101 protein-coding genes, 2 tRNA genes, 5 pseudogenes and 2 riboswitches (2 of these 110 only partly in view) are annotated in these 112,963 nt (G+C 66.6%); of the genes and pseudogenes, 69 read left to right on the top strand and 39 right to left on the bottom strand.

The window, feature by feature from the left end:
- The 3 genes from F1640_RS18815 to istB all read left to right on the top strand — a co-directional run.
- Window positions 1-1,800 carry the 3' portion of a DUF499 domain-containing protein gene (locus F1640_RS18815; protein WP_194920702.1) on the top strand. The gene continues 1,326 nt to the left of window position 1, outside the view, so only the last 1,800 of its 3,126 coding nucleotides appear in the window; its start codon lies off the left edge, out of view; its stop codon occupies window positions 1,798-1,800.
- A gap of 305 nt (window positions 1,801-2,105) precedes the next feature.
- Window positions 2,106-3,632 (top strand): IS21 family transposase, encoded by a 1,527-nt coding sequence (gene istA, locus F1640_RS18820; protein WP_194917528.1) that lies wholly within the window; start codon window positions 2,106-2,108, stop codon window positions 3,630-3,632.
- Window positions 3,633-3,643: 11 nt separating this feature from the next.
- The gene (gene istB / locus F1640_RS18825) at window positions 3,644-4,384 is read left to right on the top strand and encodes an IS21-like element helper ATPase IstB (protein WP_194921074.1); all 741 of its coding nucleotides are present in this window, start codon (window positions 3,644-3,646) and stop codon (window positions 4,382-4,384) included.
- Window positions 4,385-4,441: 57 nt separating this feature from the next.
- Here the strand turns inward: istB and F1640_RS18830 are convergent, their stop codons facing one another.
- The 3 genes from F1640_RS18830 to F1640_RS18840 form a co-directional block, all read right to left on the bottom strand.
- On the bottom strand, window positions 4,442-4,672 hold the full coding sequence (locus tag F1640_RS18830) for an AlpA family transcriptional regulator (protein ID WP_194920703.1): 231 nt from the start codon (window positions 4,670-4,672) through the stop codon (window positions 4,442-4,444).
- Window positions 4,673-4,744: 72 nt separating this feature from the next.
- Window positions 4,745-5,650, bottom strand: a complete 906-nt coding sequence (locus F1640_RS18835) for a hypothetical protein (RefSeq protein ID WP_194920705.1) — start codon at window positions 5,648-5,650, stop codon at window positions 4,745-4,747.
- A gap of 190 nt (window positions 5,651-5,840) precedes the next feature.
- Window positions 5,841-5,917, bottom strand: a tRNA-Pro gene (locus tag F1640_RS18840).
- A gap of 236 nt (window positions 5,918-6,153) precedes the next feature.
- Between F1640_RS18840 and yajC the strand changes: the two genes are divergently transcribed.
- Genes yajC through secF form a run of 3 tightly spaced genes read left to right on the top strand, consistent with a single transcriptional unit; the run spans window position 6,154 to window position 9,101 of the window.
- Complete coding sequence (gene yajC, locus F1640_RS18845; RefSeq protein WP_190287084.1) at window positions 6,154-6,483, top strand: preprotein translocase subunit YajC; 330 nt, start codon at window positions 6,154-6,156, stop codon at window positions 6,481-6,483.
- Between the two features lie 32 nt (window positions 6,484-6,515).
- On the top strand, window positions 6,516-8,108 hold the full coding sequence (secD, locus tag F1640_RS18850; protein ID WP_194920707.1) for a protein translocase subunit SecD: 1,593 nt from the start codon (window positions 6,516-6,518) through the stop codon (window positions 8,106-8,108).
- Between the two features lie 15 nt (window positions 8,109-8,123).
- The gene (gene secF, locus F1640_RS18855) at window positions 8,124-9,101 is read left to right on the top strand and encodes a protein translocase subunit SecF (RefSeq protein ID WP_194920709.1); all 978 of its coding nucleotides are present in this window, start codon (window positions 8,124-8,126) and stop codon (window positions 9,099-9,101) included.
- A gap of 127 nt (window positions 9,102-9,228) precedes the next feature.
- Here the strand turns inward: secF and F1640_RS18860 are convergent, their stop codons facing one another.
- Together F1640_RS18860 and F1640_RS18865 are read right to left on the bottom strand one after the other, a co-directional pair.
- Window positions 9,229-10,440: a glycosyltransferase gene (locus tag F1640_RS18860; RefSeq protein ID WP_309229301.1), complete on the bottom strand. Its 1,212-nt coding sequence runs from the start codon at window positions 10,438-10,440 to the stop codon at window positions 9,229-9,231.
- Entirely contained in the window at window positions 10,437-11,009 is a 573-nt protein-coding gene (locus F1640_RS18865) for a helix-turn-helix domain-containing protein (RefSeq protein ID WP_125955386.1), read from the bottom strand. Before F1640_RS18865 ends, F1640_RS18860 begins: the two co-directional genes overlap by 4 nt.
- A 108-nt stretch (window positions 11,010-11,117) precedes the next feature.
- Here F1640_RS18865 and F1640_RS18870 point away from each other — a divergent pair, with 108 nt between their 5' ends.
- Window positions 11,118-11,594 (top strand): DUF6456 domain-containing protein, encoded by a 477-nt coding sequence (locus F1640_RS18870; protein ID WP_194920711.1) that lies wholly within the window; start codon window positions 11,118-11,120, stop codon window positions 11,592-11,594.
- A 93-nt stretch (window positions 11,595-11,687) separates the two neighbouring features.
- A complete protein-coding gene (locus F1640_RS18875; RefSeq protein WP_194920712.1) occupies window positions 11,688-13,496 on the top strand; it encodes a DUF885 family protein in 1,809 nt (602 codons plus the stop codon).
- A 43-nt stretch (window positions 13,497-13,539) separates the two neighbouring features.
- Here F1640_RS18875 and F1640_RS18880 read toward each other — a convergent pair whose 3' ends face one another.
- Entirely contained in the window at window positions 13,540-15,339 is a 1,800-nt protein-coding gene (locus F1640_RS18880) for an ABC-F family ATP-binding cassette domain-containing protein (RefSeq protein WP_194920715.1), read from the bottom strand.
- Window positions 15,340-15,470: 131 nt separating this feature from the next.
- Between F1640_RS18880 and F1640_RS18885 the strand changes: the two genes are divergently transcribed.
- The 3 genes from F1640_RS18885 (at window position 15,471) to F1640_RS18895 (ending at window position 18,012) form a co-directional block, all read left to right on the top strand.
- Window positions 15,471-15,770 (top strand): PepSY domain-containing protein, encoded by a 300-nt coding sequence (locus tag F1640_RS18885; protein WP_124807509.1) that lies wholly within the window; start codon window positions 15,471-15,473, stop codon window positions 15,768-15,770.
- Between the two features lie 109 nt (window positions 15,771-15,879).
- The gene (locus F1640_RS18890; RefSeq protein ID WP_124807508.1) at window positions 15,880-16,557 is read left to right on the top strand and encodes a response regulator transcription factor; all 678 of its coding nucleotides are present in this window, start codon (window positions 15,880-15,882) and stop codon (window positions 16,555-16,557) included.
- Between the two features lie 132 nt (window positions 16,558-16,689).
- The gene (locus tag F1640_RS18895; RefSeq protein ID WP_136957243.1) at window positions 16,690-18,012 is read left to right on the top strand and encodes a sensor histidine kinase KdpD; all 1,323 of its coding nucleotides are present in this window, start codon (window positions 16,690-16,692) and stop codon (window positions 18,010-18,012) included.
- 6 nt (window positions 18,013-18,018) lie between these two features.
- Here F1640_RS18895 and F1640_RS18900 read toward each other — a convergent pair whose 3' ends face one another.
- Genes F1640_RS18900 through rph form a run of 4 tightly spaced genes read right to left on the bottom strand, consistent with a single transcriptional unit; the run spans window position 18,019 to window position 21,419 of the window.
- Window positions 18,019-18,915 carry a tyrosine recombinase XerC gene (locus tag F1640_RS18900; RefSeq protein ID WP_194920716.1) on the bottom strand — a complete coding sequence of 299 codons (897 nt, stop codon included), beginning with the start codon at window positions 18,913-18,915 and terminating at the stop codon, window positions 18,019-18,021.
- On the bottom strand, window positions 18,912-20,066 hold the full coding sequence (gene hemW, locus F1640_RS18905; protein ID WP_194920718.1) for a radical SAM family heme chaperone HemW: 1,155 nt from the start codon (window positions 20,064-20,066) through the stop codon (window positions 18,912-18,914). The genes F1640_RS18900 and hemW overlap by 4 nt, the downstream gene beginning before the upstream one ends.
- Before the next feature lie 10 nt (window positions 20,067-20,076).
- Window positions 20,077-20,706 (bottom strand): RdgB/HAM1 family non-canonical purine NTP pyrophosphatase, encoded by a 630-nt coding sequence (gene rdgB / locus F1640_RS18910; protein ID WP_194920727.1) that lies wholly within the window; start codon window positions 20,704-20,706, stop codon window positions 20,077-20,079.
- A complete protein-coding gene (gene rph, locus F1640_RS18915) occupies window positions 20,703-21,419 on the bottom strand; it encodes a ribonuclease PH (RefSeq protein WP_194920729.1) in 717 nt (238 codons plus the stop codon). The genes rdgB and rph overlap by 4 nt, the downstream gene beginning before the upstream one ends.
- A gap of 111 nt (window positions 21,420-21,530) precedes the next feature.
- On the opposite strand from rph, the gene hrcA reads away from it, so the two are divergent.
- Together hrcA and grpE are read left to right on the top strand one after the other, a co-directional pair.
- The gene (gene hrcA / locus F1640_RS18920) at window positions 21,531-22,595 is read left to right on the top strand and encodes a heat-inducible transcriptional repressor HrcA (protein ID WP_124807502.1); all 1,065 of its coding nucleotides are present in this window, start codon (window positions 21,531-21,533) and stop codon (window positions 22,593-22,595) included.
- Window positions 22,592-23,152, top strand: a complete 561-nt coding sequence (gene grpE, locus F1640_RS18925; RefSeq protein ID WP_194920731.1) for a nucleotide exchange factor GrpE — start codon at window positions 22,592-22,594, stop codon at window positions 23,150-23,152. The genes hrcA and grpE overlap by 4 nt, the downstream gene beginning before the upstream one ends.
- Before the next feature lie 29 nt (window positions 23,153-23,181).
- On the opposite strand, the gene F1640_RS18930 is transcribed toward grpE, so the two are convergent.
- On the bottom strand, window positions 23,182-23,886 hold the full coding sequence (locus tag F1640_RS18930) for an isochorismatase family cysteine hydrolase (RefSeq protein WP_309229302.1): 705 nt from the start codon (window positions 23,884-23,886) through the stop codon (window positions 23,182-23,184).
- A 145-nt stretch (window positions 23,887-24,031) separates the two neighbouring features.
- On the opposite strand from F1640_RS18930, the gene F1640_RS18935 reads away from it, so the two are divergent.
- The gene (locus F1640_RS18935) at window positions 24,032-24,292 is read left to right on the top strand and encodes a glycine zipper domain-containing protein (protein WP_124807500.1); all 261 of its coding nucleotides are present in this window, start codon (window positions 24,032-24,034) and stop codon (window positions 24,290-24,292) included.
- Here the strand turns inward: F1640_RS18935 and F1640_RS18940 are convergent.
- The gene (locus tag F1640_RS18940; RefSeq protein ID WP_309229303.1) at window positions 24,268-24,783 is read right to left on the bottom strand and encodes a vgr related protein; all 516 of its coding nucleotides are present in this window, start codon (window positions 24,781-24,783) and stop codon (window positions 24,268-24,270) included. The two genes, F1640_RS18935 and F1640_RS18940, sit on opposite strands and share 25 nt — an antisense overlap.
- On the bottom strand, window positions 24,780-25,334 hold the full coding sequence (locus tag F1640_RS18945; protein ID WP_194920732.1) for a copper chaperone PCu(A)C: 555 nt from the start codon (window positions 25,332-25,334) through the stop codon (window positions 24,780-24,782). Before F1640_RS18945 ends, F1640_RS18940 begins: the two co-directional genes overlap by 4 nt.
- Window positions 25,335-25,500: 166 nt before the next feature.
- Between F1640_RS18945 and dnaK the strand changes: the two genes are divergently transcribed.
- Window positions 25,501-27,411, top strand: coding sequence for a molecular chaperone DnaK (gene dnaK / locus F1640_RS18950; RefSeq protein WP_124807498.1), 1,911 nt, complete (start codon window positions 25,501-25,503; stop codon window positions 27,409-27,411).
- A 67-nt stretch (window positions 27,412-27,478) separates the two neighbouring features.
- A complete protein-coding gene (gene dnaJ / locus F1640_RS18955) occupies window positions 27,479-28,609 on the top strand; it encodes a molecular chaperone DnaJ (protein WP_194920733.1) in 1,131 nt (376 codons plus the stop codon).
- Between the two features lie 30 nt (window positions 28,610-28,639).
- Here dnaJ and F1640_RS18960 read toward each other — a convergent pair whose 3' ends face one another.
- On the bottom strand, window positions 28,640-30,997 hold the full coding sequence (locus F1640_RS18960; RefSeq protein WP_194921547.1) for a patatin-like protein: 2,358 nt from the start codon (window positions 30,995-30,997) through the stop codon (window positions 28,640-28,642).
- A 265-nt stretch (window positions 30,998-31,262) separates the two neighbouring features.
- Here F1640_RS18960 and F1640_RS18965 point away from each other — a divergent pair, with 265 nt between their 5' ends.
- From F1640_RS18965 to F1640_RS18985, 5 genes are all read left to right on the top strand, one after another.
- On the top strand, window positions 31,263-32,648 hold the full coding sequence (locus tag F1640_RS18965) for a TIGR03013 family XrtA/PEP-CTERM system glycosyltransferase (RefSeq protein ID WP_124807496.1): 1,386 nt from the start codon (window positions 31,263-31,265) through the stop codon (window positions 32,646-32,648).
- Complete coding sequence (gene prsK, locus F1640_RS18970) at window positions 32,645-34,792, top strand: XrtA/PEP-CTERM system histidine kinase PrsK (protein WP_206694719.1); 2,148 nt, start codon at window positions 32,645-32,647, stop codon at window positions 34,790-34,792. Before F1640_RS18965 ends, prsK begins: the two co-directional genes overlap by 4 nt.
- Window positions 34,792-36,156 carry a PEP-CTERM-box response regulator transcription factor gene (prsR, locus tag F1640_RS18975; RefSeq protein WP_124807666.1) on the top strand — a complete coding sequence of 455 codons (1,365 nt, stop codon included), beginning with the start codon at window positions 34,792-34,794 and terminating at the stop codon, window positions 36,154-36,156. Before prsK ends, prsR begins: the two co-directional genes overlap by 1 nt.
- A gap of 13 nt (window positions 36,157-36,169) precedes the next feature.
- Window positions 36,170-37,732 (top strand): tetratricopeptide repeat protein, encoded by a 1,563-nt coding sequence (locus F1640_RS18980; RefSeq protein WP_309229304.1) that lies wholly within the window; start codon window positions 36,170-36,172, stop codon window positions 37,730-37,732.
- A gap of 100 nt (window positions 37,733-37,832) precedes the next feature.
- Window positions 37,833-38,900 carry a CaiB/BaiF CoA-transferase family protein gene (locus F1640_RS18985; protein WP_194920735.1) on the top strand — a complete coding sequence of 356 codons (1,068 nt, stop codon included), beginning with the start codon at window positions 37,833-37,835 and terminating at the stop codon, window positions 38,898-38,900.
- A 19-nt stretch (window positions 38,901-38,919) separates the two neighbouring features.
- Here F1640_RS18985 and F1640_RS18990 read toward each other — a convergent pair whose 3' ends face one another.
- Together F1640_RS18990 and panB are read right to left on the bottom strand one after the other, a co-directional pair.
- A complete protein-coding gene (locus F1640_RS18990) occupies window positions 38,920-39,969 on the bottom strand; it encodes a DUF475 domain-containing protein (protein WP_194920736.1) in 1,050 nt (349 codons plus the stop codon).
- A gap of 127 nt (window positions 39,970-40,096) precedes the next feature.
- On the bottom strand, window positions 40,097-40,966 hold the full coding sequence (panB, locus tag F1640_RS18995; RefSeq protein ID WP_194920737.1) for a 3-methyl-2-oxobutanoate hydroxymethyltransferase: 870 nt from the start codon (window positions 40,964-40,966) through the stop codon (window positions 40,097-40,099).
- A gap of 204 nt (window positions 40,967-41,170) precedes the next feature.
- Between panB and F1640_RS19000 the strand changes: the two genes are divergently transcribed.
- Window positions 41,171-42,691 carry an amino acid permease gene (locus F1640_RS19000; protein ID WP_194920738.1) on the top strand — a complete coding sequence of 507 codons (1,521 nt, stop codon included), beginning with the start codon at window positions 41,171-41,173 and terminating at the stop codon, window positions 42,689-42,691.
- An 81-nt stretch (window positions 42,692-42,772) separates the two neighbouring features.
- Here F1640_RS19000 and F1640_RS19005 read toward each other — a convergent pair whose 3' ends face one another.
- Together F1640_RS19005 and F1640_RS19010 are read right to left on the bottom strand one after the other, a co-directional pair.
- Window positions 42,773-43,711, bottom strand: a complete 939-nt coding sequence (locus F1640_RS19005) for a hypothetical protein (protein ID WP_194920740.1) — start codon at window positions 43,709-43,711, stop codon at window positions 42,773-42,775.
- A 164-nt stretch (window positions 43,712-43,875) separates the two neighbouring features.
- A complete protein-coding gene (locus tag F1640_RS19010) occupies window positions 43,876-46,086 on the bottom strand; it encodes a hypothetical protein (RefSeq protein WP_194920742.1) in 2,211 nt (736 codons plus the stop codon).
- A 71-nt stretch (window positions 46,087-46,157) separates the two neighbouring features.
- On the opposite strand from F1640_RS19010, the gene F1640_RS19015 reads away from it, so the two are divergent.
- The 5 genes from F1640_RS19015 (at window position 46,158) to F1640_RS19035 (ending at window position 50,655) form a co-directional block, all read left to right on the top strand.
- Complete coding sequence (locus F1640_RS19015) at window positions 46,158-46,532, top strand: hypothetical protein (protein WP_194920744.1); 375 nt, start codon at window positions 46,158-46,160, stop codon at window positions 46,530-46,532.
- Between the two features lie 145 nt (window positions 46,533-46,677).
- A complete protein-coding gene (locus F1640_RS19020; RefSeq protein WP_124807665.1) occupies window positions 46,678-46,983 on the top strand; it encodes an Hpt domain-containing protein in 306 nt (101 codons plus the stop codon).
- A 102-nt stretch (window positions 46,984-47,085) separates the two neighbouring features.
- On the top strand, window positions 47,086-48,327 hold the full coding sequence (locus F1640_RS19025; protein ID WP_194920746.1) for a hypothetical protein: 1,242 nt from the start codon (window positions 47,086-47,088) through the stop codon (window positions 48,325-48,327).
- 10 nt (window positions 48,328-48,337) lie between these two features.
- Window positions 48,338-49,279, top strand: coding sequence for a hypothetical protein (locus tag F1640_RS19030; protein WP_194920748.1), 942 nt, complete (start codon window positions 48,338-48,340; stop codon window positions 49,277-49,279).
- Window positions 49,276-50,655: a HAMP domain-containing sensor histidine kinase gene (locus F1640_RS19035; protein WP_194920750.1), complete on the top strand. Its 1,380-nt coding sequence runs from the start codon at window positions 49,276-49,278 to the stop codon at window positions 50,653-50,655. The genes F1640_RS19030 and F1640_RS19035 overlap by 4 nt, the downstream gene beginning before the upstream one ends.
- Before the next feature lie 224 nt (window positions 50,656-50,879).
- On the opposite strand, the gene F1640_RS19040 is transcribed toward F1640_RS19035, so the two are convergent.
- Both F1640_RS19040 and gltX read right to left on the bottom strand, forming a co-directional pair.
- A complete protein-coding gene (locus F1640_RS19040) occupies window positions 50,880-52,166 on the bottom strand; it encodes a citrate synthase (RefSeq protein WP_124807484.1) in 1,287 nt (428 codons plus the stop codon).
- Between the two features lie 66 nt (window positions 52,167-52,232).
- Window positions 52,233-53,711, bottom strand: a complete 1,479-nt coding sequence (gltX, locus tag F1640_RS19045) for a glutamate--tRNA ligase (RefSeq protein ID WP_194920752.1) — start codon at window positions 53,709-53,711, stop codon at window positions 52,233-52,235.
- A 38-nt stretch (window positions 53,712-53,749) separates the two neighbouring features.
- Between gltX and F1640_RS19050 the strand changes: the two genes are divergently transcribed.
- Window positions 53,750-55,957: a ComEC/Rec2 family competence protein gene (locus tag F1640_RS19050; protein ID WP_194920754.1), complete on the top strand. Its 2,208-nt coding sequence runs from the start codon at window positions 53,750-53,752 to the stop codon at window positions 55,955-55,957.
- Here F1640_RS19050 and lexA read toward each other — a convergent pair.
- The 9 genes and pseudogenes from lexA to F1640_RS19095 form a co-directional block, all read right to left on the bottom strand.
- Window positions 55,951-56,643, bottom strand: coding sequence for a transcriptional repressor LexA (lexA, locus tag F1640_RS19055; protein ID WP_124807481.1), 693 nt, complete (start codon window positions 56,641-56,643; stop codon window positions 55,951-55,953). The genes F1640_RS19050 and lexA overlap by 7 nt on opposite strands.
- Before the next feature lie 57 nt (window positions 56,644-56,700).
- On the bottom strand, window positions 56,701-57,906 hold the full coding sequence (locus F1640_RS19060; protein ID WP_125955409.1) for a molybdopterin molybdotransferase MoeA: 1,206 nt from the start codon (window positions 57,904-57,906) through the stop codon (window positions 56,701-56,703).
- Window positions 57,903-58,394, bottom strand: a complete 492-nt coding sequence (gene moaC / locus F1640_RS19065; protein WP_194920756.1) for a cyclic pyranopterin monophosphate synthase MoaC — start codon at window positions 58,392-58,394, stop codon at window positions 57,903-57,905. The genes F1640_RS19060 and moaC overlap by 4 nt, the downstream gene beginning before the upstream one ends.
- A gap of 394 nt (window positions 58,395-58,788) precedes the next feature.
- Window positions 58,789-59,481: a hypothetical protein gene (locus F1640_RS19070; protein WP_194920757.1), complete on the bottom strand. Its 693-nt coding sequence runs from the start codon at window positions 59,479-59,481 to the stop codon at window positions 58,789-58,791.
- A gap of 102 nt (window positions 59,482-59,583) precedes the next feature.
- Window positions 59,584-60,372, bottom strand: coding sequence for an indole-3-glycerol phosphate synthase TrpC (gene trpC / locus F1640_RS19075; protein ID WP_194920759.1), 789 nt, complete (start codon window positions 60,370-60,372; stop codon window positions 59,584-59,586).
- Between the two features lie 149 nt (window positions 60,373-60,521).
- Window positions 60,522-61,515: pseudogene (trpD, locus tag F1640_RS19080) on the bottom strand (anthranilate phosphoribosyltransferase).
- Window positions 61,512-62,096, bottom strand: a complete 585-nt coding sequence (locus F1640_RS19085; RefSeq protein WP_194920761.1) for an aminodeoxychorismate/anthranilate synthase component II — start codon at window positions 62,094-62,096, stop codon at window positions 61,512-61,514. Before F1640_RS19085 ends, trpD begins: the two are co-directional and overlap by 4 nt.
- A gap of 9 nt (window positions 62,097-62,105) precedes the next feature.
- Window positions 62,106-63,656 (bottom strand): anthranilate synthase component I, encoded by a 1,551-nt coding sequence (gene trpE / locus F1640_RS19090; RefSeq protein WP_194920763.1) that lies wholly within the window; start codon window positions 63,654-63,656, stop codon window positions 62,106-62,108.
- A 4-nt stretch (window positions 63,657-63,660) separates the two neighbouring features.
- Window positions 63,661-65,595 carry a peptidylprolyl isomerase gene (locus F1640_RS19095; RefSeq protein ID WP_194920765.1) on the bottom strand — a complete coding sequence of 645 codons (1,935 nt, stop codon included), beginning with the start codon at window positions 65,593-65,595 and terminating at the stop codon, window positions 63,661-63,663.
- Window positions 65,596-65,953: 358 nt separating this feature from the next.
- Here F1640_RS19095 and tpiA point away from each other — a divergent pair, with 358 nt between their 5' ends.
- The 4 genes from tpiA to F1640_RS19115 all read left to right on the top strand — a co-directional run bounded on the left by tpiA (window position 65,954) and on the right by F1640_RS19115 (window position 69,894).
- Window positions 65,954-66,724 carry a triose-phosphate isomerase gene (gene tpiA / locus F1640_RS19100; RefSeq protein WP_124807472.1) on the top strand — a complete coding sequence of 257 codons (771 nt, stop codon included), beginning with the start codon at window positions 65,954-65,956 and terminating at the stop codon, window positions 66,722-66,724.
- An 82-nt stretch (window positions 66,725-66,806) separates the two neighbouring features.
- On the top strand, window positions 66,807-67,214 hold the full coding sequence (secG, locus tag F1640_RS19105) for a preprotein translocase subunit SecG (RefSeq protein ID WP_124807471.1): 408 nt from the start codon (window positions 66,807-66,809) through the stop codon (window positions 67,212-67,214).
- Window positions 67,215-67,409: 195 nt separating this feature from the next.
- On the top strand, window positions 67,410-69,041 hold the full coding sequence (locus F1640_RS19110; RefSeq protein ID WP_194920766.1) for a CTP synthase: 1,632 nt from the start codon (window positions 67,410-67,412) through the stop codon (window positions 69,039-69,041).
- A gap of 148 nt (window positions 69,042-69,189) precedes the next feature.
- Entirely contained in the window at window positions 69,190-69,894 is a 705-nt protein-coding gene (locus F1640_RS19115; RefSeq protein ID WP_124807469.1) for a Crp/Fnr family transcriptional regulator, read from the top strand.
- Window positions 69,895-69,965: 71 nt separating this feature from the next.
- Here F1640_RS19115 and F1640_RS19120 read toward each other — a convergent pair whose 3' ends face one another.
- A complete protein-coding gene (locus tag F1640_RS19120; RefSeq protein WP_124807468.1) occupies window positions 69,966-70,427 on the bottom strand; it encodes an Hsp20 family protein in 462 nt (153 codons plus the stop codon).
- 211 nt (window positions 70,428-70,638) lie between these two features.
- Between F1640_RS19120 and grxC the strand changes: the two genes are divergently transcribed.
- The 12 genes and pseudogenes from grxC to F1640_RS19180 all read left to right on the top strand — a co-directional run bounded on the left by grxC (window position 70,639) and on the right by F1640_RS19180 (window position 76,354).
- A complete protein-coding gene (gene grxC, locus F1640_RS19125) occupies window positions 70,639-70,905 on the top strand; it encodes a glutaredoxin 3 (RefSeq protein ID WP_194920768.1) in 267 nt (88 codons plus the stop codon).
- A 3-nt stretch (window positions 70,906-70,908) separates the two neighbouring features.
- On the top strand, window positions 70,909-71,775 hold the full coding sequence (locus tag F1640_RS19130; protein ID WP_125955418.1) for a carbon-nitrogen hydrolase family protein: 867 nt from the start codon (window positions 70,909-70,911) through the stop codon (window positions 71,773-71,775).
- A 49-nt stretch (window positions 71,776-71,824) separates the two neighbouring features.
- Window positions 71,825-72,346, top strand: a complete 522-nt coding sequence (locus F1640_RS19135; RefSeq protein ID WP_125955419.1) for a DUF1178 family protein — start codon at window positions 71,825-71,827, stop codon at window positions 72,344-72,346.
- An 82-nt stretch (window positions 72,347-72,428) separates the two neighbouring features.
- Window positions 72,429-72,505 (top strand) — tRNA-Arg (locus tag F1640_RS19140).
- Window positions 72,506-72,675: 170 nt separating this feature from the next.
- A complete protein-coding gene (locus F1640_RS19145) occupies window positions 72,676-72,882 on the top strand; it encodes a cold-shock protein (protein ID WP_124807464.1) in 207 nt (68 codons plus the stop codon).
- Window positions 72,883-72,886: 4 nt separating this feature from the next.
- Window positions 72,887-73,138 (top strand): translation initiation factor IF-1, encoded by a 252-nt coding sequence (infA, locus tag F1640_RS19150; RefSeq protein WP_124807463.1) that lies wholly within the window; start codon window positions 72,887-72,889, stop codon window positions 73,136-73,138.
- Between the two features lie 61 nt (window positions 73,139-73,199).
- Complete coding sequence (locus F1640_RS19155; protein WP_194920769.1) at window positions 73,200-73,352, top strand: hypothetical protein; 153 nt, start codon at window positions 73,200-73,202, stop codon at window positions 73,350-73,352.
- Between the two features lie 102 nt (window positions 73,353-73,454).
- Complete coding sequence (locus F1640_RS19160; RefSeq protein WP_124807462.1) at window positions 73,455-73,766, top strand: septum formation initiator family protein; 312 nt, start codon at window positions 73,455-73,457, stop codon at window positions 73,764-73,766.
- Between the two features lie 215 nt (window positions 73,767-73,981).
- Window positions 73,982-74,592, top strand: a pseudogene (folE, locus tag F1640_RS19165) (GTP cyclohydrolase I FolE).
- Between the two features lie 33 nt (window positions 74,593-74,625).
- Window positions 74,626-75,054 (top strand): PaaI family thioesterase, encoded by a 429-nt coding sequence (locus tag F1640_RS19170; RefSeq protein WP_194920771.1) that lies wholly within the window; start codon window positions 74,626-74,628, stop codon window positions 75,052-75,054.
- 116 nt (window positions 75,055-75,170) lie between these two features.
- Window positions 75,171-75,635, top strand: a complete 465-nt coding sequence (locus F1640_RS19175) for a hypothetical protein (RefSeq protein ID WP_125955421.1) — start codon at window positions 75,171-75,173, stop codon at window positions 75,633-75,635.
- Window positions 75,635-76,354, top strand: coding sequence for a TorF family putative porin (locus F1640_RS19180; RefSeq protein WP_194920775.1), 720 nt, complete (start codon window positions 75,635-75,637; stop codon window positions 76,352-76,354). The genes F1640_RS19175 and F1640_RS19180 overlap by 1 nt, the downstream gene beginning before the upstream one ends.
- Window positions 76,355-76,422: 68 nt before the next feature.
- On the opposite strand, the gene F1640_RS19185 is transcribed toward F1640_RS19180, so the two are convergent.
- Window positions 76,423-76,902 (bottom strand): peroxiredoxin, encoded by a 480-nt coding sequence (locus F1640_RS19185; protein WP_124807457.1) that lies wholly within the window; start codon window positions 76,900-76,902, stop codon window positions 76,423-76,425.
- 323 nt (window positions 76,903-77,225) lie between these two features.
- Here F1640_RS19185 and ahcY point away from each other — a divergent pair.
- The 8 genes and pseudogenes from ahcY (at window position 77,226) to trxA (ending at window position 90,220) form a co-directional block, all read left to right on the top strand.
- Window positions 77,226-78,636 (top strand): annotated as a pseudogene (ahcY, locus tag F1640_RS19190) (adenosylhomocysteinase).
- Between the two features lie 188 nt (window positions 78,637-78,824).
- Window positions 78,825-81,176: pseudogene (locus F1640_RS19195) on the top strand (PAS-domain containing protein).
- Complete coding sequence (gene tsaE / locus F1640_RS19200; RefSeq protein WP_194920785.1) at window positions 81,173-81,628, top strand: tRNA (adenosine(37)-N6)-threonylcarbamoyltransferase complex ATPase subunit type 1 TsaE; 456 nt, start codon at window positions 81,173-81,175, stop codon at window positions 81,626-81,628. The pseudogene F1640_RS19195 and the gene tsaE overlap by 4 nt, the downstream one beginning before the upstream one ends.
- Window positions 81,619-82,614 (top strand): aminoglycoside phosphotransferase family protein, encoded by a 996-nt coding sequence (locus tag F1640_RS19205; RefSeq protein WP_194920791.1) that lies wholly within the window; start codon window positions 81,619-81,621, stop codon window positions 82,612-82,614. Before tsaE ends, F1640_RS19205 begins: the two co-directional genes overlap by 10 nt.
- The gene (locus F1640_RS19210; RefSeq protein WP_194920792.1) at window positions 82,611-83,333 is read left to right on the top strand and encodes a nucleotidyltransferase family protein; all 723 of its coding nucleotides are present in this window, start codon (window positions 82,611-82,613) and stop codon (window positions 83,331-83,333) included. The genes F1640_RS19205 and F1640_RS19210 overlap by 4 nt, the downstream gene beginning before the upstream one ends.
- 21 nt (window positions 83,334-83,354) lie before the next feature.
- Window positions 83,355-86,349 (top strand): annotated as a pseudogene (locus F1640_RS19215) (PD-(D/E)XK nuclease family protein).
- Window positions 86,346-89,840 carry a double-strand break repair helicase AddA gene (addA, locus tag F1640_RS19220; RefSeq protein WP_194920793.1) on the top strand — a complete coding sequence of 1,165 codons (3,495 nt, stop codon included), beginning with the start codon at window positions 86,346-86,348 and terminating at the stop codon, window positions 89,838-89,840. The pseudogene F1640_RS19215 and the gene addA overlap by 4 nt, the downstream one beginning before the upstream one ends.
- Before the next feature lie 59 nt (window positions 89,841-89,899).
- Complete coding sequence (gene trxA / locus F1640_RS19225) at window positions 89,900-90,220, top strand: thioredoxin (protein WP_194920794.1); 321 nt, start codon at window positions 89,900-89,902, stop codon at window positions 90,218-90,220.
- Window positions 90,221-90,344: 124 nt separating this feature from the next.
- Here trxA and F1640_RS19230 read toward each other — a convergent pair whose 3' ends face one another.
- The 4 genes from F1640_RS19230 to argJ are packed head-to-tail and all read right to left on the bottom strand — an operon-like array spanning window position 90,345 to window position 93,423.
- Window positions 90,345-91,160, bottom strand: coding sequence for an inositol monophosphatase family protein (locus tag F1640_RS19230; protein WP_194920795.1), 816 nt, complete (start codon window positions 91,158-91,160; stop codon window positions 90,345-90,347).
- Entirely contained in the window at window positions 91,157-91,588 is a 432-nt protein-coding gene (locus F1640_RS19235) for a GFA family protein (protein WP_194920796.1), read from the bottom strand. Before F1640_RS19235 ends, F1640_RS19230 begins: the two co-directional genes overlap by 4 nt.
- Window positions 91,585-92,190 carry a glutathione S-transferase family protein gene (locus tag F1640_RS19240; RefSeq protein WP_194920797.1) on the bottom strand — a complete coding sequence of 202 codons (606 nt, stop codon included), beginning with the start codon at window positions 92,188-92,190 and terminating at the stop codon, window positions 91,585-91,587. The genes F1640_RS19235 and F1640_RS19240 overlap by 4 nt, the downstream gene beginning before the upstream one ends.
- Before the next feature lie 6 nt (window positions 92,191-92,196).
- The gene (gene argJ, locus F1640_RS19245) at window positions 92,197-93,423 is read right to left on the bottom strand and encodes a bifunctional glutamate N-acetyltransferase/amino-acid acetyltransferase ArgJ (RefSeq protein ID WP_194920798.1); all 1,227 of its coding nucleotides are present in this window, start codon (window positions 93,421-93,423) and stop codon (window positions 92,197-92,199) included.
- A 122-nt stretch (window positions 93,424-93,545) separates the two neighbouring features.
- Between argJ and F1640_RS19250 the strand changes: the two genes are divergently transcribed.
- From F1640_RS19250 to F1640_RS19265, 4 genes are all read left to right on the top strand, one after another.
- Window positions 93,546-94,049 carry an energy transducer TonB gene (locus tag F1640_RS19250; RefSeq protein ID WP_194920800.1) on the top strand — a complete coding sequence of 168 codons (504 nt, stop codon included), beginning with the start codon at window positions 93,546-93,548 and terminating at the stop codon, window positions 94,047-94,049.
- A 34-nt stretch (window positions 94,050-94,083) separates the two neighbouring features.
- Window positions 94,084-94,389 carry a hypothetical protein gene (locus F1640_RS19255; protein WP_194920801.1) on the top strand — a complete coding sequence of 102 codons (306 nt, stop codon included), beginning with the start codon at window positions 94,084-94,086 and terminating at the stop codon, window positions 94,387-94,389.
- Between the two features lie 100 nt (window positions 94,390-94,489).
- Window positions 94,490-97,228, top strand: a complete 2,739-nt coding sequence (gene secA / locus F1640_RS19260; RefSeq protein ID WP_125955435.1) for a preprotein translocase subunit SecA — start codon at window positions 94,490-94,492, stop codon at window positions 97,226-97,228.
- Between the two features lie 115 nt (window positions 97,229-97,343).
- Entirely contained in the window at window positions 97,344-98,189 is an 846-nt protein-coding gene (locus F1640_RS19265; protein WP_206694720.1) for a TauD/TfdA family dioxygenase, read from the top strand.
- Window positions 98,190-98,890: 701 nt separating this feature from the next.
- Here F1640_RS19265 and F1640_RS19270 read toward each other — a convergent pair.
- On the bottom strand, window positions 98,891-100,309 hold the full coding sequence (locus F1640_RS19270) for a sigma-54 dependent transcriptional regulator (RefSeq protein ID WP_124807440.1): 1,419 nt from the start codon (window positions 100,307-100,309) through the stop codon (window positions 98,891-98,893).
- Between the two features lie 183 nt (window positions 100,310-100,492).
- Here F1640_RS19270 and F1640_RS19275 point away from each other — a divergent pair, with 183 nt between their 5' ends.
- The 12 genes from F1640_RS19275 (at window position 100,493) to gcvPB (ending at window position 111,410) form a co-directional block, all read left to right on the top strand.
- A complete protein-coding gene (locus F1640_RS19275; RefSeq protein WP_124807439.1) occupies window positions 100,493-100,615 on the top strand; it encodes an aa3-type cytochrome c oxidase subunit IV in 123 nt (40 codons plus the stop codon).
- A gap of 19 nt (window positions 100,616-100,634) precedes the next feature.
- Complete coding sequence (locus F1640_RS19280) at window positions 100,635-101,753, top strand: NAD(P) transhydrogenase subunit alpha (RefSeq protein ID WP_194921560.1); 1,119 nt, start codon at window positions 100,635-100,637, stop codon at window positions 101,751-101,753.
- Window positions 101,754-101,767: 14 nt separating this feature from the next.
- A complete protein-coding gene (locus tag F1640_RS19285) occupies window positions 101,768-102,052 on the top strand; it encodes an NAD(P) transhydrogenase subunit alpha (RefSeq protein WP_124807438.1) in 285 nt (94 codons plus the stop codon).
- Entirely contained in the window at window positions 102,052-103,602 is a 1,551-nt protein-coding gene (locus tag F1640_RS19290) for an NAD(P)(+) transhydrogenase (Re/Si-specific) subunit beta (RefSeq protein ID WP_194920802.1), read from the top strand. Before F1640_RS19285 ends, F1640_RS19290 begins: the two co-directional genes overlap by 1 nt.
- Before the next feature lie 13 nt (window positions 103,603-103,615).
- Window positions 103,616-103,942: a hypothetical protein gene (locus F1640_RS19295; protein WP_124807436.1), complete on the top strand. Its 327-nt coding sequence runs from the start codon at window positions 103,616-103,618 to the stop codon at window positions 103,940-103,942.
- Window positions 103,943-104,071: 129 nt separating this feature from the next.
- Entirely contained in the window at window positions 104,072-104,764 is a 693-nt protein-coding gene (locus F1640_RS19300) for an aspartate/glutamate racemase family protein (RefSeq protein WP_124807435.1), read from the top strand.
- A 9-nt stretch (window positions 104,765-104,773) separates the two neighbouring features.
- Entirely contained in the window at window positions 104,774-105,946 is a 1,173-nt protein-coding gene (locus F1640_RS19305) for a deoxyguanosinetriphosphate triphosphohydrolase (RefSeq protein WP_194920804.1), read from the top strand.
- Window positions 105,939-106,613: an NAD(P)H-binding protein gene (locus F1640_RS19310; protein ID WP_194920806.1), complete on the top strand. Its 675-nt coding sequence runs from the start codon at window positions 105,939-105,941 to the stop codon at window positions 106,611-106,613. Before F1640_RS19305 ends, F1640_RS19310 begins: the two co-directional genes overlap by 8 nt.
- 103 nt (window positions 106,614-106,716) lie before the next feature.
- A riboswitch (glycine riboswitch) is annotated at window positions 106,717-106,819 on the top strand.
- Window positions 106,820-106,936, top strand: a riboswitch (glycine riboswitch).
- A 32-nt stretch (window positions 106,937-106,968) separates the two neighbouring features.
- A complete protein-coding gene (gcvT, locus tag F1640_RS19315; protein WP_194920807.1) occupies window positions 106,969-108,126 on the top strand; it encodes a glycine cleavage system aminomethyltransferase GcvT in 1,158 nt (385 codons plus the stop codon).
- Window positions 108,126-108,497, top strand: coding sequence for a glycine cleavage system protein GcvH (gcvH, locus tag F1640_RS19320; RefSeq protein WP_124807431.1), 372 nt, complete (start codon window positions 108,126-108,128; stop codon window positions 108,495-108,497). Before gcvT ends, gcvH begins: the two co-directional genes overlap by 1 nt.
- Window positions 108,498-108,501: 4 nt before the next feature.
- Complete coding sequence (gcvPA, locus tag F1640_RS19325) at window positions 108,502-109,860, top strand: aminomethyl-transferring glycine dehydrogenase subunit GcvPA (protein WP_194920810.1); 1,359 nt, start codon at window positions 108,502-108,504, stop codon at window positions 109,858-109,860.
- Complete coding sequence (gcvPB, locus tag F1640_RS19330) at window positions 109,857-111,410, top strand: aminomethyl-transferring glycine dehydrogenase subunit GcvPB (protein ID WP_194920811.1); 1,554 nt, start codon at window positions 109,857-109,859, stop codon at window positions 111,408-111,410. Before gcvPA ends, gcvPB begins: the two co-directional genes overlap by 4 nt.
- 53 nt (window positions 111,411-111,463) lie before the next feature.
- On the opposite strand, the gene F1640_RS19335 is transcribed toward gcvPB, so the two are convergent.
- Complete coding sequence (locus tag F1640_RS19335; protein ID WP_124807428.1) at window positions 111,464-111,598, bottom strand: entericidin A/B family lipoprotein; 135 nt, start codon at window positions 111,596-111,598, stop codon at window positions 111,464-111,466.
- A 94-nt stretch (window positions 111,599-111,692) separates the two neighbouring features.
- The gene (locus F1640_RS19340; RefSeq protein ID WP_233497704.1) at window positions 111,693-112,583 is read right to left on the bottom strand and encodes a DMT family transporter; all 891 of its coding nucleotides are present in this window, start codon (window positions 112,581-112,583) and stop codon (window positions 111,693-111,695) included.
- Window positions 112,584-112,651: 68 nt separating this feature from the next.
- Between F1640_RS19340 and F1640_RS19345 the strand changes: the two genes are divergently transcribed.
- Window positions 112,652-112,858, top strand: coding sequence for a hypothetical protein (locus F1640_RS19345; RefSeq protein ID WP_194920815.1), 207 nt, complete (start codon window positions 112,652-112,654; stop codon window positions 112,856-112,858).
- A 15-nt stretch (window positions 112,859-112,873) separates the two neighbouring features.
- Here the strand turns inward: F1640_RS19345 and F1640_RS19350 are convergent, their stop codons facing one another.
- Window positions 112,874-112,963: the 3' end of a CpaF family protein gene (locus F1640_RS19350; RefSeq protein ID WP_190287042.1), read on the bottom strand. Its footprint extends 1,443 nt past the window's final position; the window shows 90 of its 1,533 coding nt (coding positions 1,444-1,533); its start codon lies off the right edge, out of view — the gene reads right to left on this strand; the stop codon is at window positions 112,874-112,876.

The raw sequence follows: 112,963 nt of genomic DNA on the forward strand, positions 1-112,963 counted from the left end.
CAATCGCCCTGGCTCCCGGCAGCGGGGGACGAAACCTATGAAATTATCCGCCGCCGCCTGTTTCAACCGCTGGATGCAGAGGGTGAAAAGGCACGTGAGGAAACCAGCAAGGCGTTCCACAAGCTCTATAAAGACAATACGTCAGAGTTTCCGCCAGAAGCGCGGGAGGCGCGCTATCTTGAACTTTTGAAGCTCTCCTATCCGATTCACCCTGAATTGTTCGAGCGGTTGTCAAAGGATTGGGCCAGCCTGGCCAAGTTTCAGCGAACCCGTGGCGTTTTGCAGTTCATGGCCAATGTGATCGGGGTGCTGTGGCAGGAACGCTCATCCGATCCGCTGATTACCCCGGCGCGCGTACCTATCAGCCATGAAAAGGTCCGCGCGAGCATCTTATATCCGCTTGATCCGGGTTTCGGCGCGGTGGTTGACCGCGAAGTGGATGGGCCGAGCTCACTCTCGGCGCAGAAGGAAGCCAATCCGCAGCGTCGTATTTCGCAGGCCCGTGCCGCCACTCGCGCCGCCCGTGCAGTATTCCTGTGTTCGGCCCCCTTGGTCGGTCAGCCGAACGCAGGCGTTACCGGGCAGGGAATGCGGTTGGCCTGTGTTGAGCCGGGCGACCAGATTGCAGTATTTGGCGAGGCGCTGCGCGAACTGGCCGAGCAGGCGGCCTACCTCTACGTTGAGGCTGGGCGCTATTGGTTTTCTACCCAACCGACGCTCAATCGGCTGGCTGAAGAGCGCGCCCGTGCCATCCCCGAGCATGAGGTGGATGAATATATCCGCAAGCTGCTGCGCGAGGATGCTGGATACAAGTCCGGCTTCGCCAAGGTCCATGCAGTGCCGGAAGACGCCTCCACCGTTGATGAAGCCGATGCGTTAGCGCTGGTGATCCTGTCGCCCACCACCGCGCATACCGGGAAGGGGGCCACGCAAAGCTCAGCGACCGAGGCGGTCAATGATGCGCTGATGCGCTGCCGCACCGGTCAACGACGTTATCGCAATACGCTGATTTTCGCGGCAGCCGACGAGTCCCATCTCGCCACCGCCCGCGATGTTGTCCGCAAGGCTATCGCCTGGCACAGCATTGCCGATGATCGGCGCTTGCAGGACCAGCTTACCAAGGCACAGGCCGCCGATGCGCAGGACAAGGCCAACACGAACCGGGAGGCTGCCAACAAGGCCATTCGCGTGGCATGGAGCCATATCCTCTATCCCGGCGAAGCCGCTAGCCAGGGCAGGCCCTTCGACCTCGAACATGCCGCCATCAGTGGAGGGGATCGCCAGAATGTACCAACGGCGGTCTACAACAAAATTGTCGCCGATGGCCTCGTGCGAGAAAAGCTGGGGGCCGACACACTCTGGCTCAAGCTGAGGGACTTGTGGCCGACTGACCAAGACCATCTGCCCATTACCGAGGTTTCGACGTGGTTCGCGTCTTACGTCCACTTGCCCCGGATCAAGAATCGCACTGTGCTGGAATTTGCCATCCGCGATGCCATCCTCCGCACCGATGCGACTTTCGGTTACGCTGATGCTTTCGACCCAGTCGGCGGCACTTATGCGGGCGTGCGAATTTCTGAAGGTCTGCCCGAGTTTCTTCCCGATACAGCGGTGCTAGTCAGGGAGACGGTTGCACGGGACGCCAAGCAGCCGTCACCTGCCCTGACAGGATTGCCGGGCGCGATGCCCCCTCAGCCGGGCGCAGATGTAACTAAAAATGAAACGGCACCAGTCGGGCCGTCCAAGCCTACGCGCTTTTTCGGCAGCGTCGAACTCGACGCATGGGGCATCCTTTCGTGAAATCACGAATGCAGGTGTTTTTAGGGGGGAGGGCAGGTGCGCCCCGCCAAGCAATCAAGCTGGGCCGGCGCGCTCTTGGGTCAGGTTAGTAGCGACGGGGCTGGAGGCTGTTCAGCCAGTCTGCGGATTCCGAGGTCATGCCGGCCACCATTCCGATTTGATCCCGGCCGGCATTCCGACCTGATCCCGGCCGGCATTCCGATTAATTCCCGGCCACCTGCCGGGGGATGAGAAGCCTGATCGTTGGGCCATCCTTGCGGCTGCGTGTGAGCCGGGAGGACTGGATGCCGACGAGGAGGCCGAAGATGCGCGATGTGCGCGAAGTATTGAGATTGCACCGGGAAGGCTGTGTCCCGATGCGCGAGGTGGCCCGTATGATGGGCATTGCACGCTCGACGGTGCGAGACATGGTGGTCCGCTTCGAGCGCTCGGGGCTTTCCTGGCCGGTTCCGGCCGAGATCAGCGACGCGGAACTGGAAGCCCGGCTTTATGGGCCTGCCGGGGTAAAGCCGGGCAGACGCAAGCAATCCGAGCCCGACTGGTCGGTGGTGGCACGCGAGCTGAAGCGCAAGCACGTGACGCTGCAGGTCCTGTGGGAAGAATACATCGCCGCTCATCCCGACGGTTATCGGTACAGTCGCTGGTGCGAGCTGTTCCGCAACTGGGAAGGCCGGTTGTCGCTGGTGATGCGCCAGAGCCATGCCGGCGGCGAGAAGCTGTTCGTCGACTACGCGGGCGACACTGTCCCGGTCGTGATCAACCGCCGGACCGGCGAGATCCGCGCCGCGCATCTGTTCGTGGCGGTGCTGGGCGGCTCGAGCCTGTCGTTCGCGTGCGCGACCTGGACGGAGCAGTTTGCTGACTGGGCCGAGGCCCACAACGCCGCGTTCGCGTTCTTCGGCGGCGTGCCGCGGTTGCTGGTGCCCGACAATGCCAAGGTCGCGGTGATCAAGGCCTGCAACTTCGATCCAATGGTCAACCGCAGCTACACCGACCTCGCCCGCCATTACGGTACGGCGGTGCTCCCGACACGAAGCCGGAAGCCGAGAGACAAGGCGAAAGTGGAGGCTTGCGTCGGCATCGTCGAAAGATGGGTGCTGGGCCGGCTGCGCAACCGGATCTTCTACAGTCTGGCCGAGGTCAATGCGGGCATTGCCGAGTGCCTTGCCGATCTCAACGACCGGCGCGTGCTACGCCAGTTCCAGAAGACCCGGCGCGAACTGTTCGATGAGGTTGACGCGCCCAACCTCAAACCGCTGCCTGCCGAGCCCTGGGTCCATGCCCAGTGGAAGCGCTGCCGGGTCGGGCTCGACTACCATATCGCGCTCGAGCAGCATCACTACTCGGTGCCGCATCGCTTCGCCCGCCGTGAGGTAGAAGCCCGCTTTACCGCACGCACTGTCGAGATCTTCCTGGGCGGCGAGCGCATTGCCGTTCACATGCGTGGCAGCGGAAATGGCCGGCACACGACTGTGCCCGAGCATATGCCCTCGAGCCACCGGCGCTATCTGGAATGGACGCCCGCGAAGATCCGCGACGAGGCGGCCCGGATCGGGCCGATGCTGTCGCTGTTGGTCGAGCGCATCATCAACGATCGGCCGCATCCCGAACAGGGATACCGCTCGTGCCTTGGCATCATCGGCTTGGCCAAGCGCTTCGGCGCCGATCGGCTTGAAGCCGCCGCGGTCCGCGCTCTGGAGATCCAGGCGCGCAATTATCCTTCCGTCAAATCGATCCTCGAAAAGGGGCTCGACAAGGTGCCCGTGTCCAAAGCCCCGGAGCGCGAGCCGATCCTGCACGACAACATCCGGGGCTCCCAATACTACCATTGAGAGGAACAATGATGCTCAGACACCCAACCCTTGATCAATTGAACCAGCTCGGCCTGACCGGCATGGCGCACGCCTTCGCCGACCTCGACAACAACGGCGATGCCGCCAGCCTGAACCACGCCGAATGGCTGGCGTTGCTGCTCGATCACGAGGCTACCTGGCGTAACGACCGGCGCCTCGCGCTGCGCCTGCGACACGCCAAGCTACGGCACCACGCTGTTCCCGAGGACGTCGATTACCGCGCTGCGCGCGGGCTCGACCGCCGGTTGTTCGAAATGCTGCTCAAGGGCAACTGGATCGCCGCCCACGAGAACTGCGCGATTATCGGGCCAGCAGGCGTCGGCAAAAGTTGGCTTGCCTGTGCAATCGGCCACCAGGCTTGCCGGGACAATCGCTCGGTGCTCTACACCCGCCTACCGCGCCTGATCGATGACTTGTCGCTGGCCAAGGGTGACGGCCGCATCGCGGCCCGAATGAAGAGCCTGGCGCGCGTCGACCTGCTCATCCTTGACGACTGGGGGCTTGAGCCGCTCGACGGCAATGCCCGTCATCACCTGCTCGAAATCCTCGAAGACCGTTACGGCCGTCGATCAACGTTGGTGACCAGCCAGCTCCCAGTAGCCAGCTGGTTCAATCTGATCGGCGACCCGACCTACGCCGATGCCATCCTCGATCGCCTCGTTCACAACGCCCATCGCCTAGAACTCTCCGGCGAATCCATGCGCCGAAATCTCCACGCTCAAGCCGCTTGACCCACTCAAAACCTGCATGCCAATAATTACCCACGATCTGGCTTCACCCGGCCGGCATCATATCGGAACAGTGACCGGGATCAGATCGGAATGGGCGGCCGGGATCGTCGGAATCAGCAGCCAGTCCTCGATGTCGCCCGAGCGCCACCGTATTTTGCCCCTGCCGATATGGCAGGGGCATGGAAATGCGCCGCTGCGTGCGCGGCGATACAAAGTGGTGCGCGATTTGAATCCGGTGACGCTGAGTACGTCGGTTACGGTCAGGAGCTGATCCCGGTTTGGAGGCATGGCGTTGTCCTTTCACTCGTTGGAATGCAGGACGTGGCAAATCGGGGCGTCAGCGTGAATTCAGTTCCACATTCACGGAAATTCATGCATCGGCAAATTGCGGAGAAAGCTATTGAACGGCGGGTAGATGCCTGCGTGGATTTTCTCCATTCTGCTATCAGCCGTTCCTTCGTCGCGAAGCTTTTCCTTCTTCTGCTCGAACGTCTTGCCTTCGAACTCCGGGCGTCGCAGTGCAACGATGATCTGGATCGCTTCCCGAAATCCCTTGGCTTTCGAACCGGCTTTGTCGGCATGTGACAGAAGCCAGGTGATGCGCTTGTCGAACAATTCGCGATCCGGGGTTTCAATTAGTGTGCGCGATGTCACGAAAACGGGCGCAACTCGCCCGCCAAGTCTGACCCATAAGGCGCTCATCGGGATTGGCCTATGCGGGGTGCATTGCCAAAGCGATTGATCGCGGCTGAGGACAAAGAGCGAGCCATGGTCCGCGAGGAAGGCAGCGCGTGCTTTCTGTGACAGCGGCTTGACCGTTCCGTCCGGCAGCCGCTCATCGCAAATGATGTCGCCGTTCGCGAGCAGATGCTTGTAATCTTCCAGCGCTCTCAGATTGCGTTGGAGCACTACATTCGGCTCGGTGACTAGCTCGTCGATTTCTGGCTCGAAGCGAATCTTGCTCTTGTTGTGCGCCCAAACGAAAGTCACACCGCTGGCCAGCAGGACAGCAACTCCGATGGCCATTGGTTCCCTGAACACGGCAAGAGCAGCGCCAACCGCAACAGCTACGATGGATATGCCGCGCATGACATCGAGGACCAGTTGACGCCTGCGGCCCCGGCGCGCAGCCAAAGCCATCGCGTCGAGAACTTCCTTCGGAATAATCAGCTCGATAGGTGTCCCAGCCGGTTGCTTGAGAAACGCAATGAAGCCGTCCCGGATTTTGACGAACTCGGCGGGGCTGAGGGGCAATTGCTCCTGCATCCGTCCCATCGGATTAGGGGGAATCGGCCCGGCGTTCAATTCGGAAAACGGGTCTGGCGATGTTTATTTTTGATGCGCAGCGATGCATCGCGGTGAGAACATACTGGTATTATCTGCACCACCAGCGCACCACCAAAGCAAAATCGGGGCGGTGCGTTGTCGAGAAATTGCCTCTAAGTTATTGAAATATTGGTCGGGACGAGAGGATTCGAACCTCCGACCCCCACACCCCCAGTGTGATGCGCTACCAGGCTGCGCTACGTCCCGACCGGAGCGCGCCCTATAGGCAGGTCACTTGCGGATGGCAAGCGGCATGGTGCGCTTTGGGCGGAGACGATTTTTCGTCTCCGAAAGTGCCTCCGGAAGGGGTGCCGTTTGCCTTGCGTGGCCCAAGCTGCTAGGCGGCCGGGCCATATTTTTGCGCAATCTTTCCGGGCGGGCACACCGCTTTCCGTCCGGGCGGGTTGCAATGCCTTTCCACCGATCCCAAGAACGGTTCCATGATGCTGACATTCCTTTCCGCCGCCGCACCCGCCGCCACCCAGGAGCCGCCGCAGTGGCTTTCGTTCCTGCCGCTGGTCGGCATGGCGTTCATTTTCTGGTTCCTGATCCTGCGGCCGCAGATGCGCCAGCAGAAGGCGCACAAGGAAAAGATCGCCGCCATGAAGAAGGGGGACATGGTCGTCACCGCCGGGGGGCTGGTCGGCAAGGTCATCAAGCTGGACGATCACTATGCCGAACTGGAACTCGGCCCCAACGTGCGCGTCAAGGCGGTGCGTTCGACGATCGGTGACATCGTTCCGCCCGGCGGGACGGCTCCGGCCAACGACTGATCCCATCGGCTAGACGAAAAGAACCTGTTCTCATGCTCGATTTCCCGCGCTGGAAGGTACTGTGGCTCTGGGCGCTGACGATCGTCGGCATGCTGGCCGCCGTGCCTTCGCTGACCGCCACGGCGGGCCTCAACTGGCCGTCCGTACTGCCGGAGCCGAAGATCAACCTCGGTCTCGACCTGGCCGGGGGCAGCCACATCCTGCTCGAAGCCGATCCCTCTCAGGTGCGCCAGCAACGCATCGAGGCGATGGAGGAAAGCGTCCGCAACAAGCTGCGCCAGTCCGGTGACATCCGCATCAGCGACATCTCCAACCGCGATGGCGCGCTGACGTTCGTGGTGGCCGACCCGACCAAGGTGGACGCGGTGCGCGAGGCGGTGCTGCCGCTGACCAGCGGCGCGGGGCTTACCGGTCAGCGCGACTGGAAGATCGATGTCGTCGACGGCAACCGCTTCGTGCTGACGCCGTCGCAGGAAGGCATCGACCATGCGGTGACGCAGGCGATGGACACGGCGGTGGAAGTGGTGCGCAAGCGTATCGACGCGCTGGGCACCAAGGAGCCCACCATCATCCGCCAGGGCGCCAACCGCATCGTGGTGCAGGTGCCGGGGCTGCAGGACCCGCAGGCGCTCAAGAACCTGCTGGGCCAGACCGCCAAGCTCGAATTCAAGCTGGTGGATACCAGCGCGCTGCCTTCGGACGTGGCGCGCGGCATCGCCCCTCCGGGCAGCGAGATCGTACCCTATCAGGACCCCAAGCTGGGTGCGATCGCGGTCAAGCGGCTGGGCGGTATTCGCGGCGATCAGCTGACCAACGCGCAGCAGACCAACAGCCAGCAGACCAACGAACCGGTCGTCAACATCACGTTCAATTCGGACGGCGGCGAAAAGTTCGCCAAGCTGACCACGCAGAACGTCAACAAGCCCTTCGCCATCATCCTAGACGGCAAGGTCCTGTCCGCGCCCAACATCAACGAGCCGATCCTGGGCGGCAGTGCCGTGATCTCTGGCCGGTTCACCACGGAAAGCGCCAACCAGCTCGCCATCGCGCTGCGCTCGGGCGCGCTGCCGGTGGACCTCAAGGTGGTCGAAGAGCGGACCGTGGGGCCGGACCTTGGCGCGGATTCGATCCGCAAGGGCATGATCGCCATGCTCGTCGGCACCGGCGCGCTGATGGCCTTCATCCTCATCACCTACGGCCGTTTCGGGGTTTACGCGAACCTGGCGCTGGTCGTGAACGTGCTGATGATCCTGGGCATCATGGGCATCGTCGGCACCACGCTGACCCTGCCCGGCATCGCCGGCTTCGTGCTGACCATCGGCGCGGCGGTGGACGCCAACGTGCTGATCAACGAACGCATCCGCGAGGAACGTCATCGCGGCCGGCGCGTGGTGCAGGCGGTGGAGATGGGCTACAAGGAAGCGAGCCGCGCGATCTTCGACGCCAATATCACCAATGTCATCGCCGCGGTGCTGATGTTCGCGTTCGGCACCGGCCCGGTGCGCGGCTTCGCCGTGGTGCTCATGATCGGCATCGTGACCTCGGTGTTCACCGCCGTGACCATGACCCGCATGTGGGTGGCGCAGTGGCTCCGCCGCGCGCGGCCGTCCGAACTGAGCCTGTAAGAGGAGACGAAGGACATGAAGCTCCTCAAGCTCATTCCCGACAATACCAACATCCATTTCCTGAAGTGGCGGCTGCCGTTCTACATCGTCAGCCTGCTGCTGATGGCGGGATCGCTGACGCTGGTGGCGACGCGCGGCCTCAACCTGGGCGTCGATTTCGTCGGCGGCCAGATGATCCGCGTGACCTTCGAGCGCAGCGCCGAGGCGCCCGTGGCGCAGCTGCGGGGCGAGGTGGATAAACTGGGTTACGGCGAGCCGATCATCCAGCGCTACGGCAAGCCCAACGAAATCTCGATCCGGATGAAGCTGCCCGAAGGATCGGACCACGATCCCGCGCTGTCGGACAAGATGGCCCGCACGATCACCGCCGCGATCAAGACGGCCCATGCCGATGCGCGGATCGACGGCGTCGATTCGGTTTCGGGCAAGGTTTCCAAGGAGCTTGGCTGGGACGCGTTCAAGGCGCTGGGCTTCGCCGCGCTGGCGGTGGCGGCCTACATCTGGATACGGTTCGAATGGCAGTTCGGCATCGGCGCGCTGTTCGCGCTGGTGCATGACGTGGTGCTGACGCTCGGCATGTTCGCGATCACGCAGATGGAGTTCGACCTCAACATCGTGGCCGCACTGCTGACACTGATCGGCTATTCGCTCAATGATACGATCGTGGTCTACGACCGTATCCGCGAGAACATGAAGAAATACCGCAAGATGCCGATGCCGGAGCTGCTCGACCTTTCGGTCAACGAGACTCTGGCGCGTACGATTGTGACCTCGCTGTCGATGCTGATCACGCTGGTCGCGTTGCTGCTGTTCGGGCCGGACGTGATCTTCGGCTTCACCGCGGCGATCACGCTCGGTATCTTCGTGGGTACCTACAGCTCGATCTACATGGCCGCGCCGATCCTGATCTGGCTGAAGGTCAATCCCAAGAGCTTCATCACCACCGAAAGCGCGCTGGAAAAGCAGGAACGCCTGGCGCGCGAGCGGGGGTGAGAAAACGCGTCATCCCAGCGTAAGCTGGGATCTCGGGCAGCCGGGGACGGACCCCTGAAAGGTTTCCCGCAGCGGCCTGAGGTCCCAGCTTGGGCTGGGACGACGGGGGCGGTGTTTGTGCCCGCCGTCAGGCTGTGGTCTGCTCCCGGACCACGCCCTCGTAAATCTCCGCCATCGCGGCCGCATTGCCGTCCCAGCTGAAGCGGGCGGCGCAGGCTGCGACGTCTTCCTGCGCGGGGGGATCGGCCAGCAGATCGCCGAGCGCGGTGGCGATGGCCACCGGATCGCGTGCCGCGATGCGGCCAGCGGCGGGGCAGTCCACCACCTCGCGCGCGCCGCCGATGTCGGGGATGACGACCGGCGTGCCGCAGGCGAGCGCTTCGATCCAGGCATTGGCAAGGCCTTCGCGTTCCGAAGGCAGGACCATGGCGTCCGCCGCGCAAAGCAGCGTGGGCAGGGTCTCGTGATCGACCGCGCCGACGAACTGGACCCGCTCGGCCAGCTCGAGTTCGCTCGCCAGCGCCTTGAGCGCGGCCTCGTTCGCCCCGGTGCCGGCAATGACCAGGCGGACGTCCTCGGGCAGATGGGCCAGGGCGCGGATCGCCAGCGCCTGCCCCTTGATCGGGATCAGCGCGCCGACGCTGACGACGAGCCTACCGACCGACCAGATGCCGAGATCGGGAATGGCCGAGACCAGCTGCCGCGCGGCGGCGCGCGGCAGGGGCGAAAAGCGCGCGTGATCGAGACCAGTATAATGGACGTGCATCTTGCCGGCTGGCAGGCCCAAGGCGGCCATGTCGTTGGCGAGTGCCTGCGAGACCGACAGCAGGACCGATGCCCTTTCGGCGGCCGCGCGCATCTGCCGCAGCGCGAAGGGCTTTGTGCCCCAGTAGTGGATGTCGGACCCGCGCGCCTTGATCGCGAACGGCAGGCCCAGCGCCTCGGCCACGCGCATGGCGGCCGGACCATCGGGATAGAAGAACTGCGCATCGACCATGTCGAACGGTTGTTCGGCGTGGAGACGCCGCACCAGCGGCAGGATGGCGCGCGCGATCAGCAGGGGATTGATGTGGCCGGAAAGGCCGGGGATCAGCGTGAAGCGCGGATGATGCACCGTGACGGGACCGCCGGTTTCGATCAGCGGCGTTTCGGCAATGTCGGCATAGCGGGCCAGCTTGACGGGGGGCAGGCCGATGGGGTTCACCACCGTCACCTCCCAATCGCCGCGCGCGGCCAGCGCTTCCATCTGCCGCGCGACGAAGCGCCCGAAACCGGGGCGCTGGGACGAGGGGTAAAGCGTCGAAATCGAGAGCAGGCGGCGCCCGGATGCAGGGTTCACAGTTTTCGGACCAGCATTTCCGCCACGCCGATCCACGCCGGGTGGTCGATCACCACCTGCCGCTGCCCGATGCCTGGGGGCAGCAGTGCGATACGCCCGTCGAGATGGTCGATCATCCGCCCGAAGGCGAAGCGGCCGGCAGGGCGTGGCGCAAGCACGTCGCGGTTGAGCGCGCGCGAATAATCCGCCGGATCGACCTGCCGCAGCCACACCTGATCGCCCGCCCGGTATTCGCCCAGGCCCGCATCGACAACCAGCGCCATGAGTCGCGCATCGCCGCCGAACTCGGTGGGCAGCACCGCGTCCATCGGGTGCGTCAGCGCCTCAGGTCCGCCGGCGGTGAGCCGCGCGACGACGTTGGGTATGGCGGAATGGTCCGGCTTTACCAGAAGCTGCGGATCGACATCGAGCGCGGCGCCGATCCGGTTCATCCACGTCAGCGACAAGCTGCGCATCCCGGTTTCGAGCCGGCCGATGGTTTGCGCCGTCGTCGGCGGAACGCAGCGCGCGGCCACGTCGGCCAGGGTCAGGCCTTTCTGGCGACGGATGTCGCGGATGCGGTTGATCATGGTGGTTCCATTTCTGAGAGGAACGGAAGTTGAAATTGCTTTCCTACAAAGCAGCCCCTGGGGCAAGTGCGGCGGCGTTCCCCAAATGTTCAAAGCGGAGGTGACCCGATGCGCCAAGTCCTTATCGATCGTGAACTGACCAGCGAAGGCCCGCGCCGGGCAGGGCGTGGTTCCGCGGCGGCCGCGCGGCGCAGCGTGAAGGTGAATTGCGCCGAATCGCCACTGACCTGGTTGCATGCACGCGGCGATCTCAGCGACCGGCAGTTCGACGCGGGGGAGCGCCTGCGGACCGATTGGGAGCGCGCGCAACTGGCGCCAGCCGTCACGATGCGCTGGGAGCCGGTGCGTTTTGGCGGTGGCGAGCGCAACCTTTCGCCAACCGAGCGGCAGATCGCGGCGAAGGAACGCTTCGATGCGGCGATCGCCGCCGCGGGAACCGGCTTGAGCGATATTCTGTGGCGGGTGGTTTGCTCCGGCGATGCCCTGGCGATGGCGGAGAAGGCGCTGGACTGGCCTGTCCGCAGCGGTAAGCCGGTCTTGCGCATCGCGCTTGACCGTGTGGCGGACTTTTATCGCATCCGATGAACGACACAGGCGGATCGACGAACGTCATTGCGGGCTATCCCCGCGCCGTGTCAGGCCGTATCGATTGAAACTACAGTGTCGGGAAGCAGCTTCATGGAACGACGGGAATTTCTGGGATTCGCGGGAATCGCGGCGGGTGCGCTTGGCGGAGGCTGGCCGCTCCGGGTTCTGGCCCAGACGGCCGGCGATGCCGCGTTCAACGCGCTGGCCGACAGGTTGTTCTACGAACAGCTGCTGATCGAGCCCGAAAACGCGACGCGCCTTGGCCTCGACAAGGGCACTCGTGCCGGCTTGCGAGCACGGCTTGATGACTACAGCGAGGCCGGGAAGGATGCGTCGCGGGCGTTTAACGAACGCGCCTTGGCGGCAATGCGTGGCGTGGATGCGGGAAGCCTGAGCGCTGCCGCCCGGCTGAACCGCGATGTCCTTGCCTACAAGTTCGAACAGGAACTCGCCGGCAAGCCGTTCGGGCTGGACGACGTGGAAAATCCCTATCCGATCACGCAGCAGAGCGGCGTCTATTTCAGTGTTCCCGACTTTCTCGACAGCCAGCACCCGGTCGAGAACGCCGATGACGCCGAAGCCTATCTGACGCGGCTGCGCGCTTTCGCTTTCGCGCTGGACGATGAAACCGCGCGGCAGCGGCGCGACGCCGGGCGCGGCCTGATCGCGCCGGTATGGTCCGTCGATCTGGTGTTGAAGCAGATGCGCGCGCTGCGCGCACCGTCACCCGAACAGAACGCCATGGTGCGATCGCTGGTCAAGCGAACGACGGCGAAGAGCGTGGCAGGCGACTGGGAAAGCCGGGCTGCCCGGATCGTGGCGGGAGACGTCTATCCCGCGCTCGATCGCCAGATCGCGTTGATGCAGCAGTTGCGCGGGCGCACGCGGCCGGGCGATGGCGCGTGGCGTCTGCCCAAGGGCGACGAGATCTACGCGCTGGCGCTGCGCAAGGCGACCACCACCGATCACACGGCCGAGCAGGTCCACAAGATCGGGCTGGAGCAGGTAGCCGATATTTCCGCGAAGCTGGACGCCATCCTGAAGGGCGCGGGCTTCACCACCGGTTCGGTTGGGGCGCGGTTGACCGCTCTCAACGCCTCGCCCGCGCAACGCTATCCGAACACCGATCAGGGGCGCCTGGACCTGATCGCCAGCCTGAACGCGGGTATCGCCGCGATGACGCAGAAACTGCCGCGCGCGTTCCGCGACATCCCGTCCGAGCCGCTCGAAATCCGCCGCGTTCCGGTGGAAATTCAGGATGGCGCGCCGAACGGGTATTACTATTCCGCGCCGCTCGACGGTTCGCGCCCGGCGATCTACTGGATCAACCTGAAGGACGTGGCCGACTGGCCGAAGTATTCGCTGCCGGCGCTGACCTACCACGAGGGCATTCCCGGCCATCACTTGCAGGGCGGCTATACCCGCAGCGGCGGGAACCTGCCGATGTTCCTGAAGGACTATTTCATTTCCGCCTATGGCGAGGGCTGGGCGCTCTATGCCGAGCAGCTGGCCGATGAGCTGGGCGGATATACCGGCATCGAAAGCGCCGGCTATCTCCAGTCCTTCCTGTTCCGCGCGGCGCGTCTGGTGGTCGATACCGGGCTGAACCACTACCGCTGGAGCCGCGAGAAAGCGACCGACTACCTCGTCAACACAGTGGGCTTCGCGCGGCCGCGCAGCCAGCGCGAGATCGAGCGCTATTGCGCCTCGATCGGGCAGGCGTGCAGCTACAAGATGGGCCACACGGCCTGGGTTGCTGCGCGCACCAAGGCGCAGCAGGCACTGGGCGACCGCTTCAGCCTGCCCTGGTTCCATGACATCCTGAAGGAAGGCGTGATGCCGCTGTCGATGCTGGAGCGGCGGGTGGATGAACGGATCGCCGAAGCGAAGCGCGGCTGACGAAGGACGGGCTGGGGCAGCGGAAGGCGGGAGTTACCGGCTCTCAGCCTTCCGCCATCTCCGCCAGTTCCAGCCAGCGCTCCTCGGCCGCGTCTTTGTCGGCGCGGACCTTTTCCAGCGCGGCCATCAGCGCGTCGAACTTCTTGGGATCGCGCGCGTAGAGGTCCGGATCGGCCAGTTGCGCCTCGCCGCGCGCAATGGCGGCATCGAGTTCCTCGATCTTTTGGGGCAGCAACTCGTAATCGCGCTGATCCTTGTAGGAGAGCTTGCCCTTCTTGGCGGCCGGGGGAGGCGGCGGCGGGGCGCTTTCCGCCTTGGGCGCGGCCTTGACCGGCGCCACGCGCGCCTTGCGCTGCTTTTCCCAGTCGGCATAGCCACCGGCCACGACATCGACCTTGCCCGATCCGTCCAGCCCCAGCGTGATGGTGACGGTGCGATCGAGAAAGTCGCGGTCGTGGCTCACGATGAGCACGGTGCCGTCGTAGTCCGCGATCACTTCCTGCAGCAGATCGAGCGTTTCGAGGTCGAGGTCGTTGGTCGGCTCGTCCAGCACCAGCAGGTTGGACTTGCGGGCGAATTCGCGCGCGAGCAGCAGACGCGAGCGTTCGCCGCCCGACAGCGTGCCGACGCGCGCCTCGACGAGGCCGGGATCGAACAGGAAGTCCTTGAGGTAGCCCTGGATGTGCTTGCGTTCGCCGCGCACGTCGATCCAGTCACCGCCTTCGGCCAGCACGTCGCGCACGCGCTTTTCCGGCGACATCAGGCTGCGTTGCTGGTCGATCATCACGCCGCTGAGCGTCTTGGCCAGCGTGACCGTCCCGCTGTCGGGCTGGAGTTCGCCGGTCAGCAGCTTGAGCAGCGTGGTCTTGCCCGTGCCGTTCGCGCCGACCACGCCGATGCGGTCGCGCCGGGTGATGCGCAGGCTGAAATCCTTGATGATCGCGCGGGCGCCGGCGCCTTCGCCGAACGTCTTGGTAACGTGATCGGCGACGATCACCGCCTTGCTCTTGGCCTCGTCGTCGCTGGCGATAGCGAGCTTCGCCGTGCCTTGCGGACTGAGCATCGCGGCGCGCTGGGCGCGCATTTCCCAGAGCTTTTCAAGCCGGCCCTGGTTGCGCTTGCGCCGTGCGGTGACGCCGCGCTCAAGCCAGTGCGCCTCGATCTTCAGTTTGGCGTCCAGCTTGTCCGCGGCGCGGGCTTCCTCGGCATAGACCTGTTCCATCCACGCTTCATAGCCACCGAAGCCGATGTCCTTTCGGCGCAGCGAACCGCGATCGAGCCACAGCGTGGCGCGGGTGAGCCGTTCGAGGAACGTGCGGTCGTGGCTGATGACCACGAATGCGCCGGTATAGCGCTGGAGCCAGGATTCCAGCCAGTCGATCGCGGCGAGATCGAGGTGGTTGGTCGGTTCGTCCAGCAGCAGGATGTCGGGGTCTGAGGCGAGCGCGCGGGCCAGCGCGGCACGGCGGCGTTCGCCACCGCTGGCGCTTTCGGCCTTGCGGGCCATGTCAATGCCAAGCTGGCTGGCGATGGCTTCCACCTCGTGTCGTTCCGGCGCGTCCGGCCCGTGCAGCGCGAAATCCATCAGCGTATCGAACCCGGTGAAGAACGGGTCCTGCTCCAGCGTGACCAGCCGCACGCCCGGCTGGATGGAGCGCTTGCCCTTGTCGGAATCGATCTGCCCGGCGATCAGGCGCAGCAGCGTGGTCTTGCCCGCGCCGTTGCGGCCAATCAGCGCCAGCCGGTCGCGCGGGCCGATATGGAGGTCAAGATCGCGGAAAAGCCAGCCGGTGCCCTGGAGAAGCCCAAGGCCCTCCCAGCTCAAGATCGGTGCTGCTGCCATGCCGCGCGCTTAGCCGCCGGTGGGCAGAAGGTCTAGGGTCAGTACTCCCGGCCGGCACTTTTTGCCTGAACCGCCGCCGGCATCCGCATTCACGCCTTGTTCAATGCTTCGGCTCTAGGCAAAGCAGCATCATGCGCTGGATCATCGCCTTTACCGCCGTCGGTCTCGCGGCCTTGCCTGCGACGGCCTTTTCGGCCCCGAACCGTCCTGACGCCCAGGGCGAAGTCCGCCGCGACCTGCGCGCGGGCAACGTGCGTTCGCTGCGCGAGATCGAGCGGACCGTGTTGCCGACCAAGCCGGGAATGCAATACCTGGGGCCGGAATACGATCCCGCCGCCATGGTCTATCGCCTGAAGTTCATTCGCGAAGGCCATGTCATGTTCGTCGACGTGGATGCGCGCACCGGGCAGGTGCTGGGTGAATCCCGCTGATCTTTCCATTCCTTGACCGTTCAGGTTCAAGGGATCATCTAGCATTCCTGAACACGTAACCGCGCGCTCTCCGGCATGGGAGCGGGCGAGCAGCAGGGGACAGCCTTACATGCGCATCCTGATCGTCGAGGACGAACCGACCCTCGGCAAGCAGCTCAAGGCCACGCTGGAACACAATGGCTACGCCGTCGATCTTTCCACCGATGGCGAGGACGGCCATTTTCTCGGCTCGACAGAGGACTACGACGCGGTGATCCTCGATCTGGGCCTGCCCGAGATCGACGGGCTGACCGTGCTTGGCATGTGGCGCAAGGAAGGGCGCAAGTTCCCGGTGCTCGTGCTGACCGCGCGCGACAGCTGGTCCGACAAGGTGGCCGGGCTCGACGCGGGCGCGGACGACTATCTGGCCAAGCCGTTCCAGACCGAGGAACTGATCGCCCGCCTGCGCGCGCTGATCCGCCGGGCTTCGGGCAACTCCTCGTCGGAACTCATCGCGGGCGACGTGCGGCTCGATACCCGTTCGGGCCGGGTCACGCTGAACGGCGAGCCGGTGAAGCTGACGGCGCAGGAATACAAGCTGCTGTCCTACCTGCTTCACCACAAGGGCAAGGTCGTCAGCCGCACCGAATTGATCGAGCATATCTACGATCAGGATTTCGACCGGGATTCGAACACGATCGAGGTGTTCGTCACCCGTATCCGCAAGAAGCTGGGGCCGGACGTGATCACCACGATCCGGGGGCTGGGTTACAGCCTCGACGATCCGGCCCATCCGGGCCGCGGTTGACGATCGGCGCCTTGTCCGCGGCACCGCAGGGCATGACGCGGCATCGCGGCGGACGGGCAGGGAACTGAGAGCGTGACCACCACCGCGCAGGAACCGAAGACAGCGCCGCACACCGGATCGCTGGCGCGGCGCATGATGCTGATCGCGTTCGCGTGGATCACGGTGCTGTTGCTGGGCGGTGGGCTCGCGCTCGACCGCACGCTGACCGGCCTGGTCACGCGTAATTTCGACGAACAGCTGGGCTACATGCTGACCGCCATGGTCGCCTCGGCCGAGATCGGGCCGGATGGCGAAGTGTTCTTCAACCGGCCGCTGGGGGACCAGCGCTTTCTGGAACCGAACAGCGGGCTCTACTGGCAGATCAGCGGGCAGGGGCATGAGGATTTCCCGTCGCGCTCGCTGTGGGACCGCACGCTCAAGCTCCAGAGCGACCATGTCGATACCGAGCCGCACATCTATGATAGCGGCCAGTTCGAGGGCGAACGGCTGCGGATGATCGAGCGATCGGTAATCCTGCCCGGCAGCAACACGCTGTGGCAATTCGCGGTCGCCGCCAGCCGCAGTGAACTCGACGCGCAGATCCGCCGCATCCGCTCGATTCTGATCTGGTCGTTTGTGGTGCTGGGGCTGGGCCTGTTCGGCATGGCGGCCCTCCAGACCTATTACGGGCTGGGGCCGTTGCGGCGCGTGCGCCGGGCGATCGCGGCCATGCGCGAAGGCGGGGCGAGCCGGGTCAACGAGCCGCTGCCGCTGGAAGTGCAGCCGCTGGTGCTGGAGCTGAACGCGCTGCTCGAACATTCGGAACGGCAGGCGGAGGAAGCCCGCACCCATGCGGGCAACCTGGCCCATGCGCTCAAGACGCCGCTGACGGTGGTGATGAACGCGGCGACGGCCAAGGCTTCGGATCTGGCCGATACGGTGATCCGCGAGGCCGCGGTGATGCGGCGGCAGGTCGACCATCACCTTGCCCGCGCGCGCGCTGTCGGCCGCCGCGCGACCGGCCTTTCGCGCGCGGTGGTGTGGGAAAGCGCCGAGGCGGTGGAGCGCGCGGTCACACGGCTCTATCCCAAAGTCCGCTTCGACATGGACGGCAGCCGCGAGGCGCAGGTCGCGATCGAGCGGCAGGATCTGGACGAGATACTCGGCAACCTGATTGAGAACGCCGCCAAGTATGGCGGCGGCAGCGTGTTCATCACCGTGGACGCGAACCCGGCGGACCCGAAGTTCTGCGACATCTGGGTCGAGGATGACGGCATGGGCATTCCCGAGGAAGCGCGCGAGCGCATCTTCGATCGGGGCGCGCGGCTCGATACCGGCAAGCCGGGGACCGGGCTGGGCCTCGCCATCGTGCGCGACGTGGCCGAGCTTTACGGCGGCTCGATCGCGCTGAACGAAAGCGAGGATCTGGGCGGATTGCTGACCACGCTGCGCCTGCCGCGCGTGGTGGTGAAATAGAACGGCCTAGCGTTCGCGCGGATGGGCATTGCGATAGACGTCCAGCAGCGTTGCCGCGTCCACCTTGGTGTAGATCTGCGTTGAACTGAGGCTGGCGTGGCCCAGTAGCTCCTGCAACGAACGCAAGTCTGCACCCGCGCCGAGCAGGTGCGTGGCGAAGCTGTGCCGCAAGGCGTGCGGGGTCGCGGTGGGAGGGAGGCCAAGCACGGTGCGGGCGCGCGCGACGGCCTTCTGCACCATGCCCTGCGCGAGCGGACCGCCCTTGGCGCCCCGGAACAAGGGGGCGTCCTTCGTCAGCGGCCAGGGCACCTTGGCGGCATAGTCCTCCACGGCGGCGCGCACGATCGGCAGGATCGCGACGACGCGCTGGCGATTGCCCTTGCCGGTAACGACGAGCGATTCGCCCAGCGGCAGGACGGCGGCCGGCAGCGCCAGCGCCTCGGCGATGCGCAGGCCCGCACCATAGAGCAGCAGCAGGACGGCGCGATCGCGCGCGGCGATCCATTCCTCGCTGGCGTCTTCGGCGACCATGGCGGCGAGGTTGACCGCCTCATCCGGCGTGATCGGGCGCGGCAGGCCCTTCTTCACGCGGGGGCCGCGCAGGCGGGGCGGCGCTATGCCGGTTTCGCCGGATTGTTCGCGCGCGAAGGCGATGAACGACTTGATCGCCGACAGTTCGCGCGCGGCGGAGACATTGCCGATCCCGTCTGCCCGCCGCGCGGCAAGGTGCGTGCGCAGCGTGGCGGGATCGAGCCGGGCGAGCGAGGCCCAGCCCTGCGCGGGCGGAAGCGCCGCCAGCAGGCGCGTGGCGGTGGCGAGGTAGGCGCGGACCGTATGCGGGGAGCGGCGCCGCGCCAGCGAAAGGTGCTGGCCCCAGGCTTCGAGGATGTCCTGCGGCGTCATGCCGCAACCAGGCTTTCGGGCACGAGTTCGCCCAGCAGCGCGTCGAGCAGTGGCATGCCCTTTCCGGTGACGGCCAGCCGGTCGCCGGTATCGTTCAGCAGGCCCAATCCGGTATAGAACGCGCGCTTTGCGGGCACCACGAGATCGCTTTCGGCGAAACCGAACCGCGCCGCCAGCGCCTTCACGTCCACGCCTTCTGCCAGCCGCAGGCCCATCAGCATCGCTTCAGAAGCCTGCTCCGCCATCCCCAGCGCGCGCTGTTCGGCAAGGCCATGCGCCTGCGCGTCCACCGCCTTGAGGAAGTTTTCCGGCTTGCGGTGGCGCACTGTCGCCACGCCGCCGCGCCGCCCGTGCGCGCCGGGGCCGATGCCGGCATAATCGCCATAGCGCCAGTAGGTGAGGTTGTGGCGGCTTTCCTCGCCAGGGCGGGCATGGTTGCTGATCTCGTAGGCCGGCAGGCCGGCGCGCGCGGTGAGTTCGCGGGTCAGGCCGAAAAGCGTGCCGGCCGCGTCGTCGTCGAGCGGCGTGAAGCGGCCTTCGCGCACCAGCGTGGCGAAGCGCGTGCCCGGCTCGATCGTCAACTGGTACAGCGAAAGGTGGCCGGTGCCGAAGGCCAGCGCGCGGGTCAGTTCGGCTTCCCAGCTTTCCGGGGTGTGATCGGGGCGCGCATAGATCAGGTCGAAGCTGACGCGGCGGAAATGCCGTTGCGCCACGGCAAGCGCGGCCAGCCCTTCGCTGGCGTCATGAAGCCGGCCGAGAAAGCGCAAGGCGGTATCGTCCAGCGCCTGAAGCCCCAGCGAGACGCGGTTGATGCCGGCCTGCGCCAGCGCCGCGAAGTTGGCGGCTTCCACCGAGGAAGGGTTGGCTTCCAGCGTGATCTCGATGTCTTCGGCAAAGCGCCAATGCCGGCTAGCTTGCGCGATCAGGGTTTCGACCAGCGCGGGCGGCATCAGCGAAGGCGTGCCGCCGCCGAAGAAGATAGAGGTCAGTTCACGGCCGCCGGTCAGAGTGGCCTCGTGCGTCATGTCCGCCAGCAGCGCGGCCTGCCACTGGCCTATGTTGGTGCGTTCGCGGACATGGCTGTTGAAGTCGCAATAGGGGCACTTCGCCAGGCAGAACGGCCAGTGGATATAGAGCGCGAGCGGCGTCATCGGCCCGGTTCTACTCGGGGAACTGTTCCGCGACCAGCTTGGCGAAGGCATCGGCGCGGTGGCTGATGCGATGCTTTTCCTCCGCATCGAGTTCGGCGAACGTGCGGGTGCCACCGGCGGGCACGAACACCGGATCGTAGCCGAAGCCCAGCGTGCCGCGCGGTGGCCAGGTCAGCGTGCCGTGCGCGCGGCCTTCATAGACGGCGCTGGCGCCATCGGGCCAGGCGATGGCGAGGACGCAGGCGAAGTATCCGTCGCGCGGGGTGTCCGGCCCCTGCTCGCACAGTTTCCCCTCGACCTTGCCCATGGCCATGTACCAATCGCGACCGGGGCCGCCTTCATAGGGCGCGGCTTCGGCCCAGTCGGCGGTATAGACGCCGGGCGCGCCGCCCAGCGCGGCCACGCAGAGGCCGGAATCGTCGGCCAGCGCCGGCAGGTTCGCCGCTTCCGCCGCCGCGCGCGCCTTGATCAGCGCGTTCTCGACGAAAGTCGTGCCGGTTTCGGCCGGTTCGGGCAGGCCGAGTTCGCCGGCGGACAGGCACTCCACGCCATAGGGCGCCAGCAACGCCTGGATTTCGCGGAGCTTGCCCTTGTTGTGCGTGGCGATGACGAGCTTGCCGCGCGCCAGGTGGCGTGTCACCGCGCGACGGCCTTGGCCTGTGCGTCGAAGATCTGCGCGCAGCCCACGCGGGCGAGGCGGAGCAGGCGGAGCAGCCCCTCCTCGTCATAGGTCGCGCCTTCGGCGGTGGCCTGCACCTCGGCGATCTTCCCGCCATCGATCAGCACGAAGTTGGCATCGGCATCGGCCGAGGAATCCTCGATGTAGTCGAGGTCCAGCACCGGCACGCCGTTCACGATCCCGCACGAGATCGCCGCGACCTTTTCGGTCAGCGGATCGTCGTTGATGGCGCCGGCGTCGATCAGCTTCTGCACGGCGAGACGCAGCGCGATCCACGCGCCCGAGATCGAGGCGGTGCGGGTGCCGCCATCGGCCTGGATCACGTCGCAATCGAGCGTGATCTGACGTTCGCCCAGTTTCTTGAGGTCGGTCACGGCGCGCAGGCTGCGGCCGATCAGGCGCTGGATTTCCTGCGTGCGGCCGGACTGCTTGCCCTTGGCCGCCTCACGACTGCCGCGCGTGTGGGTGGCGCGGGGCAGCATCGAATATTCCGCCGTCACCCAGCCTTCGCCCTTGCCGCGCATGAACGGCGGCACGCGTTCTTCCACCGAAGCGGTAACCAGCACCTTGGTATCGCCGAATCCGATCAGGACCGAACCTTCGGCATGCTTGGTGAAGTTGGTCTCGATCGTGATGGCGCGCATTTCGTCTGCGGCGCGGCCGGAAGGGCGCATGGTGATTATCCTGCAAATCCGCATGTCGATGACAGGCGGGTGTTGAAAGTTGCGCAGGCCCTACGCGCAATGCCCTTGAGCCTGCAAGCCTGCCGTTTACATTGGGTGCTTATGGTTTCGCTTCCGCTCACCGAACTGTCCAGCCGCGCCCGGGATATCTTCCGGCTCGTGGTGGAAGGCTATATCGCCAGCGGCCAGCCGGTCGGCTCCAAGACCTTGGCGGGCACGGGCGGGGTCAACCTGTCGCCCGCCTCGATCCGTTCGGTGCTGCAGGAATTGCAGGACGCGGGGCTGCTGGCCGCGCCCCACACCAGCGCGGGCCGGATGCCGACCGAGATCGGCCTGCGCCTGTTTGTCGATGGCATCATGCAGGTGGCGGAACCCTCGGCGGCGGAGCGCGCGCAGATCCAGCGGGGCCTTGCCGAAGGCGGCACGATCGAGGCGGCGCTCAACGCCGCGTCGCTGGCGCTGTCGGAACTGTCCGCCGGCGCGGGCGTCGTGATGGTGCCGCGGCGCGAGCCCCGGCTTATGCAGCTTTCCTTCATGGCCCTTTCGCCCGGGCGGGCTCTGGCGGTGCTGGTGGGCGAGGATGGCGCGATCGAGAACCGGCTGATCGACCTGCCGGCGGATGTTCCGCCCCACGCGTTGGAGCAGGCAGGCAATTACCTGACACACAAGCTGATGGGGCGCACGCTGGGCGAAGCCGCCGTGGAAATCCGGCGCGACATCGCGGGCGGCCGGTCCGCGCTCGACACCGCCAGCCGCGATCTGGTCGAACGGGGATTGGCGATCTGGTCGATGGACGCGGCGCAGCGCCCGGTGCTGGTGGTGCGCGGGCAGGCCAACCTGCTGGACGAGGCCGCGCTGGGCGACATCGAGCGTGTCCGCCAACTGCTGGACCAGCTCGAGAACGCCGAGGCGATCGCCGGGGTGCTCGATGCCGCGCGGGATGCCGAATCGACGCGGATTTTCATCGGCAGCGAGAACCGCCTGTTCTCGCTGTCCGGCTCGTCGGTGATCGCTTCGCCGTGGCGCGATGCGGAAGGGCGCGTCGTCGGCGTGGTGGGGGTTATCGGACCGACGCGGTTGAATTATGCGCGCGTTGTCCCCATGGTGGATTTCACGGCTCAATCGTTGAGCAAACTCATCGGACAAGACGGATTTTCAAGAAAATGACGGATAACGAGACACGCCCGCTGGACGAAGCTGCACAGGCAGAACTGAAGGGTGTGCCCGAGGAACTGATCGATTCGGCGGGCAACGGCGAGGAACTGGTCAAGCTGCGCGAAGAACTCGAGGCGGCGAAGCAGGACATCCTTTACGCAAAGGCCGAAACACAGAACCTGCGCCGCCGCATGGAAAAGGACATCGCGGACACGCGCGCCTATGCCGCGACCGGCTTCGCGCGCGACATCCTGTCCGTGGCCGACAATCTGGCGCGCGCGCTGGAATCGATCCCCGCGGACTTGCGCGATGACGAGAAGTTCAAGAATCTGGTCGCCGGACTGGAAGCCACGGCGCGGGAGATCGAGAAGGTCTTTGCCGGCCACGGCATCAGCCGTATCGCGGCCACGGGCCTGCCGCTCGATCCGCACCAGCATCAGGCGATGATGGAAGTGCCTTCCGCCGACGCCGAACCCGGCACCGTGCTGCAGGAACTTCAGGCCGGCTACATGATCAAGGACCGCCTGCTGCGACCCGCGATGGTGGCCGTGGCCAAAAAGCCGGACTGAGCCGGACGACGGGGGCGAGCGCTGGCGCGTCAGCGCGCCAGCAGTTCCTCCACCTCGTCGGTCGCATAAAGGTCGACGAACACCATGGCCATGATGTGCAGCGTGGCGGCGTGCTCTTCGTCGCTCAGCGCGGCGTTGGCGTCCGCGGCGATCAGCACGCGGTAGTTCAACTGCATCGCATCGCGCGCAGTGCTTTCGCAACAGCAGTTGGTCAGCGTCCCCGTGATGAGCACGGTGTCGATCCCGCGTTCCCGCAGCAAGGCGTCGAGCGCGCAAGTGCCCGGCGTGAACGCGCTGAACCGATGCTTGTCGAGGAGCTGATCGCCCGGCGCGACATCGAGTGCGGGCGAGAGCTGCCAGTAGTGCGCGCCGGGGGTGAACGCCGCCTTGTGGCCGGTGGCGGCCGCGCCCTGGCGGATCATGAAATTGGACCAGCTTGCATCGCCTTCGGGCGAACTGGTGTAGCGCAGGAACACGTTGGTGCCCCCGGCGGCCCGCACCGCGCGCGTGATCCGGTTGATGTTGGCGACTATGCTCCGCGCTTCGGGCACTTCCACGGGCGCGCCCGGCTCCATGAAGCCGTTCTGCATGTCGACCACGATGTGCGCCAGGCGGCGCGGATCGATATCGTCAAACACATTGCGCACGCCGCCGCGCCCGGCGGCAAGGCGATCGAGAATGGCTGCGTGATCGACATCGTGCGGCATGGCATCCTCCGGTGGATTATCAGCCACTTGTCGATCACGAAGCGCATGGCGAGTCTGCCCGCTTCCTGTCGCACTTCCGGCCCGTGAAACGCAACTGCTGCACGGTTCGTCGCAAGCGGCGGAACGCGGCCCCCGGTTCGCGCGTCGCCTGCGCAAGAAACGGAGACACATCATGCGTAAGTTCCTGATTGCCTCGCTTGTTCTGGGTTCCGCCGTCACGCTGGGCGGCTGTTCGCGCAATTATGCTGCCGAAGGTGGCCTTGTCGGTGCAGCGGCCGGCGCCGGTGTGGCGGCGGCGACGGGTGGCGATGCCGCTACCGGCGCCGCGATCGGCGGCGCGGTCGGCGCGCTCGGCGGCTCGCAGATCAAGAAGCACGGCGGCCGGTGCTACCGCGTGGATCGCAACGGCTACGAATACGAAGTGCGCTGCTGATCCGCGAACGGCAGAATCGCCTGCAGGCGGGCGAGAGGAGGGGCGTTCCCGGCGGGATGCCCCTTTTGCGCGAGAAAGGCGTGGCGGACGATTTTCGCCTGCTGCTCGATGCCATAGCGGGCGAAGGGCTTGCCCGGCACGAAGCGGTAATCGTAGCGGCAGAACGGATGGCGCATCATCGGCAGATACCATCGCCCCTTGCGCTGGGCCTGCCAGACATGCGCCATCTCATGAATGAACAGCCCTTGCAGCGATAGCGGGGCGTCCCCGAAATCGTCGCAATAGTGCGCTCCGGCGGGATGGAAGTGGAGGTGGCCCATCGGCGCCATCACCACGTTGCGCGGCTGGAACGGGAAGAACCGCCGCCGTTTGACGCGGACCGGTGCCACATCAATGGCTCCGCCGAACACCTCCCGCACCAGCGCGCACTCGCGTTCGGTGAGCGGCCGATCACCGCCCACCGGGCACGTCTGCGCGGGGCTGGCGATCACATCTTGTGGTCCATATGCTCCATGCCGCCCGTCGCGCCGCCCATCGCCCCGCTCGCCTCACCACCGCCGGGGCTGGTCACCTTGGCGACGACCGTTGCCTTGTCGCCATTGTCGAGCGTGATGGTCAGTTCGGTAGTGCCGCCGGCCTTCAGTGTATCGGCCACGTCGAACAGCATGACGTGGAAACCGCCGGGCTTGAACTCCACGGTCTTGCCCGGCTCCAGCGCCACTTCCTTGACCGGAGACATCGAGGAAACGCCGTTCTCCATCTTGCTTTCGTGCATTTCCGCCCGGCCGGCGCCATCGACATGGACCGCCGCGACCTTGCGCGGCGCGCCGTTCCCCTGCGAAACCGTGAAGTAGGCGACACCGGGGCGGCCGGCGACCACCGGCAGTTGCACGATAGCATCGGTCAGGGCGATTCCGGGGGCATTTTCCGGGGTGGCATCGGCGCTCGACGAAGCGGCGACCGGTTCCTGCGGGGCCTTTTCGCCACATCCTGTCAGCGCGAGGGCAAGGCTGGAAAGTCCCGCCAGAACGTAGAGCCGCATCGTCGATCCTCCAGTTGAAAATTCGTCTGTTGATCTAGGCGCGGTCAGGCCTTGTGCCAAGTCAAACCGAACCTATATCGGCCGCGTCGGAGCCGCCGACCGGCGTCTGCCCTTCGCGGGGGGCGCCATGTGCGCGGTGTCTAATCTGGAAGGAAATGGGGAAACCATGGCTAAAGTTATCGGTATCGACCTCGGCACGACCAACAGCTGCGTTGCGGTGATGGACGGGGGCACGCCCAAGGTCATCGAAAATTCGGAAGGCGCGCGCACGACGCCTTCGATCGTCGCCTTCACCAAGGACGGCGAACGTCTGATCGGCCAGCCGGCGAAGCGCCAGGCCGTGACCAATCCGGACAACACCATCTTCGCGGTCAAGCGTCTGATCGGCCGTCGTTTCGACGATCCGCTGACCCAGAAGGACACGGAGCTCGTTCCCTACACGATCGTGAAGGGCAAGAACGGCGATGCCTGGGTCAAGGCCGGTGGCCAGGACTACAGCCCGTCGCAGATTTCGGCCTTCACGCTGCAGAAGATGAAGGAAACCGCCGAAGCCTATCTGGGCGAGACGGTGACGCAGGCGGTCATCACCGTTCCCGCATACTTCAACGACGCGCAGCGCCAGGCGACCAAGGACGCCGGCCAGATCGCCGGCCTGGAAGTGCTGCGCATCATCAACGAACCGACCGCGGCGGCGCTGGCCTATGGCCTCGACAAGCAGGACGGCAAGACGATCGCGGTCTATGACCTTGGCGGCGGCACCTTCGACATCTCGATCCTGGAGATCGGCGATGGCGTGTTCGAGGTGAAGTCCACCAACGGCGATACGTTCCTGGGCGGTGAAGATTTCGACACCGCGCTGGTCGAATACCTGGCGGACAAGTTCAAGGCCAAGGAGAACATGGATCTCCGTGGCGACAAGCTTGCGCTCCAGCGTCTGAAGGAAGCGGCCGAAAAGGCGAAGATCGAACTGTCGTCGGCCCAGACGACCGAGATCAACCTGCCGTTCATCACCGCGCGCATGGAAGGCGGCAGCACCACTCCGCTGCACCTCGTCGAAACCATCACCCGCGCCGACCTGGAAAAGCTGGTCGCCGGCCTGATCCAGCGCACGCTCGATCCTTGCAAGAAGGCGCTGGCTGATGCCGGTCTTTCGGCCAAGGACATCGACGACGTGGTGCTGGTGGGCGGCATGACCCGCATGCCCAAGGTTCGCGAAGTGGTGAAGGACTTCTTCGGCAAGGACCCGCACACCGGCGTGAACCCGGACGAAGTCGTCGCCATGGGCGCGGCGATCCAGGCTGGCGTGCTGCAGGGCGACGTCAAGGACGTGCTGCTGCTCGACGTGACCCCGCTTTCGCTGGGCATCGAGACGCTGGGCGGCATCATGACCAAGATGATCGACCGCAACACCACGATCCCGACCAAGAAGAGCCAGGTCTATTCGACTGCCGAGGACAACCAGCAGGCGGTGACGATCCGTGTCTTCCAGGGCGAGCGCGAAATGGCGCAGGACAACAAGCTCCTGGGGCAGTTCGACCTCGTGGGCATTCCGGCAGCGCGTCGCGGCGTGCCCCAGATCGAGGTGACGTTCGACATCGACGCCAACGGCATCGTCAACGTCAGCGCCAAGGACAAGGGCACCGGCAAGGAGCAGCAGATCCGCATCCAGGCTTCTGGTGGCCTCAGCGATTCCGATATCGACCAAATGGTCAAGGACGCAGAGAAGTTCGCCGAGGAAGACAAGAAGCGGCGTGAGGCGGCCGAGGCGCGCAACAATGCCGACAGCCTTGTCCACGCCACCGAGCGTCAGCTTGAGGAGCACGGTGACAAGATCGACGCTTCACTGAAGGCCGAGATCGAAGCCGCCATTGCGGAAACCCGGACGGCGATCGAAGGCGGCAACCCCGACGACATGAACGCCAAGACCCAGGCGCTGACCGAAAAGGCGATGAAGCTGGGCCAGGCGATCTACGAGAAGGAACAGGCGGCCGCCGCTTCGCCGGGCGCCGATGCGCCGAAGGCCGATGACGATGTGGTCGACGCCGAGTTCTCGGAAGTCGACGACAACAAGGCTTGATGTTGCGATGAAACGAACCCGCCATTCGCGCACAGGCGTGGATGGCGGGTGACGTTGGGGCTGTTTTATGGCAACCGAAGCCGATTATTACGAACTGCTCGAAATCGAGCGCACGGCGGATGACAAGACGATCAAGTCTTCGTTCCGCAGACTGGCGATGCGCTTCCACCCGGACAAGAATCCGGGGTGCGCCGATTCCGAAGCCAAATTCAAGCAGATCAACGAGGCCTACGCCTGCCTGTCCGATCCGCAGAAGCGGGCGGCCTATGACCAGTATGGCCACGCCGCGTTCCAGCAGGGCGGCGCCGGTGGCGGCGGCTTTGGTGGCGGCGGCGATTTCGGTGATCTGGGCGACATTTTCGAAACGATCTTCGGCAGCGGCGCATTTGGCGGCGGTCGCCAGCAGGCGCGGCGCGGGGCGGACCTGCGCTATGACATGGAAGTGACGCTGGAAGAGGCGTTCCATGGCAAGACCGCCGAAATCTCGGTCGAGGTTTCGCAGAAGTGCGATCCCTGCGACGGGTCCGGCGCGGAGCCGGGCACCGGTGCGCGGCGCTGCAACCTGTGCGGCGGACACGGCAAGGTGCGCGCGCAGCAAGGCTTCTTCATGGTCGAGCGGACCTGCCCGACCTGCCATGGCCGGGGCGAGGTGATCGAGAAGCCCTGCCGGTTCTGCCGCGGCGAGGGCCGCGTCGATCTGGAACAGACGCTGGAAGTGACGATTCCCGCTGGCGTCGACAACGGCACGCGCATCCGCCTTGCCGGGAAGGGCGAGGCCGGGCCGTTCGGTGCCCCCCCGGGCGATCTTTACATCTTCCTGCACGTCAAGCGCCACCGCGTGTTCGAACGCGAAGGCACTACGCTGCTGACGCGCGCGCCGATCAGCTTCACGACGGCGGCGCTGGGCGGCGAGATCGAGATTCCAGGCCTGGATGGCAAACGCCATGCCGTGGAGATTCCGGCGGGCATCCAGTCAGGCAAGCAACTGCGCAAGCGTGGCGCGGGCATGCCCGTGCTGCAGGGGCGCGGTATGGGCGATCTGGTGGTCGAGGTTATGGTGGAAACGCCAACCCGGCTTTCCGCGCGGCAGAAGGAATTGCTGCGGGAGTTCCAGGCGACCGAGACCGGCGAGGAATGCCCGCAGTCGAAGGGGTTCTTCGAACGGCTCAAGGAAGCTTGGAGCGACCTGACGGAATAGGGAAACTTCCGCGGGGCAGGGCTGGCACGCCTATCGCGTTTCGCCCGGCTCCGTTTCTTCGAAGGCCGCTTCCACTTCCGCTATGACGCGGTCGACCATCCCGTTTTCCACGCAGAGACGGTCCCGCTCTTCGTGCAGGATGGCGAGAAACGCTTGCCGTTTCGCCCGGCGAACGGTGCTGACGTCAAGCGGAAGCTCCGCCGTGGAGACGATCAGGTCGATCATCCGTTCCGCGCCGTGCAGGCGGCCCCAGAGATAGTCGTTCTCGCGATAGGCGCGGCTGAAGAAGGCGCCGAAATTGAAGAACTCCACGCCGCGCAGGCAATCGAGCGTGCCTCCGGCGCGGATCGACGTGGCATCGTCGGGCGAGATGCGATCGACCTTGATCGGATCGAATTCGCCCATGCCTTCGCCCTGCAACAGCGGCAGCGTGGCGACATCGTAGAACGGGAAGCCGAGATAGGCGTGGAGGAAGCGCCGTCGCAACGGCTTGTCCATCGCTTCCAGCGCCGCCACGATCATGGCATCGACCTTGAGGTCGATCCCGGTCAGGTCGCGCCGCGCCGCGATGGAGGCAAGGACCGCCCCCGGATCGCTGGCGACCACGGCGGCGGAGGCGGCGAAGCCCGGGCCAAGGCCGGCGGCGGTCTCGCGGCCCTGATAGAGCGCCTGCGCGCGATAGACGGTATCGCGCGCCGCCTCGCGCGCTTCGGGCGTGATCCCTTCGGCCTCGTCCCAGTCGTAAGTCAGCCGACGGGCGAGAAGCTTGAGCCGGCGAATGCGGAAACCGATATCGTGCGCGCGGAAAAAGCCGATGGCGGCCTCCGTCGCACCGCCCTTGCGTTCGGCCAGCTTGTCGAGACCCGAGGACTGGACAAGGTGCGCCCACAGCACGCTCTCGATTTCCGCGCGCGGCGCGGCATCGGGCGCGGCTTCCGCGATCAGGTCCACCAGATCGCTGACGATCCCGGCGAACGTCACCTGGGCATAGCCATGGAAGGCATAGCCAGCCTGTTCGGCGGCCGCCTGTTGCGCCTTGTTCCGCCAGTTGGTCAGGCGCTTGCGGTTGGGCTGGTCGAAAAACAGGGTATAGCCGAACAGGCGTTCGACCGTTTCCTCGATCTCCGGCTGAAGCGCATCGACGATCGAGCGGAGCCGGGCGCGCTCGCGCGATTGCTGTTCCAGCGTTTCCAGATTGTCGCGGATCGGCTGTTCGCGCGGGATCGACGATAGCGAGCCGAAGATCGCGGAGAAGAAGCCGACCGTGCGGCCGCTGCGCTCCTCATAGCGGACGTGATCGGGGCTGGGATCGATATAGACGAAGCGACGGTCCACCTCGCGCTCTGCCGGGCGGTTGCGCAGCACGCCCATCGCCTGTGCGAACGGCCGATTGACCAGCACCGCGCCATCGACCAGCGCGACTTCGCCCACTTCCCCGCGCTTCCAGCGGCTGGGCATGATGCGCTGGAGGAAGCGGTCGCGCCCCGGCCAGCCCATGCGGCGCTCCTGCACAAGGCGGTCGATCTCGGCCACCATCAGCGGGGGAAACGCGCCGGGGAAGCTGGCGGTGGATCGCGCGGCAAAGACAAGTTCCGCCCGCGTGGCAAGATCGCTGCCAGGTCCGATACCGGCGACCCGGCTGAAGGCGATGGCCAGCCGGTGTTCGCTTTCTTCCACCAGCGGCGGGCTGTTGAGCCGCAGTTCCTCAAGGTGGCCATTGAAATCGGTTGCGGTGACCAGAAGATCGAGCGGATGGCCGGCGGGAAGCAGCGGAGCCGTGCCGGCATGTTCCGCCGTGCTCTCCTCCATCGCCTCCAGCGCTTCGGCCAGCAGGCGCGAAAAGCCGATGCCACTGAACGGCGGTGCGAACCAGCGCGCGCGGATCAGGCTGGAAACCTTACGCCGCACTTCGGCGCGGATGCGCGGGGCGACCATGCGCATCACGGCATTGCCGGGACGGGCCAGCACGAACCACACGATCGGTTGCGCCCAGAATTTGGCGAAGCGGCTCCACGGCTTGGCGTCGGGATCGAGCAGCACGTCGACATCGGCTTTTTCCAGCCACAGCGTCGTCAGTGGTTCGAGGCTCTGCCCGCTGATCAGCGCCTGGGCCAGCAGCACGCCGTTGATGCCACCCGCGCTGGTTCCCGAGATGATATCCGGCAGGATGCGCAGCCGCAGGCCGCATTCGCGCTGAATCGTTTCGAGAAGGTCGAGATAGACTTTCTCCACGCCGGCCGACGGGGCGACCCTGGCGGGATCGTCCGTATGCAGCGCTCTGCTGGCGCGCGTGGCGTACCACAATTCCTTGGTCACGCCATGCATGTAGACCGCAAGGCTGATCCCGCCGAAGCAGACCAGGGCTATGCGCAATTCCTTTTGCCGCATGGTGCGCAGCATGGCAGCGAAGCGCGTTCGCCGCCAGTGCCATGTTGCGCTGTTCGCAAACAATCGACGCACCATGATCGAGCGATTGCGGGCTGTAAACAATACCGACAGATTTCAGTACCTAGCGCGATAACATTTCCATTTTGCAGCGTTTTCCGGCGACCGCGGTGAAACGGAAATTGTCAGATTCACCGACGCTTTACCCTTCCTGGCTACAAGGACGGATGATGGCCGTAATGGTCGAAAGCCAGGTGAAGCAGGGCTGATGATCCGCCTGTTCAAACATTACATTCCGAACGCGGTCTTCCTTCTGGGCCTGTTCGATTTCTTCCTGCTGATCGCGTCGGGCGAACTGGGCTGGATCGTTCGTGCGCGACAGATCGGGCTCGATTTCGGGCCGATCAACGAACGCTGGGCGCCGCTGGCGACGTTCGCCGTGCTGGTGCAGGTGGCGATGATCTCGGTCGGGGTCTACGGGTCGGAGGCGCTGCGGTCCCTGCGCTATGCCGCCGCGCGCCTGCTGGTGGCTGTGAGCCTCGGCATCATTGCGATGTCGGTGGTCTATTTCCTCCTGCCCGGCCACACGCTGTGGCGGTCGAACCTGTTTTACGCGATGTTCCTGGCCATCGGGCTGCTGTTCGGGGTGCGCGTGCTGCTGGGTGGCCTGCTCGGCACCGCCGCGTTCCGCCGGCGCATCCTGGTATTGGGCTCCGGCCATCGCGCCGATCGCCTGCGCAAGCTGGGAGAGCGCCCCGAGGCCGGGTTCGTGATCGTCGGCTATGTCGGCATGAGCGACGGCGTGCCGGTGGTGGAGGAGGCGATCAACCGCGCCGCCATCCATAACCTGACGCGCTTCGTGGACAACCTGGGCGTCAGCGAAGTGGTGCTGGCGCTTGAGGAGAGGCGTAACGCGCTGCCGCTCAAGGACCTGCTGCGGATCAAGACCACCGGCGTCCACGTCAACGATTTCTCGACGTTCGTCGAGCGCGAAACCGGGCGGATCGATCTCGACTCGGTAAACCCGAGCTGGCTGATCTTTTCCGATGGCTTCTCGTCGGGCCGTATGTTGTCGAGCGCGGCCAAGCGCCTGTTCGACATCGCCGCCAGCCTGCTGCTGCTGGTGATGACGCTGCCGGTGATCGCGCTGTTCGCGGTGCTGGTGAAGCTGGACAGCCGTGGCCCGGCTTTCTTCCGGCAAACCCGCGTGGGGCTCTACGGGCAGAATTTCGATGTCATCAAACTGCGTTCGATGCGCACCGATGCCGAAGTGGATGGCGCGAAATGGGCGCAGAAGGACGACCCCCGCGTAACGCGGATCGGCCGCTTCATCCGCAAGGTGCGGATCGATGAATTGCCGCAAACGTGGACGGTCCTCAAAGGCGAGATGAGCTTCGTCGGCCCGCGCCCGGAACGGCCGGAATTCGTGTCCGATCTTGAGGACAAGCTCCGCTATTACGCCGAACGCCACATGGTAAAGCCGGGCATCACGGGCTGGGCGCAGATCAACTACCCCTATGGCGCTTCGATCGAGGACGCGCGCAACAAGCTTGAATACGATCTCTATTACGCCAAGAATTACACCCCGTTCCTCGACCTGCTGATCCTGTTGCAGACCATCCGCGTCGTGCTGTGGAACGAGGGCGCGCGTTGAACGCGATCGACGAACTCGCGGGGCATACCTCCAGTGGCTTTGCCCACTGGGGCTACGTGCTTGCGGCGTTCTGCGCTCTGCTGCTCGCGGTCTGGCTGGGCGATGGCGCGCGGCGGCGCGAACCCGGCGGCAAGGTGCGCATCGCCGCGCTGGTCGCAATGGCGCTTTGGGCCTTGCTGTGTGCGGCGATGGGGGCCGGATCGCTCCCGGCGCAGCTGGCGGAAACCCTGCGGGATCTTGGCTGGCTGGGCCTTGTTTACGCCCTGTTCGCCAGCGACGGGCGCAATGGCCACATGGGCCCTGTGCGCCCGCTGATGATCGTGCTCGCCTTCGTGGAGGCGTTGCAGGCGATCGCGATCATGCTGCAACTGTGGTTCGGCGCGATCGAGGGGGTGGAGGAGATGATCTTCCACATCTCGGTCATGCTGCGGCTGCTGGTGACCACCGGCGTGCTCGTGCTGGTCCATAATCTCTATGTCGGCGCGGTGGCGCAACAGCGCATCGCGGTGCGCTGGGCCTGCGCGGCAATGGCGCTGGTCTGGGGCTACGACCTCAACTTCTACACTATCGCCTACCTGGCGAACTGGGTGCCGGACAATCTCGTGGCGATCCGGGCGTTGACCCAGATCATCGCTACCGTCCTGCTCGCGTTCGGAGCGGCGCGTGCGCAATCCTCGCTGCGCTTTTCGCCTTCGCGCACGATCGCCTTCCAGTCGCTCTCGCTGCTGGTGATCGGCGGCTACATGATCGTGATGGTGGGCGCCGCGCAATCTTTGGCGTGGCTGGGGGGCAACGCCTCGCAACTGGCACAGCTTGGGTTTGCGGTGGCCATCACGGTGCTGGTGCTGGCCGTGATGCCATCAAAGCGCCTGCGGGGCTGGGCCAAGGTCGTGCTCGCCAAGCACTTGTTCCAGCACCGCTACGATTATCGCGCCGAATGGCTGCGCTTCACGCGCACGATCGGACACGGCGGAGCGCAGGCGCTGCCGCTGCATGCGCGCGTGGTGCAGGCGCTGGCCGATATCACGGACAGTGCCCAGGGCCTGCTGCTGGTGCCTTCCGAAACCGGTGACCTTGAACTCGCCGGGCGCTGGCAATGGCCCGCCGCCGAAGTTCCGGGCATGGCGATGGAGGCGGCCAGCGTCGCCTTCTTCGAACAGCATGGCTTCATCGTCGATCTCGACGAAGTGCGCGCCGGCACGGATCATCAGGGCGAACGGGCACGGGTGCCGGGCTGGCTGGTGGAGGATCGCGAAGCCTGGGCGCTGGTGCCGCTGCTGCATTTCGAACGGCTGGTGGGCATGGTCGTGCTCGGCAGGCCGCCGGTGACGCGCCAGCTCGATTGGGAGGATTTCGACCTGCTGCGCGTCGTCGGGCAGCAGTTGGCGAGCTATCTGGCGGAGAACAATGGCCAGGTCGCGCTGCTGGAGGCGAACCGGTTCGACGAGTTCAATCGCCGCATCGCCTTTGTGATGCACGATATCAAGAACCTTGCGAGCCAGCTCAGCCTGCTGTCGCGCAATGCGGAACGCCATGCCGAAAACCCGGCCTTTCGCGCCGATATGCTGGTGACGCTGCGCAATTCCACGGACAAGCTCAACGCCCTGCTGGCGCGCCTTTCGCGCTATGGCAAGGCCGCGCCGGAAAAGCTCGCGGGGACTGACGTGGCGGACGTGTGCAAGGGTGTCGTCACCCGTTATGCCGGAGCGCAAGGGCCGCGGGCGCACGCTGTTGGGGAAACGTCGTTCGGCGTTCTCGCCCATCGCGAAACGCTGGAGCAGGTGCTCCTGCACCTTGTGCAGAATGCGATCGATGCCAGCCCGCAAGGGATGCCGGTGCTGTTGCGCTGGCGCATCGAGGGCACGGATGGGTGCATCGACGTGGTGGATACCGGCGCCGGCATGAGCGCCGACTTTGTCCGCAACGGCCTGTTCAAGCCTTTCGTTTCCACCAAGTCAGGCGGTTTCGGCATCGGCGCCTTCGAAGCGCGCGAAATGGTGCGCGCCATGCGCGGGCGGCTTGATGTGGAAAGCCGGGAAGGGCTGGGCAGCCGCTTCACGATCCGCCTGCCTTTGGCTCCCGCCGCCGAACAACACGCCAATCCCGGAACCGGGGAAGGTTCCGATGAAAAGAAAGTGGCATGATGACCGAGGTGCGCCCCAAGCTGCTGATCGTCGAGGACGATCCCGGTCTTCAGGCCCAGCTCAAATGGGCCTACGAGGATTTCGACGTGTTTATCGCCGGCGATCGCGCCAGCGCCCTGGCGCTGCTGCGGGCAGAAGAGCCGGCGGTGGCGACGCTCGATCTGGGGCTGCCGCCCGATCCTGACGGAACCAGCGAAGGCTTTGCCGTGCTGGACGAGATCATGGCGCTCAAGCCCGATACCAAAGTGATCGTCGCCAGCGGCCACGGCGCGCGCGAAAGCGCGCTGACCGCGATCGCCAAGGGCGCTTACGATTTCTACCAGAAGCCGGTCGACATCGACGCGCTGGGCCTGATCGTGCGGCGCGCGCTGCACCTCCACCGGATCGAGGCGGAAAACCGCTCGCTGGCGGATCGCGCCGGGCCAGACAACAAGGTGCTGGGGCGGATGATCACGGCGGCGCCGGAAATGGTCAAGGTTGCCCGCACGATCGAACGGGTCGCCGGCACCAACGTTTCGGTCATGCTGCTGGGGGCGAGCGGCACCGGGAAGGAACTGCTGGCGCGCGGCCTGCACGAAGCGTCGAACCGCCGGCGCGGCGCGTTCGTCGCCATCAACTGCGCGGCCATCCCCGAAAACCTGCTCGAAAGCGAACTGTTCGGCTACGAGAAGGGGGCCTTCACCGGGGCGATCAAGACCACCGAGGGCAAGATCGAGATGGCGAGCGGGGGCACGCTGTTTCTCGACGAAGTAGGCGACATCCCCTTTCCGCTGCAGGTGAAGCTGCTGCGCTTCCTGCAGGAACGCACGATCGAGCGCATTGGCGGCCGTCGCTCGATCGAAGTCGATACGCGCATCGTCTGCGCCACGCACCAGAACCTCGAAGCGATGATTGCCGACGGGCGGTTTCGCGAAGACCTTTACTATCGCCTGGCCGAAATCGTCGTGCGCATTCCGGGCCTTGCCGAAAGGCCGGGGGATGCCACCCTGCTGGCCAATGCCTTCCTTGCACGTTTCGCCGCCGAGATGAATCCGGCGGTCAAGGGCTTCGCAGCCGACGCGTTGACCGCCATCGACGCGTGGAACTGGCCCGGTAACGTCCGCGAACTGGAAAACCGTATCAAGCGTGCGGTCATCATGGCCGATGGCAAGCTGGTGACGGCGCTGGACCTCGATCTGCCCGCGCCCGACGAGAACAGCGACAATCCGCTGAACCTCAAGACCGCGCGCGAGGCGACCGACCGCCGCGTGATCCGCCACGCGCTGGCGCGCAGCGAGGGCAATATATCGGGCACCGCGCGCCTGCTCGGGATCAGCCGACCGACGCTTTATGATCTCCTCAAGCAATACGACCTCCAGCACTAGGCGTTGGCCCCGGGTGGCGCGGCTGGTCGCGGCGGCGGTTCTGCTTGCCGCCGCGCTCCCGGTTGCGGGCAGCGCGCCCGTGCTTGACGGATTGCGGGGCAAAGCGCGCGCCGCGCTGGACCGGGGTGACGGGATCGCCGCCGAAGTGCCGCTGCGCGAAGCGGTGCGCAACGGCACCCCGGCCGATGCGGTGCGCGATCTGGTGGGCGAGGCGCTGCTGCTCGAAGGCGACCGGACGGAAGCGCGCCGCTGGCTGACGGAAGGCGCGTTCGCCCCTGATACGGCGGGCAATGGCTGGCGTGTTCGCGGACGACTCGAACTGGCGGAAGGCAATCTCCAGCGTGCCGCGCAGGCGTTCGACCAGGCCTTGCGGTTCACGCCCGATGATGCCGGATTGTGGGTCGATATCGCCCGGCTGCGCTTTTCGGGCGGCGAGCAGGCCCAGGCGATCGGGGCCGCGGATCACGCCGTGCGGCTGGACCCGAACAACGTGCGCGCGCTGGAACTGCGCGGGATGCTGGTGCGCGAACAGTATGGCCTGCGCGCCGCCCTGCCGTGGTTCGAGGCCGGTCTGCGGATCGCGCCCAACGACAAGGCCCTGCTGGGCGAATATGCGGCGACGTTGGGCGATCTTGGCCAGTATCGCGCGATGCTGGCGGTCTGCCGCAAACTGATCGAGGTCGATCCGAAGAACGCGCGCGCGCTTTACCTGCAAGCTGTGCTGGCGGCCCGCGCGGGAAAGACCGAGCTGGCCCGCTCGATCCTGCTGCGCACCGGAACCGCGCTGCGTGACATGCCGGCTGCCATCCAGCTCAACGGCATTCTCGAGTATCGCGCCGGTAACGTGAATCTCGCGGTCGAATATTTCGATCGCCTGTCGCGGATGCAGCCCGACAACCTCGAGGCGCAGAAGATGCTGGCGCGGGCGCTGGATCGCCTGGGGGATTACCGGCAGATACTCGACCGGTTCGAGATCGTAGCGCGACAGCCCTGGGCATCACCCTATATGCTCGCGCTTGTCGGTCATGCGTGGGAACGGCAGGGCAAGCCGCAACGTGCCGCGCCCTATCTTGCCCGGGCGGCGCAGCACGGCGTTCGTCCGTTCGCGCCGCTGCCGTCGGGCGCACCGCTGGGCGTGCTGGGCGTGCGCTACAACGAAGCGCCGAATTTCGCGACCAACGTGCTGCCCTATGTCCGGGGGCTGCTCGAAATGCGGCTCAACGGCGAGGCGCTGGCGGTCGCCACGCGCCTGCGTGATGCCAATCCCGGCGCGTCGGAAGCACACCTGCTGGTCGGCGATGTCAGGATGCTGGCGGGTGACACGACCGGAGCCATTGCCGATTATGATCGGGCCGCGTCCATCCGCTATACCGAGCCGGTTCTGGTCCGGATGGATGCGGCGCTGCGCGCGGCGGGGAGGGCGCGCGACGCCGATGGCATGACCGCGCGCTATCTGTTCCAGAACCCCGGCAGCGTGCAAGCCATGAAGCTGCTGGAAGCGGGCTGGCGACGCGAGGGGCGGGGTGCGGATGCGGATGCGATGGCGCAGGTCCTGGCCGGGCGCGGGCAGGGCTGATCGCGCCTCTCTCCTGGTCCGGCGGATTCGCTCTGGACAGGACACCGCCCCGGGCGTTACGACCTCGCTTTAATCGATCAATTAAATGCGAGGGAGCGGCATGGCCGGAGCGCTGGAAGGACTGACTGTCATCGAGTTCGCAGGGATCGGGCCGGGGCCGTTTGCCTGCATGATGCTGGCGGATCATGGCGCCAGGGTGATCCGGATCGACCGCCCCGGGGCCACCAGCCGCGTAGGCGACGATGGCCAGCGCGATATCCTCAACCGCAACCGTCAGCGCATCGCGCTGGATCTCAAGGACCCGGCGTCGCTGGCGCGCATTCGCGAGCTGGTGAAGGAAGCCGATGCCATCGTCGAGGGCTATCGCCCCGGCGTGATGGAGCGGCTCGGGCTTGGTCCGGACGTGCTGCTGGCCGACAATCCGCGGCTGGTCTACGGCCGGATGACGGGCTGGGGCCAGGATGGGCCGATGGCGCCGCTGGCGGGGCACGACATCAACTATATCGCCCTGTCCGGCGCGCTGCACACCTATGGCGAGGCGGGGGGCAAGCCCCAGTTTCCGGTCAACGCGGTCGGCGATTTCGGCGGTGGTGGAATGCTGATGGCGTTCGGCATCATGGCGGCGGTGTTCAGCGCCCGCACCACTGGCAAGGGGCAGGTGGTCGACTGCGCGATGGTCGATGGTGCGGCGATCCTGTCCGCGATGACGTGGACGTTCTTCGGCAACGGCATCTGGAAGGACGAACGCGGCGTCAACCTGCTCGATGGGGGCACGCATTTCTACGACACCTACGAGACGGCGGACGGCAAGTGGATTTCGATCGGATCGATCGAACCGCAGTTCTATGCGCTGCTGATGGAGAAGACCGGGCTGAAGGACGATCCGGATTTCGCGCGGCAGATGGATGCGAAGGCGTGGCCCGATCTCAAGCAGCGGACCAAGGCGCTGTTCCTGACGAAGACCCGCGACGAATGGTGCGCGATCATGGATGGCACGGACATCTGCTTCGCGCCGGTGCTCAGCCTGTCGGAAGCGCCCGGCCACGCGCACAACGTCGCACGTGGCACGTTCGTCAAGGATGGAGGCATGGTGATGCCCGCACCGGCGCCGCGCTTCCTCGGCACGCCGGCTCCCGAACCGACGCTCGCCTCGACGCCGATTGAATAGGAACCCGACGGAGTGAGGGTCAGTCCGCGCCGGTGTCGGGATGCCGACGCCGGTGGCGGATCGACCACCACAACGACAGGCCGATCAGCGCCGCGCCGATCAGTCCGGTGACGCTTTCGGGAATGTGGAAGCGCGCCGATGCCAGCATGATCCCGCCCAGCGCGATGATTGCCCAGAACGCGCCGTGTTCAAGATAGCGGTATTCCGCCAGCGTGCCGCGCTGCACCAGCATGATGGTCATCGAACGGACGAACATGGCGCCGATCGACAGGCCCAGCGCGATGATGACCATATTGTTGGAAAGGGCGAATGCGCCGATCACGCCGTCGAAGCTGAACGAGGCATCCAGCACGTTGAGGTACAGGAATCCGCCAAGGCCGGAGCGGACCATCGCGCCCGCCGCCTTCTGCGCTTCTTCGCGCATTTCGAGGATCGTGCCGATCGCTTCCACCGCGATGAAGGCGACGATGCCGAGCATCCCCGACACGATGAAGGTATGCGCCTCGGTGGCGTCCAGCAGCAGCGAGACCAGATAGAGCCCCACCATCAGCAGGCCGATCTCGGCGGCCTTGACGTTGGAGACGAGGCTCAGCTTCTCCTCGATCCAGCGGATCCAGTGGACTTCCTTTTCGCCGTCGAAGAAGAACGACAGGCCCACCATCGCCAGAAACGCGCCACCGAAGCCGGCAATGCCCACATGCGCGCCGCTGACGATCGCTTCGTAGCGCGCCGGTTCGTTGAGCGAGAGCTTGAGCGCTTGCACCGGCCCGATTCCGGCGGCAATCGCCACGATGGCCAGCGGGAACACGATGCGCATGCCGAATACCGCGATCACCATGCCCCAGGTGAGGAACCGCCGCTGCCAGATGTCGTCCATCTCGGCGAGGACGGTGGCGTTGACCACCGCATTGTCGAACGACAGCGAGATTTCGAGGATCGACAGCACCGTGACGATCCACACCAGCGCCAATGTTGCCGATGCCGAGCCCGTCAGCCACCAGCCATAAGCTACCGCCAGCGCGAGGCAGACCAGCGTGAAGCCGATCGAGCCCTTGAAGAAACGAAGCACGGTTTGGTCCCCTGAAGATGCGGAAATGCTGTGGCCGGTGCGCGGCCACGGACGGTCGCGCCGGGCATAGCGGAACGACCCGGCAACGCAATGCCGGGAAATGCGCGGATGCTTGCGTTGTGCGGAATCAGCGTGGCTGGTAGGTCTGTTCGATGCCGGGGAAGGTCCGGTTGCGGACTTCGTCGGCATAGCGCGCGGCCGCGCCGGAGATCGTCTCGGCCAGGTTCTCGTAGATCTTCACGAAACGCGGCACCCGTTCGAACATGCCCAGCATATCCTCGGTCACCAGCACCTGCCCGTCGCACTGCGCCGATGCGCCGATGCCGATCGTGGGGCAGGGCACGGCCTTCGTGATCTGGATGGCGATGGGTTCCACCACGCCTTCGATCACGATGGCGAACGCGCCGGCATCCGCCAGCGCCCTGGCATCGCCGACGATCTTGGCGGCTTCCGCGTCGCTGCGGCCGCGCGCGTTGTAGCCGCCCAGCACATTCACTGCCTGCGGGGTAAGACCGACATGGCCCATCACGGGGATCCCCCGCCGGGTGAGGAAGGCCACGGTTTCCGCCATGGCTTCGCCCCCTTCGAGCTTCACCGCCGCGCAGCCCGTCTCCTTGAGCAGGCGCGCGGCGCTGGCGAACGCTTGTTCCGGTGAACCTTCATAGGCGCCGAATGGCATGTCCACCACGACGGCGGCGTGATAGCTGCCGCGCACGACCGCCGCGCCGTGCGCGGCCATCATGTCGAGCGTGACGGGAACGCTCGAAGGCAGGCCGTAGATCACCTGCCCCAGCGAATCCCCGACCAGAAGAAGATCGCAATGCGCATCGAGCAACTGTGCCTGCCGGGCGGTGTAGGCGGTCAGCATCACCACGGGCTGATCGGTCACTCCGTCCTTCTTGCGCTGACGGATCGCCGGAACCGTCAGGCGCTTCATCGGCGCCGGCGTCGGGTTGGCGCGGCTGGTCGCGGTATCGAGCTGGAACGTCGTGGACATGCATGTGGTCCCTTCGGAATACGGGGACAAGCCTTCTAGACCATCGTTCGCCGCCCGCAAGCATGCCGGCATCCCCAGAAGGCGGGGGAAAAAGACCTTTGCGTGACGGAACCTTGCCGCTAGCTTCCTCCGCCACAACCTGGTTGCCGGTGTAACCGTTCCGAGGGATCGGCGGTCCGCAACGGTCCAAGGCGGGAGAATTCCATGTTCGGTCGCGTCAAACCACTCGACGCCATTCTTGCTACTGCCGAGAAGAAATCGCTGCATCGCTCGCTCGGCGCCTTCCAACTTACCATGCTCGGGATCGGCGCCGTGATCGGCACCGGCATTTTCGTGCTCACGGCCGAAGCGGCGCAGAAGGCCGGGCCGGGCATGATGCTCAGCTTCGTCATCGCCGGCTTCGTCTGCGCCGTTGCCGCCCTGTGCTATGCCGAAATGGCGGCGATGGTGCCGGTTTCCGGCTCCGCCTATACCTACAGCTACGCCGTGATGGGCGAATTGATCGCCTGGATGGTCGGCTGGGCCTTGATCCTCGAATACGCGGTGGCGGCCGGCGCGGTCAGCGTCGGCTGGTCGGGCTATGTGGTCGGGCTGGTGGAGAACGCCTTCCACATAGACATACCCGACATGCTCGTGCGCGGCCCCTATGACGGTGGCGTTATCAACCTGCCGGCGATGCTGATCGCCAGCCTCGTCACCGGGCTCCTCGTGATCGGCACCAAGGAAAGCGCGACGGTCAACGCCGTTCTCGTGGCTATCAAGGTGTCCGCGCTGACGCTGTTCGTCATCCTGTCGGTACCGGTGATGAACATGAAGAACTTCGAACCGTTCATGCCACTGGGCTTCAGCGGCGTGGGCGCGGCCGCCGCCTCGATCTTCTTCGCCTATGTCGGCTTCGACGCGGTCTCGACCGCCGCCGAGGAAACCAAGAATCCGCAGCGGAACATGCCGATCGGCCTGATCGGCAGCCTTGCGATCTGCACCATCTTCTATCTGCTGGTGGCGGCGGGCGTGATCGGTTCGGTCGGTGCGCAGCCGGTCATGGACGCGCACGGCATGGGCCTTGAGCCCGGCAGCCGCGAACTGGCGGCTCAGTGCGCCAGCATTGGCGATCAGGCCGTGGTCTGCTCCAAGGAAGCGCTGGCGTGGACGCTGCGCGAGATCGGCTGGCCGCAGATCGGCAACCTGATCGGTCTGGCAGCCGGCCTTGCCCTTCCTTCGGTCATCCTGATGATGATGTTCGGCCAGACCCGCATCTTCTTCGTGATGAGCCGCGATGGCCTGCTTCCGGCGGCCTTTTCCAAAATCCACCCCAAGTTCAACACCCCGCACGTCATCACCATCCTGACGGGTGTGTTCGTGGCCTTGTTCTCCGCGTTCTTTCCGGTCGGCCTGCTGGCGAACATTTCGAATTCGGGCACGCTGTTCGCTTTCGCGGCGGTGTCGGTCGCGGTGCTGATCCTGCGGCGCACGGAACCCTCGCGCCATCGCCCGTTCCGCACCCCGGCGATTATGATCACGGCGCCGCTGTCGTTCCTGGGCTGCCTCTATCTGTTCTACAAGCTGGACGTGAAGAGCCAGATGCTGTTCGTGGTCTGGGCGGCGGTGGGCCTGCTGGTCTATTTCGCCTACAGCCGCAGCCGCAGCCATGTGGGCCGTGGTACGGTCGAGGTGCACGAGGAGGACGCGGACATTCCGCCGCAGCCGGTGCCGCCGCTGCCCTGATCGGCCGGTTCGATCGGATCTGCGCAAAAAAAGGGGCGCTTCCTTCGGGAAGCGCCCCTTTTCGTTCCACGGATGCCGCAATCAATCCGATGTGACGAGGTGCAGCGCCCTGACGTTTTGCGCGGATGCCTCCGCCATCATTTCGTAAGCCGCCCGCGCCCATATCTCGGCATGGGTGAAGCGTTCCGCCCGGTTCGCGGAACCCGCTTCGGCCTTATCGGTGGCGGCGTGCCCCGCTTGCGCGGCGGCTTTGACCTGACCGGCGATCGAGAACTGCGTCCCGGCGGGCGAAGACGATGTCGCTGGCGCGGTCTGGTCCATCCTTGCCGGCTGATCGGCCGAGGGCGATGCCGGGTTTGTCGTTGCCGTATTGCTGGCAACGCCTGCCGTGTTAACCGGCGGCGAAGCTGCGGGCTTGTCGTCGACTGGCGCCTGTGGCTGCGCCGCCTTGTTCTCGGCCACCTCGGGGCCTTCGGCGTCCGCTGGCGTGTTAACTTCCGAGGCCGGAGGATTGGTGTCCGCCGGGGGCGCCGACGCAACCGCCGGGGGCGTTTGGTCCAGCGGTTCGGCGGGCGCGCTCGCGGCTTGCCCGGTCACAGCTGGCGGCTGTGCGGTTGCCGTCGCCGGATCGGCCGCAACGGGTTCCTGCGCAACGGGCTGGCTGTCGGTAACGGCCGGGGCAGCGAGAGAGGTGTTGTCGTTCGACGAAGCGGGCGACGAGGCCACCGGCGCAGCCTCGACCGGGGCGGGCGCGACCGCCGGAACAGAGTAGGTTACCGGCTCCGCAGGCGTATTGCCGGTTTCCACGATTACGCCCGGCGAGGTTGCGCTTCCGGTCGACGTGCCGGCCGATGCGGGCGCGGTCGCGCTAGTCGCGACGGGCGCGCTTGCGACTGCCGTGGATGTCGAAGTGCTGGTGGCCGGAGCCGGCTGCGTGGTCGTGGATGATGCAACGGTATTATTGTTCGTCGTCTGCTTCGGCGCTACCCAGCCGAACAGACCACCAAGTGTCATTCCCATGATATCTACCCATACGTTTTATCGCGTTGGGAGCTACCGGTGGCCTGTTAAGGCGTAAAAAATGGGAATGGTTTACCGGCGGGTAATCGTCTCCGGTCCGGTTCTATCAGACCACACTACGTGGGCTTGGTTAAGATCGGGTTTCCACGGCGGGCGGTGGGCGTTTATCCCCGCAGCCGCTCGATGCCCTGCGCCAGCGCCACGTAGAGCTTGCCCATGTCCGAGGACAGCAGCGTCACGCCCAGCGCGTTGCCATCGCGTGTGGATAGAAGCTGGCGCAGCATCGCCTCGAAATCGTGGATGTAATGGTTCACGTTCTTGCGGAAATCGCGGTTGCGTTCGTAGTGGTTCTGGATCGCCTTGGCCTGCCCGTTGTCGATCAGGCTGACCGCGCGCCGTGTGAAGATGCCCCGGTCTCCGCGGAGATAGGCCGCCCACGCGGTTTCCGACACGTCGGTCGACAGCGCCTTGGCGATATCGATGGAGGTCGAGTTGAGCGATTCGGTGATGAGCGCCACCCGCCGGGCAAAATCGTTGTCGACCTGTTCGGTTGCGCGTTCGCGCAGGCGTTCGACGCGCGCTTCCAGATTGCCGGCCAGTTCGTCCACGCGGCTTAGCTGATCGCGCATCTGGATAACCGAATCGCGGCTCGCCTGCGTCGCGGCGTCGATCGCTTCTTCCAGCTTGCCCACCAGTTCCGCGCCGCGTCCCTGAAGCACGCGCACGATGGCCGCTCCGCTCTGGTCGCCGAGCTGGTTCGCGATTTCCTCGATTTCGCCGACGGTGCCTTCGCGCAGTTGCGAGGCGATCCCCGAAGCGACGCTGGAGAGCCGCGTGAGCACTTCGGTAAGCCGCTCGTCAACTTGCGTGGCCAGCTCCTCGCTTTCCTCGCGCGCCGTGGCGAGGATCTGGCGCAGTTCGCTGATGCTGACCTGCTGTTCGGCGGCACGGCTGAGAAAGGCTTCCTGAAACCGGCCGACGTCCTTGATCGCATCGCGCACTTCGCCGCGCGTGGCGACAATGTCTTCGGACAGGGTGCGCCCGCTGTCGCCCGCTTCGCGCAACGTGTCGCGCAGCATGAACACGCGATCCTCGATGCCTTTCAGCCCGGCTTCGGAACTGCGCAGCGCTTCGGGAAGCTGTGTGCGGGTGTGTTCGCCGCTTACCTGGATCAGTTCGAGCAGGCGAACCGCCGCCAGCGTCAGTTCCCCGATCTGCACGTCCGTTTTCGAAAGGGCCTCGCGCGATTCCGCAAGCCGCTGGTTGAGCAGACCCAGGGCCTGATCGACGGCCTGCGCGGTTTCCCCGCCCTGTTCGCCCGAGGCGCGCAGCGCCAGCGAGAACGACACCACGCGTTCGGCGATCTGATCGCAATGCGTGGCGAGCTGCCGGGTGCTCTGCATCTGTTGCCGGCGCTGTTCCTCGATCACCTGGTCCAGCTCGGCCAGCTTGGCGGCCAGCGCGTCGGCCGCTTCGGCGCCGGCGGCTTCCATTGCCTGGCGCCGCAGCAGGATGGCATCGTCGATCTCGGTCAAACGGCGCGTCAGCGCGGCGCGCTGTTCCGAAGCGGAAGCCTCGGTGCTCGCGCGCCGGCGTGCCAGTTCGTCGTCCAGCCGTCGGGCTTCCGCCTCGATCCGGGAAACCAGCGAGCGGGCGGAATCCTCGAACCCGGCCAGCCGCTCCATCGCCTGCGCCACCACCGCTTCATGATCGCGGCTGACCGCGCCCAGCGATTGCAACGTGGTATCGGCATGGGCGGCGGAGCGTTCGTACCAGGCCTTGAGCGCGTCGCTTTCGGCGGCGGCGATCTGTTCGCCAAGCCTGCCGCTTTCCTCGCGCAGCGTATCGAAGCGCAGTTGCAGGGCATCCAGCGCCTCGGCCTCGGCCGCCATCGTGGCGACGCGGTGCTGGTCCAGTTCCGTCGCGAGGTGATCGGCGCGCGCTCGGATCGCCGCCAGGGCCGCGATCTCGTCCTGATCGAGCCGCTCGCGGAATGCCTCGCCTTCAGCCGTCAGTGCGGCAAAGCGTTCGGCCGATGTTGTTTCGAGCTCGTGAGTTGCGGCCTCGAACGCGGCAAGCGCCTCGTTCACCTTGCGGCGGATCGAATCGACCTGCCGCTCGCTCGCCACGCCGAACTCGTTGAGGCGCTGGAATCCGGCAACCAGGCTTTCCAGTTCGAGATGCGCCGTGCGCCCGGCTCCGGCGATATTGTTGGTTACATCCTTCGCCGCGTTGGCGATGACCGGCAGTTGCCCCCGCAACTTCTCCATGTTGTCGAGCGCGCTGACCGAAACGGTGGCGATGCGATCGACCTGCGCGCCGTTGTCGACCACCAGTTCCTGCAACCGCGCCGCGCTGCCGGTAATGCGCTCCACCGCGATGCGCCCCAGCGCTTCCAGATCGCGGCTTTGCGAGGCAATGAAGTTTGCGCGCCAGCGAGAGTTCGGTGTTCACGCTCGTCAAACGCTGTTCGAGCCGTTGCGACTCCAGCGAAAGCCCGCGCGCGGCATCGTTGAACCGCGCGGCTTCGCGCTTGCTCAAGCGCAGGACCAGCAGCAGCGCGACAAGACACAACAGCACGGGCATCGACCATGTGGAGATCGACTGGACCCAGACGTTCAGAGCGGACGTTGCACGCAGCACGTCCAGGTTGGCCAATACGAAAAGAACGGTCCAGGCAGCTATCGCCAGGGCCGCCAGCGTGGGCGCGAGAAGGCCTGAAAACCGAGAACGGGTTGCTTCCTCGAACCATTCGCCTTCGTCGGTTTCGAACATCGGCAAGTCACTGATCGGATCGGTCAGTTCCAGCGGTTCTGTCTGATTGTCGCGCGTATCTGCAGCCGCCTCCGCTTCGGGCTGGCTGCTGTCGATCGGAATGATGCGTCCCCCACTCATGGAGCCGGCATACCACGCCGCGGGCAGCGGCATAAACCCAGTTTTAACAATGACTGTTGAATATGGCCCCAATGGCCTATCTCGGCGAAAACATCGATGCCGCGCTGGCGGCGGCTGCGGGCGACGATCCGGCCCTGTTCCTTGAACTGCGCGCGGCGTTCGTTGAGAGTGTAGAGCGCCAGCTGGACCTGCTTTCGCGTGCGCGGTGCGATGGTAACTGGCACATGGCCGCGCTGCGGCTGAAGGGCCTTTCCGCCAGTTTTCATGACACGTCGCTGATGCAACTCGCCGACGAAGCGATCGAATCCGCGCCGGGCGAACCGCGCATCCTTCGGCAAATCCGCCAGCACATCGATGGGCTCGCGCCCGAAGTCTGACGTATCACCACGGCGGACCGGCGGGCGGGGATAAGGCGGGCGGCGCGCTTGGCATAACTGCCTCCGCGCCCTACCATGGCGTCTTACAGGAGGCCGGAGAGCGTGCGGGTCGCATTGCTATCGCTGATGGATGCAGCGGCGGAAGAACCGTCGGGGCTGCGCGGGCACCTGCCGATCGGCGGGCGTTCGGTGTTGCGCCATCAGGTGGGCCTGGCGCTGGCCTTCGGATGCGCGCGCATCGTCGTGCAGGCAGAGGCTTTGACCGGCGAACTCGTGGCGCTTCAGCACGTGGCTGAGAGCGCTGGCGCCCGGTTTCATGTCATCCCCACGGGGCGGGCGCTGGTGCCGCTGGTTTCGCCCGAGGACGAACTGCTCGTGCTGGCCGATGGGCTGCTTGCCGTGCCAGAGGATGCCCTGCGCCTCCTCAACGACGGACCGGTGATCCTGACCATGCCGGTCGAAACGGGATTGGCCGCCGGGTTCGAACGGATCGATATCAACCACGCCAGCGCCGGCGCCATGCGATTGCCCGGGCGCGTTGTGGCGGGGCTGGGCGAATTGCCGCCCGAATGGAGCCCGGCCTCCGCCTTGCTGCGAATCGCGGTGCAGGCTGGCGTACCACAGCGCGATATTCCCTTTGCGTTCATCGATCAGGGACGGTGGCGCCTTATCCGCAGCGAGGATGAAGCACACCGGGCCGAGCCGGGCTGGCTGCGGCTCCACACCATCGGTGCGCACCGCCGTTCGCCGGGCGAAATGCTGGCCGGCATCGCCGTGCAGAAGATCGGCCCCGCGCTGCTGCACGCCGGCACCCGGCCTTATATCGTCACCATAGCCTCGTTCGCGCTGGGCGTGCTGGGCGTCGGCGCGGGCTGGTTCGGCAGCGCGACGATCGGCTTTGCCCTGCTGGCGCTCTGCTGGCTCGTGGCCGAATGCGCCGCGCTGCTCGCTCGCGTGGAGCGGGCATCGCTGCTGGCATCGGCCCGCATGGCGCCGACCGGGGCCGCGTTCGCGTTGCTGCTCGATGCGGGCTTTGTTGCGCTTTGCGCGTGGCGGTCCGAACTGGCGGATATTTCGGGTGTGGCGGCGGCGCTGCGCCTGTTCGCCCCGCTGGTCCTGGTGTTGACGTTGCGGCTTGTGCCCGCGGTCTGCGCGGCCCGCGACTGGACATCGTGGCTGAGCGACCGCTTTCTGTGCGGCATCGGTCTGGCGGTGCTCAGCGCGATCGGGCCATTCGACGCCGTGCTTCGGATGGTCGTGCTGGCCCTGCTGGCGGGAACGCTGCTTGATGCCAGCGCTGTCGGCCGCCGTACCGCTAACGCCGCATCAACCATTCGGGAATAAAAGATTTCCGATGATGGACCCCGTGGTTCCCGCAGTCGCTTCCGGAGCGATGGAGGACGTGCTGGCCACGCGGCTGGCGGCGGAGGAGCGCGCGTATGCGGGGGCCGGACTAGTCCTGCAATATCTCCTCCACAACGGGCTGGGGACGATCTTCGATGACGAAATTCTGGCCCGCGTGCGCGGCATGCTGGCGGACTGCGCCCGCCAGCTTGCCGCCGCCCTGATCGGGCCGGATCGCGCCAGCCACCATGGCGAAGCGACGGTGGATGCGCTGATTGCCGGGCTGGCGGAACAGCCGGCAGTCCTCGAACATCTTCATGCTCTTGCGCTCGAATGGCGTCTTGCGTTGCGGCTGCGGGATAGGGCCGCGCTCGATCCGGCATTGTCGCCGTTGATCCAGGAGCAGATCGGCGCTGCCAACCCATCGGTTTCGACGCTGGCGGTGAACCTGATGGCGGCGCAGGCGCGCTTCTGCCAGCAGCAGCGGCGGATGCAGTTGCCGCTGATGGAATTGCCCGGCGATGTGCTGAACCGCGCGATCCGCGTGATGCAGGGCGTGGCTCGCGAAGCCGATGCCGATGCGGTGCAGGCGGAACGGATCGTGCGCACCGGACTGGACGAAAAGCGCAGCCGTCTGGCTCTGCTGCGCCGCTCGGTGGCGGCACTGGGCGAGCGCGCCGGCGTTTCGCTGGTGCTGGCCCATGCGGGCGCGGCGCTGTTCGTTACGGCGCTGGCGCTGGGCGCAGGATGCTCGCGCGAAGCCGCCGTTTTCGCCACCGCCGAAGGGCATGAGACCCGGCTGCTGCTGGGGTTGATCGCCTGCGGGCTGGAGGAAAGCGCGATCGCGGCGCAATTCCTGGCGGTGCATCCGGGCGGAACGGTTCCAGAGGGCCTTGGCCTTGTCGCACCCGAACGCGCGGCGGCGCTGCTGTCCGGGTACGAACGTTCATGAAGGCGCTCGATCTGGCTCACGGCGTCAGCGATCCCGACGACCGGCTCATCGATGCCAGCGAAGTGCTGGCGGACTGGCAACGGCGCTGCGGGGGCGAACTGCTCGGCGTGATCGCGATCCCGGCTCTGCTCGAACTGGTGCGGTCGGCGCGGCGGGCCGGCACGCCGCTCGCGCGCACGATAACGTTCTTGGACGAAACGCGGGCGCTGTCCACGTGGGCCGCGGTAACGCCCGAAGCGGACGGGACGCGGATCGAACTCAGCCGGTGGCGGACGTCCGCCGTGGAGGACGGCGGCGCGGACGCGCCCGGAGCGGCGGCGCTGGTCCGGCAGATCGCGGAAGCGCAAGTGCTGCTGGATGCCGAACAGCGCGTGGTCTCGGTCGACGCCATGGCCGCCGACCTTGCCGGCATGGCTGCAGCCATGCGCGAAGGAATCGGCCGGCGCTGGACCGAGTTCGTGAATCTGGCGGAGTTGGAGCATCACCAGAGCGCGCTGCACTGGCGCCTGCTGGACGATGCGGCGGTGGGAATCGACGGATCGGTCCGGCCCTGGCGCGCGCGGCTCTTCCCGATGGGGGATGCCGGCTTCGAACTGCTGCTGGTGCCGGACGGGATCGGCATCGTACCGCATGAAAGCGTAGCGCCTTCACCCCAGGCACCGGACGCGGCGAGCTGGAACGGCATCATCGGCCGCGAACTGGCGCCGGCGCTGCGGCAGCCGATCAACCGCATCATCGCCAACGCCGAAACGATCCGCACGCGCCTCGCCGGGCCGCTGTCGGACGAATACAGCACCTATGCCGGGGATATCGCCGAGGCGGGCCGCCATCTGCTGGGGCTGATCGAGGATCTGGCTGATCTGGAAGCCGTGGAGGCGGAGGGTTTCAAACCTGCGCCCGATCGGATCGATCTGGCCGATTGCGCGCGGCGCGCGGCGGGTATCCTGTCGGTGCGGGCGCAGGAGCGCGCGATAAGGCTGGCGACGCCCGCGGAAGAGGCGCGGACCCCCGCGATCGGTGAGTTCCGGCGCGTGCTTCAGATCCTGATAAACCTGTTGAACAACGCCATCCGCTACACGCCGGGCAGTTCCACCGTCACGCTGACCTGCTGGACTGATGGCGTGCGCGCGTGGCTGTGCGTTGCCGACGAAGGGCAGGGGTTGACGCAGGAGCAGGTGGACCGGCTGTTCGCCAAGTTCGAACGGCTGGGCCGATCGGGCGACGGCGGAACCGGGCTTGGCCTCTATATCTCGCGGCGATTGGCGCGCGCGATGGGGGGAGACCTGTCGGTGGAGGCGACGCCGGGGCAGGGCGCGCGGTTCGTGCTGGAACTGCCGGCCGATACGAACACCGAAATGGGCGTGTCGGAAATCTGAAAGGGGTCTAACCCCGCCTGCGCGAGGCTCGCCATAGGGCGCCGACGCCCAGCAGGGCGAGCAGCGCGCCTTTCCATACCCATTCGCGTTGATCCAGCATGAAGCTGGAGGCGGGCCACAAGATGAGGCCGGTTCCCCTGGCCCATCCACAGCCCGCCCATCAGGACGGCGGCGATGCCGAAAATCCGCAGGATTATTCTGAGCATCGCCGCCGCTCCCGAAGCTTAGCGCTGGTTCAGCGGGATGTAGTCGCGCTGCGTCGGCCCGGTGTAGAGCTGGCGCGGACGACCGATCTTCTGGCCGGGGTCGGAGATCATTTCGTTCCACTGCGCCACCCAGCCCACGGTGCGGGCCAGAGCGAACAGCACGGTGAACATCGTGGTCGGGAAGCCGATCGCTGACAGGATGATGCCCGAATAGAAGTCCACGTTCGGGAACAGCTTCTTCTCGATGAAGTAGGGATCGCTGAGCGCGATCTCTTCGAGGCGAAGCGCGGTTTCGAACAGCGGATCGTTCACCTTCAGCGCCGAGAACACCTCGCGCACCGTCTGCTGCATCACGGTCGCGCGCGGATCGTAGTTCTTGTACACGCGGTGGCCGAAGCCCATCAGGCGGAACGGATCGTTCTTGTCCTTGGCGCGCTCGATGTAGTGCGGGATCTTGTCGGGCGTGCCGATTTCCTTGAGCATGTTCAGCGCGGCTTCGTTCGCGCCGCCATGCGCCGGCCCCCACAGGCAGGCGATGCCCGCCGCCATGCACGCGAACGGGTTAGCGCCCGACGATCCGGCAAGGCGCACGGTCGAGGTGGAGGCGTTCTGTTCGTGATCGGCATGGAGGATGAAGATGCGGTCCATCGCCCGTTCCACTTCGGGCACGACTTCGTATTCCTCGGCGGGCACGCCGAAGGTCATGCGCAGGAAGTTGCCGGTGTAGGACAGTTCGTTCTTCGGATAGAGGAACGGCTGGCCGACCGAATACTTGTAGGCCATGGCCGCGATCGTCGGCATCTTGGCGATCAGGCGGTGCGAGCTGATCTTGCGGTGCTGCGGATCGGCGATGTCGGTGGAGTCATGGTAGAATGCCGAAAGCGCGCCGACCACGCCGCACATGATCGCCATGGGGTGCGCATCGCGACGGAAGCCGCGATAGAACGTGCTGAGCTGTTCATGCACCATGGTGTGGCGGCTGATCGTGCGGGTGAACTCGGCAAGTTCATCCTGGTTCGGCAGTTCGCCATTCAGCAGCAGGTAGCTGACTTCCATGAACGAGGAGTGTTCGGCAAGCTGGCCGATGGGATAGCCGCGGTGCAGCAGCACGCCTTCATCGCCATCGATATAGGTGATCGCGGAATCGCAGCTCGCGGTGGAGGTGAAGCCGGGATCGTAGGTGAACAGGCCGGTTTGCCCGTAGAGCTTGCGGATATCGACCACATCCGGCCCGATGGTGCCGCTGCGGACCGGCATTTCGACAGTCTTGCCGTCCGCGCTCAAAGTAGCCTGGTTTTCGCTCACGCTAAGCCCTCCTGATCTGGGTTGTGCCGTGGGAGATACGGCAAGGAGATTAGAAAACGAACTGGTTCATGCGGATTGGTCCCGGAGTCGCGCAAGCGCTTCCTCCTTGCCCAGCAAGACCAGCACGTCGAATATGCCCGGCGAGGTTGTCTGACCCGTCAACGCTGCGCGTAACGGCTGGGCAAGCTTGCCCAGTCCTACTCCCAGCTCCTCTGCCATGGCCTTGAGACTGGCCTCCAGCGTGGAGGTTGTCCAGTCGCATTCCGCATCGATCCTGGAGATGATCGCTGCGAGAATGGTGCGTGCATCGTCCGTCAGCAGGCTCTGCGCTTTCGCGTCGAGCGGCAGCGGACGCTGCGAGAACAGGAACACGGCGCCCTGCGCCAGTTCGTTGAGATCGGCCGCGCGTACCTTGAGCACGGGCATCGCCTGCTCCAGCAGCGCCATGTCCCGCGCGTCGTCGAACGCGGGGGCCAACGGCTTGAGCCGGGAAGCGACCAGACCCGCCAGCCGCGCATCATCGGCTTCGCGCAGGTAGTGGCCGTTGAGATTGAGCAGCTTCTTGAAATCGAACCGCGATGCGCCCTTGCCGACATGGCCGATATCGAACCATTCGACCGCCTGATCGCGGGAGATGATCTCCTCGTCGCCATGGCCCCAGCCAAGGCGCAGCAGATAGTTGAACACCGCTTCGGGCAGCAGCCCCATCTCGTCGCGATAGGCGTCCACGCCCAGCGCGCCGTGCCGCTTGGAAAGCTTGGCCCCGTCCGCGCCGTGGATCAGCGGAATGTGGGCATAGGCCGGGTCCGGCCAGCCGCCCTCGATCGCGTGCATACCGCGAATGATCACGAGCTGGCGGAAGGCGTTGTTGATGTGATCGTCGCCCCGGATAACGTGCGTCACGCCCATGTCGTGATCGTCGACCACGACCGCGAGCATGTAGGTCGGCGTTCCGTCCGAGCGCAGCAGGATGAAATCGTCGATCTCGCTGTTGCTGACCGTGATTTCGCCCTGCACCAGGTCGGTGATGACCGTCTGTCCTTCGCGTGGGGCCTTGATCCGGACGACATAGGGCTGGCCCGCAGGCCAGGTCGCGGGATCGGCGTCGCGCCATTCGCTGTCGATGCGGAACGGGCGGCGTTCTTCCTGCGCCTTGGCGCGGCGCGCGGCCAGCTCTTCCTGCGTCAGGTAGCAGCGATAGGCATGGCCGGCCGCGAGCAGCGCATGCGCCACTTCGGCGTGCCGTTCCGAGCGGGCGAACTGGAACACGGCCGGTTCGTCACCGGTAAGGCCCAGCCATTCCAGCCCGTCGAAGATCGCGTCGATCGCCGCGTCGGTGGAGCGGGCGCGATCGGTGTCCTCGATCCGCAGCAGGTACGTGCCGCCGTGGTGGCGGGCGAACAACCAGTTGAAAAGCGCGGTCCTGGCGCCGCCGATATGCAGGAACCCGGTCGGCGAGGGAGCAAAGCGCGTAACAACGCCGGAGCGTTCCTGGCCGGCTCTGGCGGCCGATTGTGCGGAAACGGTTTCAGTGGCGCTTGCCATCGGCCGCGCGGTCCTTCCTATTGCATTCCATGGCGTCCATGGCCGCAGTCGAAACTGAGGCTGAACCGGCGGTGAATCTGCCGGTGGAACCGGCGCGGCATTGGGCCAATTATCGGCGCTTGTCCAGCATACTTCCGTCGAGCAACGCATTCCTCGCCGCCCGCCCATTCGAGCGTGCGCCATGGCTTGCGGTCGCGTTCCTGACGGGAATCGCAAGCTGGCTGGAACTGGACGGGCCATGGCAGTGGATGGCGCTTCTCGCCGCCTGTGCGGCGGTGGCGGCGCTGGCCCTGGCGATCCCGCGCGAGGGTTCGCTGGACTACGTTCGGCTTGCCGCGCTTTCTCTGCCGCTCATGGTGGCGGCAGGTTGCGTGACGGTGTGGAGCAAGTCCGCGCTCGTCGGAAAGTCGGGGGTGGGCCATCCGACCTTCGGCTGGGTGGAGGGGCGCATTCTTGACCGGCAGGAGGAAAGTGCGCGGGGGCGGGTGCGCCTCCTCGTCGACGCGCGGATCGAAGGCGTACCCGGTGCGATGCGGGTGCGCGTGAACCTGCCGCTGGAAGAGGACAGGCCCGGTCTTGCCGAAGGCGCCACGGTGCGGCTGCGGGCGCGCCTGATGCCGCCCGCTCCGCCGATGCTGCCGGGCGGATACGACTTCGCCCGGGCCGCGTGGTTCCAGGGCCTTGCCGCGACCGGCAGCGTGGTCGGGCCGGTCGATGTGCTGGCCCCGCCTGACGGGGGAGGGCTGCTGCGCCGCTGGCAGCAACACCTGGCCGATCACATTCGCGCCCGTCTCGCCGGATCGCCCGGTTCGATCGCGGCCGCACTGGCAAGCGGCGATCGGGGCAGCATCGCGCCGACCGACGAGGACGCGATGCGCGATGCCGGGCTGACGCATCTGCTTTCGATCAGCGGCCTGCATGTCAGTGCGGTGATCGCGGCGGTCTATGTCCTGACCGTGCGCCTGTTCGCCTTGTTTCCCTTCGTGGCGCTGCGCGTGCGCCTGCCGATCGTCGCGGCGGCGGCGGGGGCGCTGGCGGGCATTGCCTATACCCTGCTGACGGGATCGGAAGTGCCGACGGTGCGATCGTGCATCGGCGCCTTGCTGGTGCTGGCGGCGCTGGCGCTGGGGCGCGATCCGCTGTCGCTGCGGATGCTGGCGGTGGCGGCGTTCTTCGTCATGGTGTTCTGGCCCGAGGCCGTGTTCGGGCCGAGCTTCCAGATGAGCTTCGCCTCGGTGATCGCGATCATCGCGTTCCACGGTTCCGCGCCGGCCAAGCGCTTCCTGGCCGCGCGCGAGGAAGGGGTACTGCTTCGCCTGGGGCGGCATCTCGTGATGCTGCTCGCGACGGGACTCGTGATCGAACTGGCGCTGATGCCGATCGGGCTGTTCCATTTCCACCGCGCCGGCATCTACGGCGCGGCGGCCAACGTCGTGGCCATTCCGCTCACCACGTTCGTGACCATGCCGCTGATCGCGCTGGCGCTGGTGCTGGACGTGGTGGGGGCAGGCGGGCCGGCGTGGTGGCTGACGGGCAAGTCGCTCGAACTCCTGCTGTGGCTGGCGCACGTGACGGCGGGGCAGCCCGGCGCGGTGACGTTGATGCCGTCGATGCCGCCCGGGGTGTTCGCGCTGTTCGTTACCGGCGGGCTGTGGCTGGCGCTGTGGACCGGACCGGTGCGCCTGTGGGGGCTTGTTCCGGCAGCGGTGGCCGCGCTGGTCTTTGCCACCATGCGCCCGCCCGACATCCTGGTATCGGGCGATGGCCGTCACGTGGGCGTGACCGGAGAAGGGCCGGAACTGCTGGTGCTGCGCCAGACGCGCGGGGACTATACCCGCGAAAACCTGCTGGAAATGGCCGGGATGGAGGGGAACGTCCGCCCGCTCGACACCTGGCCCGCTGCGGTCTGCAACGCCGACTTCTGCCGGATCGCGCTGAAGCGGGGCGGGCGTTCGTTCGCGGTGCTGATGGCGCGCGGGCAGAATCTGGTGGAGATCGGGGAGTTGAAACGGGCCTGCGCAGCGGCCGACATTGTCATCGCAGATCGCCGCTTACCACGCACCTGCCTGCCCAGGATGCTGAAAGCGGACCGGGCCTTGCTGGCACGGACCGGCGGGCTCGCCATCGATCTTGCCGCTGGCACCGTGCGCACCGTGGCCGAGACGCAGGGGCACCACGGCTGGTATCGCTGGCGGGCGACGCGCCGGCCGGAAGCCGCCCCGTCGCCCGCTTCAACGGATCAGTGATAGCGGCGCAGCAGCCCCGCCAGCTTTCCCTGCACCTGCACTTCATCGGGACGGTAGTATTGCGGATCGTAGGCTGCGTTGGCCGGATCGAGCCGGATCATGCCCTTTTCGCGGCGCAGGTACTTGAGCGTCGCTTCCTCGCCCCGGATCAGCGCCACCACGATTTCGCCATCGCGGGCGATGTCCGTGCGGCGGACCAGCGCGAAATCGCCATCGAAAATCCCGGCATCGACCATCGAATCCCCGGACACTTCCAGCGCGTAATGCTCACCCGCGCCCAGCAGGGCTGCGGGCACCGGCAGTACGCTGGAGCCTTCCAGCGCCTCGATCGGGGCACCGGCGGCGATGCGGCCGTGCAGCGGCACTTCGATGACGTCGTTGGCCGGCGCCGGTGCGGTCTTCGGCGGGCTGCGCAGCGGCACGACCACATCGTTGGCGGGAGCCGTGCGCGACGCGGCCTTGGTGGTTGCGCTGTCCGGCTGGCGCAGCACTTCCAGAGCGCGGGCGCGGTTGGGTAGCCGACGGATGAAGCCGCGTTCCTCCAGCGCTGAAATCAGCCGGTGGACGCCCGATTTCGATTTGAGATCGAGAGCTTCCTTCATTTCCTCGAACGAGGGGGAAATGCCGGACTCCTCAAGCCGGAGCTGGATGAAAGTCAGCAGTTCGTGCTGCTTGCGCGTCAGCATTGCGCGTCACTCCATAGTGAACGAATGCGGAACGAATAAGCAACTAAAACGCACCCGTCAAGCAATTCCGCCATTTTCCAGCAAATAGACCGGAACATCCGTTCCCGCTGGCGTCAATGGCGCGCGGGCTTCGCGCCGGACCAGCGCGTTGCTGCGCGCGAGCGACGACAGCGCACCGGAATCCTGCAGGGGATCGAGCGTCACGCTGGCACCGTCCCAGCGGGCGCGCAGGAATTCGGTACGTCCGCCGCCCGCCGGCATATCCTGCGCGAGGCGAGCCGGAATCAGGCGCGGCAGCGTTTCCGCCGCACCCAGCGCGGCCCGGAGGAGCGGCAGCAGGAACAGGTAGCCGGTCACGAAGGCGGCGGCGGGATTGCCGGGCAGGCCCAGGATCACCTGTCTGCCGCGTTGCGCCACCATCAGTGGCTTGCCCGGCTTGATCGCGACCCGCCAGAAATCGAGCGTCGCGCCGGTGGCCTCGATTGCCGGGCGGACCAGATCGTGATCGCCCACCGAAGCGCCGCCGCTGGTAACCACCACATCGGCATCGCGCACGCGGTCCAGCGCGGCGGCCAGGTCGTCGAGCCGGTCGGGGATCGGCCCGATGCGATCGGTCACGACCTGGCAGGCAGCCGCCAGCGCCGCCAGCATCGGGCCGTTGCTGGCGGGAATCTGGTGCGGCGCGAGCGGGGTGCCGGGGGCGACCAGTTCATCGCCGCAATCGATGACGGCCAGTTTCACCGGCCGGCGCACGGCAAGGTAATGGTGCCCGGCGGCAACGGCGAGCGCGATCTGCGCCGCGCCCATGTGTTGCCCTGCCGGCAGCAAGGGGGCATCGAGGCTGAAATCCATGCCACGCGGACGGATGTGCTTGTCACGGGGCACGGGCGGTTCGCCCGTCAGGTGCAGGCTGTCGTCCTCGCGCGTGGCGTCTTCCTGGATCAGCACCATGTCCGCGCCGTCGGGAACCACGGCGCCGGTGCTGATCCGCACCGCCTGTCCGGGCGCGACCGTGCCATCGAACGGATGGCCAGCGGCGCTTTCGCCCGCCACGGTCCACGGGCCGGGCAGGTCGGCCGCGCGCAGGGCGTATCCGTCCATGGCGGAGAGCGCGGCCTCGGGCTGGTTGCGCCGAGCGGTGAGCGGCTGGGCAAGATGGAAGCCCAGGCATTCGGCGGCGGGGCGACGTTCCACCGGCAGCGCGGGGGCCAGCGCGAGCAGGCGCCGCTGCGCCTCCTCCAGCGGTAACGGTGGGGTTTTCATGCCTGGTCTTGCCGCTCTTCGTCCGCGCGCCACGTGCCCGACTTGCCGCCGCGCTTTTCGATCAGGCGGACCTGTTCGATCACCATGCCTTTGTCCAGCGCCTTGGCCATGTCGTAGATGGTCAGCAGCGCGATCGAGACGGCGGTCAGCGCTTCCATTTCCACGCCAGTCCGGCCGGTGAGCGAGGCAGTGGCAGTCACCTCCACGCCATCGGGCACGAAGGCGAACTCCACTGCGACCGCATCGAGCGCAAGCGGATGGCACAGGGGGATGAGCTCGCCCGTCTTCTTCGCCGCCATGATCCCGCCGATCCGCGCTGCCGCCAGAACGTCGCCCTTTGGCGCATCGCCCTCGCGGATGGCGGCAAGCGTGGCCGGCGTCATGCGGATGCGGCCCTGCGCGATGGCGACGCGCGCCGTTTCCGCCTTGCCGCCGACATCGACCATGCGCGCATGGCCTTGTGAATCGAGATGCGTAAGCCCGCTCATGCGGAGCAATCTTGCGAAGTTGACAAAGTTGACACGGTCCATGGCGAAGGAACACGGGGTGGGCACGGGCCGGTAAAGACCGCGCCGCGACAAAAGGAAAAGCAGGCTGTCATGCCGTGGTCATGCCAGAGGATCGCGGCTTAGGACAGGGGGTTAGGGGCCGATCAGTGCCGCGTGGTCCGTTCGTCATTGCGAGCGGAAGCGAAGCAATCCAGAGCCGCGCGTGCTGCCCGGGATTGCCGCGGGGCTGCGCCCCTCGCAATGACGACAGGGTGGCCGTCCAACCCTACCAGTCGCGCCAGCCGTCGATTTCCTCCAGCAGCCGCTTCTGCCCGGCAAGCCGGGCCATCTCGGCGAGAGCGGCGCGGATGTCCGTCGCGCTCCGCCGTGCCGATCATGCCGCCGATGCGGTGATCGCATGGTTGAACCACGCCACGCAGCGCTTGAAGATCGCGCGGGCGGCGGGCTTGCGCGGCTTCGGCGCCAGTGCGGAGAGTTCGGCGCAGGCCAGCAGCAGCGCCCGGCGCGCGCCGGCCACGAACGCGGGCGGCAGCCCCGTATCGGCCGCGCTCCAGCCTGCCAGCGGCGTTTCGGCACGCAAGCGGTCCCACGTCAGCCCGGCCATCCGGGCGGCGAAGCGGGTGCGGGCGGCGGCTGCTTCCGCCTTTTCGGCGATCTGTTCGCGCGCGACTTCATCGCGCAAGGCATCGCGATCATGCGCCCAGCGCCATTCGCCCTCGGCAGCCTCGCTCGCGCTGGCGAGCGAGGTGCCATAGCGCGCGCCGATGCCATAGCAGGCGATGGCTTCGGCATGGGCTCGGTCTTGAGCCGACAACGGCGTTTCGCCCAGCAGCATCGGTTCGCGCAGGATGCCGCAGGCGGCGGTCTCGGCGAGCGATGGGCGCGCGGTCCAGATCCCGTCCAGGACAAGAATCACGATTATCGGGGGGCTGGCACCGATCACGCGCAATGCGGCCCATCGCCCGGTTTCGGCCGGCGAAAAGCGCGTGAACGGAGCGGTGCGGAAGGAAAGGACCGTGCCGGCGGCGGGCAGAACGCGGCGCGATCCCCGCAAGACTGCCTTCATGCCACCTTTCACCTTGCCGCCCGTGCCGTTGGGACGGGATCGCCCCTACTGCCGTGCCGGGACGCGAGGTATGGTGAAAATGGACCGATGCGGAGCGGCGGATCAGCCCTGGAGCAGGGCCTTTACCGCCGCCGTGACATCCGCCTGGCGCATCAGGCTTTCGCCGACCAGGAAGGTGCGTGCGCCGCACTTTTCGAGCCGCTGGAGATCGGCATGGGTATTGATGCCGCTTTCGCTGACCAGCAGCGTGCCTTCCGGCGCCAGTGGCGCGAGCCGTTCGGTGATGGCGATATCGGTGACGAAGCGCTTGAGATCGCGGTTGTTGACGCCGATCAGGCGCGAACGCAACCGCGCGGCGCGCTCCATTTCCGCCTCGTTATGGACTTCCACCAGCACGTCCATGCCGTGGTCGATCGCGGCGGCCTCGATCTCGGCCATGGCACCGTCGTCCAGCGCGGCGACGATGATCAGGATGGCGTCGGCCCCGATCGCGCGGGCTTCTGTGACCTGCCAGGGATCGACCATGAAATCCTTGCGCAACACCGGCAGCGCGCAGGCGGCACGGGCGGCGATCAGGAAATCCTCGTGCCCCTGGAAATAGGGTGCGTCGGTCAGGATCGAAAGACAGGTCGCGCCCCCGGCTTCATACTGCCGCGCGTGTTCGGCGGGCTGGAAATCGGCGCGGATCAGGCCCTTGGACGGGCTCGCCTTCTTGATCTCCGCGATCAGCGCGTAGCCAGCGGCCGCTCTCGCGCGCAAGGCCGCCTCGAACCCGCGCGGGGCGCTCTGCCCGGCGGCGCGCGCGGACAGGTCGGCCAGCGAGGTGGCGGCCTTGCGGTCGGCGACTTCGCTGCGCTTGGTGTCGCAGATCTCGGTGAGCTTGTCGGTCATCGCGGCGCTTTAGCGGGACTGCGCGGGGCGAGTCGAGAGGGTGGTGCGGTGTGTCTCGACTTCGCTCGACACGAACGGGGACAGGGTGTCCTTCAACCTCCGTTCGTGTCGAGCGAAGTCGAGACACCAGCGCGCACGCAATCCCGGCTCTAGCGCAGCGCCACGATCCAGCAATCGAGCAGGGCCTTGGCCAGCCCCTTGTCGATCGCCTCGGCCGCTTCCTCCACGCCTTCGTGCCAGTCGCGCGCTTCGCCCGCGACCATCAGCGCGGCGGCGGCGTTGAGGAGGACGGCGTCGCGATAAGCGCCGGGTTCGCCCAGCAGCAGGCGGCGCAGGGCTTCGGCGTTATGCGCGGGATCGCCGCCCCGGATTGCCTCGATCGGTGCGGTGGGCAGATCGGCATCGGACGGCGCGACGCGGCGCATCACGATCTCCGCGCCGGTCACGTCGGCCAGTTCGTTGCCACCGGCGAGCGAGAGTTCGTCCAGCCCCTCGTCGCCCGAGACGACAAAGGAACGCGCGGTGCCGAGCCGGGCCAGCGCATCGGCATAGATCGGCACATAGGCGGGCCGGGCGATACCCACCAGCTGGCGCGAGACCTGCGCCGGATTGGCGAGCGGCCCCATCAGGTTGAAGATCGTGCGCCGGCCGATCGCCTTGCGGATCGGCATGATGCGGCCCATCGCCGGGTGGTGGCGCGCGGCGAAGAGGAAGCCGATGCCGATGTCCGCCAGCGTTTCTTCCGCCGTTTCGGCGGCGCGATCGAGGTTGAGGCCCAGCGCTTCGAGCGTGTCGGCCGCGCCGGCCTTGGAACTGGCGGCACGGTTGCCGTGCTTGGCCACGGGCACGCCGCAGGCCGCGACGACCAGGCTGACGGCGGTGGAAACGTTGAGCGTATGGTGCCCGTCGCCGCCGGTGCCGCAGACGTCGATGGCGTTGGCGGGGGCCTGCACCGGGGATCATCCGCGCGCGCATCGCCCGCGCCGCGCCGGCAATCTCGCTCGCCGTCTCGCCCCGCTCCGACAGCGCGACGAGGAAGGCGGCGATCGCGTCGTCTGGAACCGAGCCATCGAGAATCGCGGCGAAGGCCCGCTCGGCGGTGTCCTCGTCGAGCGGGTGGTCGACCGGCGGCAGCGCGGTCACGCCGGGACTTTCGCGTCCACGCCGCACAGCCGAAGGAAGTTCGCCAGCATGGCGTGGCCGTGTTCGGTGGCAATCGATTCCGGGTGGAACTGCACGCCGTGGATCGGCAGCTCGCGATGGCGGAAGCCCATGACGTGCGTATCGTCCGAGGTGGCGTTGACCGCCAGCACATCGGGAATGTCGGTCACGATCAGCGAGTGATAGCGTGTGGCGGTGAAGGGCGAGGGGATGCCGGCGAACATGCCGGTGCCGTCATGCGTGACGGGCGAGGTCTTGCCGTGCATCAGCCCGCCGCGCACCACCTGCCCGCCGAAATACTGCCCGATCGACTGGTGGCCCAGGCACACGCCCAGCAGCGGTACGCCCGCGTCCGCCGCCGCGCCCACCAGATCGAGGCTGATCCCGGCCTCGTTGGGCGTGCAGGGACCGGGCGAGATCAGGAACCCCCGCGCGCCAGAGGATATCGCCTGCCCGGCGGACAGCGCATCGTTGCGGACGACATCCACTTCCGCGCCCATCTCCATCAGGTAGTGGACGAGGTTCCAGGTGAAGCTGTCGTAATTATCGATGACGAGGATCATGATGGGGTCCTACTGCCCGAAGCCCGGATCGCTGGCCACGCGGATCGCCTCGCGCGCGGCGGCGAAGAGGGCGCCGGACTTGTGTTCGCATTCGCGCTGTTCGTAGACGGGATCGCTGTCGGCGACGATGCCCGCGCCGGCCTGGACGTGGAGCACGCCGTCCTTGATCACGCCGGTCCTCAGCACGATGCAGCTATCCACCGAGCCGTCGGGTGCGAAATAGCCGACGCCGCCGGCATAGGCGCCGCGCGTTTCGGGTTCGAGTTCGGCGATGATCTCGCAGGCGCGGACCTTGGGCGCGCCGCTGACCGTGCCCGCCGGGAAGCCCGCGAACAGCGCATCGACCGAATCCGCGCGCTGGGTATCTAGTTCGCCCACCACGTTCGAGACGATGTGCATGACGTGGCTGTAGCGTTCGATCGTGTAGCTTTCGGTGACCTTGACCGTGCCCGCCTTGGCCACGCGGCCCACGTCGTTGCGGCCGAGGTCGAGCAGCATGAGGTGTTCGGCGCGTTCCTTGGGATCAGCCAGCAGGCTTTCCTCGTTGGCGCGGTCCTCCTCCGCCGTCTTGCCGCGCGGGCGGGTGCCGGCGATGGGGCGGATGGTGACTTCGCCATCGCGGATGCGGACGAGGATTTCCGGGCTGGAGCCGGTGAGCGCGAAGCCCGGCAAGTCGAGGAAATAGAGGAACGGCGAAGGGTTGATCCGGCGCAGCGCCCGGTAAAGCGCGATCGGCGGCAACGGGAAGGGCGCGCTGAAGCGCTGCGCCAGCACCACCTGGAAGATGTCGCCCGCCTCGATGTATTCCTTGGCCCGGCCGACCATGCGGGCATAGTCTTCGGGCGCCATCGCCGGAGCAAGCGCAACGTCCACCGGCGCATCGAGCCGCGCGTCCTGCGGCGCGGGGCGGGCGAGGCGGCGCAGCGCTTCGTCGATGCGCTCGCCCGCCGTTTCCAGCGCCTGCGCCGGTGTGCCACCGCCGGCCCAGACCGGGGCGATGGCGAACAGTTCGTCCGAAAGGCGATCGAACACCAGCACCACGGTCGGCCGCACGAACAGCATGTCGGGCTGGACCAGCGGGCTTTGCGGTGCGCGCGGCAGCTTTTCGACCAGGCCGATGGTCTCGTAGCCGAAATAGCCGACCAGACAGGCCAGCGCCGAAGGCAGCGCCGACGGCACGTCGATATGGCAGGCCTTCACCAGTGCGCGCAGTTCGGTCAGGCTGTCACCCGGCAGCGGGGCGAAAGCTTCGCGATCGTGCCGCCACGCGCGGTTGACCTCGGCCGCGCGGCCGGTGGCACGGAACACGAGATCGGGGTCCAGCCCCAGCAGGCTGTAGCGCCCGCGCACTTCGCCGCCCTGCACGGATTCGAGCAGGAAATCGCCGCGCCCCGGTTCGATCAGCTTCAGCGCGGCCCCGATGGGCGTTTCGGTATCGGCGATCAGGCGCCGCCAGATGAGCGCGGGGCGACCGTCGGCGAGCGCGGCGTGCGCCGCGTCCCAGTTTTCGGGCCGTCCGGTCCGGGCCGGCGCGTTCTCGATCACCGCCGCATCGACCATGGGCTTACTGGCCCCCGGTCAACTGCTTGCGCAGGGCCGCGATCGCGGTTTCGTTGCGCTTCACGCCGATCTCGTTGCGAATGGCGGTGCGCAGTTCGTCGGCCAGCTCGCGCCCGGCCGCCGCGCCCAGCTCGCGCTGGATGGTGGGCAGCATGGGATCGTTGGCGGCGACCTGGCCGGGGATGATGTCGTTCAGCGTGACGATGAACCATCCCTGCTTGCCCGGCGCTTCCAGCCGCTTGCTGGTCTTCTTCGCCATGCTGAACATCAGGGCCAGCGGCGCGGGCACGCGACCACCGGCGGCTGCCAGCTGCTGGCGCTCCATGTTCACGGCCTGCGGGGCGGGCAGGGCCACGCCCAGCGTTTTCAGCGCATCGGCGAGCGAGGTGCCCTTGGCGAGCGCGGCCATGATCTTGTCGCTGGCGATCTTGGCCTGGGCGGAACCCTGATCGGCGGCGTAATCACGCGCGACCACGTCTTTGATCTGCGCGAGCGGAGCGGGCGCGGCCTCGGTGATCTCGCCCACGTCGAACAGCGCGAATTTCGTGCTGCCTGGCACTTCGGAAATCTGCGGTTCGCCTTCGCGCTCCATCGAGAACGCCGCCGCAAGCAGCGGCGCGACGTCCGCCGGGGCCTTTTCGGCGGGCTTGCCGAAGACCTGCCCGGTGGCGAGGAGCGGCGCGGTGGTCTGGACGGTGAGGCCCATCGACTTGGCGACGTCGGCAAGGCTGGTGCCGTTTTCGAACTGCTGCTCGATCTTGGCGGACATGTCGGTCAGCGCCGCCCGGCGCTTTTCGAGCGTCATCGCCGCGACGATTTCCGCCCTGGCCTGATCCAGCGTCTTGCCCGGTTTGCGGGTGATCGCATCCACGCGGATGACGTGCCAGCCGATCGGGCTGCGCGCGGGGGCTGCAACCTGGCCCTGGGCCGTGGCGAACACGGCGGCCGCCACTGCCTCCGACGCCTGCGAGGACAGGGCCTCGCGCGTCAGGTCGGGCAGCTTCGTGGCGCCCAGGCCCTTTTCCTTGGCGGCGGCTTCGATCGACTTGCCGCCGCCCACTTCCGCGGCCAGCGCGCGCGCGGCCGCATCGGTGGGGACGATAACCTGCGTGACGGTGCGGGTTTCGGAAGCGGCATAGGTCGCCGCGTTGAGCTTGTAGCGTTCCGCGACTTCGGCATCGCTGGGCGCGGGCACGCTCTTGAGCGCGGCTTCATCGAGGAAGGCATAGCGCACGGTGCGGCGTTCGGGCTGGCGATAGCGGCCCAGGTTGGCCTTGTAGAAGGCATCGAGCTGCTGGTCGGAAGCCGGCTGTTTCGGCGCGAAGGCCAGCGACGGGATCGTGGCGATCACGCCATCGCGGCGTTCCTTGATCTGCGCGGCATAGCGCAGCGCGGCATCGCGCGGCATCGTCGCGCCGAACCCGGCGGGCACCAGGATCTGGCGGGCAACAAGGCCCTGGCCGATATCGTTGCGCACGCCGGCTTCGGTCAGGCCGCGCTGGGCAATGAGCTGCTTGTAGGTGGTCTGGCTGAACTTGCCGTCCGGCCCCTGAAACGCGGAAATCTTGGCGATTTCGCTGTCGACGAGCCGGCTGCTGGCGACGATGCCGTACTTCTTGCCCCATTCGAGCATGGCGGTGCGATCGACCATGCCGGAAAGGGCGTCGTCCAGCGCGCCCTGCTCCAGGAAGTCCTTCATCGTCAGCGTGGGCGTCTGCTGCCGTTCGGATTCGAACGCGCGGGTTACGGTCTTGCCCAGATCGCCGATGCCGATGCGATCGCCGCCGACGGAGGCCGCGCGATCGCCGCCCGCTACGCCGCCAAACCGGCTGCCGGTGATGTCCGCGCCGGCGAAAGCCAGGGCGATCAGCGCCAGGAACACCAGCGCCAGAATCACGCCGAGGCGCGATTTGAGGAAGGAACGGAAAAAGCCGAGCATCGGGGGCAATCGCCTATCTTGTAACTTCGGTTCAACACGTTGCCCGCGCCGCGGCGACCGGCCAAAGCCGGGGCGCACGCTACACGCGCGAACGAGGGGCCTTGCCTTAGGGACCAAACGCGAATCCTGCAATGGTCGCGCTCGGGGCCGCGCTCGGGGCCACCCTGCGGCCACGCTCTGCGGCGGCATGGCGCGGCGCAAAACGCTTTCGCCCGGGCAGAGAACGCTTTCCCCCGTATTGTGAGGAACCGTTTTGCATTCTTATGCGCGGTTTGTTAGCCGCGCGGCGATTCAGTCCGCCTCGCTTACGTTCAGGAGGCGCGAATCCGAGTTTTGCTAGGGGGACCAGTCGAAGCCTATGACTCATCGGCCTTTCATCGTTGGCAACTGGAAGATGAACGGTACGCGCGCCATGCTGGCCGAAGCCCGTGCCATCGACCGTGCCGCCGAACGCTTTCCCGATGTGCAGGTTGCGCTTGCGCCGCCGTTCACGCTGATCAACACGCTGCGCGAGGCGGTGAGCGCGATGAATGTCGGCGGGCAGGATTGCCACGCCGAAGTGAAGGGCGCGCATACGGGCGACGTCTCCGCCGCGATGCTGGCGGACATCGGCGCCGATTTCGTGATTCTGGGGCACAGTGAACGCCGGCGCGATCACGGCGAGACCGATGCCGCCGTGCGTGCCAAGGCCGATGCCGCGCTGACGGCCGGGCTGGCGATCATCGTTTGCGTGGGCGAAACGCTGGAAGAGCGCGACGCGGGCAAGGCCGAAGCGGTGGTTTCCGGTCAGGTTTCGGCGTCTTTGCCGGTGGGCGACGAAGCGCAGGCCGCCGCTGCGGCGGGCAAGATCGCCGTCGCCTATGAACCGGTATGGGCGATCGGTACCGGCCGCGTGGCGGCGGTGGAAGACGTGGTCGCGATGCACGCCGCCGTGCGCGCGCGGCTCAACGCGGCCTATGGCGAGGCGGCGGACAAGGTGCGCATTCTCTATGGCGGCTCGGTCAACGCCGGCAACGCGGCCGATCTGCTGTCGGCGGCCGACGTGGGTGGCGCGCTGGTGGGCGGAGCGAGCCTGACGGCGGAAGCGTTCCTGCCGATCATCGCCGCCGCGGGGTCGGGCGAAGCCTGAGCGCCAGCCGGGCCTCAGCCGGTGCCTTGCCATCGGCGGGTTCGCGGCCTACATGCGCCCCAATCGTTTCAGGCAGAACATCATGTCGCTTTTCATTTTCCTTACCGTCGTGCAGGCGCTGGTCGCGGCCGCGCTGGTCGGTGTCATCCTGATCCAGAAGTCCGAAGGTGGCGGCCTGGGCGTTGGCGGAAGCCCTTCGGGCTTCATGTCGGCGCGCGGCGCGGCGGATTTCCTGACGCGCGCGACGACGGTGCTTGCCACGGCGTTCGTGGTGCTGAGCATCGCGCTTGCCGCGCTGGCGGTGAAGACCAGCTCGGGCAGCACGATCGACACTTCGCTTGACCGTTCGGTTCCGGCGCCCAAGGCTGATCCGCTGGCGCCGGCGCAAGGCCAGCAGCCGAGCCAGCAGCCCGCGGCGCCCGTTCAGGGCAGCGCGCCCGCGCCCGCGGCGGTTCCGGCCGACCCGCTCAAGGGTGCCGCGAAGCAGTAACCGTTACCCGGCAATAGAGCGCGCACCGATCCCGCATCCTTTTCCGGGCTTGCGGGGCGGGCGCTTTGCTTGTTGCCGATCGACCGTTTCAGCGGCCACATAAGGGCCGCAATCATCCAGCTTGTGGATTGCCGGAGCAATTTCTCCGGTAACCGCTTGCGTCCATTCAACCTCTGACGCTAAGGCCCGACTCCCATGGCGCGGTACATATTTATCACCGGCGGCGTGGTCTCCTCGCTCGGCAAAGGTCTCATGGCGGCAAGCCTCGCCGCGCTGTTGCAGGCGCGCGGCTATCGCGTGCGAATCCGCAAGTTCGATCCCTATCTCAACGTCGATCCGGGCACGATGAGCCCGTACCAGCACGGCGAGGTCTATGTGACCGACGACGGCGCGGAAACCGACCTCGATCTGGGACACTACGAGCGCTTCACCGGCGTGTCCGCGCGCCAGGCAGACAACATCACGTCGGGCCGCATCTACCGAGACATCATCGCCAAGGAGCGCCGGGGCGATTACCTGGGCGCCACGGTGCAGGTGATCCCGCACGTAACCGACGCGATCAAGGACTTCGCGCAGACCGAAACCGAGGACCTCGATTTCGTATTGTGCGAGATCGGCGGCACGGTGGGCGACATCGAGGGGCTGCCGTTCATCGAGGCGCTGCGCCAGCTCCACAACGAGCTGGACCGCGACCAGACCTGTTTCGTCCACGTCACGCTGGTGCCCTATATCGCGGCCGCCGGCGAGCTGAAGACCAAGCCTACCCAGCATTCGGTGCGCGAGCTGACCGGGCTGGGCATCCAGCCTGACATCCTGCTGTGCCGTTGCGAAAAGCCGCTGCCCGAAGGCGAGCGCGCCAAGATCGCGCAGTTCTGCAATGTGCGCAAATCGGCGGTGATCCCGGCGCTGGACGCGTCGAGCATCTATGCGGTACCGCTGCAGTACCATGCCGAGGGGCTGGACGCCGAAGTGCTGCGCCACTTCGGCCTGACCGCGCCGGAGCCGGACCTTACCCGCTGGGACGATATCGTCGACCGCCACCAGAACCCCGAGGGCGAGGTGACGATCGGCGTCGTAGGCAAGTACGTTGGGCTGCAGGACGCCTACAAGTCGCTGAACGAGGCGCTGGTCCACGGTGGCATGGCCAACCGCGTCAAGGTGAACATCAAGTGGCTCGACGCCGAACTGTTCGAGAAGGACGACAGCGAGATCGCCGCGCATCTGGAGCCGATGCACGGCATCCTGGTGCCGGGTGGCTTCGGCGAGCGCGGCACCGAGGGGAAGATCGCGTCCGTCCGCTTCGCGCGCGAACGCAACGTGCCGTTCTTCGGCATCTGCCTGGGCATGCAGATGGCCTGCATCGAAGGCGCGCGCAACACCGCCGGCATCGCCGCCGCGTCGTCCACCGAGTTCGGCCCGACCGACGAGCCGGTGGTGGGCATCATCACCGAATGGATGACGCCCGAAGGGCTCGAAAAGCGTCAGGCGGGCGGTGACCTTGGCGGCACGATGCGGCTGGGCGCCTATGAGGCAAGGCTCGACGGAAACAGCCATGTCGCGCAGATCTACGGTGCGACGACGATCAGCGAGCGCCACCGCCACCGTTACGAAGTGAACGGCGCCTATCGCGCGCCGCTGGAAAAGGGCGGGCTGGTATTTTCCGGCATGTCACCCGACGGACTGCTGCCCGAGATCGTCGAACGGCCGGACCACCCCTGGTTCATCGGCGTGCAGTTCCACCCCGAACTCAAGAGCCGCCCGTTCGATCCGCACCCGCTGTTCCGCGGCTTCATCGAGGCGGCGGTCAAGCAGGCCCGCCTGTTCTGAAACAGGCCGGGCCAGCGCGGCCCGGGGCGCAAATCCTCACCGTTTGTTAACTTTAGGCACTGGCCAAAGCCAGTTTCCTCTGGCTATTTGTCCGCGGTGGAGCGGATTCCCGTAATCCGTTCGGGGTATTGCTGGGGGATACTGAACGATGGACGCCGCCAAGCTTGCGGACACGCTGGCCGCGCAAAGCCTGTTCGCCGATTGCGAGCAGGCCGAGCTATCCGACATCATCCGCCGCGCGCACCTGCGCACGTTCAAGCCGGGGCAGGAACTGATGGCGCAGGGGGAGGAGGGCGATACGCTCTTCATCATCCTCAAGGGGCTTGCGCGCGTCAGCATGGTGGCCGCGAACGGCCGGGAAATCATCCTCGACTATGCCGAGCCAGGCCATGTGCTGGGCGAGATCGCGTTCCTCGACGGCGGGGAGCGCACTGCCAGCGTCGAGGCGATCGATCCGACCGAGGCGCTGTGCCTGAGCCGCACGGCCTTTGCCGACATCATCGATCTGCACAAGGGGCTGGCGCTGCGCCTGTTGCGCGCCATGGCTCGCCGCCTGCGCCAGAACAACGCGGTGATCGAGGCGGACCGGGCCTATACCTCCGGTCCACGGCTTGCGCGGTTCCTGCTGCGCCTGATGATGGCGGAAAACGCCAACATCGAGGAAAACGGCGCCGGCGGGAAGCTCAAGATCGCGCTGAGCCAGGGCGAACTGGGCAACTTTGCCGGCATGTCACGCGAACAGATCAACCGCCAGCTTTCGGCCTGGGCCGAAAACGGCCTGGTCGGCCTGAAGGGCGGGCGCGTGACCATTCTCGATCGGCAGGCGCTGATCGACGTGGCCGAAGCCTGGTAGAGTTTCGCCCGATTCAAAAAGGGCGGCCCCCGAAGGGACCGCCCTGATTTCACGGCACCGGATGGAAGCGATCAAGCGGCGGCGCTGGCATCGCCTTCGATCACCTTCAGCGGCTTCTGTTCGCCGATCAGCACCTTCTTGGGCTTCATCGCTTCGGGCACTTCGCGCACGAGGTCGATGGTGAGCAGCCCGTCGGCAAGGTCCGCCGCTTCCACGCGCACGAAATCGGCCAGTTCGAAGCGGCGCTCGAAGCCGCGGTTGGCGATTCCGACATGGAGGAACTGACGGTCCTCGGCATCCGGCTTGGCCCCCTTCACCACCAGCAGGTTCTGCTGGGCGGTGATGTCGATGTCTTCCGGCTTGAAGCCGGCGACGGCCAGCGTGATGCGGTAGGCATCCTCGCCACGGCGTTCGATGTTGAAGGGCGGATAGTTATCGCCGGCATTGGCGCGGGCCTGGCGTTCGAGCAGGTCGAACAGGCGATCGAAACCCACGGTGGTGCGGCGATAGGGAGTGAAATCAAAACGGTTCATGGCAATATCCTCTGTTGAGCAATCTGCACTCTTCCGCAGGAACCCGGTTCGGCGTTCCCTTGGACCTTGTGGCCATGCCCGCCAGCGCGGCGCATGACACGAAAATGGATGTGTGATAGCCCGGTTGAAATTCAAGACCCCGATGCGCATTTTCGCGTGCATGCAAACAGCGAAGGGCGCGTTCCCGGACGCGCCCGGACAAGAGGACATCATGGCCGGAACGCCCAAAGTCGATATCTACACCAAATGGGGTTGCCCCTACTGCGTGCGGGCCAAGGCGCTGCTCGAAAAGAAGGGCGTGGCCTTCGAGGAATTCGATGTGACCATGGGCGGCCCGAAGAAGCAGGAAATGCTCGCCCGCGCGCCCGCGGCAATGACGGTGCCGCAAATCTTCGTCGGCGAAACGCACGTCGGCGGCTGCGACGATCTCTATGCGCTGGATTCCGCCGAAAAGCTCGATCCCCTGCTGGGCCTCTAGGGCATGACCATGCCCGATGGTCCGGTGCGGGTTGCGCTGTTCCAGATGACCACCGGCATCGATCCCGCAGCCAATGCCGCGGCGATCGTGGATGCCGTGGGCCGCGCGGCGCACGGCGGCGCGGCAATCCTGTTCACGCCCGAAATGGCGGGCCTGCTCGACCGCGACCGCAAGCGCGCGACGCCGCATATCGTGGCGGAAGACGCCAATCCGGTGCTGGCGGCGGTGCGCGCGGCGGCGGCGCAACACGGCATCTGGGTGGCCATCGGATCGCTGGCTGTGCAGCGCGGCGGCGAAGCCATGACCGGGGAAGCCGCATCGGGCGAAGGGCGCTGGGCCAACCGTTCGTTCCTGATCGACGCCACCGGCGCGATCGTGGCGCGCTATGACAAGATCCACATGTTCGACGTCGATCTGGCCACGGGTGAAAGCTGGCGCGAATCCGCTGCCTATCGCCCCGGTGACAGCGTGGTAACGGCGGAAACGCCGATCGGCCGGCTGGGGCTGGCGATATGCTACGACGTGCGCTTTCCCGCCCTTTTCGAGCAGCTTGGCCGGAGGCAGTGCGATGTCATCGCCATCCCGGCGGCGTTCACCGTGCCCACCGGCAAGGCGCACTGGCACCTGATGCAGCGCGCCCGCGCGGTGGAAGCCAGCGCCTTCGTGATCGCCACAGCGCAGGCCGGACGGCACGAGGACGGGCGCGAGACCTACGGGCACAGCCTCGTCATCGATCCATGGGGCGAAGTGCTGCTGGACATGGGCGAGGAACCGGGCCTGGGCTTCGCCACGCTTGATCCGGCACGCATCGCCGAAGTGCGCGCGCAACTGCCCAGCCTCATCAACAAGCAGCCGATCCCGGCAGGGTGAACCGCGAGGCTCTTGCGGCGGGCCGCGAAATGCCTAAATCGGCTGTCATATGATCGTCTTTGATCTTGAGTGCCGCGATGGCGGGCATCGTTTCGAGGGCTGGTTCGGCTCGTCGGACGACTTCGCGCAGCAGCAGGCGCGGGGTCTCCTCACCTGTCCCACCTGCGGCTCCGGTGATGTCGGCAAGGCGGTGATGGCCCCGCATGTGGGGCGCAAGGGCAACCAGGTTCCGGCTCGGGTGCCGACCGACAAGGGTGCGGCCGTGGCCGCGGCGCCAGCGCCTGTAACGGCTGGCAGCTCCTCACCGCAAGTGATGGCGGGCGGAGGTCTTCCTCCCGAGGCGGTCGCCATGTTCAAGGCGCTGGCGACGATGCAGGCCGAAGCGCTCAAGTCCTCGAAATGGGTGGGCGACAGCTTCGCCGACGATGCGCGGGCGATGCACTATGGCGAAAAGGACGTGGAGGCGATCCACGGCCAGGCCACGCCCGAGGAAGCGCGTGATCTGATCGAGGAAGGGATCGAGATCGCGCCCGTGCTGTTTCCGATCGCGCCGCCCGGCGAAACCAATTGATCCCAAAGCCCGGCGCACTGAACGCAATGTTCCGTTCAAGCGCGATTGCCAGCGCGCGCGCGGCCCCCTAAAGGGAGCGCGGGCGCCCGTAGCTCAGCAGGATAGAGCACCAGATTCCTAATCTGGGGGCCACAGGTTCGAATCCTGTCGGGCGCACCACTTCCAGCGCGAACCTTGACTTTTTCCGGCAAAAGCCCTAGGTTCCTTTTGCTATCGTCGCTTTCGACGGAATTTGACGCCGGCCACGGCTCTCCTTCCTTTGTCACGCTACCGGCTCCATCCGCGCTGTTGCGGGTGGGTTTTTCGTTTTCGTGAAAAGGAAACACCCCATGCCTATCGGCACCGTCAAATTCTTCAATTCCGACAAGGGTTACGGTTTCATCGCGCCGGAAGACGGCGCGCCCGACAACTTTGTCCACATCAGCGCCGTCGAGCGTTCGGGCATGGCCACGCTGAACAAGGATCAGCGCGTCAAGTACGAGCTGGAAACCGACCGTCGCGGCAAGACGTCGGCCGTCAACCTGGAAACGGTTTGATCCCTTGGCCAAAGAGGATCTTCTGACACTCGACGGCCAGATCGATGAAATTCTCCCGGACGGCCGCTTCGGCGTCGTCCTGGAGAACGATCACCGGATCATCGCCTATACGGCGGGCAAGATGCGGAAATTCCGCATCCGCTCGATCGTGGGAGACCGGGTCAAGGTCGAAATGACGCCCTATGATCTGACCAAGGGACGCATCGTGTTCCGCGAAAAGGTCCAGAGCACGGGCGCGTTCCGCAAGCGGCGCTAACACTCAACTCAGGACGGCGCGCAATCAACGCGCAATATTGCATAACATATTCAAGGTATTCATGTTTTTTTCCAATTTGGTTTCCAGTTTTCCCCGGATGCGCAACCCGCATCCATCGATTGACCGCCATCGCGGTTTCGTACTCAGCCCCCGCCAGTCTCCGCAGCTGACCCGCCGCGAATTGCAGGCCGCGGTCATGCAGATGGTCGATTGACCTTCGTTCTTGCCGCCTGGCGCCGCTTGCGATAGCGGCGCGTCAGGCCGGTCCATTGGATTAGGGCTTGAATCCAATGGTTAAGTATGATTCTGTGACAGAATGAAGCGCCGCCGCCATAATCTGCGACTGCCCAAGGAAAGCCTGACCCAGACGGCGGCGCTGCTGGCGTTGCTGTTTCTGGGCGCCATGGGGCTGGCCGGGCCGAGCGGACTGCTCGCCTGGAGCGAGAACGCGCGGATGCTCGAACAGCGCCAGAAGGAAGTGGCGCAACTGACGGCGGAGCGCGATCATTTGCGCAACCGCGTCAACCTCCTCGATCCGCGCCACGCCGATCCTGATCTGGTGGGCGAGTTGCTGCGCAGCAACCTTAACGTCGCGCACCCTGACGAGCTGGTCATTCCGCACCAGTAATTCGCGACTTCGTTCGCCCGACGCGTGCTTGTTGACGCTTTATGCGGGGCACGCGATGCGCTCTGCGCAAACTGGCCATGCCCATGAGGGCAGCAAAGTGCCACTTGCGGGCCTGAAACCAAGTGGGCATTGCGGTTCATATCGCGAGGCACTACCCGGCGGGTAATTCCACGTGCAAAGCGACCGGAAAAGAAACCCGGCATCAGGGGAACGAAATGGCTTGCTCGACCGGCACTGACGACGAAGATCTGGCGCGCGGCAAGGAGCCGGTGCCGCAGGAGGTGCAGGAAGCTATCCGCACGCTGATCCGCTGGACCGGTGACGATCCGGCGCGCGAAGGGCTGCTCGATACGCCCAAGCGCGTGGCGCGCGCCTGGCGCGAATATTGCCAGGGCTATGCCGACGATCCGGCCATTCACCTGACGCGCCAGTTCGAGGAAGTGGGCGGCTACGACGAGATCGTGCTGCTGAAGGACATTCCCTTCCAGTCGCATTGCGAACACCACATGGCGCCGATCACCGGCAAAGCGGCGATCGCCTATCTGCCGAGCCGCAAGGTCGTGGGCATTTCAAGCTGGCACGCGTGCTACACGGCTTTGCCCAGCGCCTGCAGATCCAGGAACGGCTGACGGCGGAAGTCGCGCAATGCATCTGGGACAACCTGCATCCGCAGGGCGTGGCCGTGGTGATCGAGGCGCAGCATGGCTGCATGACTGGCCGTGGCGTGCGCACGCCGGGCGTTGGCATGGTGACCAGCCGGATGCTGGGCTGCTTCCTCGAGGATTCGCGCAGCCGCAAGGAAGTGCTTAGCCTGATGGGCTACTGATCGGGCGCGCGAACATTCCCATAAGGGCTGTCGATGGCGCAGTACAAACCCGTGATGACCGTGCCGGACCTCCAGGCCTTTTTGCTGCGTGCGTTTCCGGAGGAAGCGCACGCGCGTATCGGCGTGGTGTCAGACATTGCCCCCGGTCTGGCCCGCATGCACCTCGATCCGGGCGGAGAAAGTCTGCGGCCCGGTGATCTCGTGTCCGGACCGACACAGATGGCGCTGGCGGACGTGGCCGCCTACGCGGTGGTGCTGGCCCACATTGGACCGCAGGCTATGGCGGTCACCAGCAATCTCAATATCGCGTTCCTGCGCGGCGCTCGGCGGGCGCGGGTCATCGCGGAAGCGCGCCTGCTGAAGCTGGGCCGGCGGTTGGCGATGATCGACGTGCGGCTGTGGCAGAGTGATCCCGACGAGCCCGTCGCGCAGGCGACGGTCACTTACGCGCTGCCGGGGTAGCCCTGAGCCAGACAAAATACATTACAATTCCAGGGCTTTGCAGGTGCGTTGGGCGCACTAGGTTCATCTCCGTCACCGGCGAAAAAAGAGGCCGGGGCATTGCAGGAGACCGAACCATGAAGGCATTGTGGATCGCCGGGCTGTTGTCTGGCGTAGGGCTGGCCACGCCCGCCATAGCAACGGCACCGGCCGCGCCTGATCACGTCGAACGTATCGAGCATCGCGGCGGCACCGTCGAGGCGCGCTATCAGGTGATGACGCAAACGGTGCAGCGCCAGATCGGCGCGCCAGGACCGGGCGGGCGCATGGCCTCGCTGCGCTGTGTGTGGAGCGTCGATCTCACCGTTCGGCGCGAAGCGCGCTTGCCTTCGGGCGCGCTCGCAAGCCGGCAGCTTGAGCGGCCGCGTGTGCTCACCGGCACGCGCGCGGGATGGTGCAAGGGGCAGGAATCCGCGATCGCCGGAGAAGTGGCGCGGCGCACCGACCAGCTGCGCGCCGAAATGCTCGCCGCCGCGCGGGAAGATCGGCAGGAGGTGATCGCGGACGCCGAGCGATTGCACGCGGGGCATCGGGAAGGCTGATGGCGATCCGCGTGACGATACTGGCGGTGCCGGCCCTCATGGCTGGTGTTGCGACCGCGCAGGCGCAGGGTATGCCCTCGTTCGGCGTGGAGGCGACGACCGACGAGGTTCGTCGCGGACTGAGCTGGAGCGAGGGCAAGGCAAGCGCTTCGGCAGACGCTGCGGTTTCCCTCGCGCGTTTCGACCTGTCCGCGCGAATGGCGGCCACGCGCGGCGCGGCGCGGCATCTGGGCGCGGATGCCGTGGCCGATCTGACGCTGGCACGCCGCTGGACGATCGGCCTGTTCGATGTGAGCGCGCTGGTTTCCGGGCATCTGTTCGCAGGCGCGGCCGATGCCGCTCACTATGCCGAACTGGGGCTGGGCGCCAGCTATGCACTGGGGCCGGCGCGGATCGGGGCCGGTGCGCGCTATGCCCCGCGGCAAAGCGCGATCGGCGGCGACAACCTGTACTTCTATGGCGATGCCGCGCTGGGCATTCCGGCAACACCGTTCAGCCTTTCGGCCTCGCTCGGCCATTCACGGGGTAGCGTGCGCGATCCCGCGCGCGCGGCGCGGCTGCGACCGCACGGGGCCTATACCGACTGGCGGATCGGCGCGGACTATGCACGGGGGCCGCTGCTGGTTGGGCTGGATTATACAGGGACCGATGTGAAGGACGGAGCGCCCGGCGGGCACGCGGGCGACCGGGTGATCGGGCGCGTGCGGCTGTCGTTCTGAAGGACCCGCGTTCTAACGGTCGGCGAAGCGTCCGGCCCTTCCCGCACGGGGGAAGGGCCGGAAAGCGCTCATAGGTTTTCGAGCATGTATTCGGCCGAGCTGACCTTGAAATCGCCCGGCGCTTCGACGTGGAGCTGCTCGACCACGCCATCGTTCACCACCATCGAGAAGCGCTGGCCGCGCGTGCCAAGGCCGAAGCCCGAGCCATCCATGGTGAGGCCCACGGCCTTGGCGAAATCGCCATTGCCGTCCGCCAGCATGGTCACGTCGGGCGAGCCACTGGCCGCGCCCCACGCCTTCATCACGAAGGGATCGTTAACCGCCGTGCAGGCGATTTCATCAATGCCCTTGGCCTTGAGATCGGCGGCCTTCTCGACGAAGCCCGGCAGGTGCTTGGCCGAACATGTGGGCGTGAACGCGCCGGGAACCGAGAACAGGGCGACCTTCTTGCCCTTGAAGTAGTCGGCGCTCTGCACCGCTTCCGGGCCTTCCGCCGTGGCCTTGACCAGCTTCACGTCGGGCAGCTTTTCTCCAACCGCAATCGTCATCCCCAATATCCTTTCTTCTGGATGTGCCGCCCGGACCTGTCGGCCGGGTCTATGACAGCAGGGAGGATATAGGCCAGCCGCAAGACGGTGCAACACAAGCGCAAGCGCGGGCGAGAAATTTCGTCGGTGGGGAAGGGCATCCCGCCCGGTCCTGCGCGGTTTGCGGGTTTGCGTTCTTTCGAGACGTTAATGCAGCCATATAAAGTTTCCTTTATATTGCGTCCGCTCGTGCAAGCGGCTAAGGCGGCGGCAGACCCGCCAACCTGTCGGCCGCTATCGTGTGGTCCGGCGGGCGGGCTTGAACTCATCCAGGAGAATGCTTCGTGGCCAGCGTGCTCGATGCCGAAAAGGACTATGTGATCGCCGATATCGGGCTTGCCGACTTCGGCCGCGCGGAAATCGCGATCGCCGAAACCGAAATGCCCGGCCTGATGGCGCTGCGCCAGGAATTCGGCGCTGCACAGCCGCTCAAGGGCGCGCGCATCACCGGATCGCTGCACATGACGATCCAGACTGCCGTGCTGATCGAGACGCTCGTCGCGCTGGGCGCCGACGTGCGCTGGGCCACCTGCAACATCTTCTCGACGCAGGACCACGCCGCCGCCCGCGATCGCCGCCGCCGGCATCCCCGTGTTCGCGGTGAAGGGCGAAAGCCTGGCCGACTACTGGGATTACGTCGGTTCGATCTTTGACTGGGGTGATGACCAGACCGCCAACATGATCCTCGACGACGGCGGCGATGCCACCATGTTCGCGCTGTGGGGCGCGCGCGTCGAAGCCGGCGAAAAGCTGTTCGAGCCTTCGAACGCCGAGGAAATCGAGTTCGTCCGCGCGCTCACCGCGTTTCTCAAGAAGAAGCCCGGCTACCTCACGCAGTCGGTCAAGGCCATCAAGGGCGTTTCGGAAGAGACCACCACCGGCGTCCACCGCCTGTACCAGATCGCCAAGGACGGCAAGCTGCCGTTCCCCGCGATCAACGTGAACGATTCCGTCACCAAGTCGAAGTTCGACAACCTCTATGGCTGCAAGGAATCGCTGGTTGACGCGATCCGCCGCGCGACCGACGTGATGCTGGCCGGCAAGGTCGCCTGCGTTGCCGGCTTCGGCGATGTGGGCAAGGGCTCCGCCGCCTCGCTGCGCCAGGGCGGTGCGCGCGTGATGGTCACCGAAATCGATCCGATCTGCGCGCTGCAGGCGGCGATGGAAGGCTATGAAGTCGTCACCATGGAAGAAGCGGTCACGCGCTGCGACATCTTCGTGACGGCGACCGGCAACGAGGACGTGATCACCGCCGAGCACATGAAGGCGATGAAGCCAATGGCGATCGTCTGCAACATCGGCCATTTCGACAGCGAGATCCAGATCGCCGCGCTGTCGAACTACAAGTGGACCGAAGTGAAGCCGGGCACCGACCTGGTCGAGTTCCCGGACGGCAAGCAGATCATCGTGCTGGCCAAGGGCCGGCTGGTGAACCTGGGCTGCGCCACCGGCCACCCCAGCTTCGTCATGTCGTCCAGCTTCACCAACCAGACGCTGGCGCAGATCGAACTGTTCACCAAGTCTGACCAGTACAAGAACGATGTCTACGTGCTGCCCAAGCACCTCGACGAAAAGGTGGCCGCGCTGCACCTCGAAAAGCTGGGCGTGAAGCTGTCGAAGCTTTCGCCCAAGCAGGCGGCCTATATCGGCGTTTCGGAAGCGGGACCGTTCAAGCCGGATCATTACCGCTACTGACCCGTCGCCGCTACGGCGGCCAGGCGATTTGGAAATGCGATACGGCCCCCCAGCATGGCTGCGGGGGCCGTTTTCGTGGGAACCGCCCTTGCGGCTTCGCACGATATGGTGGCTTTCGCGGCGCTCCTCACCAGATTTGAAGTGCGTGCCGGTTGTCATCGGCGCAAGGCCCGCATAGCGAGGGGCGGATGCTTCTGAACCAGACCGTGCTGGTCATCGTGGGACTGCTGGTTGCCGCATGGACCGTTGCGGCCGGCTGGGCCGTGCTTGTCGCGCGCGGGCGGGCGCGCAAGGCCGAAGCGCATCACCGGCTGGCGCGCCGGCTGACGCGAATGGTGGACGAATCGCCCGCCCCTGCCGCTGCTGGTGCGGGCCGACGGGCGGATCGAGGGCCATCGCGGCTGGCGGGCTGGCTGGGCCTCGATGCCATGCCGGGCTATCTTTCCGAACTCGATGCCGGCGATGCCAGCGATCGCGGCCTCAACGAAGTGCAGCTTTCGCAACTGAGCGATGCCGTGCGCCGCGCGCAGAAGACCGGCGCGGCGTTCCGCATGGTGCTGACGCCGCGCGGCGGCACGCGCTGCCTGGCGGTGCGCGGGCATCTGGCGGACCCGCAGGTTTCCCCCGGCGGCTCCGCGCTCGTGTGGTTCTTCGATTTCAGCGATAGCGAGGCCGAGCTGCGCAAGCTGCGCGCGGAAGCGGCCGGCGCGCGCGCCGATTTCGCCGGCCTTTCCGGCTTGATCGAAGCGGCGCCGCTGCCGATGTGGTTTCGCGGTCCCGACATGGAATTGCGACTGGTCAACAGCGCCTATGTGAAGGCGGTGGGGGCCAAGAGCGCGGACGATGTCGTCACGCAAGGCATCGAATTGATCGAGCCGGCCGACGGGCTGACCGCGGCGCAGGTGGCGCGGCACGTGCTGGCGCGCAAGGCGCCGGTCGAACGCATCGTGTCCGCCACGATCGGCGGCCAGCGCCGCTCGGTGCGGGTCAGCGACCTGCCGCTGGGGGATGAAGGTGTCGCCGGCTATGCCGTGGACATCGAGGAACTGGAGGAACTGATGCGCCAGTTCCGCCGGTTCCGCGAAGCACAGCGCGAGATGCTGGATACGCTGTCCGCCGGCATCGCGCAGTTCGACGAGCGCCGGAACCTCGTTTTCGCCAACCAGCCGTTCCTGCGCATCTTCGGCGTGCCACAGGCGTGGGTGGCCGATACCCCGCCGTTCGACCGCGTGCTGGATCGCATCCGCGATGCCGGGCGCCTGCCCGAAGTGCGCGATTTTCCCGAATGGCGCCGCGAGCGGCAGGGCTGGTTCCTGGCGCGCGATCCCCGCGAGGAATCGTGGCATCTTCACGATGGCACGCATTTGCGCGTGGTGGGCCAGCCGATGCCTGATGGCGGGCTGCTGATGATCTTCGAGGACCGCACCGAACAGCTCCAGCTTTCGGCGACGCGCGACACGCTGCTGCGCACGCGCACGGCCACCTTCGACAACCTGTTCGAAGCGCTGGCCGTGTTCGCGCCCGATGGCCGGTTGCAGCTGTGGAACCGCCGCTTCGTGGCCGAATGGGGGCTGGAGGACAGCTTCCTCGATACCCACCCGCGCGCGGACCTGCTGCTAACCCGCATCGCCCAGCAATTGAAGCGCCCATCGCAGGTCGGCACGATCGGTCAGGTGATCCAGGCGGCGACGCTGGAGCGCCGCCAGCGCAGCGGGCGGCTGGCGCTGGCCGACGGGCGCTATCTGGAGTTCGCGGGCGTGCCGCTGCCCGATGGCAACGGACTGCTGACGGTGCTGGACATCACGGATTCGCAGAAGGCCGAAACCGCGCTGCGCGAACGCAATGCGGCGCTGGTGGAAGCCGATGCGGTGAAGACGCGCTTCATCGCCAACATGAGCTATGAATTCCGCACGCCGCTGACCTCCATCGGCGGGTTTGCCGAACTGCTGCAAAGCGGAATCGCCGGCGAACTGACGCCGCAGGGCCAGGAATACGTGGCGGCGATCCTCGCCTCGGTCGAGCGGCTGGGCGAGCAGATCGAGAACGTGCTCGACCTGTCGCAGAGCGAGGCTGGCACGCTGCCGCTGGCGCGCGATCCGGTGGAGATTTTTCCCCTGCTGACCGGCGTCGTCAAGGAACGCTCGGACCGGATTTCCGCCGCGGGCCTCTCGCTTGACTTGCGCGGCAATGCCTCGGTCGGCACGGTGACGGGCGACGCGCGGCGGCTGGCGCGGGCCTTTGGCCAACTGGTGGATAATGCCATCGCCGCCACGCCGGAGGGCGGGCGCATCCTGATCGAATGCACGCGCCAGCGCCAGGGGGTGCGGGTGGTGATCTCGGACAATGGCGGCGGCATGGAGCCGGCGGTGCTGGCGCGCGCGATGGAGGGCCTGAAGGTCACGCCCGATGGCCGCGCGGCGGAGCGGCGGCAGGGATTGGGCCTGCCGCTGGTGCGGCAACTGGTCGAAGCGCACGGCGGCACTATCGAGCTTCTGTCCGAACCGGGGCAGGGCACCGCCGCGATCGTGGACCTGCCGTGAGCGAACGCATTCCCCTGCCTGATATCGCCGCGACCGAGGCGCTGGCCGCGCGGATCGCCGGGCGGTTGCGGCCCGGCGACGTGGTGGCGCTTTCGGGCGGGCTGGGCGCGGGCAAGACCACGCTGGCGCGCGCGGTGATCGCCGCGCTGGGGCACGAGGGCGAGGTGCCTTCGCCCAGTTTCGCGATCATCGAATGCTACGATCCGCCGACGGTGCGCCTGCCGCTGGTGCACGCGGACTTCTATCGGCTGGAAGACCCTTCCGAAGTGGAGGAACTGGGGCTGGATGACTATCGCATGGGGGCGGCGATGCTGGCCGAATGGCCCGAACACGCCGGCGGCTTTGCCCACGAGCGCGGTTGCCTTTCAATCCTGTTGGAATCGGCGGAAAGCGGGCGCACGGCCATTGTCGAGCCGGGTCCGGATTGGATAGAGCGCGGATCATGGACCTGACGATACCCGATGGCGTCCCCGTTGGCGTCGAAGCGTTTCTGGCCGAAGCCGGCTGGACCGGTGCGACGATCGATCCGCTGCCCGGCGATGCCTCGTTCCGCCGCTACTTCCGCATTCGCGGCGGGGCTGGCGATGCGATGCTCATGCACGCGCCACCGCCGCAGGAAGATCCCGCGCCATTTCTGCGCGCGGCGAAGTGGCTCGATGCCAACGGGTTGCGCGCGCCGCGCATCCTGGCCGAACGGGCGGAGGAGGGCTTCGTCCTGCTCGAAGACTTCGGCGACGTGCGGATGCGCGAATATGTCGAGGCCTGGCCGCAGGACGAGGAGGCGGTCTATCGCGCCGCGATCGACGCGCTGCTCAAGGCCGGCACGCTCCCCGCCGGGCCGTTCCCGCCCTATGGCATGGCGGAGTACTTGCGCGAGACCAAGCTGTTCACCGACTGGTTCTGCCCCGCGCGCGGGCTGCAGGTCGACGCGCGCGGCTGGGCCGCGGCGTGGGAAGAGGTGCTGACGCCGCTGCTGGCCCGGCAGGGCGAGGGCGTGACGGTGCTGCGCGATTACCACGCCGAAAACATCATGCTGCTGGGCGGTACGGGCAATCAGGGTCTGCTCGATTTCCAGGACGCGCTGGCGGGCCATCCGGCCTATGACCTGGTCTCGCTGTTGCAGGACGCGCGTCGCGACGTCAGCGCCGAACTCGAAGCCGCGATGTTCGACTACTACGTCGAACAGGCGCGGCCGGGCGATGATTTCCTGGCCGATTACGCCGTGCTGGGCGCGCAGCGCAATGCCAAGATCGTGGGGATTTTCGTGCGCCTGTGGAAGCGCGACGGCAAGCCGCGCTACCTTGGCTATATCCCCCGCGTGTGGGCAATGCTCGAACGCGATCTGGCGCACCCCGCGCTGGCGCCGGTGGCGCGCTGGTTCGATGCGAATATCCCGGGCGAGGTGCGCGCGGCGGGCGGCGGGGTGTTTTTGGTATGACCAAGCCTCTCGCCAGCGATGTGGCCATGGTCATGGCCGCTGGCATCGGCAAGCGGATGCGCCCGCTGACCGCGACGCGGCCCAAGCCGCTGGTGCGCGTGGCGGGCAAGCCGCTGATCGACTACGCGCTCGACAAGCTGGAAGAAGCCGGCGTCGCGCGCGCGGTGGTCAACGTCCATTACCTGCCCGATCAGATCGAGGCCTATCTCGAACAGAGGCAGCACCCCGCGATTTCGATCTCGGACGAACGCGATGCCCTGCTGGAAACCGGCGGCGGCATGATCCGCGCCTTGCCGTTGATCGATGCCGATCCGTTTTTCTGCGTGAACAGCGACAACATCTGGCTCGATGGCCCGCGCAACGCCTTCGGCGCGTTGAGCGATGCGTGGGACCCTGAGAAGATGGACGCGCTGCTGCTGCTGGTGAACCATGCGCGCGCGTTCAACTTCCAGGGGCCGGGCGATTTCCATCTCGATCAGGAAGGGCGGATCACGCGCCGCCGGCCCGGCCGGATCGCGCCGTTCATCTACACCGGGTTGCAGATCGTGTCGCACCGCCTCCTGCGCGACGCGCCCGAGGGATCGTTCTCCACCGGCGAGCTGTGGAACCGTGCCATTGCCGAAGGGCGGCTTCATGGCGTGTCGCATACCGGGCTGTGGTACGAGGTTGGCGAGCCGCAGATGATCGCGCCGACCGAGGCCGCGCTGACCCGGATGTGACGCGGCGATGAGCGAGAGCCAATGAGCGACAGAACGCCGCGAACGGGGCCGAAAGTCTGGTCGATCGCGGCGCACCGGGGCTTCGCCGACGCGCTCGTCGCCGGACTGATCCCGCGCTATCGCGAGGACGGCTTCGGGCTGGCCCGGCTGTTGCTGCTGCTGCCGAGCCGCCGCGCCGTACGCACGGTGACCGAAGCTTTCGTGCGCGCCAGCGGGGATGGCGGGCTGCTGCTGCCGCGCATGGCGGTGGTGGGCGATCTCGATCTGGACGAGACGCTGGGGCCGCTGCTCGATCCGCTGGGGCCGGGCGCGACAGTGCCGCCGGCGAGCGATCCGGTGTTCCGCCTGCTGCGCATCGCGGAAATGCTGCGCGCCGAACCGGAGACGGGCAATCTGGGCGAGGCCGGCCTGCTGCGGCAGGCGCGGTCGATTGTGCGCAGCATGGACCGGATGGCGGTGGAGGATGTCGCGCCCGAAAAGCTGCTGGACGAAGCGGTGATCGGCGCGGTGGGCGATCTTTCCCAGCACTGGACGGACAGCACGCGGCTGTTCGCGAAAGTGCTGTTCCGCTGGCGCGCCGAACAGGAGGCGCGGGGCGAGATCGACGCGCCCGAACGGCGCAACCGCCTGCTCGATCACGCGGCGCGGGCATGGCGGGACCATCCGCCGGCGCATCCGGTGATCGCCGCCGGGGTCACCTCGGCCGCGCCCGCCATCGCTCGGCTGTTGCGCACCGTGGCCGATCTGCCGGACGGCGGCGTGATCCTGCCCGATCTCGATCTGGCGCTGGAGGAACCGGTGTGGGACGCGCTGGGCGCGGCGGGGATGCCGGAGGAACCGGGCGGCCCGCCGTTCGCGCGGGGCGATGTGGTGACGCACCCGCAGTACCACCTCAAGCTGTTGCTCAACCGCATGGGCGTGGCGCGCGGCGAAGTGCAGCCCTGGCACCGCGCCGGGCTGGCCGCGGCCCCGCCCGAACGCAGCAGGGCGATTTCCAACCTGTTCCTGCCGCCCGAAGCCAGCACGGTGTGGGGTGAGCTTGCCCCCGGAACGGCGGCGGCTTTCGGGCGTGCGCACGATGGAGACCGCGCATACCGAGGAAGAGGCGCAGGCGGTGGCGGTGCTGATCCGGCAGGCGCTCGCCGAACCGGAACGGCGCGTGGCGCTGGTGACGCCGGACCGGGCGCTGGCGGTGCGCGTGGTCGCGCATCTGGCGCGCTGGAACATCGCGGCGGACGATTCCGCCGGCCGCCCCCTGCCGCAGACCCCGGCGGGGCGGCTGTTCCTGCAGATCTCCGAGGTCATGGCGGAGCGGGCCGCGCCGGTATCGCTGCTGGCGCTGCTGGCGCACCCGCTGGTCATGGCGGGAGAGGCGCGCGCGGCATGGCTGGAACGGGTGCGCCAGCTCGATCTCGTGCTGCGCGGGCCGCGCCCCGGGCCGGGACTCGAAGCCGTGCGCGCGGCGGTTAAGGAGCAGGACCGGCGCTATCCGGGCCTGTTCGACTGGTGGGATGAGGCGGAGGCGCTGCTGGGCCCGCTGCTGCTGTTCGATGGCGCCCTGCCGCTGGGCGCGGCGCTGGCGCTGTTGGCCGAAACCGCGGAGGCGCTGTGCGGCGAAGGCATCTGGGCGCAGCCCGACGGGCGCAGCCTGTCGCAGTTCGTGCAGCAATGGAGCGATGCGGCCGGCGAGGTGGTGCTGGAGACCGATCCCGCCGACCTGCCCGTGCTGCTGCGCGACGCGCTGGACGAGGTGGCGGTGCGCCCGCCCTATGGCGGGCATCCGCGCCTGGCGATCTACGGCCTGCTCGAAGCGCGGATGAGCCGGGCGGACCTGGTCATCTGCGCCGGGTTGACCGAGGGCACCTGGCCCGGTGCGCCCGCGCCCGATCCCCTGCTGGCGCCGCCGGTGCTGCGGATGCTGGGCATCCCCGGCGCGGATTTCCGCATCGGCCTGGCCGCGCACGATCTGGCCGCCGCGCTGGGGGCACCCGAAGTGGTGCTGAGCCATGCGCAGCGCGATGCCTCCGGACCGGCGATCCCTTCGCGCTTCCTGATGCGCATCCGCGCCATGCTGGGCAAGGAGCTGCGGCACGAGCACGGCGCGGTGCGCTTTGCCCGCGCGCTGGACGATGCGCCGCCCGCGCCGCCCTATCCCCGCCCAGAACCGATGCCATCGGCCGAACAGCGCCGGGTGCCGATCGCGGTCACCGCGCTCGACCGGCTGCGCGGCGATCCCTACCAGTTCTACGCCTCCGCCATCCTGGGCCTGCGCGCGCTCGATCCGATCGATGCTGATCCGACGCCGGCGTGGCGCGGCACGGCGGTCCACGCGATTCTGGAAGCATGGCACGATGCCGGCGCGCGGCCGGGCGAGCTGATCCCGCTGGCCGAACGCGCGCTGGCGGAGATGAGCGCGCATCCGTTCATGCGCGGGCTGTGGCGGCCGCGCCTGCTGGCGGGGCTGGGCTGGATCGAAGTGGAGCAGGAACGTCTGCTGGGCGAGGGGCGCGAAGTCCTTGCCTGGGAGGAAAAGGGCGAGATCACCGTGGACGGCGTGCGCATCCATGGCCGCGCCGACCGGATCGACCAACTGCCCGACGGCACGCTGGCGGTGGTCGACTACAAGACCGGCACGCCGCCATCGGCGCGGATGGTGGAGGAAGGCTTCGCGCTCCAGCTCGGCCTTGTCGGCCTGATCGCGCAGGGCGGCGGGATCAAGGGCGTGAGCGGGAAGCCGACACGGTTCGAATACTGGTCGCTGGCGCGCAACCGGGAGCGCGATTTCGGCTTCATGGAGGAGCCCGTGCTCGAAGGCCGCCGCAAGTCCGGCATTCCGCGCGAGGAATTCCTCGACCGCACGCGCGACTATCTGGAAGAGGCGATCGCGCGGTGGATAATGGGCAGCGATCCGTTCACGGCGCGGCTCAATCCCGATCTGCCGGGCTATTCGGACTATGACCAGTTGATGCGGCTGGACGAATGGCAGGGCCGCGGCCGCGCCGGGGACAGGCCATGAGCGGGGAGCAGCCAAGCCGCGTCTATCCGCTGAAGGACAACCAGGCGCGTGCGGTCGATCCGCGCCGCACCGTGTGGCTCAGCGCGTCGGCGGGCACGGGCAAGACGCAAGTGCTGTCCGCGCGCGTGTTGCGCCTGTTGTTGCAACCCGGCGTCGAGCCGGAGCATCTGCTGTGCCTGACCTTCACCAAGGCCGGCGCGGCCGAAATGGCGACGCGCGTCAACGAGGTGCTGGCCAGCTGGGTGCGCCTGCCCGAAACCGCGTTGGCCGAACAGTTGATCGCGATCGGTGCGGACTATGGCCCCGAAGCGCTGGCGCGCGCGCGCAGCCGGTTCGCGGCGGTGCTCGATTGCCCCGGCGGTGGCCTGCGGATCGAGACGATCCACGCCTTCTGCCAGTGGCTGCTCTCGGCCTTCCCGGTGGAAGCGGAGCTGATGCCCGGCACCCGCGCGATGGAGGACCGCGACCGCGCGCTGCTGGTGCGACAGGTGCTGGCCGACCTGCTGGTGAGCGCGGAGGAACAGGGCGACGAAGCGCTGCTCGATGCGCTTTCCGACCTCAGCTTGCGGATGGCGCAGGATCAGGTCGAGGCGTTCCTGCTGCGCTGCGCCGGCGCGCGTGACCTATGGATCGGACACGGTGCGTGGCAGCCGCCGCTGCGCCCGCGCATCAACCGAGCGCTGGGGCTGGACGCGGACGAGGACGGAACGGACCTTGCCGCGCTGTGCGCAGACGATGCCTTCGATGTGCGATCGGTACGGCGATGCCTGGAAGCCAACGCGGAATGGGGCACGAAGAGCGGGATCGAGACCGCCAATGCCTTGGGCGACTGGATTGCGCTGCCGCCCGAACGGCGGTTGGACGCGCTGGACCTGCTGGCCGACCAGTTCCTGACCAAGGCGGGGCAGCCTCGCTCGACCACCAACATCGCCAAGAAAGCGCCGGACTATCCCGAATATGCCGCGCGCGTGATCGGCTGCCTCGAAGCGGTGCGCGAACGGCGCGCGCTGGTGGCGCTGGCGGCGATGCTCGATCCGGCGCTGACGCTGGGCCGCCGCTTCGCCCTGGCGTGGGACGAGGCCAAGACGCGCGAAGGCTTCATCGATTTCGACGACCAGATCCGCACCGCCGCCGCGCTGCTGACCGAGAAGGCGAGCGCGGAGTGGATCCGCTTCAAGCTCGACCGACGGTTCGATCATATCCTTGTCGACGAGGCGCAGGACACCAACGCGGCGCAGTGGCGCATCGTGCTGGACGGGCTGGTGGCGGACTTCTTCGCCGGCGAGGGCCTGCACGGCGACGCGCTGCGCACGCTGTTCGTGGTGGGCGATTACAAGCAGGCGATCTTCCGTTTCCAGGGCACCAGCCCGGAGAACTTCGCGGCGGCCAAGGCGCGGGTGGAACGCCAGCTGCGCGATGTGGCGGACGTGCTCGACGACCGTTCACGGACGCTGTTGGGGCTGGGGCTGGGGCGGTCCTACCGCACCTCGCAATCGGTGTTGTCGTTCGTCGACCGGGCGATCGCGCATATCGGGCCGGACCGCTTCGGGCTTGCCGAACCGCCCGAACCGCATGTGGGCGAGGAACGGCCGGGATTGGTCACGCTATGGCGGCCGGTCGGGATGGCGGCCGATGGCGAGGACGAGGACGCGCCCGAAGCCGGGGAGGAGGGCGCGGAAGGCTGGCTCTCGCGCCCCGACCGCGATCTGGCGGACCGGCTCGCGCGGCAGATCAGGGCGTGGCTGGAAAACGGCTTCCCGCTGGCCAAGGGCACGCCGCGCTTCGCCAACGCGGGCGACATCATGGTGCTGGTGCGCAAGCGCAAGGAACTGGCCGGGCTGATCGTGGCGCGGCTCCATGCGCAGGGCGTGCCGGTGGCGGGCGTGGACCGGCTGCGGCTGGGCGCGCCGCTGGCGGTGAAGGACCTCGTCGCCGCGCTGCGCTTCGCCGCGCAGCCGTGGGACGATTTGAGCCTTGCCGGCCTGCTCGTGTCCCCGCTGATCGGGTGGACACAGGAAGAGTTGCTCGAACATGGTTATCGCGGGGCAGGCACGCGGCTGTGGGACCACCTGCGCGCCAGCGAGGGGCCGAAGACGCACGCCACGATGGAGCGGTTGCGCGCGCTGCTGGCGCGGGCGGACTACGAAACGCCGCAGGCGATGCTGCACTGGCTGTTGCTGGGGCCATGGCAGGGGCGGCGCGAGCTGGTGGCGCGGCTGGGCCGGGAAGCCAATGATCCCATCGACGAATTGCTCAACGCCGCGATGGCCTATGCCGTCGGCAACGTGCCGAGCCTGACCGGCTTCCTCCAGTGGTTCGACGCGGGCGAGGGCGAGCTGAAGCGCGAGGCGGGCAAGAACGAAGGACTGGTGCGGGTGATGACTGTGCACGGCTCCAAGGGCTTGCAGGCGCCGATCGTAATTCTGGCCGATGCCGCCGACGATCCCGATGCCTCGCCCGTGCGCGGGCTGGAGGTGACCGAAAGCGTGCTGGGCGAAACCCGCAAGGTGCCGCTGCCGCCGCTGCGCAAGGAGGAAAAGGCCGGGCCTGTGCGCGAGGCCGAGGCACAGGCCGCGCGCGAGGAGCGCGAGGAGCACTGGCGCCTGCTCTACGTGGCGATGACCCGCGCGGAGGAGGCGCTGTTCGTCACCGGATCGCTGGGCGGGCGGCGCAAGGAAATTCCGCCGGAAAGCTGGTACGCGATGCTCGAGCCGTTGTTCGGCACCGACGAATGGATTGCGGACCCGCTGTGGGAAGGGCGCCGGCAACTGGGCGCACCGGCGCCTGCGCCTGCGCCGTCCGCCGGTGCCACGCCAGCGGTCGTCGCGCCGCGCGAGGTGCTACCCGCCGAGCTGCTTCAGCCGATCGGTCCCGAACCGCGTCCGCCGCGCCCCCTCGCACCATCGGCCATGGGCGAGGACGACGCGCCCGATCCGCCGATCCGGCCGGGGCCGGGCGCGCTGCTGGCGGCGCGGCGGGGCACGCTGGTTCACAAGCTGATCGAGCGCCTGCCCGAACTGCCGCGCGAGCGCCGCCGCGATGCCGCGCTGAACTGGCTGGCGCGCGCGGGCGGGGAGTTCCTGCCCGAAGACCATGCGGCGATGGCGCAGGCGGCGCTGACCGTGCTCGATCACCCGGACTGGCAGGACGTGTTCGGGCCGGATTCGCTGGCCGAAGTGCCACTGGCGGCGGTCGTCGAAGGGCGCGTGGTGACGGGCACGATCGACCGGCTGATCGTCCGCCCGGACCTGATCCGCATCGTCGATTTCAAGACGGCGCGCCGACCGCCCGCGCGAATCGAGGAGATTCCGGCGGCCTATCTGCGCCAGATGGCGGCCTATGTCGCGGCGCTGAAGGTGATCCATCCCGGCCGCCGCGTGGAAGCCGCGCTGCTCTATACCCACACGCCGCAACTGTTCGCCTTGCCGGAGGCGCTGCTGGCGGCGCAGAAGCTGGACCTTTCCTCCGCGCAGGAATCCTTTTCCGCGTGATCTGTTGTTTCTAGACAGGGACCGCCTAGATTGGCGGCCAAGACCAGAAGGAGTTACCGATGTCCACCAAAGCCGTCACCGACGCCAGCTTCGCCGCCGACGTTCTCGAATCCGACAAGCCCGTGCTGGTCGATTTCTGGGCCGACTGGTGCGGCCCGTGCAAGATGATCGCGCCGGCGCTGGAAGAGATCGCCGAGGAACTGGGCGACAAGCTAACCATCGCCAAGATGGACATCATGGAAAACACCGGCATTCCGGGCGAAATCGGCGTGCAGTCGATCCCGCTGCTGGTTCTGTTCAAGGGTGGCAAGCCGGTGGCGCAGAAGCTGGGTGCCGCGCCCAAGAGCCAGCTGAAGGGCTGGATCGAAAGCGTTCTCTAAACCCGACGAAAGTGCCCTGAATCGTCATTGCGAGGGGCGAGGCCCCGCGGCAATCCAGAGCGGCACGCCGGACTCTGGATTGCTTCGCTCACGCTCGCAATGACGGGGCGGGGTACGTCGGGGTTCACTCGGCGGGCAGGGCGTTCAGGCGCTCCGCCATGGCATCCCACAGAGCAGGCGTTGCCGCCGCGATCAGGCCCGGCTCCAGATGCCGGTCCAGCAGGTAGGGCGAACCATCGGGCCGCGCGGCCTTGCCGCCGGCTTCGTTGACGAACAGCACGCCCGCCGCATGGTCCCACGCCAGCGTGCGTTCGAAGATCGACAGGTCGTTCACGCCCAGCACGATGCGCGGATACTGCTCGGCCGCGCAGCGCGGGATGTCCACCAGCGTATAGTGTGGTGCGATATGCTGGCGCATCGCCTCGCGCTTGTTTTTGTCCACGAACACCAGCGAGATCGCGGCGACCGGCGGTTCCTGCCCGGTCGCCTGCGCCATCACGCGCTCGCCGTTCACCCACGCACCCTTGCCGCGATGGGCGATGCACAGCCGGTCGATCAGCGGATCGTAGATCCAGCCCGCCACGGTCTCGCCCTTTTCCGCCAACGCGATCAGGATCGCGAACGGAGGCTTGCCGGCTGCGAAATTGTTGGTGCCGTCGAGCGGGTCGATCACCCAGCACAGGCTGTCGCCCAGCCGGTCCATCAGCGCCGGATCGGCATGGCTGCCCTCTTCGCCCACGATCGCGGCTTCGGGCAGGATCTTCGCCAGCCCTTCGATCAGCAGCGCCTCGCTTTCGGTATCGGCGATGGTCACGACATCGTCCGCCGCCTTGGCCACGATCTGGTGATCGGCAAGCTGGCGATAGTGCCGCAGCAGCGTGCGTTGGGCGGTATCGCGCATCAGCGCGGCGACGGCGGTGTCGAGAGCGGATTCCGTCATGAAAGTCCTTCGGCGCGCGAACGCGGGTAACGGGGAAGATCGTCGGCCGGCTCCGCCCAGGGGATGCGGCTGGCGTAGAACATATGGAAGCCCGGCGTGACGCGTTCGGGATGATCGAGCGTGGCAAGGCTGAAATCGAAGGTCGCGGGGGCGGACGTGTCGCGCATCAGCAGCGGCGTTCCGCAGGCGCGGCAGAACCAGCGTTCGCCGCTTTCGCTGGAAGATACCCGCCCGATGGACGCAAGGCCCTGTTCGACCACGAAGGCATCGGCCGGGACGGAAGCGAAGGCCATGGCCGGGCTGCCGGAATTGAGCTGGCAGGTGCGGCAATGGCACCAGCCGGCGTCGGTCGGCGCGCTGGCCAGCCGGTAGCGCACCGTGCCGCACAGGCAGCCGCCGGTCCAGTCGCCGCTCCCGTCCCCGCTCATGTCAGCGGGATCATGACCTGGCTGGCATAGCCGGGACGTTCGCGCAGCCGGGCGTACCATTCGGCCACGTGCGGCACATCGGGGCGCGGTACCGCGATGCTGTAGAAGGTGTGGGCATAGACGCCCATCGGGATGTCGGCGATGCCGAAGCGGTCACCCGACAGCCATGGGCGTGTGGCGAGTTCGGCGTCGAGGATGCGCATCATCGCGCCCGAGGCTTCGGCCGAGCGGGCGACCGCGGGATCGCTGGCGTCCTTGCCTTGGCGCACGCACCCCAGGAACGCATCGCGCTGCGCGTCGGCGAAATGGAACTGCCAGTCCATCCACTTGTCGCCCATTGCGCGGATGGCGGGATCGTCAGCGCGCAGCGACGGGGCGTGACGATCCGCCAGATAGCGCAGGATCGCGTTCGATTCCCACAGCACCAGATCGCCGTCCTCGATCGTCGGGATCATGCGGTTGGGGTTCTTGGCCAGGTATTCCGGCGTGAAGCCGAACGGGCCGCCCATGTCGATCCGGCGGTGCGGCAGGTCCATCTCGATCGCGGCCCACGCCACTTTCTTGACGTTGTGCGAATTGAGCCGTCCCCAGATCGTGAGCATCGCGGGTCAGCTCCGGTAATCGGCGTTGATCGAGATGTAGCCGTGCGTGAGATCGCAGGTCCAAACCGTTGCGCTGCCATCACCCAGGCCGAGATCGACCTCGATGCATATCTCGCGGCCCCTGAGATGCGCGGCGACCGGGCCTTCGTCGTAATCGGCGAGCGGCTGGCCTTCCTTCGCCGCCCAGGTGCCGCCGAAGCCGATCGACAGCCGGTCGCGGTCGGCCGGTTCGCCGGCCTTGCCCACGGCCATGACCACGCGGCCCCAGTTAGCGTCCTCGCCGGCGATGGCGGTCTTGACCAGCGGCGAATTGGCGATGGCCAGACCCACGCGGTGCGCGCTTTCGTCGCTGACCGCCCCGGTGACGTGGACGGTGATGAACTTCTGCGCGCCTTCGCCGTCCCTGACGACGAGATGCGCCAGTTGGCGGCACACGTCCTCCAGCGCGGCGGCGAAGGCATCGGCGCCGGCGCTGTCGAACGAGGCCAGCGGCGCGTTGCCCGCCTTGCCGGTGGCGAAAGCCAGCACGGTATCGCTGGTGGAGGTATCGCTGTCCACGGTGATGCAGGAAAACGTCCTGCGGTTCGCCGCCGAAAGGAGTTCCTGAAGGAAGGCCGGCTCTATCGCCGCATCGGTGAAGACATAGCCCAGCATCGTCGCCATGTCGGGCGCGATCATGCCCGAACCCTTGATGATGGCGCTCAGCGTGACCTTGATGTCGCCCACCATAGCCGTGGCAGTGGCGCCCTTGGCGAACGTATCGGTCGTGCCGATGGTGCGCGCGGCGTCCTCCCACGAACATTCGGGTGCGGTGAGCGCGGCCTCGACGCCGGCGCGCGCCTTGTCCTTGGGCAGCGGCACGCCGATCACCCCGGTCGAGGACACGAACACCTGCTCCTTCGCGCAGCCGAGATGGTCGGCGACTTGGGCCATGATCTGTTCCACCGCCTCGCGCCCGCGATAGCCGGTAAAGGCGTTGGAATTGCCGGCGTTGACCACCAGCGCGCGGCCCAGGCCCTGCGCGATATTGGCGCGGCCAAGCTCGACTTCCGAGGAGCAGCAGACGTTGCGGGTGAACACGCCCGCTATCGAGGTGCCCTCGGCCAGTTCGACATAGGTCAGATCGCATCGGCCCCAGTCCTTGTAGCCGGCGCGGGCGATGCGCGGCGTCACCCCGGCGATGGACGGAAGGGCGGGAAAAGGCGTGGCGAGCGGAGAGATGGCGTCGGACATGGGCCAAGCGGTTAGCCCCCGGCCACGCTGATCGCAAGCCGCCGGCGCGTGTTTTCGATGCCCGATGCCGATGACCGCTTTGACGCTTTACCCGAAGGAAAATTCCGGGCACGGAGGCGGCCATGCGTATCAAGACCCTGCTGCTGACCGCCATGACCTCCCTTACTTGCGTGGGCCTTGCCTGCGTGAGCACCGCGCAGGCCGCCGCTCCCAAGGGACCCACGCCGAGCAACAACCCCGGCACCTGGATCGGGGCGGACGACTATCCGAAGGACGCGCTCGCCGCTGGCGCGGAAGGCGCGGTGGCGTTCGATGTGACGGTTGGCGCGGACGGCGTGCCGACGGGCTGCACGGTCACGACGGGCAGCGGCTCCGCCGCGCTGGACGAAGCCACCTGCCGCCTGGTTTCCACGCGGGCGCGGTTCAATCCCGCGACCGACGCCGGGGGCAAGGCGGAAGCGGGTCACTACCGCAACAAGATTCGCTGGGTCTTGCCCGAACAGACGCAGCCCGTGCTGATCGTGCCGCGGGCCGGCCCGTGGATGTGGTCGCGCGATTGTCGGGTGCTGGCTGATGGCGATCCGGCGGCCGCGCTGCGGGTGATCGCCAGCGCCACTTGCAACTGAGATTCACCCTGGAGGCATTTCGCGGCGGTTCGGCATGGACGGATCGCGCGCGAGATACTATCTGACTTCGCACATGCGCCTGTTGCTCGCCCTTCTTGCCCTGTTGACGGGGCTGTCCTTCCCCGATGTCGCATTGGCGACGTCGCGGATGGAAGTGGCGGATTCGGGCGTTTCGGTGGCTGTCGCCACGCCCGCCGCGCCGCGTGCGCAAAGCTGCGCCGGGCAGGGCGGGGAAGCCCCGCGCAAACGTTCGACGGTGCAGCGCAAGATGCTGCGGCTGCCCACGGTGGCGCTGGCGCGGACCTGCGGCATCCTGCTTTCGGATCGCGGGCGCGAATAAGCCGCGCGTTTTCGGACCCGCTTTCCCCGACCAGACGCCGCGCCAGCACGCCACAGCGATGCGCGCGGCCAGTACATCTCTCCAAATTCAGGATATTTCCATGCTCGGCTCGCTCGCCAAGGCCATTTTCGGCTCGTCCAACGACCGTTACGTGAAGTCGCTCGACAAGATCGTGCGCAAGATCGCCGCGTTCGAACCGCAGGTTCAGGCGATGAGCGACGCGGAACTTAAGGCGCAGACCGCCAAGTTCCGCGAACAGCTCGATCAGGGGCAATCGCTCGACGACATCCTGCCCGAAGCCTTCGCCACCGTGCGCGAGGCGTCGATCCGCACGCTGGGCCTGCGCCATTTCGACGTGCAGATGATCGGCGGCATCGTGCTGCACCGAGGCGAGATCGCGGAAATGCGCACCGGCGAGGGCAAGACGCTGGTGGCGACGCTGGCGGTGTACCTCAACGCGCTGGAAGGCAAGGGCGTTCACGTCGTGACCGTCAACGACTACCTCGCCAGGCGCGACGCCGAGACGATGGGCGTGCTCTACACGTTCCTGGGCCTGACCGTGGGCGTGATCGTGCCGAACCTCAACGAGGAGGAGCGCCGCGCGGCCTATAACGCCGACATCACCTACGCGACCAACAACGAGCTGGGCTTCGACTACCTGCGCGACAACATGAAGCACGAGCGGTCGCAGATGGTGCACCGCCCGTTCAACTACGCGATCGTCGACGAAGTGGACTCGATCCTGATCGACGAGGCGCGCACCCCGCTGATCATCTCCGGTCCGACCGACGACAAGAGCGACCTCTATATCTCGGTCGATGCCGTGGTGAAGCAGGTTGCGCCCGAGCTTTACGAAGCCGACGAGAAGACCAAGAACATCACGCTGACCGAAGAAGGCGTGGAATGGATCGAGCGCAAGCTGGAGGAAGCCGGGCTGCTGGTCGGCTCGAACCTCTATGACGTCGAGAACACGATGGTCGTCCACCATCTCGACCAGGCGCTGAAGGCCAACGTCATGTTCAAGCGGGACATCGACTACATCGTGAAGGACGACAAGGTCGTCATCATCGACGAGTTCACCGGCCGCATGATGGACGGCCGCCGCTGGTCGAACGGGCTGCACCAGGCGGTGGAGGCCAAGGAAGGCGTGCGGATCGAGCCGGAAAACCAGACGATGGCCTCGATCACCTTCCAGAACTACTTCCGCATGTACCCCAAGATTTCGGGCATGACCGGCACCGCCGCCACCGAAGCCCCGGAATTCTTCGACATCTACAAGATGAACGTCGTCTCGATCCCCACCAACGTGCCCGTCATGCGCGTGGACGAGGAGGACGAGTTCTACAAGAACACGTTGGACAAGTTCGGTGCCATCGCGAAGCTGATCCGCGAGCGCTACGAGATCGGGCAGCCGGTGCTTGTCGGCACCGTCTCTATCGAGAAATCGGAACTGCTTTCGGACTTCCTGACCAAGGAAGGCGTGAAGCACAGCGTGCTCAACGCCCGCTTCCACGAGATGGAAGCGCATATCGTGGCGCAGGCCGGCCGCCTTGGCGCGGTGACGATCGCCACCAACATGGCCGGGCGCGGCACCGACATCCAGCTGGGCGGCAACATCGAGTTCCGCATCGCGGATGAACTGCGCGACGTGGCCGATGGCCCCGAACGCGATGCCGCGATCGAACGCATCCGCGCCGAGGTGGCCGCCGAAAAGCAGAAGGTCCTCGAAGCCGGCGGCCTGTGCGTGATCGGCACCGAACGGCACGAAAGCCGCCGCATCGACAACCAGTTGCGCGGCCGTTCGGGCCGTCAGGGCGACCCGGGCCTCAGCAAGTTCTACTTGTGCCTGGAGGACGACCTGCTGCGCATCTTTGGGCCGGACACGCTGTTCGCCCGAATGATGAACTCCAACCTTGCCGATGGCGAGGCGATCGGTTCGCGCTGGTTGTCCAAGGCGATCGAGACCGCGCAGAAGAAGGTCGAGGCGCGGAACTACGACATCCGCAAGCAGGTCGTCGAATACGACGACGTGATGAACGACCAGCGCAAGGTGATCTACGAACAGCGCGCCGACATCATGGACGCCGACGCGATCGGCGAAGTGGTGGTGGACATGCGCCACGACACGATCAACGCGCTGGTGGCCGACGCCTGCCCGCCGGGCTCCTATCCGGAACAGTGGGACGTGGACGGCCTGCGCCAGCGCGTGGCCGATACCCTGGGCCTGGAAGCGCCGCTGGAGCAGTGGATGGAGGAAGAGGCGGTCGAGCCCGAGATCATCGAGGAACGCCTGACCGAACTGGCCGACGCGCACATGGCGGGCAAGGTCGACGCGCTGGACGAGGCTTCGTGGCGCGGGCTTGAAAAGTCGATCCTGCTCGAACGGCTCGATCACCACTGGAAGGAACACCTCGCCACGCTGGACGCGCTGCGGCAGGTAGTGTTCCTGCGCGCCTATGCGCAGAAGACGCCGATCAACGAATACAAGCAGGAAGCCTTCGGCCTGTTCGAGAAGATGCTGGACGCGATCCGCGAGGACGTGACGCGCATCCTGATGACCAGCGAAATCCGCATGCGGCCGGCGGATGATTTCCAGCTTCCCGAACTGCCCGATTTCCTGACCAGCCACATCGATCCGTTCACCGGCGAGAATGACGCGGTGCAGGTGCCGGGCGCCGCTGCGATGCTGGGCGCGCTGGGCGGGGCGGAAGCGGGCCTCGCCACGCTGCCTCCGGTTGGCACGGAAGATCCCTTCGCCGGGCAGGGCGTCAGCCGCAACGCGCCGTGCCCCTGCGGTTCGGGGCAGAAGTACAAGCACTGCCACGGCGCGGCGGTCTGATCGCCGGTTTGCCGCCGGCCGGCCCCATCGTCCGGCGGGAAGCGGGTGCAATTTCGATTGCCTGCCGGGAAAGAATTGGCATGGTGAATGCCAAGGCTGTCCCGGGAGAGCAGGCATGGCAATGGAAATCAGGCAGACGGGCGTTTTCGGCGCGGAAATCACCGGCGTCGATCTGGCGCGGCTGAGCGATGAAGAGTTCGGCGCGATCCGCGAGGCGTTCGTCGATCACGGCGTGGTTTTCTTCCGCGATCAGGATCTGACCGAAGACCAGCACATCGCCTTCGCCCGGCGCTGGGGCCAGATCAACATCAACCGCTTCTTCGCCGCGCATCCGGCGTACCCGGAAATCGCGCTGGTGGTGAAGGAAGCGGCGCAGAAGGACAACATCGGCGGCGGCTGGCACACCGACCACAGTTATGACGAGGTGCCCGCGCTCGGCTCGATCCTGCTGGCGCGCGAAGTGCCGCCATCGGGCGGCAACACGCTGTTCGCCTCGATGTACGCGGCCTATGACGCGCTGCCGGACTACCTGAAGCGCGAGATCGAGGGCGTGCGCGCGGTTCACTCCGCGAAGCACATCTTCGGCACGAACGTGCGCGAGGAACTGCGCAACGCCGATACGCATGAAGGGCGCTTCGGTAACGCCGCGGTGGCGGACGTGCTGGCTGACGTGACGCACCCGATCGCGCTGGTGCACCCCTTGAGCGGGCGCAAGGCGATCTATGTCAACCCGGCCTTCACCATCGGCGTCGTCGGGCGCGACGAGGAAGCCGGTCAGCAGTTGCTGACCGAACTCTACAAGCACTGCGTCGAAGGCGATTTCGCGACCGAATTCGTCTGGGCCGAGGGATCGATGGCCTTCTGGGACAACCGCGCCACCTGGCACTATGCCCTGAACGATTACCACGGCCACCGGCGCGAGATGCACCGGATCACACTGGAAGGCGAACCGCTGCCCTGATCGCGAATACGCGCCCTTGTGCGCTCCCGGGCTGCGTGGACAAATTCACGGTCGGTTCGGACTGCAGATGTTCGGGACTTTTCGCCATAGCGGCCATTCCGGAGACGACGTGGTTGCCGACCGAGCGAGGATCGTTCATCTCGTTCCCATGCGGATCAAAGCTCCATATGCACTATATTTGGCTCTTTTGGCTTCGTGCCATGACCAACCTCAAACGCAGACTTCCGCAAAGATCGTTGACATTTCGCAGCGGGTATCTCGATGGCATGCCGGCGAAGTTGTCATCACTTTTCAAAACCCCGCAGGGCTTACGGGCATGCGGACTATGCTGCTCTCTGAAGTGCGCTGTTCAGTAGGTGACATCGTACCAGCAAGTGCCAAAGGCGTATCTTTACAAATGGCCGTAACAGCGTGCCGGTGATGACGTCCGCTTTCCCCGCCATTTCCGCCGGATTGGCTATTCCGCAAGCGACGCGATTGCGGACTTTGGCATACGAAACCCCGTTCGTCCTGAGCCTGTCGAAGGACGCGCATTGTGCCGGCCTCGCGCGCTAAATCGCCTCAAGATGAACCGTATCGCGCATCCTTCGACAAGCTCAGGATGAGCGGATTTGGGGATTGGGCGACAGTACGCTAACCGCGCCCGTTCCCGCGCCCTCCAACAGCGGATATTGAGACCCGCGGATATCATCCATGCAACCCTACGCGGCGTTGTCGATGCCCAGTTCCGACAGCTTGCGATAGAGCGTGGACCGGCCGATGCCGAGCCGGCGGGCCACCTCGCTCATGCGGCCGCGATAGTGGCCGATGGCGAGACGGATCACGTCGGCCTCGATTTCTTCCAGTGGGCGCAGGTTGCCATCGGCAGCGTAGAGCATGACTCCCGCGCCTTCGCTGTGCTGCGGGTTGTGGCGCGGCGCTTCGCCGACCATCATCGAGAGATTGGGGAAATCCTGCGCGGTCAGCGCCTCATTGTCGCAGAACACGGCGGCGCGGAACAGCGTGGCCTGCAACTGGCGGACGTTGCCCGGCCAGTCATAGGCCGAAAGCAGCGCGAGCGCGCCATCGGTGATCCCAAGGTGCCGAAGGCCCGGCTGCTCGCCGATCCGGGCGAGGAAATGGCGGGTCAGCGCCGGAATGTCGCCGCTGCGTTCGCGCAACGGCGGCAGGCTGACCAGCACCGTGCTGAGCACGTCGACCAGATCGGGACGGAACAGCCCGACATGCTGCAGTTCGCGCAGCGAACCGTTGCTGCACGCGATCAGTCGCACGTCCACGCGGAAGCGGTGGCGCGCGCCGATCGGCTGCACATCCCCGCGTTCGAGGAATTGCAGCAGGCGTTCCTGCACATGCGGATTGAGGCGGTCGATCTCGTCGATCACCAGCGTTCCGCCGTCGGCATGCTGGAGCGCGCCGGCCTGCCGTTCGAACGCGCCGGGGAAAGCGCCCTTTTCATGCCCGAACAGCACGGATTCGATCTGGTTGCCGGGAATGCCGCCGGCATTGACGATGCGCAGCGGCGTCTTGGCGCGAGGGGAAGCGGCGTGCATTGCACGCACCAGCATCTCCTTGCCGCTGCCGGTCTCGCCCTCGATCAACACGGTGCCCTGCGTCCGCGCGGCCTTGGCCGCCACGGCGAGCGCGGCGCGGAACGAGGGCGCGGCCCCGATCATCGAATCGAAATCAAGCGCGGCGCCGATCTTTTCGGTCAGCGGTTGCAGTTCCACCGCCGGCGCCTCGCGCGTGGTCGCGCTGCGCAGCGCCTGGAGCAGGCGATCCGGGGCGACCGGCTTGATGAGATAATCCGTGGCGCCCGCGCGCATGGCTTCCACCGCGAGCAGGGGCGAGGAACTGGTGGTGAGCATCAGGATGGGCAGAGCGGGCCGGCGGGCCTTGAGTTCGGCGATCAGCGCGCAGGCATCGTCGCCGGGCACCCACTGGTCGAGAATGATCGCGCCAAGCTGCATCCCCTGCCGCGTACCCAGGGTAGCGATCGCGGTTTCGGAATCGCGCGCGATGATCGTGCGCCATCCTTCCCGCGCGGCAAGAGCGGTGATCAGCCGGCACTGTGCCGGCTCGTCATCGATCAACATCAAAAGGCGGTCTTCGGGCTCTGCCATGGTCTTCCCGGTCAATGATCCGCGCTTCTGTTACGCCTATCGGGTAAAGACCCTGTTAAGCGTGGCGACCGTCACGCAGCGGCGCGGACGCGCTAAGAACACGGTTCGTTCTTGAGCGAACCGGACGGTGTCGTTAGAGAGACCGCGAAGGCGCTTCGGTGCGCCGGGGGAAAGAGGTAGATCATGACTTCCGCGAACGACATGAAGGCCGCCGAGGCCACCTATGCCGGCTTCATCAACCTCATCAAGATTTCGGTGCCGGTGATCGTGCTGATCGTCGCTTTCGTTATCGTGGTGATCCAGTAACCGGCGCGTGGGCGAAACCATAAGGATCGCCGTCCTTCGGGAACGCGCGACGGGAGAGAGCCGGGTTTCGGCAACGCCGGAAACGGTAAAAAAGTTCATCGGCCTCGGCGCCACGGTCAGCGTTGAGAGCAACGCTGGCGCGACGGCCTCGATCGCCGATGACGATTACCGCGCGGCGGGCGCCGAGGTTTTGACCGAAGGCGCGGCAAAGGATGCGGACATCGTGCTGGGCGTGCAGGGGCCGGAGGCCGATCTGCTGCCTGGCGTGAAGCCCGGGGCGTGGATCGTCGCCGGGCTTGATCCTTTCGGCCGGCGTGACCGGGTGGACGCCTATGCCGCCGCCGGCCTGGAAGCGCTGGCGATGGAATTCATGCCGCGCATCACCCGCGCGCAGTCGATGGACATCCTGTCCAGCCAGTCGAACCTCGCTGGCTACAAGGCGGTGATCGTCGCGGCGGACCTTTATGGCCGCGCCTTTCCGATGATGATGACGGCGGCCGGCACGGTAAGCGCGGCCAAGGCCTTCATCATGGGCGTGGGCGTGGCGGGCCTTCAGGCCATCGCCACCGCGCGCCGCCTGGGCGCGCAGGTTTCGGCGACCGACGTGCGCTCGGCCACGAAGGAACAGATCCAGTCGCTGGGCGCCAAGCCGATCTTCGTCGAAAGCGTGGCCGGGATCGAGGGCGAAGGCAGCGGCGGCTATGCCACGGAGATGAGCGAGGAATACCAGAAGGCGCAGGCCGAGCTGGTTTCGGCGCATATCGCCAAGCAGGACATCGTCATCACCACCGCATTGATCCCTGGCCGCGCCGCGCCGCGCCTGATCAGCGATGCGCAGATCGCAACGATGCGCCCGGGCAGCGTGATCTTCGACCTGGCCGTGGCGCAGGGTGGCAACGTGGAAGGATCGGTGCCCGATCAGGTGGTGGAGAAGCACGGCGTGAAGATCGTCGGCTATTCCAACACGCCCGCGCACCTGCCGGCCGATGCGTCCGCGCTGTTCAGCCGCAACCTCTACAACTTCCTCTCCGCCTTCTGGGACAAGGAGCAGGGCAGGCCGGTGCTGGACGAGGAAATCGGCAATGCCATCCGCCTGACGCAGGGCGGCAAGGTCGTCCACGAACGACTGCTCGGCTGAGGGGGGCCACACTCATGGATTTCATCTCGATCCTGTCGATTTTCGTGATGGCCTGCTTCGTGGGCTATTACGTGGTGTGGTCGGTCACCCCGGCGCTCCACACGCCGCTGATGGCGGTGACCAACGCGATCTCGTCGGTCATCATCGTCGGCGCATTGGTGGCGAGCGCGGCGGCCGGATCGCCGGTTTCCAAGTGGCTCGGCCTTGGCGCGGTGGTGCTGGCTTCGGTCAACATCTTCGGCGGCTTTGCCGTCACCGCGCGCATGCTCGCGATGTACAAGAAGAAGGAGAAGAAGTGATGGAACACGTCACCGCCACTCCTTCGTGGGCGATGCTCGCCTATCTCGTTTCCGGCGTGCTGTTCATTCTGGCGCTGCGGGGGCTGTCCAGCCCCGCGACCAGCCGCGCGGGCAACCGCTATGGCATCATCGGCATGACCATCGCCGTGGTGACGACGCTGGTTGTACACGCGCCCTTGGGCGGGCTGGGTTGCGCTCATGGGCCGTGCATCCCCTACCAGGGCGACTTTGTAAACTTGGCGTCCGCATTCGAGATCCTTGCCGCAATTGCCATTGGCGGCAGCATTGGCTGGTTCACCGCCCGCAAGATCGCGATGACCGACATGCCGCAGCTTGTTGCGGCGTTTCACTCGCTGGTCGGCCTTGCGGCGGTGCTGGTGGGCCTTGCTGCTTACCTCAACCCCGGCGCGTTCGGTATTGAGGGGGTAAGAGAGGCTGCGGGTTCGTTGACCAACACGAATCTGCCCAATGCCGTCTCTGCATCGGTGCAACTCGAATATTTCATTTTCCCTCAGTCCCGCGTCGAGATGGGGCTTGGCATCGCCATCGGCGCGATCACGTTCTCGGGTTCGGTCATCGCGTTCCTCAAGCTGGCGGGCAAGATGAGCGGATCGCCGATCCTGCTGCCGGGACGCCACGTGCTGAACCTCGGCACGCTGGTCGCGATCCTGGGTCTGGTGGGGTACTTCACGCAGGACCAGGCACCCTGGGTGATCGCCACGATCACGGTGCTCAGCTTCCTGATCGGCTTCCTGCTCATCATCCCGATCGGCGGCGCGGACATGCCGGTGGTCGTCTCGATGCTCAACTCGTACTCGGGCTGGGCGGCGGCGGCGATGGGCTTCACGCTGCACAACACCGCGATGATCATCACCGGCGCGCTGGTCGGCTCGTCCGGCGCGATCCTGTCCTACATCATGTGCAAGGCGATGAACCGCGGGTTCCTGTCGGTGATCGCGGGCGGCTTCGGCGCGGACGCCGGAGCCGGTGGCGCCGGCGGCGCGGCCAAAGAGCAGCGCCCGTGGAAGCGCGGCTCGGCCGAGGACGCGGCCTACATCATGAAGGAAGCCGAAAGCGTCATCATCATCCCGGGCTATGGCATGGCGGTGGCGCAGGCCCAGCACGTGCTGCGCGAGATGGGCGACCAGTTGAAGGCCGCCGGCGTCAACGTGAAGTACGCGATCCACCCGGTGGCGGGGCGCATGCCCGGCCATATGAACGTGCTGCTGGCGGAAGCCAACGTGCCCTATGACGAGGTGTTCGAACTGGAGGACATCCAGGGCGAGTTCGCGCAGGCGGACGTGGCCTTCATCATCGGCGCCAACGACGTGGTGAACCCGGCGGCCAAGACCGACAAGTCCAGCCCGATCTATGGCATGCCGGTGTTCGACGTGGAGAAGGCCAAGACGATCTTCTTCATCAAGCGTTCGATGGGCGGCGTGGGTTATGCCGGCGTGGACAACGACGTGTTCTACATGGACCAGACCATGATGCTCCTCGCCGACGCCAAGAAGATGGTCGAGGATATCGTCAAGGCGCTGGCCCACTGATGGAGGCACGTTGATGCGCCGGATCGGGATGTTCGCCGCGCTGACCGGCGCGCTGGCACTGGCTGCCTGCGCGCCGTCCAAGCTGGCCTATGGTCAGGTCAAGAGCGCGATGATGGATGCGGGGCTGTCCGAAGCCAATTCGGCCTGCATGGCGACGCGGATGACCGACCGGCTTTCGCTTGGCCAGTTGCAGAAGCTGAAGCAGCTCAAGGGCGATAAGCGTTCGCTGTTCGATTATGTTTCGGCGGTGCGCCGGGTGGGCGATGCGCAGGCGATCGAGGTGACGGCGAGTTCGGCCGCGCTGTGCGCGGTGGGGCTTGCGCCGGAGAAGCGCCGGTAGGGCGTTCCCTCGCGGGGGCGGGCAGAGGCACAATCCGCCGGATTCCGTGTCTCTCCCGCTGGACGGCGCGCACGCCCTTTCGTAAGGCCGGGGCGACGAGGGTGGTCGCATTCCCCGGGAGATCTGACTTTGCGTAAACTCGGCCTTATCGGCGGCATGAGCTGGGTTTCTACCCGCACCTACTACGAACACATCAACCGGCTCGTTCAGGCCAGAACGAGCAAGCTGGCCAGCGCGCCGCTGCTGATCGAAAGCCTGGATTTCACCGATCTTGTCCGCCTGTCCACGCCCGAGCAGTGGAATCACGCGGCAGACGTGCTGACGGCCAGCGCGCAGCGGCTGGAGCAGGCCGGCGCCACCGCGATCCTGATCGGCGCCAATTCGATGCACAAGGTTTATGACAAGGTGGCCGGCGCGGTGCAGGTGCCGGTGATCCACATCGCCGACGTGGTGGGCCAAAAGATGCAGGCCAATGGCGTCAAGACGGCGGCGCTGATCGGATCGCGCAACGTCATGATCGAAAGCTTCTATCGCAAGCGGCTGATCGAACATGGCGTAACGCTGCTGCCCCCGGTGATGGACAGCGTGGAGGAAGTGGACCGCATCATCTACGAGGAACTGATGCAGGGCCGCGCCACGCGATCGGCGGAGCGCACGTTCAAGACCATGATCACCAACATGGAGCGCGATGGCGCGCAGGCGATCGTGCTGGGCTGCACCGAACTGGACATGGTGATCGATGTCGATGCCAACGTGCTGCCGATCTATGACGGCACCGCGATCCATGCCGAAGCGGCGGTCGACTGGATCCTGGGCGGGTAGCCGATTGCCGTGACCGCCACGCGCGCGCCCTATGCCAGCGATCCGGCGCAGTCGCGCGGACGGGAATACCCGCTTGAACCGTCGACCGCGCGCGGCCCGCGCAGCGAATTCCAGCGCGATCGCGACCGGATCATCCATTCGATCGCGTTCCGCCGGCTGCGCCACAAGACGCAGGTGTTCATCGCGCCCGATGGCGATCATTACCGCGTGCGGCTGACGCACAGCCTGGAAGTGGCGCAGATCGGCCGCGTGATCGCGCGGGCGCTGGGGCTGGACGAGGATCTGACCGAGGCGCTGTGCCTGGCGCACGACATCGGCCACCCGCCGTTCGGCCACGCCGGCGAGGACGCGCTGGAAACCGCGATGGCGGACCACGGCGGGTTCGACCACAACGCCAACACGCTGCGCGTGCTGATGCGAATGGAAAGCCCCTATTGCGGGCACGAGGGGCTGAACCTTTCGTGGGAGCTGCTGGAGGGTCTGGCCAAGCACAACGGCCCCGTCCACGCGCCGACCTGGGCGCTCGCTGAACTCGACGCGGCGTTCCCGCTCGATCTGGGGCAGCGCGCTTCGCTGGAAGCGCAGGTGGCGGCGGTGGCGGACGACATCGCCTATGACAACCACGACATCGACGACGGCCTGCGCGCGGGTTTCCTGACGATCGACGAGCTGCTGGAACTGCCCTCCATCGCCGACCAGTGGCGCGCGATCGAACGGCGCTTTCCGGGTGGGCAGCGTGATCGCCTGCAGCGCGAGCTGGTGCGCGGGCAGATCGGCCGCATGGTCAACGACGTGATCGCGGAAACGCGCCGGCGCCTGGCCGAAAGCGGCGCCGAAACGGTGGATGACGTGCGCGCCGCGCCGCTCGCGCTGGCCGGTTTCTCGGCCGGGATGGCGGACGAGGAGCGTGCGCTCAAGCGCTTCATGTACGACCGGCTCTATTACCACCCCGAACAGATCGCCACGGCGGAACGCGCGTGTTCGGTGATCGCCGCGCTGTTCACGGCCTATGCCGAGGACCCTGCGCGGATGCCGGAAAGCTGGCAGCGGCAGATGCCGCAAGGCGAGCCAGGCCGCAGCCGGCATGTCGCCGATTTCATTGCGGGGATGACCGACCGCTATGCGATAGACAGCTTCACACGGCTGTTCGGCAGCGCCCCCGAGGGCCTGAGCAATGTCTAACGAAACGCGCATCGCGCTGCTGGGCGCCACGGGCATGGTCGGGCGGCAGGTGATGGAAAAGGCGGTGGGCCGGCGCGGCCAGCGGCTGATCGCCATCGCCCGGCGCGAAGTGCCGTTGCCACCGGGCGCGCGCATGGAAATGCTGCTGTCCGATCCGGATTACTGGCCCGATGCCATCGCCGCCGCGCGCGCGGACGTGGCGGTGATCGCGCTCGGCACCACGATGCGCGCCGTGGGCGGGGACAGGGACGCGTTTCGCGCGGTCGATCACGATCTGGTGCTGACCTGTGCCCGCGCCGCGCGCGAGGCCGGGGTGCGCCAGCTGATCGCGGTATCCTCGGTCGGCGCGCAACTGGCGTCGAAGAACTTCTATCTCTCCGTGAAAGGTGAGGTGGAGGACACGCTGTCGCGGCTTCGTTTCGGCCGACTCGACATCCTGCGCCCCGGGCTGCTGCGTGGGCGGCGCGAAGGGCCGTTGCGCATGGGGGAACGCGTGGCGATGATCGCCAGCCCGGCGGCGGACCTGTGTCTGCACGGTTCGCTGCGCAAGTACCGCTCCATCCGCGCTTCCGTGGTGGCGGAGGCAATCCTTGGCCTTGCCGGGATCAAGCCCGACGGGCGCTTCGTGCACGAACACGACGCGATCCTGCGCGCCACCCGCCGCTAGTATCGGGCGCGAGAACCGTTAGCCTGCCTTGCGGATAAGTTCGGCCGCAAAGGGTGGCCGCGCGGATTGACTTGGCCTTGCTGCGGCGCGAAATGGTCAGGTCGCTGATCGCGCGGGAGAGTTCCTACGATTCGCCAGTCGGATCGCGGGACGCCGAAGGAGCAACCGCCCCGGAATCTCTCAGGCTTCAGGACCGCGTTGGTCGATAGCGACGCTCTGGAAAGTGTCCTTGCCGCAAGGAAAGGGCCGCCGAAGGGGTAACCTTGCCAGCCCGTGCGGGCGGCGGGGGAAAGCTCTCAGGTTTCCGTGACAGAGGGGGCACCGATGGGTGCCAGACTGTACGGAGACCGATTTTGTGAGCGACACATACAAAATTTCACCGCATGAAACCGGCGAGCCCGACGCCGGGCCGCTGGCCCTGCCGCTCGATGCCTGGCACCGCGCGCGGGGCGGCCGCATGGTCGCCTTCGCCGGATACTGGATGCCGGTGCAGTACGAAGGCATCATCGCCGAACACCTGTGGACGCGCGCGCAGGCCGGGTTCTTCGACGTTTCGCACATGGGCCAGCTCTACATCACGGGCGAACATGCCGAAGCCGCGATCGAGGCGGTGCTGCCGATCGACCTCTCCACCCTGCCGCTGGGCGGGGTGCGCTATTCGCTGCTGCTCGATGCCAATGGCGGCATTCTGGATGACCTGATGGTCACGCGCTGGGGCACGGGCTTCTATCTGGTGGTCAACGGCGCGACCAAGCACGACGACATCGCCCATCTGCGCGCAAACCTGCCCGAAGCCGTCTCGCTCACGCACCTGGCGGACAGCGCGCTGTTCGCGCTGCAAGGGCCGGAAGCCTTCGCCGCGCTCGCTCCGCTGGTGGGTGGCGAACACGCGCTTTCCGCGCTCAGCTTCATGCGCGGCGCCAGCTTCACGCTGGGCGGCGTGGACGCGTGGATCAGCCGCTCGGGCTATACCGGCGAGGACGGGTTCGAGATCGCCGTGCCGGCCGAAAGCGCCGCCGCGATCGCCGACCTGATCTGCGCGCAACCGCAAGTGAAGCCGATCGGCCTGGGCGCGCGCGATTCGCTGCGGCTCGAAGCCGGCCTGCCGCTCTACGGGCACGACATGACGCCGGACGTGGACCCGGTGAGCGCGGACCTGTTGTTCGGCATCAACAAGCGACGGCGCGGCGACGGGGGCTTCCCCGGCGCGGACCGCATCCTGCCGCTGATCGATACCGGCAGCGTCACGCGCCGGGTCGGCCTGGTGCTCGAAGGCCGGATGGCCGCGCGCGAGGGCGCGAAAGTGCTGTGGGGCGAGGCCGAGGTCGGCAGCGTCACCTCCGGCGGCTTTTCGCCCAGCCTGGAGAAGCCCATCGCCATGGCCACCGTCGCCGCCGAACTGGCGCGGCCGGGCACCCAGCTCATCATCGACGTGCGCGGCCGCAAGATCGCGGCCACCGTCACGCCCATGCCCTTCGTTCCCCACCGCTATCACCGCAAAGGAGCCGCCTGATGCCCCGCTATTTCACCCAGGACCACGAGTGGATCGACGTTGACGGCAGCGATGCCACCGTTGGCATCACCGACTACGCGCAGAGCCAGCTAGGAGACATCACCTTCGTGGAACTGCCGGCGGCGGGTTCGGCGGTGGCCAAGGGCGACAGCGCCTCGGTGGTGGATTCGGTCAAGGCCGCCTCGGACGTCTATGCACCCGTTTCGGGTACGGTGAGCGAGGCCAACGCCGCGCTGGAAGACGAGCCGGAACTGGTCAACACCGCTGCCGAAAGCGATGGCTGGCTGTGGCGCATGACGCTGTCCGATGCCGCCGAACTCGAAGGCCTGATGGACGAAGCCGCCTACAAGACCTACGTCGAGGGGCTTTGACCGGATGCGCTATCTTCCCCTGAGCGAGAATGATCGCAGCGCCATGCTGTCGGTCATCGGCGCGGGATCGATCGACGACCTGTTCGTCGACGTGCCCGCCGAAGCGCGGCAGGCGGGGCCGATCCCCGGCCTGCCGCTCCACGCCAGCGAAATGGCGGTGGAACGCCACATGGCGCGGCTCTCCGCCGAAAGCCTGACGGCGGGCGAAGCACCGTTCTTCCTGGGCGCGGGCGCCTATCGCCACCATGTGCCGGCCAGCGTCGACCACCTGATCCAGCGCGGCGAGTTCCTGACCGCCTACACGCCCTATCAGCCGGAAATCGCGCAGGGCACCTTGCAGGTGCTGTTCGAGTTCCAGACCCAGGTTGCACGCCTGTTCGGGACCGACATCGCCAATGCCTCGCTCTACGACGGGTCGACCGCGTGCTGGGAAGCAATCACCATGGCGGGCCGCATCACGCGGCGGAAGAAGGCGGTGCTTTCGAGCGGCCTCCACCCGCACTACGTCGAGACCGCGCGCACCATGGCGCGCTTTACCGGCGATGCGCTGGTGACCTCTGCCCCGGTGCTGGCCGCAGCGGCGGATGACGACGCCGTGATCGCCGCGATCGACGCGGACACGGCCTGCGTCGTCGTGCAGTATCCCGACGTGCTTGGCCGCATTCCCGATCTCGCGCGGATCGCGGCCGCCGCGCAGGCGCAGGGCGCCCTGCTGGTGGCGGTGGTGACCGAACCGGTCGCGCTGGGCCTGCTCGAAAGCCCGGGCGCGCTGGGCGCGGACATCGTCGTGGGGGAAGGGCAGTCGCTCGGCGTCGGTCTCCAGTTCGGTGGGCCGTACCTCGGCCTGTTCGGCTGCCGCGAGAAGTTCGTGCGCCAGATGCCCGGCCGCCTTTGCGGCGAAACCGTGGACGCCGAAGGTCGGCGTGGCTTCGTGCTGACGCTGTCCACGCGCGAACAGCACATCCGGCGCGAGAAGGCGACGAGCAACATCTGCACCAATTCCGGCCTTTGCGCGCTGGCGTTCTCGATCCATCTCAGCCTGCTCGGCGGGACCGGGCTGGAGCGCATGGCACACCTGAGCCACGCCCGCGCGCGCGCCACGGCGGACCGTCTGGCGCACGTGCCGGGCGTGGAGATCGTCAACACCGCGTTCTTCAACGAATTCGCGGTGACGCTGCCGCGCGACGCCCGGCAGGTGGTGCGCGATCTGGCGGACCGCAAGGTGCTGGGCGGCGTGTCGCTGGGCCGGCTCTATCCGGGCGAAGCGGCGCTCGCCAATGGTCTGCTGGTGGCGGCCAGCGAATGCACGACGGCGGAAGACATCGACGCGCTGGGTACGGCGCTTGAGGAGGTGCTGGCATGAACGACCTCAATCCCGCGGGCTGGCGCCCGGCCATGTCCGCCGATCAGGGCGAGAGCGCGGCGGTGACGACTTTTACCGGCAACCGCGCGCTGCATCTGGAGGAACCGCTGCTGTTCGAGATCGGCGCGGCCGACCGGTGCGGTGTCGATTTCGATGAAGCGCCCGACCTGCCCGACACGCTGGGCGCATTCCGGCGCAAGGCGCGGCTCGATCTGCCGGGCCTGTCCGAGCCGGAAGCGGTACGGCACTATACCCGGTTGTCGCGGCAGAACTACGCGATCGACCTGGGCCTCTTCCCGCTGGGAAGCTGCACAATGAAGCACAACCCGCGCCTGGACGAAAAGGTGGCGCGGATGCCGGGCTTTGCCGATGTCCATCCGTTGCAGCCGCAGCAGACGGTGCAGGGCGCGCTGAAGGTGATCAACGAACTGGCGCACTGGCTGATCAAGCTGACCGGCATGCACGGCGTGGCGATGACGCCCAAGGCCGGCGCGCATGGCGAACTGTGCGGGCTGCTGTGCATCCGCGCCGCGCTGGAAGCGCGGGGCGACGCGCGCGAGGTGATCCTGGTGCCCGAAAGCGCGCACGGCACCAATCCTGCCACGGCGGCCTTCGCCGGCTATCGCGTGGAGAACATCCCGGCGACCGAGGACGGCCGCGTGGATGTCGCGGCGCTGACCGCGCGGCTCGGGCCGGACGTGGCGGGGGTGATGATCACCAACCCGAACACCTGTGGCCTGTTCGAGCGCGAGTTGAAGACGATCGCCGATGCGGTCCATGCGGCCGGCGGCTATGTCTATTGCGACGGGGCGAACTTCAACGCCATCGTCGGGCGCGTGCGTCCGGGCGACCTTGGCGTCGATGCCATGCACATCAACCTGCACAAGACGTTCTCCACCCCGCACGGCGGAGGCGGGCCGGGGTCAGGGCCGGTCGTGCTGTCGGAAGCGCTCGCGCCCTATGGGCCATTGCCGTTCACCGCGCGGCAGCCCGATGGTTCGGTGCGGCTGGTGGAGGAAGAGGACGCGCGCGGCATCCATCCCGAAGGCTTCGGTCGGATGTGCGCGTTCCATGGCCAGATGGGCATGTTCACGCGCGCACTGGCCTATATCCTGAGCCACGGCGCGGATGGGCTGCGGCAGGTTTCGGGCGACGCGGTGCTCAACGCCAACTACGTGCTGCGTCGGCTTGAGGACGTGCTGGAAGCGCCGTTCGGCGCAGCCGGCCCCTGCATGCACGAAGCGCTGTTCAGCGATGACGGTTTCGCGGAAGGGTTCTCCACTCTCGATCTCGCCAAAGGCCTGATCGACGAGGGTTTCCATCCGATGACGGTCTATTTCCCGCTGGTGGTCCACGGCGCGATGCTGGTCGAGCCGACGGAGACCGAAAGCAAGGCGGGGCTGGACCAGTTCATCGGCGCGATGCGGTCGCTGGCCGGCCGTGCGCGGGAAGGCGATCCGTTGCTCAAGAGCGCGCCGCACCTTGCTCCACGCCGACGGCTCGACGAAACGTTGGCTGCGCGCAAACCAAAGCTGGTGTGGAAGGACTGACGGCCTTCCGCATGCAAAGGCCGCCGGGTGACCGGCGGCCTTTTTCCTGAAACTTACTTGTGGATCGCGTCGGAACCGGCCTGACCGACTGACTCGATGTCGCGGCCGGCGCCTTTCACGGTGTTGCAGGCGGCGGTGCCCAGCACCATTCCACTCAGAACCGTCGCGAGAACGATCTTGCGGATCATCGGAAATCTCCTCTCGTAAATAGCCGAACACCGCATTGGCGGTGATGAACCGCTGGAACGTTCGGAACGGCTAGCGGTTCCGCCGGTGGATCGGTTATGCGGTCAGCGCGTCGCCCGCGCGTTGGCGATGCAGCAGGTGTTCCCGCCAGGCGATGATCAGCCCGGCGGCGATCACGATTGGCGCGCCGATCCAGGTTGAGGCGGGCGGCAGATGGTCGAACACCAGCCAGCCCCACAACGTGGCCCAGGCGAAGGCGGAATAATCCATCACGATCACGCTCGATACGCTGCCATAACGCAGCGCGGCGGTGAGAAAGATCTGGCCGATCAGGCCGGACAGGCCGATGCCGAACAGGATCAACCAGTCCGCCGCGTCATGGTGGACGCCGGTGCGCAGCAGGAACAGGGCCAGCACCGGCGAGGTGAAAGCGGAGAACCAGAATACCACCGTCAGCGGTTGTTCGGTCCTTCCCAGATCGCGCAACTGGATGGCGATCACCGCGACCATGAACGCCGCGCCCACGCCCACGGCAATGCCGAACAGCGGGAGATGCGATTGGTTCGGCCCCGCGATCACAAGGATGCCCGCCAGCCCCAGTATCACGGCCGACCAGCGCACCCAGCCCACTGGTTCCTTGAGCACCACCGCCGCAAGGATCACCGCGAACATCGGGGCGGTGAAGCCCAGCACGGTAGATTCGGCCAGAGGCAGCAGGATCACCGCGCCCAGGGTCAGGAACATGCCGGAGCCGCCGAAGGCCGCGCGGCGGGCATGAACCCACAACCGCTGCGTCTTGAGGACGGAAAGCTGGCCGCGGGCGGCAAGATAGCCGAGCAGCATCAGCCCGGGAAAGAACTGCCGCCAGAACAGGGTTTCCGGCAGGCTTACGCCGCGGGTGCCCGCCACTTTGACCAGCATCAGCATGACCGAGAGCGAAGCCATGGCGGCCAGGCGCAACCCCAGCGCCAGGATCGGTCGGTTCATGCGGTCCATGCGCTTGCCCATAGGCGCACGGGGCTTGCGATCAAGCGCTTCGTTCCCATCTTCGGCGCATGGACGACGCGGTGACGATGGGTTCGATCGGGGGTGTGGCCATTCTGATGGCGATGATCGCGTGGTGGGCCGACCGCCGTCGGTTGCGCCGCAGCGACCCTGACGCCGTCGGCTTCATGCCGTGGACGACGATCTATTTCCTGGCGATGATGATCGGCTGCGTTGCGCTCGGCCTGGCCGCGCGCGACTGGTTCCACACCGCCTGAACCGGCGGCAGCCGATCAGAGGCAGGCGTCGAGGTAGGCCTGGTCGAACCCGAACTGGCGCGCCTTTTCCAGCGTGTAGGGGCGCAGGCCGGTCGAACGGAATTC

It is taken from the genome of Novosphingobium sp. NBM11 (assembly GCF_015390225.1).
Lineage (GTDB): Bacteria > Pseudomonadota > Alphaproteobacteria > Sphingomonadales > Sphingomonadaceae > Novosphingobium.

What these genes read in the sequence shown, in the direction of transcription:
- F1640_RS19085 (WP_194920761.1), bottom strand. Translation starts at nt 62,096, where the DNA reads ATGATCCTCGTCATCGATAATTACGACAGCTTCACCTGGAACCTCGTC.
- F1640_RS19310 (WP_194920806.1), top strand. Translation starts at nt 105,939, where the DNA reads ATGTCTAACGAAACGCGCATCGCGCTGCTGGGCGCCACGGGCATGGTC.
- istB (WP_194921074.1), top strand. Translation starts at nt 3,644, where the DNA reads ATGCTCAGACACCCAACCCTTGATCAATTGAACCAGCTCGGCCTGACC.
- F1640_RS19160 (WP_124807462.1), top strand. Translation starts at nt 73,455, where the DNA reads ATGAAGCGCCGCCGCCATAATCTGCGACTGCCCAAGGAAAGCCTGACC.
- F1640_RS18895 (WP_136957243.1), top strand. Translation starts at nt 16,690, where the DNA reads ATGATGCTGATCGCGTTCGCGTGGATCACGGTGCTGTTGCTGGGCGGT.
- F1640_RS19250 (WP_194920800.1), top strand. Translation starts at nt 93,546, where the DNA reads ATGCGTATCAAGACCCTGCTGCTGACCGCCATGACCTCCCTTACTTGC.
- secD (WP_194920707.1), top strand. Translation starts at nt 6,516, where the DNA reads ATGCTCGATTTCCCGCGCTGGAAGGTACTGTGGCTCTGGGCGCTGACG.
- panB (WP_194920737.1), bottom strand. Translation starts at nt 40,966, where the DNA reads ATGTCCACGACGTTCCAGCTCGATACCGCGACCAGCCGCGCCAACCCG.
- F1640_RS18965 (WP_124807496.1), top strand. Translation starts at nt 31,263, where the DNA reads ATGATCCGCCTGTTCAAACATTACATTCCGAACGCGGTCTTCCTTCTG.
- istA (WP_194917528.1), top strand. Translation starts at nt 2,106, where the DNA reads ATGCGCGATGTGCGCGAAGTATTGAGATTGCACCGGGAAGGCTGTGTC.
- F1640_RS19270 (WP_124807440.1), bottom strand. Translation starts at nt 100,309, where the DNA reads ATGGCAGAGCCCGAAGACCGCCTTTTGATGTTGATCGATGACGAGCCG.
- dnaK (WP_124807498.1), top strand. Translation starts at nt 25,501, where the DNA reads ATGGCTAAAGTTATCGGTATCGACCTCGGCACGACCAACAGCTGCGTT.
- gcvH (WP_124807431.1), top strand. Translation starts at nt 108,126, where the DNA reads ATGCCCCGCTATTTCACCCAGGACCACGAGTGGATCGACGTTGACGGC.
- F1640_RS19170 (WP_194920771.1), top strand. Translation starts at nt 74,626, where the DNA reads ATGGCGCAGTACAAACCCGTGATGACCGTGCCGGACCTCCAGGCCTTT.
- F1640_RS19130 (WP_125955418.1), top strand. Translation starts at nt 70,909, where the DNA reads ATGACCATGCCCGATGGTCCGGTGCGGGTTGCGCTGTTCCAGATGACC.
- grpE (WP_194920731.1), top strand. Translation starts at nt 22,592, where the DNA reads ATGACGGATAACGAGACACGCCCGCTGGACGAAGCTGCACAGGCAGAA.
- F1640_RS19175 (WP_125955421.1), top strand. Translation starts at nt 75,171, where the DNA reads ATGAAGGCATTGTGGATCGCCGGGCTGTTGTCTGGCGTAGGGCTGGCC.
- F1640_RS19210 (WP_194920792.1), top strand. Translation starts at nt 82,611, where the DNA reads ATGACCAAGCCTCTCGCCAGCGATGTGGCCATGGTCATGGCCGCTGGC.
- F1640_RS19185 (WP_124807457.1), bottom strand. Translation starts at nt 76,902, where the DNA reads ATGACGATTGCGGTTGGAGAAAAGCTGCCCGACGTGAAGCTGGTCAAG.
- F1640_RS18880 (WP_194920715.1), bottom strand. Translation starts at nt 15,339, where the DNA reads ATGGCAGCAGCACCGATCTTGAGCTGGGAGGGCCTTGGGCTTCTCCAG.
- F1640_RS18865 (WP_125955386.1), bottom strand. Translation starts at nt 11,009, where the DNA reads ATGATCAACCGCATCCGCGACATCCGTCGCCAGAAAGGCCTGACCCTG.
- F1640_RS19120 (WP_124807468.1), bottom strand. Translation starts at nt 70,427, where the DNA reads ATGAACCGTTTTGATTTCACTCCCTATCGCCGCACCACCGTGGGTTTC.
- F1640_RS18835 (WP_194920705.1), bottom strand. Translation starts at nt 5,650, where the DNA reads ATGCAGGAGCAATTGCCCCTCAGCCCCGCCGAGTTCGTCAAAATCCGG.
- grxC (WP_194920768.1), top strand. Translation starts at nt 70,639, where the DNA reads ATGGCCGGAACGCCCAAAGTCGATATCTACACCAAATGGGGTTGCCCC.
- F1640_RS18885 (WP_124807509.1), top strand. Translation starts at nt 15,471, where the DNA reads ATGCGCTGGATCATCGCCTTTACCGCCGTCGGTCTCGCGGCCTTGCCT.
- trpC (WP_194920759.1), bottom strand. Translation starts at nt 60,372, where the DNA reads ATGACCGACAAGCTCACCGAGATCTGCGACACCAAGCGCAGCGAAGTC.
- F1640_RS19340 (WP_233497704.1), bottom strand. Translation starts at nt 112,583, where the DNA reads ATGAACCGACCGATCCTGGCGCTGGGGTTGCGCCTGGCCGCCATGGCT.
- secF (WP_194920709.1), top strand. Translation starts at nt 8,124, where the DNA reads ATGAAGCTCCTCAAGCTCATTCCCGACAATACCAACATCCATTTCCTG.
- F1640_RS18900 (WP_194920716.1), bottom strand. Translation starts at nt 18,915, where the DNA reads ATGACGCCGCAGGACATCCTCGAAGCCTGGGGCCAGCACCTTTCGCTG.
- addA (WP_194920793.1), top strand. Translation starts at nt 86,346, where the DNA reads ATGAGCGGGGAGCAGCCAAGCCGCGTCTATCCGCTGAAGGACAACCAG.
- F1640_RS19345 (WP_194920815.1), top strand. Translation starts at nt 112,652, where the DNA reads ATGGACGACGCGGTGACGATGGGTTCGATCGGGGGTGTGGCCATTCTG.
- trxA (WP_194920794.1), top strand. Translation starts at nt 89,900, where the DNA reads ATGTCCACCAAAGCCGTCACCGACGCCAGCTTCGCCGCCGACGTTCTC.
- F1640_RS19050 (WP_194920754.1), top strand. Translation starts at nt 53,750, where the DNA reads ATGGCCGCAGTCGAAACTGAGGCTGAACCGGCGGTGAATCTGCCGGTG.
- rph (WP_194920729.1), bottom strand. Translation starts at nt 21,419, where the DNA reads ATGCGCCCTTCCGGCCGCGCCGCAGACGAAATGCGCGCCATCACGATC.
- secG (WP_124807471.1), top strand. Translation starts at nt 66,807, where the DNA reads ATGTCGCTTTTCATTTTCCTTACCGTCGTGCAGGCGCTGGTCGCGGCC.
- F1640_RS19235 (WP_194920796.1), bottom strand. Translation starts at nt 91,588, where the DNA reads ATGAGCGGGGACGGGAGCGGCGACTGGACCGGCGGCTGCCTGTGCGGC.
- tpiA (WP_124807472.1), top strand. Translation starts at nt 65,954, where the DNA reads ATGACTCATCGGCCTTTCATCGTTGGCAACTGGAAGATGAACGGTACG.
- argJ (WP_194920798.1), bottom strand. Translation starts at nt 93,423, where the DNA reads ATGTCCGACGCCATCTCTCCGCTCGCCACGCCTTTTCCCGCCCTTCCG.
- gcvPB (WP_194920811.1), top strand. Translation starts at nt 109,857, where the DNA reads ATGAACGACCTCAATCCCGCGGGCTGGCGCCCGGCCATGTCCGCCGAT.
- F1640_RS19000 (WP_194920738.1), top strand. Translation starts at nt 41,171, where the DNA reads ATGTTCGGTCGCGTCAAACCACTCGACGCCATTCTTGCTACTGCCGAG.
- hemW (WP_194920718.1), bottom strand. Translation starts at nt 20,066, where the DNA reads ATGACGCCGCTCGCGCTCTATATCCACTGGCCGTTCTGCCTGGCGAAG.
- F1640_RS18875 (WP_194920712.1), top strand. Translation starts at nt 11,688, where the DNA reads ATGGAACGACGGGAATTTCTGGGATTCGCGGGAATCGCGGCGGGTGCG.
- F1640_RS19240 (WP_194920797.1), bottom strand. Translation starts at nt 92,190, where the DNA reads ATGCTCACGATCTGGGGACGGCTCAATTCGCACAACGTCAAGAAAGTG.
- F1640_RS19155 (WP_194920769.1), top strand. Translation starts at nt 73,200, where the DNA reads ATGTTTTTTTCCAATTTGGTTTCCAGTTTTCCCCGGATGCGCAACCCG.
- F1640_RS19180 (WP_194920775.1), top strand. Translation starts at nt 75,635, where the DNA reads ATGGCGATCCGCGTGACGATACTGGCGGTGCCGGCCCTCATGGCTGGT.
- F1640_RS19290 (WP_194920802.1), top strand. Translation starts at nt 102,052, where the DNA reads ATGGAACACGTCACCGCCACTCCTTCGTGGGCGATGCTCGCCTATCTC.
- F1640_RS18830 (WP_194920703.1), bottom strand. Translation starts at nt 4,672, where the DNA reads ATGCCTCCAAACCGGGATCAGCTCCTGACCGTAACCGACGTACTCAGC.
- F1640_RS18890 (WP_124807508.1), top strand. Translation starts at nt 15,880, where the DNA reads ATGCGCATCCTGATCGTCGAGGACGAACCGACCCTCGGCAAGCAGCTC.
- F1640_RS19070 (WP_194920757.1), bottom strand. Translation starts at nt 59,481, where the DNA reads ATGAAGGCAGTCTTGCGGGGATCGCGCCGCGTTCTGCCCGCCGCCGGC.
- F1640_RS19095 (WP_194920765.1), bottom strand. Translation starts at nt 65,595, where the DNA reads ATGCTCGGCTTTTTCCGTTCCTTCCTCAAATCGCGCCTCGGCGTGATT.
- F1640_RS19230 (WP_194920795.1), bottom strand. Translation starts at nt 91,160, where the DNA reads ATGACGGAATCCGCTCTCGACACCGCCGTCGCCGCGCTGATGCGCGAT.
- F1640_RS18935 (WP_124807500.1), top strand. Translation starts at nt 24,032, where the DNA reads ATGCGTAAGTTCCTGATTGCCTCGCTTGTTCTGGGTTCCGCCGTCACG.
- F1640_RS19205 (WP_194920791.1), top strand. Translation starts at nt 81,619, where the DNA reads ATGGACCTGACGATACCCGATGGCGTCCCCGTTGGCGTCGAAGCGTTT.
- F1640_RS19255 (WP_194920801.1), top strand. Translation starts at nt 94,084, where the DNA reads ATGGACGGATCGCGCGCGAGATACTATCTGACTTCGCACATGCGCCTG.
- F1640_RS19060 (WP_125955409.1), bottom strand. Translation starts at nt 57,906, where the DNA reads ATGAAAACCCCACCGTTACCGCTGGAGGAGGCGCAGCGGCGCCTGCTC.
- F1640_RS19135 (WP_125955419.1), top strand. Translation starts at nt 71,825, where the DNA reads ATGATCGTCTTTGATCTTGAGTGCCGCGATGGCGGGCATCGTTTCGAG.
- F1640_RS19335 (WP_124807428.1), bottom strand. Translation starts at nt 111,598, where the DNA reads ATGATCCGCAAGATCGTTCTCGCGACGGTTCTGAGTGGAATGGTGCTG.
- moaC (WP_194920756.1), bottom strand. Translation starts at nt 58,394, where the DNA reads ATGAGCGGGCTTACGCATCTCGATTCACAAGGCCATGCGCGCATGGTC.
- F1640_RS18960 (WP_194921547.1), bottom strand. Translation starts at nt 30,997, where the DNA reads ATGCGGCAAAAGGAATTGCGCATAGCCCTGGTCTGCTTCGGCGGGATC.
- F1640_RS19020 (WP_124807665.1), top strand. Translation starts at nt 46,678, where the DNA reads ATGGCCTATCTCGGCGAAAACATCGATGCCGCGCTGGCGGCGGCTGCG.
- F1640_RS19110 (WP_194920766.1), top strand. Translation starts at nt 67,410, where the DNA reads ATGGCGCGGTACATATTTATCACCGGCGGCGTGGTCTCCTCGCTCGGC.
- F1640_RS19030 (WP_194920748.1), top strand. Translation starts at nt 48,338, where the DNA reads ATGATGGACCCCGTGGTTCCCGCAGTCGCTTCCGGAGCGATGGAGGAC.
- hrcA (WP_124807502.1), top strand. Translation starts at nt 21,531, where the DNA reads ATGGTTTCGCTTCCGCTCACCGAACTGTCCAGCCGCGCCCGGGATATC.
- F1640_RS19275 (WP_124807439.1), top strand. Translation starts at nt 100,493, where the DNA reads ATGACTTCCGCGAACGACATGAAGGCCGCCGAGGCCACCTATGCCGGC.
- F1640_RS19285 (WP_124807438.1), top strand. Translation starts at nt 101,768, where the DNA reads ATGGATTTCATCTCGATCCTGTCGATTTTCGTGATGGCCTGCTTCGTG.
- F1640_RS18870 (WP_194920711.1), top strand. Translation starts at nt 11,118, where the DNA reads ATGCGCCAAGTCCTTATCGATCGTGAACTGACCAGCGAAGGCCCGCGC.
- F1640_RS19295 (WP_124807436.1), top strand. Translation starts at nt 103,616, where the DNA reads ATGCGCCGGATCGGGATGTTCGCCGCGCTGACCGGCGCGCTGGCACTG.
- secA (WP_125955435.1), top strand. Translation starts at nt 94,490, where the DNA reads ATGCTCGGCTCGCTCGCCAAGGCCATTTTCGGCTCGTCCAACGACCGT.
- F1640_RS19265 (WP_206694720.1), top strand. Translation starts at nt 97,344, where the DNA reads ATGGCAATGGAAATCAGGCAGACGGGCGTTTTCGGCGCGGAAATCACC.
- prsR (WP_124807666.1), top strand. Translation starts at nt 34,792, where the DNA reads ATGACCGAGGTGCGCCCCAAGCTGCTGATCGTCGAGGACGATCCCGGT.
- F1640_RS18945 (WP_194920732.1), bottom strand. Translation starts at nt 25,334, where the DNA reads ATGCGGCTCTACGTTCTGGCGGGACTTTCCAGCCTTGCCCTCGCGCTG.
- F1640_RS19005 (WP_194920740.1), bottom strand. Translation starts at nt 43,711, where the DNA reads ATGGGAATGACACTTGGTGGTCTGTTCGGCTGGGTAGCGCCGAAGCAG.
- trpE (WP_194920763.1), bottom strand. Translation starts at nt 63,656, where the DNA reads ATGGTCGATGCGGCGGTGATCGAGAACGCGCCGGCCCGGACCGGACGG.
- gcvPA (WP_194920810.1), top strand. Translation starts at nt 108,502, where the DNA reads ATGCGCTATCTTCCCCTGAGCGAGAATGATCGCAGCGCCATGCTGTCG.
- F1640_RS18985 (WP_194920735.1), top strand. Translation starts at nt 37,833, where the DNA reads ATGGCCGGAGCGCTGGAAGGACTGACTGTCATCGAGTTCGCAGGGATC.
- yajC (WP_190287084.1), top strand. Translation starts at nt 6,154, where the DNA reads ATGCTGACATTCCTTTCCGCCGCCGCACCCGCCGCCACCCAGGAGCCG.
- dnaJ (WP_194920733.1), top strand. Translation starts at nt 27,479, where the DNA reads ATGGCAACCGAAGCCGATTATTACGAACTGCTCGAAATCGAGCGCACG.
- F1640_RS19145 (WP_124807464.1), top strand. Translation starts at nt 72,676, where the DNA reads ATGCCTATCGGCACCGTCAAATTCTTCAATTCCGACAAGGGTTACGGT.
- lexA (WP_124807481.1), bottom strand. Translation starts at nt 56,643, where the DNA reads ATGCTGACGCGCAAGCAGCACGAACTGCTGACTTTCATCCAGCTCCGG.
- gltX (WP_194920752.1), bottom strand. Translation starts at nt 53,711, where the DNA reads ATGGCAAGCGCCACTGAAACCGTTTCCGCACAATCGGCCGCCAGAGCC.
- F1640_RS19035 (WP_194920750.1), top strand. Translation starts at nt 49,276, where the DNA reads ATGAAGGCGCTCGATCTGGCTCACGGCGTCAGCGATCCCGACGACCGG.
- F1640_RS19115 (WP_124807469.1), top strand. Translation starts at nt 69,190, where the DNA reads ATGGACGCCGCCAAGCTTGCGGACACGCTGGCCGCGCAAAGCCTGTTC.